Origin of the sequence: Pseudomaricurvus alcaniphilus (assembly GCF_011440395.1) — a bacterium.
GTDB lineage: Bacteria > Pseudomonadota > Gammaproteobacteria > Pseudomonadales > Cellvibrionaceae > Pseudomaricurvus > Pseudomaricurvus alcaniphilus.
This window is the reverse complement of record NZ_JAAOIX010000001.1, coordinates 864,060-979,402: the sequence shown is the minus strand read 5'-3', so window position 1 is coordinate 979,402 and position 115,343 is coordinate 864,060. Positions and strand designations below refer to the sequence as shown.

Annotated in this window: 96 protein-coding genes (1 of these 96 only partly in view); 47 read left to right on the top strand and 49 right to left on the bottom strand. The window is 56.6% G+C overall.

Going from position 1 to position 115,343, the window contains the following annotated elements; all coding sequences use genetic code 11:
• Nucleotides 1–3: 3 nt before the first annotated feature.
• The 5 genes from G8764_RS04200 to G8764_RS04180 form a co-directional block, all read right to left on the bottom strand.
• On the bottom strand, nucleotides 4–987 hold the full coding sequence (locus G8764_RS04200; protein ID WP_341806314.1) for a DUF4040 domain-containing protein: 984 nt from the start codon (nucleotides 985–987) through the stop codon (nucleotides 4–6).
• 11 nt (nucleotides 988–998) lie between these two features.
• Nucleotides 999–1,331 carry a monovalent cation/H(+) antiporter subunit G gene (gene mnhG, locus G8764_RS04195; protein WP_166162138.1) on the bottom strand — a complete coding sequence of 111 codons (333 nt, stop codon included), beginning with the start codon at nucleotides 1,329–1,331 and terminating at the stop codon, nucleotides 999–1,001.
• Nucleotides 1,332–1,341: 10 nt separating this feature from the next.
• Nucleotides 1,342–1,593 (bottom strand): MrpF/PhaF family protein, encoded by a 252-nt coding sequence (locus G8764_RS04190; protein ID WP_243748545.1) that lies wholly within the window; start codon nucleotides 1,591–1,593, stop codon nucleotides 1,342–1,344.
• Nucleotides 1,590–2,084: a Na+/H+ antiporter subunit E gene (locus tag G8764_RS04185; RefSeq protein ID WP_166162136.1), complete on the bottom strand. Its 495-nt coding sequence runs from the start codon at nucleotides 2,082–2,084 to the stop codon at nucleotides 1,590–1,592. The genes G8764_RS04190 and G8764_RS04185 overlap by 4 nt, the downstream gene beginning before the upstream one ends.
• Nucleotides 2,085–2,378: 294 nt before the next feature.
• A complete protein-coding gene (locus tag G8764_RS04180) occupies nucleotides 2,379–2,615 on the bottom strand; it encodes a thioredoxin family protein (RefSeq protein WP_166162134.1) in 237 nt (78 codons plus the stop codon).
• Between the two features lie 210 nt (nucleotides 2,616–2,825).
• Here G8764_RS04180 and G8764_RS04175 point away from each other — a divergent pair, with 210 nt between their 5' ends.
• A complete protein-coding gene (locus G8764_RS04175) occupies nucleotides 2,826–3,077 on the top strand; it encodes a winged helix-turn-helix transcriptional regulator (protein ID WP_207951651.1) in 252 nt (83 codons plus the stop codon).
• 52 nt (nucleotides 3,078–3,129) lie between these two features.
• Here the strand turns inward: G8764_RS04175 and G8764_RS04170 are convergent, their stop codons facing one another.
• The 5 genes from G8764_RS04170 to G8764_RS04150 all read right to left on the bottom strand — a co-directional run bounded on the left by G8764_RS04170 (nucleotide 3,130) and on the right by G8764_RS04150 (nucleotide 12,440).
• Nucleotides 3,130–4,608: a carbon starvation CstA family protein gene (locus G8764_RS04170; RefSeq protein ID WP_166162132.1), complete on the bottom strand. Its 1,479-nt coding sequence runs from the start codon at nucleotides 4,606–4,608 to the stop codon at nucleotides 3,130–3,132.
• Nucleotides 4,609–4,830: 222 nt separating this feature from the next.
• Complete coding sequence (locus G8764_RS04165; protein WP_166162130.1) at nucleotides 4,831–9,525, bottom strand: hypothetical protein; 4,695 nt, start codon at nucleotides 9,523–9,525, stop codon at nucleotides 4,831–4,833.
• 24 nt (nucleotides 9,526–9,549) lie between these two features.
• Nucleotides 9,550–10,620, bottom strand: coding sequence for an AAA family ATPase (locus G8764_RS04160; protein ID WP_166162128.1), 1,071 nt, complete (start codon nucleotides 10,618–10,620; stop codon nucleotides 9,550–9,552).
• A gap of 3 nt (nucleotides 10,621–10,623) precedes the next feature.
• A complete protein-coding gene (locus tag G8764_RS04155) occupies nucleotides 10,624–12,126 on the bottom strand; it encodes a trypsin-like peptidase domain-containing protein (protein WP_166162126.1) in 1,503 nt (500 codons plus the stop codon).
• An 11-nt stretch (nucleotides 12,127–12,137) separates the two neighbouring features.
• Complete coding sequence (locus G8764_RS04150; RefSeq protein ID WP_166162124.1) at nucleotides 12,138–12,440, bottom strand: trypco2 family protein; 303 nt, start codon at nucleotides 12,438–12,440, stop codon at nucleotides 12,138–12,140.
• Nucleotides 12,441–12,832: 392 nt separating this feature from the next.
• On the opposite strand from G8764_RS04150, the gene G8764_RS04145 reads away from it, so the two are divergent.
• On the top strand, nucleotides 12,833–13,762 hold the full coding sequence (locus G8764_RS04145; RefSeq protein ID WP_166162122.1) for an SRPBCC family protein: 930 nt from the start codon (nucleotides 12,833–12,835) through the stop codon (nucleotides 13,760–13,762).
• A 26-nt stretch (nucleotides 13,763–13,788) separates the two neighbouring features.
• On the opposite strand, the gene G8764_RS04140 is transcribed toward G8764_RS04145, so the two are convergent.
• Together G8764_RS04140 and G8764_RS04135 are read right to left on the bottom strand one after the other, a co-directional pair.
• Nucleotides 13,789–15,645 carry a diguanylate cyclase gene (locus tag G8764_RS04140; protein WP_243748614.1) on the bottom strand — a complete coding sequence of 619 codons (1,857 nt, stop codon included), beginning with the start codon at nucleotides 15,643–15,645 and terminating at the stop codon, nucleotides 13,789–13,791.
• A 196-nt stretch (nucleotides 15,646–15,841) separates the two neighbouring features.
• Nucleotides 15,842–16,546, bottom strand: a complete 705-nt coding sequence (locus G8764_RS04135) for an outer membrane protein OmpK (protein ID WP_166162118.1) — start codon at nucleotides 16,544–16,546, stop codon at nucleotides 15,842–15,844.
• A 364-nt stretch (nucleotides 16,547–16,910) separates the two neighbouring features.
• On the opposite strand from G8764_RS04135, the gene traF reads away from it, so the two are divergent.
• Both traF and G8764_RS04125 read left to right on the top strand, forming a co-directional pair.
• Nucleotides 16,911–18,461, top strand: a complete 1,551-nt coding sequence (gene traF / locus G8764_RS04130) for a conjugal transfer protein TraF (RefSeq protein WP_166162117.1) — start codon at nucleotides 16,911–16,913, stop codon at nucleotides 18,459–18,461.
• Nucleotides 18,462–18,727: 266 nt separating this feature from the next.
• A complete protein-coding gene (locus G8764_RS04125; protein WP_166162115.1) occupies nucleotides 18,728–19,621 on the top strand; it encodes a serine hydrolase in 894 nt (297 codons plus the stop codon).
• Nucleotides 19,622–19,642: 21 nt separating this feature from the next.
• Here the strand turns inward: G8764_RS04125 and G8764_RS04120 are convergent, their stop codons facing one another.
• From G8764_RS04120 to G8764_RS04110, 3 genes are all read right to left on the bottom strand, one after another.
• The gene (locus G8764_RS04120) at nucleotides 19,643–20,635 is read right to left on the bottom strand and encodes a 2-hydroxyacid dehydrogenase (RefSeq protein ID WP_166162113.1); all 993 of its coding nucleotides are present in this window, start codon (nucleotides 20,633–20,635) and stop codon (nucleotides 19,643–19,645) included.
• Nucleotides 20,636–20,672: 37 nt separating this feature from the next.
• Nucleotides 20,673–22,295, bottom strand: coding sequence for an L-lactate permease (locus tag G8764_RS04115; RefSeq protein ID WP_166162111.1), 1,623 nt, complete (start codon nucleotides 22,293–22,295; stop codon nucleotides 20,673–20,675).
• A gap of 420 nt (nucleotides 22,296–22,715) precedes the next feature.
• On the bottom strand, nucleotides 22,716–24,482 hold the full coding sequence (locus G8764_RS04110; protein ID WP_166162109.1) for a S8 family peptidase: 1,767 nt from the start codon (nucleotides 24,480–24,482) through the stop codon (nucleotides 22,716–22,718).
• A 391-nt stretch (nucleotides 24,483–24,873) separates the two neighbouring features.
• On the opposite strand from G8764_RS04110, the gene G8764_RS04105 reads away from it, so the two are divergent.
• Nucleotides 24,874–25,860, top strand: coding sequence for a Gfo/Idh/MocA family protein (locus G8764_RS04105; RefSeq protein ID WP_166162107.1), 987 nt, complete (start codon nucleotides 24,874–24,876; stop codon nucleotides 25,858–25,860).
• Nucleotides 25,861–26,017: 157 nt separating this feature from the next.
• On the opposite strand, the gene G8764_RS04100 is transcribed toward G8764_RS04105, so the two are convergent.
• From G8764_RS04100 to G8764_RS04070, 7 genes are all read right to left on the bottom strand, one after another.
• Nucleotides 26,018–26,932: an NAD-dependent epimerase/dehydratase family protein gene (locus G8764_RS04100; RefSeq protein WP_166162105.1), complete on the bottom strand. Its 915-nt coding sequence runs from the start codon at nucleotides 26,930–26,932 to the stop codon at nucleotides 26,018–26,020.
• Nucleotides 26,933–26,990: 58 nt separating this feature from the next.
• Nucleotides 26,991–28,388: a DUF1214 domain-containing protein gene (locus G8764_RS04095; protein ID WP_166162103.1), complete on the bottom strand. Its 1,398-nt coding sequence runs from the start codon at nucleotides 28,386–28,388 to the stop codon at nucleotides 26,991–26,993.
• A 37-nt stretch (nucleotides 28,389–28,425) separates the two neighbouring features.
• Nucleotides 28,426–29,565: a sulfotransferase family protein gene (locus tag G8764_RS04090; protein WP_166162101.1), complete on the bottom strand. Its 1,140-nt coding sequence runs from the start codon at nucleotides 29,563–29,565 to the stop codon at nucleotides 28,426–28,428.
• Nucleotides 29,566–29,624: 59 nt separating this feature from the next.
• Nucleotides 29,625–30,419: a phosphatidylethanolamine N-methyltransferase family domain-containing protein gene (locus G8764_RS04085; RefSeq protein ID WP_166162100.1), complete on the bottom strand. Its 795-nt coding sequence runs from the start codon at nucleotides 30,417–30,419 to the stop codon at nucleotides 29,625–29,627.
• Nucleotides 30,420–30,561: 142 nt separating this feature from the next.
• Nucleotides 30,562–31,785 (bottom strand): iron-containing alcohol dehydrogenase, encoded by a 1,224-nt coding sequence (locus G8764_RS04080; protein WP_166162098.1) that lies wholly within the window; start codon nucleotides 31,783–31,785, stop codon nucleotides 30,562–30,564.
• Complete coding sequence (locus G8764_RS04075) at nucleotides 31,782–33,101, bottom strand: alpha/beta hydrolase (RefSeq protein ID WP_166162096.1); 1,320 nt, start codon at nucleotides 33,099–33,101, stop codon at nucleotides 31,782–31,784. Before G8764_RS04075 ends, G8764_RS04080 begins: the two co-directional genes overlap by 4 nt.
• Nucleotides 33,102–33,233: 132 nt before the next feature.
• On the bottom strand, nucleotides 33,234–34,790 hold the full coding sequence (locus G8764_RS04070; protein WP_166162094.1) for a wax ester/triacylglycerol synthase family O-acyltransferase: 1,557 nt from the start codon (nucleotides 34,788–34,790) through the stop codon (nucleotides 33,234–33,236).
• 310 nt (nucleotides 34,791–35,100) lie between these two features.
• Here G8764_RS04070 and G8764_RS04065 point away from each other — a divergent pair, with 310 nt between their 5' ends.
• On the top strand, nucleotides 35,101–36,585 hold the full coding sequence (locus G8764_RS04065; protein ID WP_166162092.1) for a patatin-like phospholipase family protein: 1,485 nt from the start codon (nucleotides 35,101–35,103) through the stop codon (nucleotides 36,583–36,585).
• 32 nt (nucleotides 36,586–36,617) lie between these two features.
• Nucleotides 36,618–37,382 carry an SDR family oxidoreductase gene (locus G8764_RS04060; protein WP_166162090.1) on the top strand — a complete coding sequence of 255 codons (765 nt, stop codon included), beginning with the start codon at nucleotides 36,618–36,620 and terminating at the stop codon, nucleotides 37,380–37,382.
• Nucleotides 37,383–37,389: 7 nt separating this feature from the next.
• Here G8764_RS04060 and G8764_RS04055 read toward each other — a convergent pair whose 3' ends face one another.
• The 9 genes from G8764_RS04055 to G8764_RS04015 form a co-directional block, all read right to left on the bottom strand.
• Nucleotides 37,390–38,532: a helix-turn-helix transcriptional regulator gene (locus tag G8764_RS04055; protein ID WP_166162088.1), complete on the bottom strand. Its 1,143-nt coding sequence runs from the start codon at nucleotides 38,530–38,532 to the stop codon at nucleotides 37,390–37,392.
• 157 nt (nucleotides 38,533–38,689) lie between these two features.
• Nucleotides 38,690–39,706 carry a 4-hydroxy-2-oxovalerate aldolase gene (gene dmpG / locus G8764_RS04050; protein ID WP_166162086.1) on the bottom strand — a complete coding sequence of 339 codons (1,017 nt, stop codon included), beginning with the start codon at nucleotides 39,704–39,706 and terminating at the stop codon, nucleotides 38,690–38,692.
• A 52-nt stretch (nucleotides 39,707–39,758) separates the two neighbouring features.
• Entirely contained in the window at nucleotides 39,759–40,646 is an 888-nt protein-coding gene (locus tag G8764_RS04045) for an acetaldehyde dehydrogenase (acetylating) (RefSeq protein ID WP_166162084.1), read from the bottom strand.
• A 36-nt stretch (nucleotides 40,647–40,682) separates the two neighbouring features.
• Complete coding sequence (locus G8764_RS04040; protein WP_166162083.1) at nucleotides 40,683–41,489, bottom strand: fumarylacetoacetate hydrolase family protein; 807 nt, start codon at nucleotides 41,487–41,489, stop codon at nucleotides 40,683–40,685.
• A gap of 137 nt (nucleotides 41,490–41,626) precedes the next feature.
• Entirely contained in the window at nucleotides 41,627–42,493 is an 867-nt protein-coding gene (locus G8764_RS04035; RefSeq protein WP_166162081.1) for an alpha/beta fold hydrolase, read from the bottom strand.
• Nucleotides 42,494–42,506: 13 nt separating this feature from the next.
• Entirely contained in the window at nucleotides 42,507–43,625 is a 1,119-nt protein-coding gene (locus G8764_RS04030; RefSeq protein WP_166162079.1) for an acyl-CoA dehydrogenase family protein, read from the bottom strand.
• Nucleotides 43,626–43,696: 71 nt separating this feature from the next.
• Entirely contained in the window at nucleotides 43,697–44,209 is a 513-nt protein-coding gene (locus tag G8764_RS04025; protein WP_166162077.1) for a flavin reductase family protein, read from the bottom strand.
• A 106-nt stretch (nucleotides 44,210–44,315) separates the two neighbouring features.
• Nucleotides 44,316–45,221, bottom strand: a complete 906-nt coding sequence (locus tag G8764_RS04020) for a VOC family protein (RefSeq protein ID WP_166162075.1) — start codon at nucleotides 45,219–45,221, stop codon at nucleotides 44,316–44,318.
• A gap of 22 nt (nucleotides 45,222–45,243) precedes the next feature.
• The gene (locus tag G8764_RS04015; RefSeq protein ID WP_166162073.1) at nucleotides 45,244–46,860 is read right to left on the bottom strand and encodes a FadD3 family acyl-CoA ligase; all 1,617 of its coding nucleotides are present in this window, start codon (nucleotides 46,858–46,860) and stop codon (nucleotides 45,244–45,246) included.
• Between the two features lie 25 nt (nucleotides 46,861–46,885).
• Here G8764_RS04015 and G8764_RS22290 point away from each other — a divergent pair, with 25 nt between their 5' ends.
• From G8764_RS22290 to G8764_RS03955, 13 genes are all read left to right on the top strand, one after another.
• The gene (locus tag G8764_RS22290) at nucleotides 46,886–47,053 is read left to right on the top strand and encodes a hypothetical protein (RefSeq protein WP_207951650.1); all 168 of its coding nucleotides are present in this window, start codon (nucleotides 46,886–46,888) and stop codon (nucleotides 47,051–47,053) included.
• Between the two features lie 65 nt (nucleotides 47,054–47,118).
• Nucleotides 47,119–47,994, top strand: a complete 876-nt coding sequence (locus tag G8764_RS04010; protein WP_166162071.1) for a CoA transferase subunit A — start codon at nucleotides 47,119–47,121, stop codon at nucleotides 47,992–47,994.
• Between the two features lie 36 nt (nucleotides 47,995–48,030).
• Entirely contained in the window at nucleotides 48,031–48,843 is an 813-nt protein-coding gene (locus tag G8764_RS04005; RefSeq protein WP_166162069.1) for a CoA-transferase subunit beta, read from the top strand.
• Nucleotides 48,844–48,876: 33 nt separating this feature from the next.
• On the top strand, nucleotides 48,877–49,773 hold the full coding sequence (locus G8764_RS04000; protein ID WP_166162067.1) for an enoyl-CoA hydratase: 897 nt from the start codon (nucleotides 48,877–48,879) through the stop codon (nucleotides 49,771–49,773).
• A gap of 44 nt (nucleotides 49,774–49,817) precedes the next feature.
• A complete protein-coding gene (locus G8764_RS03995) occupies nucleotides 49,818–50,984 on the top strand; it encodes an acyl-CoA dehydrogenase (protein ID WP_166162066.1) in 1,167 nt (388 codons plus the stop codon).
• Between the two features lie 102 nt (nucleotides 50,985–51,086).
• Nucleotides 51,087–52,211, top strand: coding sequence for an acyl-CoA dehydrogenase family protein (locus G8764_RS03990; protein ID WP_166162064.1), 1,125 nt, complete (start codon nucleotides 51,087–51,089; stop codon nucleotides 52,209–52,211).
• Complete coding sequence (locus tag G8764_RS03985; RefSeq protein ID WP_166162061.1) at nucleotides 52,208–53,365, top strand: acetyl-CoA C-acetyltransferase; 1,158 nt, start codon at nucleotides 52,208–52,210, stop codon at nucleotides 53,363–53,365. The genes G8764_RS03990 and G8764_RS03985 overlap by 4 nt, the downstream gene beginning before the upstream one ends.
• A 69-nt stretch (nucleotides 53,366–53,434) precedes the next feature.
• Nucleotides 53,435–54,319, top strand: coding sequence for an SDR family oxidoreductase (locus G8764_RS03980; RefSeq protein WP_166162059.1), 885 nt, complete (start codon nucleotides 53,435–53,437; stop codon nucleotides 54,317–54,319).
• A gap of 13 nt (nucleotides 54,320–54,332) precedes the next feature.
• Nucleotides 54,333–55,499, top strand: a complete 1,167-nt coding sequence (locus G8764_RS03975) for an acyl-CoA dehydrogenase family protein (RefSeq protein ID WP_166162057.1) — start codon at nucleotides 54,333–54,335, stop codon at nucleotides 55,497–55,499.
• Nucleotides 55,499–56,689: an acyl-CoA dehydrogenase family protein gene (locus G8764_RS03970; protein ID WP_166162055.1), complete on the top strand. Its 1,191-nt coding sequence runs from the start codon at nucleotides 55,499–55,501 to the stop codon at nucleotides 56,687–56,689. The genes G8764_RS03975 and G8764_RS03970 overlap by 1 nt, the downstream gene beginning before the upstream one ends.
• Before the next feature lie 36 nt (nucleotides 56,690–56,725).
• On the top strand, nucleotides 56,726–57,517 hold the full coding sequence (locus G8764_RS03965) for an SDR family oxidoreductase (RefSeq protein WP_207951649.1): 792 nt from the start codon (nucleotides 56,726–56,728) through the stop codon (nucleotides 57,515–57,517).
• Nucleotides 57,518–57,613: 96 nt separating this feature from the next.
• Nucleotides 57,614–58,816 (top strand): acetyl-CoA C-acyltransferase, encoded by a 1,203-nt coding sequence (locus G8764_RS03960; protein ID WP_166162053.1) that lies wholly within the window; start codon nucleotides 57,614–57,616, stop codon nucleotides 58,814–58,816.
• A gap of 99 nt (nucleotides 58,817–58,915) precedes the next feature.
• Nucleotides 58,916–59,920: an SDR family NAD(P)-dependent oxidoreductase gene (locus tag G8764_RS03955; protein WP_166162051.1), complete on the top strand. Its 1,005-nt coding sequence runs from the start codon at nucleotides 58,916–58,918 to the stop codon at nucleotides 59,918–59,920.
• 330 nt (nucleotides 59,921–60,250) lie between these two features.
• Here G8764_RS03955 and G8764_RS03950 read toward each other — a convergent pair whose 3' ends face one another.
• Nucleotides 60,251–61,339: a Rieske 2Fe-2S domain-containing protein gene (locus G8764_RS03950; RefSeq protein WP_166162049.1), complete on the bottom strand. Its 1,089-nt coding sequence runs from the start codon at nucleotides 61,337–61,339 to the stop codon at nucleotides 60,251–60,253.
• Nucleotides 61,340–61,692: 353 nt separating this feature from the next.
• On the opposite strand from G8764_RS03950, the gene G8764_RS03945 reads away from it, so the two are divergent.
• The 5 genes from G8764_RS03945 to G8764_RS03925 all read left to right on the top strand — a co-directional run bounded on the left by G8764_RS03945 (nucleotide 61,693) and on the right by G8764_RS03925 (nucleotide 67,732).
• Nucleotides 61,693–63,411 carry an FAD-dependent oxidoreductase gene (locus G8764_RS03945; RefSeq protein WP_166162047.1) on the top strand — a complete coding sequence of 573 codons (1,719 nt, stop codon included), beginning with the start codon at nucleotides 61,693–61,695 and terminating at the stop codon, nucleotides 63,409–63,411.
• Nucleotides 63,412–63,558: 147 nt separating this feature from the next.
• A complete protein-coding gene (locus G8764_RS03940) occupies nucleotides 63,559–65,109 on the top strand; it encodes an FAD-dependent oxidoreductase (protein WP_243748544.1) in 1,551 nt (516 codons plus the stop codon).
• 2 nt (nucleotides 65,110–65,111) lie between these two features.
• Entirely contained in the window at nucleotides 65,112–65,750 is a 639-nt protein-coding gene (locus G8764_RS03935) for a nuclear transport factor 2 family protein (protein ID WP_166162045.1), read from the top strand.
• Between the two features lie 13 nt (nucleotides 65,751–65,763).
• Nucleotides 65,764–66,828 carry an alkene reductase gene (locus G8764_RS03930; protein WP_166162043.1) on the top strand — a complete coding sequence of 355 codons (1,065 nt, stop codon included), beginning with the start codon at nucleotides 65,764–65,766 and terminating at the stop codon, nucleotides 66,826–66,828.
• Nucleotides 66,829–66,862: 34 nt separating this feature from the next.
• Nucleotides 66,863–67,732 (top strand): amidohydrolase family protein, encoded by an 870-nt coding sequence (locus G8764_RS03925; protein ID WP_166162041.1) that lies wholly within the window; start codon nucleotides 66,863–66,865, stop codon nucleotides 67,730–67,732.
• Nucleotides 67,733–67,867: 135 nt separating this feature from the next.
• Here G8764_RS03925 and G8764_RS03920 read toward each other — a convergent pair whose 3' ends face one another.
• Nucleotides 67,868–68,326 carry a MaoC family dehydratase gene (locus G8764_RS03920; protein ID WP_166162039.1) on the bottom strand — a complete coding sequence of 153 codons (459 nt, stop codon included), beginning with the start codon at nucleotides 68,324–68,326 and terminating at the stop codon, nucleotides 67,868–67,870.
• A 296-nt stretch (nucleotides 68,327–68,622) separates the two neighbouring features.
• Between G8764_RS03920 and G8764_RS03915 the strand changes: the two genes are divergently transcribed.
• The 3 genes from G8764_RS03915 (at nucleotide 68,623) to cls (ending at nucleotide 72,052) form a co-directional block, all read left to right on the top strand.
• Nucleotides 68,623–69,387 (top strand): SDR family oxidoreductase, encoded by a 765-nt coding sequence (locus G8764_RS03915; protein WP_166162037.1) that lies wholly within the window; start codon nucleotides 68,623–68,625, stop codon nucleotides 69,385–69,387.
• 376 nt (nucleotides 69,388–69,763) lie between these two features.
• The gene (locus tag G8764_RS03910) at nucleotides 69,764–70,360 is read left to right on the top strand and encodes a nuclear transport factor 2 family protein (RefSeq protein ID WP_166162035.1); all 597 of its coding nucleotides are present in this window, start codon (nucleotides 69,764–69,766) and stop codon (nucleotides 70,358–70,360) included.
• 252 nt (nucleotides 70,361–70,612) lie between these two features.
• Nucleotides 70,613–72,052, top strand: a complete 1,440-nt coding sequence (gene cls / locus G8764_RS03905) for a cardiolipin synthase (protein ID WP_166162033.1) — start codon at nucleotides 70,613–70,615, stop codon at nucleotides 72,050–72,052.
• Between the two features lie 328 nt (nucleotides 72,053–72,380).
• On the opposite strand, the gene G8764_RS03900 is transcribed toward cls, so the two are convergent.
• The 3 genes from G8764_RS03900 to G8764_RS03890 form a co-directional block, all read right to left on the bottom strand.
• Nucleotides 72,381–73,226 (bottom strand): DODA-type extradiol aromatic ring-opening family dioxygenase, encoded by an 846-nt coding sequence (locus tag G8764_RS03900; RefSeq protein WP_166162032.1) that lies wholly within the window; start codon nucleotides 73,224–73,226, stop codon nucleotides 72,381–72,383.
• A gap of 51 nt (nucleotides 73,227–73,277) precedes the next feature.
• A complete protein-coding gene (locus G8764_RS03895) occupies nucleotides 73,278–74,225 on the bottom strand; it encodes a glutathione S-transferase family protein (RefSeq protein WP_166162030.1) in 948 nt (315 codons plus the stop codon).
• Between the two features lie 80 nt (nucleotides 74,226–74,305).
• The gene (locus G8764_RS03890; RefSeq protein ID WP_166162028.1) at nucleotides 74,306–74,797 is read right to left on the bottom strand and encodes a DoxX family protein; all 492 of its coding nucleotides are present in this window, start codon (nucleotides 74,795–74,797) and stop codon (nucleotides 74,306–74,308) included.
• Between the two features lie 174 nt (nucleotides 74,798–74,971).
• On the opposite strand from G8764_RS03890, the gene G8764_RS03885 reads away from it, so the two are divergent.
• A complete protein-coding gene (locus G8764_RS03885) occupies nucleotides 74,972–75,895 on the top strand; it encodes a LysR family transcriptional regulator (protein WP_166162026.1) in 924 nt (307 codons plus the stop codon).
• A 314-nt stretch (nucleotides 75,896–76,209) separates the two neighbouring features.
• On the opposite strand, the gene rnk is transcribed toward G8764_RS03885, so the two are convergent.
• Nucleotides 76,210–76,623, bottom strand: coding sequence for a nucleoside diphosphate kinase regulator (gene rnk, locus G8764_RS03880; protein ID WP_166162024.1), 414 nt, complete (start codon nucleotides 76,621–76,623; stop codon nucleotides 76,210–76,212).
• A 418-nt stretch (nucleotides 76,624–77,041) separates the two neighbouring features.
• Between rnk and acnA the strand changes: the two genes are divergently transcribed.
• Nucleotides 77,042–79,762 carry an aconitate hydratase AcnA gene (gene acnA, locus G8764_RS03875; RefSeq protein ID WP_166162022.1) on the top strand — a complete coding sequence of 907 codons (2,721 nt, stop codon included), beginning with the start codon at nucleotides 77,042–77,044 and terminating at the stop codon, nucleotides 79,760–79,762.
• Nucleotides 79,763–79,876: 114 nt separating this feature from the next.
• On the opposite strand, the gene G8764_RS03870 is transcribed toward acnA, so the two are convergent.
• The 4 genes from G8764_RS03870 to G8764_RS03855 all read right to left on the bottom strand — a co-directional run bounded on the left by G8764_RS03870 (nucleotide 79,877) and on the right by G8764_RS03855 (nucleotide 84,742).
• Nucleotides 79,877–80,473 carry a pentapeptide repeat-containing protein gene (locus G8764_RS03870; RefSeq protein ID WP_166162020.1) on the bottom strand — a complete coding sequence of 199 codons (597 nt, stop codon included), beginning with the start codon at nucleotides 80,471–80,473 and terminating at the stop codon, nucleotides 79,877–79,879.
• A 106-nt stretch (nucleotides 80,474–80,579) separates the two neighbouring features.
• The gene (locus tag G8764_RS03865) at nucleotides 80,580–82,112 is read right to left on the bottom strand and encodes a coniferyl aldehyde dehydrogenase (RefSeq protein ID WP_243748543.1); all 1,533 of its coding nucleotides are present in this window, start codon (nucleotides 82,110–82,112) and stop codon (nucleotides 80,580–80,582) included.
• A 10-nt stretch (nucleotides 82,113–82,122) separates the two neighbouring features.
• Nucleotides 82,123–84,255 (bottom strand): oxidoreductase, encoded by a 2,133-nt coding sequence (locus tag G8764_RS03860; protein ID WP_166162018.1) that lies wholly within the window; start codon nucleotides 84,253–84,255, stop codon nucleotides 82,123–82,125.
• Nucleotides 84,245–84,742 carry a hypothetical protein gene (locus G8764_RS03855; protein WP_166162016.1) on the bottom strand — a complete coding sequence of 166 codons (498 nt, stop codon included), beginning with the start codon at nucleotides 84,740–84,742 and terminating at the stop codon, nucleotides 84,245–84,247. The genes G8764_RS03860 and G8764_RS03855 overlap by 11 nt, the downstream gene beginning before the upstream one ends.
• Nucleotides 84,743–84,854: 112 nt before the next feature.
• Here G8764_RS03855 and G8764_RS03850 point away from each other — a divergent pair, with 112 nt between their 5' ends.
• The 3 genes from G8764_RS03850 (at nucleotide 84,855) to G8764_RS03840 (ending at nucleotide 89,786) form a co-directional block, all read left to right on the top strand.
• Nucleotides 84,855–85,973, top strand: a complete 1,119-nt coding sequence (locus G8764_RS03850) for an AraC family transcriptional regulator ligand-binding domain-containing protein (protein WP_166162014.1) — start codon at nucleotides 84,855–84,857, stop codon at nucleotides 85,971–85,973.
• A gap of 568 nt (nucleotides 85,974–86,541) precedes the next feature.
• The gene (locus tag G8764_RS03845; RefSeq protein ID WP_166162012.1) at nucleotides 86,542–87,012 is read left to right on the top strand and encodes a nuclear transport factor 2 family protein; all 471 of its coding nucleotides are present in this window, start codon (nucleotides 86,542–86,544) and stop codon (nucleotides 87,010–87,012) included.
• A 128-nt stretch (nucleotides 87,013–87,140) separates the two neighbouring features.
• Entirely contained in the window at nucleotides 87,141–89,786 is a 2,646-nt protein-coding gene (locus G8764_RS03840) for a TonB-dependent receptor (RefSeq protein ID WP_166162010.1), read from the top strand.
• Between the two features lie 139 nt (nucleotides 89,787–89,925).
• Here the strand turns inward: G8764_RS03840 and G8764_RS03835 are convergent, their stop codons facing one another.
• From G8764_RS03835 to G8764_RS22700, 3 genes are all read right to left on the bottom strand, one after another.
• Nucleotides 89,926–93,090 (bottom strand): efflux RND transporter permease subunit, encoded by a 3,165-nt coding sequence (locus G8764_RS03835; RefSeq protein ID WP_166162008.1) that lies wholly within the window; start codon nucleotides 93,088–93,090, stop codon nucleotides 89,926–89,928.
• A complete protein-coding gene (locus tag G8764_RS03830) occupies nucleotides 93,087–94,295 on the bottom strand; it encodes an efflux RND transporter periplasmic adaptor subunit (protein ID WP_166162006.1) in 1,209 nt (402 codons plus the stop codon). The genes G8764_RS03835 and G8764_RS03830 overlap by 4 nt, the downstream gene beginning before the upstream one ends.
• 197 nt (nucleotides 94,296–94,492) lie before the next feature.
• Nucleotides 94,493–94,621 carry a hypothetical protein gene (locus G8764_RS22700; protein WP_279538395.1) on the bottom strand — a complete coding sequence of 43 codons (129 nt, stop codon included), beginning with the start codon at nucleotides 94,619–94,621 and terminating at the stop codon, nucleotides 94,493–94,495.
• Between G8764_RS22700 and paaF the strand changes: the two genes are divergently transcribed.
• From paaF to paaE, 11 genes are all read left to right on the top strand, one after another.
• The gene (gene paaF / locus G8764_RS03825; protein WP_243748542.1) at nucleotides 94,609–95,559 is read left to right on the top strand and encodes a 2,3-dehydroadipyl-CoA hydratase PaaF; all 951 of its coding nucleotides are present in this window, start codon (nucleotides 94,609–94,611) and stop codon (nucleotides 95,557–95,559) included. The two genes, G8764_RS22700 and paaF, sit on opposite strands and share 13 nt — an antisense overlap.
• A gap of 125 nt (nucleotides 95,560–95,684) precedes the next feature.
• Entirely contained in the window at nucleotides 95,685–97,214 is a 1,530-nt protein-coding gene (paaH, locus tag G8764_RS03820; protein WP_166163025.1) for a 3-hydroxyacyl-CoA dehydrogenase PaaH, read from the top strand.
• A 624-nt stretch (nucleotides 97,215–97,838) separates the two neighbouring features.
• Nucleotides 97,839–100,061: a TonB-dependent receptor gene (locus G8764_RS03815; protein WP_166162004.1), complete on the top strand. Its 2,223-nt coding sequence runs from the start codon at nucleotides 97,839–97,841 to the stop codon at nucleotides 100,059–100,061.
• A gap of 178 nt (nucleotides 100,062–100,239) precedes the next feature.
• The gene (locus tag G8764_RS03810) at nucleotides 100,240–102,660 is read left to right on the top strand and encodes a penicillin acylase family protein (RefSeq protein ID WP_166162002.1); all 2,421 of its coding nucleotides are present in this window, start codon (nucleotides 100,240–100,242) and stop codon (nucleotides 102,658–102,660) included.
• A gap of 214 nt (nucleotides 102,661–102,874) precedes the next feature.
• Nucleotides 102,875–103,327: a PaaI family thioesterase gene (locus tag G8764_RS03805; protein ID WP_166162000.1), complete on the top strand. Its 453-nt coding sequence runs from the start codon at nucleotides 102,875–102,877 to the stop codon at nucleotides 103,325–103,327.
• Between the two features lie 29 nt (nucleotides 103,328–103,356).
• On the top strand, nucleotides 103,357–103,926 hold the full coding sequence (locus tag G8764_RS03800; protein ID WP_166161998.1) for a hypothetical protein: 570 nt from the start codon (nucleotides 103,357–103,359) through the stop codon (nucleotides 103,924–103,926).
• Between the two features lie 304 nt (nucleotides 103,927–104,230).
• Nucleotides 104,231–105,175, top strand: a complete 945-nt coding sequence (paaA, locus tag G8764_RS03795) for a 1,2-phenylacetyl-CoA epoxidase subunit PaaA (RefSeq protein ID WP_243748541.1) — start codon at nucleotides 104,231–104,233, stop codon at nucleotides 105,173–105,175.
• A 33-nt stretch (nucleotides 105,176–105,208) separates the two neighbouring features.
• Nucleotides 105,209–105,496, top strand: coding sequence for a 1,2-phenylacetyl-CoA epoxidase subunit PaaB (gene paaB, locus G8764_RS03790; RefSeq protein ID WP_166161996.1), 288 nt, complete (start codon nucleotides 105,209–105,211; stop codon nucleotides 105,494–105,496).
• 17 nt (nucleotides 105,497–105,513) lie between these two features.
• Entirely contained in the window at nucleotides 105,514–106,284 is a 771-nt protein-coding gene (gene paaC / locus G8764_RS03785; RefSeq protein ID WP_243748540.1) for a 1,2-phenylacetyl-CoA epoxidase subunit PaaC, read from the top strand.
• Between the two features lie 90 nt (nucleotides 106,285–106,374).
• Nucleotides 106,375–106,905 carry a 1,2-phenylacetyl-CoA epoxidase subunit PaaD gene (paaD, locus tag G8764_RS03780; RefSeq protein ID WP_166161994.1) on the top strand — a complete coding sequence of 177 codons (531 nt, stop codon included), beginning with the start codon at nucleotides 106,375–106,377 and terminating at the stop codon, nucleotides 106,903–106,905.
• Between the two features lie 8 nt (nucleotides 106,906–106,913).
• Nucleotides 106,914–108,011, top strand: a complete 1,098-nt coding sequence (gene paaE, locus G8764_RS03775) for a 1,2-phenylacetyl-CoA epoxidase subunit PaaE (RefSeq protein WP_166161992.1) — start codon at nucleotides 106,914–106,916, stop codon at nucleotides 108,009–108,011.
• A gap of 432 nt (nucleotides 108,012–108,443) precedes the next feature.
• Here the strand turns inward: paaE and G8764_RS03770 are convergent, their stop codons facing one another.
• The 5 genes from G8764_RS03770 to G8764_RS03750 all read right to left on the bottom strand — a co-directional run bounded on the left by G8764_RS03770 (nucleotide 108,444) and on the right by G8764_RS03750 (nucleotide 113,122).
• Entirely contained in the window at nucleotides 108,444–108,968 is a 525-nt protein-coding gene (locus G8764_RS03770; RefSeq protein WP_166161990.1) for a hypothetical protein, read from the bottom strand.
• A gap of 343 nt (nucleotides 108,969–109,311) precedes the next feature.
• Nucleotides 109,312–110,640: a serine hydrolase domain-containing protein gene (locus G8764_RS03765; RefSeq protein WP_166161988.1), complete on the bottom strand. Its 1,329-nt coding sequence runs from the start codon at nucleotides 110,638–110,640 to the stop codon at nucleotides 109,312–109,314.
• Between the two features lie 34 nt (nucleotides 110,641–110,674).
• On the bottom strand, nucleotides 110,675–111,436 hold the full coding sequence (locus G8764_RS03760) for an SDR family oxidoreductase (RefSeq protein WP_166161986.1): 762 nt from the start codon (nucleotides 111,434–111,436) through the stop codon (nucleotides 110,675–110,677).
• A gap of 155 nt (nucleotides 111,437–111,591) precedes the next feature.
• Entirely contained in the window at nucleotides 111,592–112,398 is an 807-nt protein-coding gene (locus G8764_RS03755; protein WP_166161984.1) for an SDR family NAD(P)-dependent oxidoreductase, read from the bottom strand.
• 103 nt (nucleotides 112,399–112,501) lie between these two features.
• On the bottom strand, nucleotides 112,502–113,122 hold the full coding sequence (locus tag G8764_RS03750) for a TetR/AcrR family transcriptional regulator (protein ID WP_166161982.1): 621 nt from the start codon (nucleotides 113,120–113,122) through the stop codon (nucleotides 112,502–112,504).
• 174 nt (nucleotides 113,123–113,296) lie between these two features.
• Here G8764_RS03750 and G8764_RS03745 point away from each other — a divergent pair, with 174 nt between their 5' ends.
• From G8764_RS03745 to G8764_RS03735, 3 genes are all read left to right on the top strand, one after another.
• Nucleotides 113,297–114,061, top strand: coding sequence for an SDR family NAD(P)-dependent oxidoreductase (locus tag G8764_RS03745; protein WP_166161980.1), 765 nt, complete (start codon nucleotides 113,297–113,299; stop codon nucleotides 114,059–114,061).
• 58 nt (nucleotides 114,062–114,119) lie between these two features.
• Complete coding sequence (locus tag G8764_RS03740) at nucleotides 114,120–115,130, top strand: aromatic ring-hydroxylating oxygenase subunit alpha (protein WP_166161978.1); 1,011 nt, start codon at nucleotides 114,120–114,122, stop codon at nucleotides 115,128–115,130.
• 116 nt (nucleotides 115,131–115,246) lie between these two features.
• Nucleotides 115,247–115,343, top strand: the 5' end (the start) of a protein-coding gene (locus G8764_RS03735; RefSeq protein ID WP_166161976.1) for a TonB-dependent receptor. The gene runs 1,979 nt beyond the window's last position; only the first 97 of its 2,076 coding nucleotides appear in the window; it begins with the start codon at nucleotides 115,247–115,249; its stop codon lies off the right edge, out of view.

The window sequence follows — 115,343 nt, the reverse complement described above, 5'->3', positions numbered from 1 at the left end:
GCTTTACTCCTGGTGTCGGGTTGGGAGGGCAGGCCGGGACAGGCGCCCGACAAAGGCAAAAAACAGCAGGATCACCACCGCCGCCACGGTGATGCCCACTCCGAGTTCAATCACCAGAATGCCCGTGTGCTGGGCCGCGATCGGCTGCGGCAGGAGGGCGTGATAATCCAGGAAACGCTCGCCGGCCAGCAGGCAGACCACGCCCACCGCGCCGTACAACAGCAGCCCGAAGGCGGCGGCAAACCGCAGCCAGGCGACGCTCATTACCCTGGCGGCGGCGTCGAGGCCAAACAGCATCACGTAGACGATCACCGCCGAGGCAAAGATGACGCCGGCCTGGAAGCCACCGCCCGGGCCGTACTCGCCGTGAAATTGCACGTAGAGCGCGAACAGCATGATTGGCGGGATCAGAATCTTGCCCACCACCCGCAGGATGATCTGGTCTTCCATGGTGGAGTGGGGCGCGTGGGGCCGGGCGCGCTCATCGGGCGGCAGGCCACTGACCAGCAGCGCCAGCACCCCGACACAGGCGGTAAAAATCACGGCGACTTCGCCCAGGGTGTCAAACGCCCGGTAGCTGGCCAGGATCGAGGTGACCACGTTGGGAATGCCGATTTCCGCGGCGGATTGCTGCAGATAGTGCGGCGCCACGTGCTGATGGGCGGGCGCGTCGGGGGAACCGAAGGCGGGCATGTCCTGCTCCCCCAGCACCAGCAGCACGCCAACCACCACGACGATCGCCAGTGCTGCCCAGGGGTGGTTGTGGGACGCCGCCTCGCGCTGTCCGGTCATCCTCAGGGAGACCAGCAGCAACAGGGGTGTGATACCCGCGCCCACGGCGGCTTCGGTAAAGGCGACGTCCACCGCGTCCATGGCGACAAAAAAGCTGGCCGACACGAGACCGTAGAGGCCCGCCAGCATCACAGCGGCGAACAGGTCGCGGGTCCAGGCGATGGCGACGGCGGTCACCATCAGCATGGCCAACAGGGCGAAGTCGATTATCCAGTCGATGAGTCACTTCCCGACTGGTTCTTTCCCAGCGGCATCAGGCCACTGCTGTAGGCCGATTTGGCCAGGGCGTGACTGGACACCGGGGCGGTGAACAACAGGAAAATCAACACGAACAGCAACTTGGCGGTGACCAGCGACCAGCCGGCCAGCAGCATCAGCGCCAACAGAATGCACAGCGCCGCCATGGTGTCGGTCACGCTGGCGGCGTGCATGCGGGTGTAGAGGTCGGGGAAGCGCAGCACGCCGATCGCCCCGGTGAGCATCAGCAAGCTCCCCAGTAGCAGCAATCCACCCACAACCACCTCCAGTGTCTGTTCCATAGTCCTCGTGTCAGGTTTCGGAATGTAAAAACCGCAGCACGCCCATCATGCTGATAAAATTGATCAGCGCGTAGACGATGGCGATGTCGAGAAATTCGGGGCGCCCGTAGAGAAAGCCCACCACGGCGATCAGCAATACCGTTTTGGTGCCGAAGATATTGACCGCCAGTATGCGGTCGTAGATGGTCGGCCCCAGCAGCGCCCGCAGCAGCGCCAGAGCCATCACCACCAGCAGCGCGGCGGCTGCAGCGATCAGCATCATCCTTCCAGCTCCGTCACCCGGCGGTCCATAGCGCCGCGGTTGAGTTCGTCGAAACCCTGTTTAGTGAGGGCATGCACCAGCAGGCGATTGCCGCGGACGTCGATGGTGACGGTGCCGGGAGTCAGGGTGATAGAGTTGGCGTAGGTGACGCGGCCGATATCGGTTTTCTGGCTGGCCTGGACATAGGCCAGTACCGGGCTGAGGCTGCCACGGCCCAGCCAGATGTGTTTGATCAGGGTCAGGTTGGCGAGCAGGATCTGGTAGAGCAGCCAGGTGTAGTAGGGAAAGATGCGCAGGGTAAACTGGGTCGGCTGGGACTCGTGGTCAATCACGTCCATGCGGTGCAGCAGCCAGGTTACGAATAACACCGACAGCAGGCCCAGTCCCAGGATTAAGGGCGTGTAGTGGCCGGAGTTCAGCAGCCAGATTCCCGACAGGGTCACGACGACGCTCAGCGTGTGACGCGCGGACCGGAGCGTATCACCGGGCATGGGCTTTCTCCCCGGCAATCCACGAGTGTCTGCGAGTCATTCCTGTCCCCCTGCCACGTGTCTGTGCTTTTGTTGGTGTTCTTTTAGCTTACCCCATTCGTCGGCGACATCCCAGAAAAGTCGGATTGATTCGGTCCTGTGGCCGGAGGATGGTGTCGGCACCGGTAGTGGCGCACGGAGCGGAGCGCGTCGTAAAACGGGACGTAAAACGGGACGGAGGGATTAAATAGTAGCCAATCGCCAGGGCAAAACCAGCTTGTTGGTTAAAAAATAATCCCTCCGTCCCCTTTATAACTACTTCAGGTCTGCCAGGTTGGCGCCAAAATTGATATGGAATGGCGATCCGTCCAGCAGTAGCGCGGGTACGGATTTGATACCTGCGGATTCGGCTTCGCTAATGCGGGTGCTGTCCTTGCCGAGATGGACGATTTCCACGTCATAGCGAGAAGTATCAATTGCCTTTGCCAGGTTCGTCTCTGCGGCCACACATACAGGGCATCCAGCGTGATAGAAAACAGCTTTTACTTTCATGATAATTCTCCAGGTGCTAGGTTAGACGTTGTTGTGCGCACACCCAAACAGTACTGCCAGCGCCGTTTCTGAACAAGCGGGAACCAAGAGGTGGGGTAGGCAGGAAATGGTGTATTTTGCTGAAAAATAAGGAGAAAAATTATCTCTGCCAACAGAAGTGTGTATCGGAAACTTGAAGAGGTTGTCGGTTGCAAGTGGTCAGTGTCGGTCTTGCTGGCGATTGACTCGGGTGTCAATCGCCCCGGTGTGTTGGAACGCCATATCCCGGGAATTTCAACCAAGGTGTTGTCGGAGCGGTTGCGCAAGTTAACGGTTTACGGATTGCTGTCCAAAAAAAGTTATCCGGAGGTTCCGCCGCGCACGGAGTATTCATTAACGCCAACAGGAAAAAAACTGATCAGCATCATTCAACAGATTCAAACGCTGGACTCAGAGCATCAGGAAAACAAACCTGACCAGTAGCGACCCGCAAAACCCCATGTCCAGGCTGTTAGCTAACGCTGATTGCCCCACATTATGTGGTAGCGTTTGAAGGCTGTTGCCCGTTGTGGCGTTTGTGGAAAAATACCAGCCCGATAAAACCAATAACCGCCACACCAGCACCAATAGGTTGCGCCAAATCAGGGGATAGGTTCAAGCCGATGGCCGCGGTTGAAATATATGAAAGTGTTACGCAGGTCGCGATCACCGCAGGTACGCTGGCGACCCAATGGAAGGTGCCCCGGTCGAACAAGTATTTAGTGGCCAGCCACAACACACTGGTCGACAGCAACATATTGGAAAAGGCGAAGTAACGCCAAATTACAGTGAAATCCAGCTTGGTCATAAAATAAGCAATGGTGAGAATAGGCAGCGCTAATAACAAGCGATTGCGTACGCTCTGGGGAATGTTAAACGCGTCGACCACCGTCAAACGCAGGGAGCGAAATGCAGTATCGCCTGAGGTAATAGGGAATACCGCCACGGCGATGATCGCCATAACGCCGCCCAGCACGCCCAAATAGCTGCTGGCAATATGGTTAACTACTAACCCTGGGCCCCCTTGAGCAAGCATGGCTTTTAGTTCGCCATAGCCATCAGGGAATGCTGCAATCCCCGCCAGGGCCCATACGCAACCCACCAGGCCTTCACATACCATGGCGCCATAGTATACCGGGCGGACGTATTTTTCGTTGGTCAGGCAGCGGGTAATTATTGGTGCCTGGGTGGAGTGAAAGCCGCTTATCGCGCCACAGGTAATAGTGATAAACAGCAACGGCCAGGTGGGCAATCCATCGGGATTGGGTTGCAGAAGGTCATGGCCATGATCAGCGTGGAAATAGGCGAAAAAATCTCCCGTTACCGGCAAGTGCGGAGCGTTAAGCAGCAGTGAAACGGCAATCAGCGTGGTCATTACTATCATCAGCAAACCAAAAGCCGGGTAGAATTTAGTGATGATTTTATCGATGGGCAGCAAGGTAGCTAAAAAGTAATAAACTAAAATTACCAGCACCCAAAAGGTGTTATTGGCAAAGAACGTGTCCTGGAAATAAGCCAGGTTACTCAATAAGCCAGCGGGGCTCATAATAAATACAACGCCCACAAAAAACAGCAGCATGGCGGTAAAGATCAGCATAAAACCTTTAAAGACTAAGTTGTAATAGTGCCCGGCTATTTCCGGTAGACTTTTACCGTCTTCCTTGATGCTCATTACGCCAGAAAAATAATCGTGCACGGCGCCACCCAATACATTGCCCAGCACTATCCACACAAGGGCGATCGGGCCGTATAAGGCACCTAATATCGGGCCGAAAATCGGTCCCACTCCGGCAATATTTAAAAACTGGATCAAAAAGGCTTTAACCGGATGAGTGGCCACATAGTCTACGCCCTCGGCAAAGCGGCTTTGGGGCGTCTCGGCATTGGGGTCTATCCCGGCCTGCTTTTCAACGAAAGGGCTGTAAAACTTGTAGCCGATGGCCAGCAGGCTGATGCAGATAAAAAAGATGAGCATTTGGGTGGCTTTCCGTAGGTAAATTTCTCCATAGTAGACAGGATGAGGCACAACAGCTGTACCCTGACGTGCCCTGAACTGCCATGAAGTATGGTTCTCATAACCCCGGCAGATTAAATGCCTTTTGCCCCAATAACAATCTCTGTTTAGATTTATCACTCTTGTTGAGTTGTGCCGGCGAAACCAACGTGTTGGTTAAAAAATAATCCCTCCGTCCCCTTTTTATAGGAGTTTAGGTGGCATTGGCACTTTTTCGCTGTAGTCGGATGGAGCAGTTTCCTGGTTTATCGGTGGGCTGGCTTCCTCACTTCGTTGGGATATATCGGCTTTTTTCCGGGCTTGGCCTTGTTCAGGGGTTGACTGTTGTTGATATGAATCCCGCGGTAATTGTTCTTGCTGCTGCTCCGGTTCTTGCTGTTGAGGTAGCTGCTGTTGTTGTTGTGGTTGCTGCTGCGGAATAGCTTCCACGGGTGAATCGTTATTTTGCGGCTGGGCCGTAGGGATGGTTGGGTTACTGGAGTTGTCTGCGGTGAAGGAATTAATCTGTGCGCCGCCCCAGATAAGCAGCGCCAGTATCAGCAGGCTTACTGTTAACGGCGAGCGGGTAAACAGGGGGAAGGGGCGCTCGCTGGAGCCTAAATCACTGATGCCGGCAACCAGGCTGATGTGCCCTGCATCGGCCGGAAAGGTTTCGTTGACTTCGACGGAGCTGGTTTGCAGTTTGTTAAGCTGCTCCTGTTGCTGGCGCTCGACCTGCCTTGCCTTTAGTTCGCGTAAATGCGTACAGCGTTGGCCGAGCTTGAAGAACCAGCCGTAGCAGAAGGTGGCGATCAGGGTTGTGATCGGGTCGCCGGAATAGTAGAGCGGGATACCCAGGTCCAGTTCGCCGTTTAACCTACCGATAGAAAGGAATACTAGCAAACCTGACACGGTAATGATCCATACTGGGGTCAGAAATGCCCGAGCGGAGAGCGGCAGAAATAGTCCGTACAGAAAACTGAGCACAGGTAATAGATAGGCTGCATAAAATGAGATCCCGAAGTTGTCGGTCAACTCCAGGTAGGGGTTAAATATGTGTAATGGCAGCAGCAGGCAAAATAGCGCCAGATAATTTTTGGGTTGTATGGTTTGTGCGCGGTTCCAGAACCAGCGGAATCCGAGTAAAGCGCAGGTGAATAGAATAAATTCTGCGTGGTAACTCGGGTAAATCCAAACAGCCGGTGATGAATGCTGCCACCACACTAGATAAGCCAGTTCGCTGAACAGGGTAATTGCCAGCACAAATAGCAGGGGAGTACGGAAACTGCAGTTGCTAACGGAGATCAGCAAGGCAAATATCAATACGAATAAATCGCCATACCAGCCAACGCCACCGATCTCGCCACTGAAGCCGATGACGATTAACAAAAACAGCCACTGGAAGGGGCTGATTCGGTTGCATTCCAGCAGGGATTGATCCTTGCTGAAACGCTCAATCAGGTAAAGCAGCAGTGAGGCTGGAAACAAAAAAGACGACAGGTTTAATTGGATTTCATCAATAAAATCCGAAAACGTTAAGCCGATCAGACTGAACGACAGTAAGGCCAGGCCAAGGTAACCGGGCAATAGCAGCCAGTGTGCCTGGCGGCCGTAGCGCAGCGCTGCCCAGGCCGCAAAGGGCAGCAAGCAATAGCTGTAATCGCGACTGTATAATTCATAATAGTGGTCACCAATTACGGCGATACCCAATGGTAGCAGCGGAATAAGACTCAGTGGCAGTGCGGGCCAGAGAGTCAATTTTTCGTTGCGGATAGATGTTACGGGATCGGACTTTGTAGTGCGTTCAGCCTTTAAAAATAGCGCCGGAAAGTTCATGCGAATCAGCGGCAGGAGTAAGGCCACACTCCAGAAGTCGACGCTGGTAAATACATCTATTCCAATGACATTATCCGCAACGATTCTGCCAAGTACGCTGAAACCGTTACTGAGAATAATTAACAAGCCGCCAAATAGCATAAAGCTGCGGCGTACCTCAGGTGCCACTGAATTTGCCCGCGGGAAACCGGCGATGGCGAACCATGCCGCCAGCCACAGATAGATGCCGATACCAAGACCCAAGTCAGCAATAATTATGTCGCCAAACAGGCCATCGGTCAGGAAAGTGACACCAACGCCGGCCACTAAAAGCCACGGTAGAAAAATTCGCGCTGCGGCACGCAGCCACTGCTGTTGGGCTGAGGTATTGAAGTAGCGATGCAGGTACTGGCAGGTAAGCAGGGTGGTGACTATTAATATGACGGGCTGCGAATAGGAAAAATTCTCTTGCAGCACGTCTATACCGACTGCATACAAGAGGTTCGTGCAAGCGAAAAACAGCAGTGGCGTTGTTAGCGCTGCCCACCATCTGGCGGCCGCCGATTTTTTCCCGGTGCTGCCTTGAAAGACATAAGCATAGAGCGTTGGAACTACAAACGGCAGACATATGGATTGATATAGTAGCCATGCATCCCATCCTGGCCAGAAATCCACAATGACCCAGATTGGCGCCCAAAAAAGTAACATCAGAGACACCAAGCCGGCCAGGAAAAATCCGATCCAATGCCGGGGCTGAAACGTGAGATGCACCGAACCGGGCTTCAGATCGGTGCGCCAGGGTTGCAAAAACAACAATACAATTGTGGAGAGGGCAAGGCTCGACTGCCCCACGGTGTCCATGTACTCACCGATATTCTGCCCTTTGCCCGGGTTAGCGATGTCCAGATACCAGACGGCGGCCTGCAACAAAAGACACAGTGGTGCCGTCACCTTGACCAGCGCCTTGGGTAGCGCTGCCGGAAAGTGGAAGGCCAGCAGCCAGGAGGCAATCATCAGCAGCACAGAGGCGTACAAACCATTCAATAGCAGGCTGCTATTGGCAAAAGTATCAAGCAGTAACTGATCGACAACAGACAGGCCGCTCTTGATTAGGTCGTCCAAAGGGTTGTTATCCAGCAAGCTGTTGCTGAGCAGCAAAAATAACGCCGGCACCAACCCCGCCAGCAGTACCATCACCTCCTGCCGGGAAAACGACGGCAGCACCGATTGCCCGAGCCGGCTCTCCCGCGCTACCTCGAGGTCGAGATCCTTGTTGCCGCCCAGGTAGCTGAGAAAAATATAATCGTGCCATTCATTGTCGCTGTCCCGTTGGTAGATGCGCTCCAGTATCTGCTTCCAGCTGGAGCTCTCATCCCGCGCCAGCCTGAGCACCAGGTTGGCATCGCCCTCATCCAGATTGTCGGCAACCAGGGTCCTGCAGATGGCACGGACCCGGCCTTCCAGCTGATAGGGAATTGACCGCACCAGTCTCACCCGCAACCATTCCGGCATGGACCCGCACTGCAGCCAGGGCAGGCGGGACAGCTCGCCAAACACCTCTTCCAGCGAGGGCTGCGGACCAGTGGATGAATCCAGCTCCCGCAATTGGTGGGCCAGGTACAGCGTCAGGTTTGGGGTAAGCAAGGGCATTACTGCAACGCTGCACAACAGCTCGTAAGCCGCTGGGCTGAGATCCTGCTGCAGGCTCTCCAGCAGAGCGTCGATATCTGCCGCTTGTGGGGCGCGGCTCTGGATCCAGCGATGGGGTTCGTGGGCCAGCAGTTGCCACAAGGGCGAAGTCGACTTTGCTGCGGCTATTGCCGGTGCCGACTCTTGCTGCAGTTGCAGGGCCAGTTCGTTGACGCCGGCGGGCGAGGCATTGTGCAGGTGGATACCCATGTCGGCCAGCAGGCTTTCCCGTTTGCCCCACGCCGATTTGGGTTTGGGGGTTAACAGGGTGACCCACTGCCACCGAAGCAGCAGGTTGAGCCAGGGCTGGGGGTGAAAGCTGCCGCGGACGAAGAACTGCTCGGCATCGTCGATAATCAGCAGCCGTTGGTGCGCAAGGCCGCCCTGCATATCCGCCAGGTTGACCACATGACCATTGCGGTCGCGGCAGCGGCGCGGATCAACGCTGTATTCCATGCGGGTCACATGCAGTTGTTCACGCTGCAAGCGCTGCATAAGGTTCTCAGCGAGTGCGCTGCGGTGGTCGTGAGACGAGGAGCGGTGGGTCAGCAGCAGGTATTCAGGCAGTTGTGGCCGTGTACCTTCTTTAAGTACCACCCGGCCTCCAGCTCTCAGAGTCGCGGCAATGGTCTTGTCGACATCCAGCCGTCGCGAATTCACCTCGATATGCTTGCGCAATACCTGCAGCGGATGGCTCAGTTCGTTGGCGGTATAGAGCGGCGCGAAATCCAGGTGGTAGGCCACCGGTGTTTCCGCCAGCGACTGATTACTGACCTTGCGCGCCAGCTTTAACAATTTGCGCCGCAGGTGGCGGATATAGCCAAAGGCGAAGCCCAAGCAGGCAATCGCCAGCGCCACTTGAATGGCGTAACTGCTGTTCATTTCCGGCAGCGTGAAGTCAAATTGCGTGGTATTGGCCTCGGTGCGCTGTTCAACCTGTACCGGCGCATCGGCTACCGGGTCCTGGTTGCGCCCGGTCCAGATGCTGTAGGCGGTGAAGCCGGCTATGGCAATATAAAACAGGAAGGTGGCGAGGGAACGCAGGGAAAACGCCGAACCGCTTTTGGGTGGCGGTGCGGGGGCAGGTGGGTCCGGCTGGGGCGGGTGGTCGATGGCGTACTGCGCCTCGCGGTCGTGCAGTATCTGCGTCAACAGCTGAATTTGGGCCGGCGTGCTGCAGATGATGGGGGCGAGCCAACTTGCCAGCTGGTCGACACTGCTGAGCTGGCACTGCTCGGCTTGCAGGTAGTCGAGTAGCAGCAACACCTTGCTGTGCTCGCCAATGCCAATGGCGAAATGATGGCCGCGCAGTTCCTCTAACAGCTGATCAACGTCGCCGAGCCAGGGGGGTAGCGATGCACTGTTGCTGTCGGCCTGTTCCGCGGTTGCCGCCATGGTTGTTGTTTTCCTCGCGCGGGACTACTGCGCCCAATCGGAAATTATGCGTTTGGCGATGTCCCACTCCTCTTTGGTTTTGATCAGTACATTGAGCAAGCGCTGCACGTTGGGGTTGGATTCGCCGTCAGCTGTGCGTAGTGTTTCCTTCAGCGACTGGTTGGTCAGGTCGCTGAGGCTGCAGACCATTCTCAGCCAGCTGAGCAGCTCTGCGGTGCCGGGGGGTTTACGTATGCCCTTGCCGCGATTGCGCAGTTGGGCAAACAGGTCCAGCGCTTCGTGCAGCCAGGCTTCCCGTTCTTGCAGTGCGGGAAGATGGCTGTAGACGATCGGCTTGAGTACTTCAGTATCCGGGAACGGAATGTGATAGTAGGCACAGCGGCGCAGGAAGGCATCCGGCAGGCTTTTCTCCGAATTGCTGGTAATTATGACGATGGGGCGACTGGTGCTGGCCTCCGGCAGTTGCACACGGACTCCCAGTTCCGGAATATCAAATCCGAACTTCTCGATTTCGTCGAGCATATCATTAGGAGTGTCGCGAGGCGCCTTGTCCAGCTCATCAATTAAGACGACGGTCGCCTGGCCGGCATTAGCGGGATAGTGGGCATCACCCAGCAAGTCCCTGAAGTGAGTGAGGGGCCGCTGGCCTTGCGGAGTGCGGCTGCCGGGAATTGGCGTCAATTCGGCATCCGGCCCGCCGGCAAAGAGGATGGCCTTGCCCAGCCCGTTCAGGCGCAGGTATTCAACCAGCGGCTTTTCCTCTTTGCCGGGTTGGCTGTCGCGAAACCGGGTCAACTCGTCGAACTGGTAAAACAGCTCGCTGTAGGTGGTGGTCGAGCGCACCTGGCATTGCAGCAGCGGCTCCAGCCCGAGCCGCCAGGCCACGTGGTAAGCGAGTTGGCTCTTGCCGGTGCCCGGCTCTCCGGTCAGCAGCAGCGGTTGCCCGAGAATAAGGGCCACATTGACCGCCACCACCAGTTCTTCCGAGGCGTAGTACCTGGAGGCGTTAGCCAGCAGTTTGACCGCGGGTTCGGGCAGCTCGCTGAGCGGTTTGATCGCCTGGTTCCTGTCGGCGCTGTAGAACAGTTTGCTCATGATTTACTCTTTGTGGATGGTTTTACAGTAGTCACTGATGGCCGCTCGAACCTCATTGACGGCAAAGCGCGGCTGGTTGGAAAAGTCGTAGGCGACGCGCTTGATGTGGTTGGTCGACCAGTTGTGGTGAGTTGAAGACTCCAGGTAATTGATCCAGTCGCTGATGTGGTGCACTCGACAATAGTCCAGTTCAATGCGCTCGAAATGGTCGGCGTCAAACTGGAAGTCGCCGAGGTTTGCAGCATCACTTTTCGGTTGAAACAGCCTGCTGAAAAATCCGCGTTTTTGCTCTAGCTGTGGTGCGTCAGTACAGAGACAAACGATAAGGCCGACGATGCAGACCAGGTCCTGGTCTCCCAGTTCGTGCCAGAAGCGGACCCACAGGTTCAGCAATTGCGCGTGCTCCGGGGTGTAACTGTCGCCGTAGACAAAGGTGCTGAAAATGCGTGGAGAATCACCATTGTTGAAGGTTTCTATGAGCCGCTCCGGTGCGCCGGAAATATTGAGATTGCTGTAGAGCTCGCGTTTCAGCCGTTCAAACTCTTTTTCGACATTGCTGATCCGGGACGGAAAGTCGATCAGGCGGATCTCCTGGTAGGAGGGGTCCTGTTCGAACAGTGTCGGTAAGGTGTCGCGCCGAAACCGTTCGATCAGGGCATCGTGGGCGTGTTTGGTTTCGCCGCTCACGGCACAGACAAAACTTCGATGCTGCTGGGAGTCGCTGTGTATGCTTTCAAGCATATGGCGGAATGCCGTGGTGTGGGCGCTGCGATCCAGGTAGCAAACCAGCTCGGGCAAGTCTCCGGTATCGCAATCGCTGGTTGGCCGGGCGGGCTGGCAATTGACCAGGGCTGGCAGGTTCAAACCGGCCGCCTGCAGTTGGGCAAAATCCGGGTGTTGATAGAGGGAGGCGATCGGGCAGACGTGAATCAGGTCGTCAGCGGTCCGGGTGGAGACTTCGGTAACCAGGCCCACCAGCACATCGTCGTAAAACAGCGCACTGCCCGACATGCCTTTCCAGCCGCTCTTTTCTGCGGCGTTCTGGCTGACGACCTGCAGCGCCAGCAGGTGCTGCTGGCGCTGGAAATTGACGGTATCTATGGTGCCCAGCACGCGGGCTGTGTCATTGTGGTCACCGCTGCGAGAGATAAGCGGAAAGCCGATGCCGTGACACATCTCGTAGATCTGGTTGTTGGCCAGCACGCCGAACTTGAGTGGTTGACTGATATCGGCGGGTGGGTTCTCGCTGGCTCTGCGCTTGAGCAGGGCAATATCCATTTTCGGGTCGGACCAAAAAACCTCGAACGGATGCCAGTTTTTGTCGCCCGCCAACCAGTGGCCTTGCAAGCGCAATTCAACCTTGTCGCCGCGCCGCGCCGCCTGGTTGATCGGGGCAAGCACGTGGTGGGCGGTCAGTACCCAGTCAGCGGCGATCAACAGACCGCTGCCACCGGTATTGTTGCCGGGATACCAGAGCTCTGCGACCAGTCTGTCGTAATTCAACATATATCAGGCCATCACTCGGGCCGCCGGTCCAACTCCGCATTGACCTGGATTGGCTGGCCTTGTGTATTCACGGGCTGAAGCACCAGTTTCAGCGTCTGGGTCTGGGTGGCGCCCAATTTTGCATCGGCACCCGCCTCGAACAGCAGCCATTTGACCCCGCCCTTGGCCCCGGCCTCCCGACTGGCGACCACCTGCAATTCCATCTCTATCGGCCCCAGATTGAAGCGGAGCTCACTGTTGGCCGAGGCTTTTACCGCCTCACTCAGCTGTTCGCGCAGATTCTGGATGGCTTCCGCCAGATCGATGTGGGACATGTGCAATCCTCCTGGAATATCTACCCTGTGGCGCGGCGCCGACAGCCAAAATCAGCACGGCAAGCATTCCTACTGCAATTCGCTTGAATGATAGTTTGTCGCCTGATTTATAGTTTTGGTTATAAAAGGAGCTTATTCCCATAGAACTTTGGGTGCAACCCTCTATCACGGCATTAGCTTCCGCTGGCGCAATGCTTGCACCGCCGTTAGGTCCATGGGGTGAGCAATACCTGTGTCAGTGGGAGCGCAGCCGCTCTGCCTCGCCGCCCCGATCTCCGCTAGTCGCAATTTTTGCTGCATTCGATATACGATTTGATAGACTACTGCTATCTATTCAACTCAGATGCTCGCCCGTTATACCGCCCCCAAACGCTTCCGATACAGGTACCGCTATGAAATTTGACGTTGAGAAAAGCACGTTAATTGCTGCGCCGATGACCCAAGTCCGTGAGCTGGTGGAAGATTTTCACTACTGGAATTCATGGTCTCCCTGGACTGTCGTTGAGCCTGCCTGTCCAATTAGCATTTCTGGCCACCCCGGGGAGCCCGGGCACTCGATGACCTGGGAGGGGGAGGTTATAGGCTCCGGCAAAAATACACTGCAATCGTCGGATGCTCAGCGGCTCCATTACAACCTTGAATTTTTAAAGCCCTGGAAATCAAAAGCCAAAGTCTGCTTCCTGTTTGAGGAGGTCGGAGATCAGACCAAAGTTACCTGGACAATGAACTCCAGTATGCCGTTCTTTTTGTTTTTTATGCTTAAAATGATGAAGAACCTGATCGGCATGGACTATGAGCGCGGGCTGAGAATGTTAAAAGAGGTGGCTGAGAAAGGGTCCGTCAAGGCGGAAACCATTAACAACGGTATTGTTGAGTACAATGGCTTTTCCTACGTCGGTATCCAGCGTTCTGTGCCGGTATCCGAGATGTCCGCCACAATGAGCAAAGACTTTGAACAGCTGGTCAAGGATATCGTCATCGATGGTCAAAAAAGTGCCCGGCACTGGGTTTGTATCTACCCCAGGTTCGATATAAAGAATATGAAGGCCACTTATATAGCGGCGGTTTCAGACGAAGACCTGGCTGGCCTGAACCTGGATTCCAGCTATGTAAAAGGCCAGGTCAAAGATGCGAAGATGCTTGAAATCAAACACAATGGATCCTTCGATTTTCTCGGGAATGCCTGGTCGATGGGCATGATGAACATGCGCGCTAGAAAGCTAAAGGGCAGCGGCTTTCCCTTCGAGCAATACTGGAACAGCCCTATGGAAGTGGCGCCGGATGATTTAATGACCAGTGTCTATTTCCCCCTAAAAAAATAGGAGCCTTTATTGGGCGCTGCCCAGATTCAGGCCTCAATGCATTTTATTGCACTGGGGTTGGATTGGCCGGCCTGGTCATGAGTCGCAGTTGAATTGAGCGTCACTACACGGTTGCGGCCCTGTCCTTTAGCCTCATACAGCGCTGCGTCGGCTTTGTTAAACAAACTTTTTGCCGTGTGTCCAGGTTGCCACTGGGCAACACCAAACGAGCTGGTTACCGATTGTTCGGCGATGAGCTCTGCTCCGGCAATCTTCTCTCGCAAAACTTCAGCCAATGTCATCGCTCCCTCAAGGTTGGTTTCGGGGCAGATGACCACAAATTCTTCTCCCCCCCAGCGGCCGGCAATGTCCGCTTCGCGAATGGACTGTTGTAGCAGGCCAGACAGGGCCACCAGTGTCTCATCACCACAGTTGTGCCCATAGGTATCGTTGATACGTTTGAAGTGGTCGATGTCCAGCAGAATCAGCGAAACCTCTCTGCCGAAGCGGCTGGCTTGCTTGATAAAGAAATCCAGGTGTTCTTCGACTTTTCGACGATTGGCAAGTCCGGTGAGACTGTCTGTGATAGACAACTCCAGTATTTTCTTTTTGTCAGTGATGTCGTGAAAAATAGCGGTAGACCGGGCACCCGGTGCCTGTTGGAATTCCAGGATGGCGTATAACCAGATACTGTCTCCCGCGTGGTTGCAGAATTGAATCTCTCCCGACCATTGCTGCAGTGCGACCATGGCGGCGCGTATTTCTTTCAGTTCTGCGGTTGGAAAATCGGGGTGTATCAGGCTGAAGGTGGGTCTTCCTATCAGTTCCTCTTTGGAAAATCCGCTGAGTTTACAGAACGCCTGCGACACGTCAGTGATCGATCTTTCCATGTCAAATGTGCAAACGAGTACGTGTTGATCCAGTAGCAAGTGACGTTTCTCAAGTTCGGCATTGGCCTTGTTAATTTCCCGGGTACGAATGGCAATGGTTTTTCGCAAGCGCCGGTTGACCCAACTCATCAAGAAGAACGCGAGCAGGATGGCGGCGACAACAGCGAGGGCAAGGCGAGACCAGAACGGGTCCAGTGGCGGTTTGAATAGATGCTCCAGATAGGAAATGCCGGTCAAATCTGCCGAAATTGGCGCCAGGTCAAGTTGCTTGTAGATTTCAGCAATGCGCAGGAAGCGGCTGGGATTGAAGTAGCCGATTTCGATCAGGTTGGGTTTGATCAGGCGTATGGTGCGTTCCGCTTCAAACAATAAATGGTCGCGACTTTTCTGCACGGGTAAATTGGCCAGCATCCAGTCGACAACGGCTTCAGGGTGTTCCACAGCATAGTGCCAACCTTTCAAAGCCGCGCGCCGGAATGCCTCGACCCGTTCAGGGTTTTTGAGCAGGTAATCTTCGGAGGTGAAGAGCATGTCACCGTAAAAATCGATGCCGTAGTTTGCCGGCGAGATGGTATTGTAGGGGATGTTATTTTCCTGAAAATAGAAAGGCTGGTTGGTGGTGTAGGCCGAGATGGCATCTGCATCGCCCAGCAGTGCTTTCACGTCAAAATTTTGCGGGATATGGGTGTAGTCATCCGGTTGCAGCCCGACTTCAACAAACATGGCTTGCAGGACTGCGTCATCAATATTTCTTCTGAACATGATTTTTTTGCCATGCAGTTCCAGCGGGTGGACTATCCCCGAAGACTTGAGTGTGAGCAGCACCAACGGCGAATGCTGAAAAATGGCGGCCAGCACCACAACCGGTTCACCTCTAAGGCGCGAAAGAACCAGGCTGGAGTCCGCAATGCCGAACTCGGCCTGGCCACTGGTGATGGCCTCTACCGCGGTCTCGCCGAGGATTACCTCTTTAAAATTCACCTCCAGGTTTTCCTGTTGGAAGTAGCCCTGCATTTGTGCCGCATAGTAGCCGGCAAACTGGAATTGATGGCGCCATTTAAGTTGCAGGGTTACTGCATCATTGGCAATGCAGTGGGATGCGACAACTAAAAAAGCAATGCTGGTGATGACAGTGCGCATAAACGGAGTAACGTGCTTTTTGCGGAGTAAAGATTTGGTTGCTGGTAACATCACGTATTACTTTCGCTGATCAAAAATGGAATTTAAGCAACAGGTTCGGGTTGTGCTCAGTAATACCGGAAATACCATATTTGTTTTTCCAATAAACGTACTCGATACCCAGATAAAACTGCCCGGATTTCTGCCAATAACGGCTGATATCCCATTTCAGCTGGGTGGTAACGTTGGCCGAGCTTGCCACTCCATTGGCAGAGGGAACCCAGTCAATAAAGCCGTCGTAGAGGAAATGCTGGTTTTTAACCTGCCATGGAACGGCAAAGTTGAGGGTCAGTTGCCAGTTGTTTTCCCTGTTGTCGTTATTTCTGTAGTAGACATTCGCTTTGCTGTATTTGGTGTGGGGAATACTGAAATCCAGCCCTATACCTAACAGGTAGTTATTAAAGTTGCCTTTGCCGGGGGGGCTGCCATGTTCCCAGGTCCCGGCAAGCAAAATCTCCCTGATAAAGGAAGCGTCCGCTAACCCGTTCGACTTCAATGTCAATCGTGGTGAGAATTCCGCATAGGTGCTGTCGTCACCGGAGTCGTAGCGAAATCGATCGATAAACAGAAACAGGTCGCCCGCTTCGTAATTGCTGGCGTGCTCAAAGGTCAATACCTCGGCACTATTGTCAGGGGTGAGCTTGTAGTCATTGCCAGAGAGCAGGCTGAGGCTGTTGCTAAACCACAGCGGCTGGCTGAAGCAGGGCAGGGCAAAGAATACTGTAGTTGCAGCCATAAAGGCCCGCATCCAGCTGGACAAAATCATAGCTAGTACTTTATTTGGAGGGTCTCTATTAAAGTATAGACGGTAATATTGCCCGTGCCGCCAGTGAGGCTTGCAGGGTCAAAAATAGATCTGACTGGTCGTTTTATGATCTGATTGGTGTGATGCAGGAAGCTTAGGGTAGCCGACTCTCGGCAGGGGCCTTCATTCAAAGCGCAATTGCGTCATGGGCCTGGTGGCCATGCCTGAGCTTGGATTGGGCTCATGAAGGACTGCAGTTGACCTATACTGGTGGGGTAGTAGCGCGACCGGGAAGAGACTGTAGGGTCGAGCCCCGGTTGCGTTGTAAAGATTTCGCTCCCCGCTGGAAGACCGGATGTTTGTACCCCGATATATTGTATTACCGATTTCACTGTTTGCGTTCTCGTTGATATCCCAACCCTCAAGTGCCCTGAGCTTCCTGTCTTTCGATGCCCGCTCTATGGCCATGGGGGGGGCCGGAGTGGCCGAGGGCAACCCCGGTAACGCCGCCTTATTCAATCCGGCGCTGTTGCTGCCTGCCGAGGAGCGGCTGAGAAAGACCAGGTTTTTCCATAGTTACGGCGGTGCCCGCCTGATCGACCGGGATGATTTTATCGATCGGGTAAGGCGCATTGAAGATCGCGACTACGAAGAATCCATTGACGCTACCCTGGCCAGAGTGCGCGGCCAATTCAAGGCGGCAACCCTGTCGTCTGCAGAGCTGCGCGACCTTGCCGGGGATGTGGATCAGTTGCTGGACGATTTGGAGAGTGTTACCCGGCGCCCGCTGCGGGGCAGTGCCTCGGTGGGTTTTTCAGCGGGCTATGTGGACCAGCGTTTCTCTTACGGCCTGTATGCACGCAACTACTGGGTGGTGGGTGCGGAGGTGAATGTGCCCGACCTGGATGCGCAGCGGTTGCGGCAACTGGTGGCGCTCAGCGATGGCGCGGCCGATGTGCTGGAGGGGCTGGCGGAGATCGAGACCCTGGTCGAGTCACTGCAGCTGGACGTGATCGAGGATCTGGCGCGCCAGTCCGTGGCTGAACAAAGGGTCGTTCCGGAACTGCGCGACTACGCCGATATTGCCGCCATCGGGGCGATTATCCAGCTGCTGACCACCGCCCCGATGGAGGCCGAACAACTGCTGCAAAGGGTCAGTGTCGACCGCCTCGAACAGGCCCTGGTGGCACAAAATGCCGGCATGGACCTGGCCAGCCTGGGGCTGGATGATGTCGACCTGCGCGACTATCTGCGTTACCAGGTGCCGGAGGATATCGACGCCACCCTGGATTACGCCGGCGCTGAAGTGACCGAAGTGGCGTTCAGCATCGCCACCAATCGGCTGCTGTTTGAACAGTTGACCCTGGGTGTCAGCTTTAAAGCCCTGGATATTGATATTATTGAATTTTCCCAACCCCTGGATGATATTCACTTCGGTGCCTACCGTCACAGCGCCAATCGCCAGGGCCATCGGCGCTTTAATATGGATGTGGGCGCGGTCTACGCGCTGGGTGAGCATTATTCTGCCGGTGTCGTGGTTCGCAATATCATTCCTTTTACACTGCAGTCGCCGCGAGGGACGCAGGTCGAGTTCGAACCCATAGTTCGGGTCGGTCTCGGTTACCGGTCAAGGCACATCAAGTGGGCGCTGGATTACGATGTAACCACCAATGAACCGCTGGGATTTGATCCCGATAAGCGCTATATTTCCGCCGGCGTTGAATGGCGCTTGTGGAAACAAAACGCATTGCGGGTGGGCTACCGCTACAACACGGTGGACCACAGCAAGCTGCCTTCCATAGGGCTGGGGCTGGGCTTTCAGCAGGGGCACATTGATATGGCGGTCACCTATTCCGGCAGCGGTGAGGAGTACGGCCTGAGCCTGCAGGCTGGCCTGCAGTTCTAGTACTGTAACGCGTTGGCCCCTGCCGCGGATCTGTAAAGAACAACCAAATCCTATATTGGTGAAATTTCCGCTACTGCCGGGAACTCGGTTTTGGCGGTCTAGTCTAACTCGGTTTCTTGATTTGCAATGAGGGATTTTATGGGGCTGGGCATCATTCGGATTACCGCAAGAATACCAATCATGGCGCCATTGGGCGGATGCAGCAGAGCTTGCCTGCAAAGTGTTTGGGTATTGACTTCAATGGTTGTACCTGGCGGGCATGACCGATGATCGTTCAGCGTGTGGTGGTCACCCTGTTGTTGGTGCTGCTGGGCATGGTACCGGCCTGGAGCGCAAAAGCCATTGCCCTAAGCCGGCTGGAGTCGGGGGGTAACTCCCTGTCCGGGCTGGTCGACTCCGACTTGCAAAAGAAGCTGCAGGAGGCAATTTACAAGAACCCGCAGTGGCGACGGCTGGTGAACCAGAAGCGCATGGCGGTGGGCGTGATGGATTTGAATGGCGACCAGCCGCGCTTTGCCCGGGTCAATGGCAACCAGATGATGTATGCCGCAAGCCTGCCCAAGATTGCGATTCTGCTGGCGGCCTATGTCTCCATTGAAGATGGCAGCCTGGAGGAAACCGAGGAGGTGCACGCCGATCTTGCGGCGATGATTCGGGTCTCCAGCAACTCGGCCGCTACTCGCATGATCGACCGGATCGGTATGCGCAAAATTGGCCGCATACTGGCGGACCCGAAATACGGCTTCTACGACAAAAAGCAGGGCGGTGGTCTGTGGGTGGGCAGGCGCTATGCCGCAGATTCGGAGCGGTTCGGCGACCCCCTGCACAATATTTCTCACGGTGCTTCCATAACCCAGGTGTGCCGCTTCTATTATCTGTTGTCGCTGGGGCAACTGGTCAGTCCGCAGCGCTCGGCACAAATGCTGGAAGAACTGTCGGACCCCAAGCTGCACCACAAGTTTGTCAGCGAGTTAAACAAGTTGGACCCCGAGGCCACCTTGTATCGCAAGTCGGGCACCTGGCGTAACTACCACTCCGATTCGGTGATGGTGCGCAGTACCCAGTGGCGCAATTATATTCTGGTGGCGATGGTGGAAAGTGCCGACGGCGAAAAAATCATCAAAAAGATTCTGCCGACGGTGGAAGCGGTGTTGCAGTAGCGCCTGCTTACTAACGCCTATCTATACCTTCACCAAATGCACGGCGTCGATGTTACCCGCAGCAAAATTTCGGATATTGCCCAGGGTAACGTTGCTAATGGCATTCAGCGCCTCGTTGGTGAAAAAGCCCTGATGGCCGGTGATCAACACATTGGGAAAGGTCAGCAGGCGGGCAAAAATATCGTCCTGCAGCAGGAGGTTCGATTGATCCTCAAAGAATAAATTCGCCTCCTCTTCGTACACATCCAGGCCTAAATAGCCGATGTGGCCTGATTTCAAGGCGCCGATGACCGCTCGAGTATCAATCAACGCGCCGCGACTGGTGTTGATTATCGCCACGCCCTGCTTCATCTGGCTGATAGAATTACTGTTGATGATATGCCGGGTTTCCGGCAGCAGCGGGCAATGCAGGGAGATAACGTCGGACTCCGCCCAAATTTTCTCCAGACTGACGTAGTCAATACCGAGCGCTTTTACCTCGTCGTTAGGGAATGGATCATAGACGCTCACGTCGCAGCCCAGGCCTTGCATAATGCCGCAAAAAGTAGCGCCGATTTTGCCGCTACCAATTACCCCGACCTTTTTCTGGTACAGGTCAAAGCCCAGCAAGCCGTTCAGGGAGTAATCGTTTTCACGCACACGGTTATAGGCGCGGTGAATATTGCGGTTGAGCGTGAGCAGCAGCGCCAGGGCATGCTCGGCAACCGCATGTGGCGAGTACTCGGGAACGCGGCAAACCTTGATGCCGCGCTTTTCGGCTGCCTGCAAATCGACATTGTTGTAACCAGCGCAGCGCATGGCGATCAGCTTTACCCCATTATCGGCCAATTCATCGATGGTTTGTTCGGACAAATCGTCATTGACAAAACAACAGACCACCTCGTAGCCCTTGCTAATGACCGCCGTTTTACGGTCGAGCTTGTGCTCAAAAAACCGCAATTCCAGATCATCAGTGGCGCTCTTGTCAAGGTACTTTTCGTCGTAAGGCTTACTTGAAAATACCGCTACTTTCATTACATGTCCCCACTTGCGTTATCGTCACCAGGTTACATCAGAGAAAAAACAACGACGCGACCAAACCACTGCTTAATACATAAAACAGCATGGGCGCCAGGGTCAGGCGAATAATCTGGCCTTCTTTGCCCACCAAATTTACCACCGATGCGGCCGCCACCACATTCACTACGCAGATCATATTGCCGGCATTGGCACCGAGCATCTGCAGCGCAAGAATCGTGGTTGTGCTGTTGCCCGTCTGCACGGCGGCACTTTCCTGCAGGGTCGCAAACATCATATTCGAAAACGTTGCCGAGCCGGCAATAAAACTTCCCAGCGCGCCCACAAAGGGGGCCACAAGCGGCCATGTGTTGGCAAAGGTCAGCACCGCGAGATTGGCCAATTCCAGCGGCATCGCCGCCAATTGTGCCGAATTGACGCCGGAATTTATAAAAATTCGTACCATCGGCACCGAGGCACCCAGGGCAATAACGGTTGGCAACAGCGATAAACACGCGCCTTTCCAGACGCTGACGGCTTTTGCGGCGGGCAGCTTGTGCACCAGGATCGTGATCAATGCCACGGCCGCAAACAGGGTGCCGGGCAAATAGAGAGGCTGAATGGCGGCCCCGATGCCGGTTTCGAATATATTACTCAAGCCCACCGACACGCCGGTAAACAGCGCCTTGAGCGGCAAAAAGTCGAGGCGGGTAAGAATTAATAACATCACCACCAACAGATAGGGCAGCCACGCCAGCAACGGCCCCATTGGCGCTTGCATCTGTGGCCCGGTATTGGCTTGCAAGGTCTCGTTTCCGGGGGCGTCTACTGACGGGTTCGGTTCAAACCGCCAGGGGATTTTGGGCTGTAAAAAGCCGACCTTTACCGCCGGGATAACCATGGCCAAACCAATAATGCTGCCGAAAATAGAGGGGAACTCAGGGCCGAGTAACACCGCTACCCCATAGGCTGGCAAGGTAAATGCCAGGCCGCCAAACAGCGCAAAAGGCCAAAGCCTTAGGCCGTATTTCCAGCCGCGCTGTTCGCCAAAAAACCGTGTCAGCATACAGATCATCAACAGCGGCAAAAAGCTGGCCACAAACACATCGATGCTGATCGCTCGAATCGCCACCTCCCGCACAAACTCTGCCGCTGGCTGGTCTAATCCCTGGGTAATGCCAACCAAAACCGGTGTGCCGATGGCGCCGAAAGAGACCGCCGAACTATCCGCAATCAAGGCCGTGACCACCGCGGCCAATGGCGGGAAACCCAATGCCACCAGCAAGGGCGCGGCAATGGCGGCAGGAGTGCCAAAACCGGAGGCGCCCTCCAGGAAGGAACCAAACAGCCAGGCGATGATGATTGCCTGAACCCGCCGGTCTGGGGATATCCTGGTAAAGCCGGCCCGAATGACATCAATCGCACCGCTGGCTTTCAGTGTGTGCAGCAATACAATTGCACCAAATACGATAATAATAATGCCGCCGGCAATCACCCAGCCTTCTACCACCGACGCGGCAATATAGTGTCCCGGCACCCCCCAGACCAGCCATGCCATGGCCGCGGTGATCAGCAAGGCCAGCGGCATAGCCCGTGTTGCCGGCATCCGCAGCATCACCAAAAAAACAAGCACAGCCAAAACCGGCATTGAGGCCGTCAACCCTTCAATTAACCTCACGCTTGCTCCGGAAGTTGAAATTCACGCTACTGGAAAGGTGGAGCATCTTCGCATTTAGCAGCGTGGGACGCAAAGGTCGTTGCCGGGGTCAGGGATTAAATATTAACCAGTCGCTGGTCTGTGAACTGTGAGCATCAGTAAGAAATGAGATGGCATAACATGGGGGGCACGCAACTTCCTGGAGTAGGAAAAAGAAAAAGAGGTCGGGATGGCGTTGATGCGGGTCACTGATTGCGCCTCGGCAGATCTGTGCAGAGTCTGGGTCTGCATGGTCAGCTACCTGACATCTTGGTGATGAGTCGAATTGCTATTGCCAGGGAAGCCTCGCGGTGAACCGATGTGCAGGGTCGAGTCAGCAGCACCGGTCCCGACGAGGTGGCGGGGCAATCCTCAACTGCCCCGCCGTTCAGGCCGGGCCAATTAATCGTCGTGAAGAATCAGGCCCTGGCCCTGGGTATCGAACAGCGGATCGACATTCTCCACCGAATCGGACCACAGGTAGCTGTCGCTCCAGAGATAGCTGTCGGACCACAGGTAGCCGTCGCTCCACAAATAACCGTCGGACCACAGGTAGCCATCGCTCCACAGATAACCGTCGGACCAGAGGTAGCCATCGCTCCACAGATAACCGTCTGACCAGAGGTAACCATCACTCCAGAGATAGCCATCGCTCCAGAGGTAGCCGTCGGACCACAGGTAACCGGCACTCCACTGGGAATCACCCCATAGGGCGCCGGTGTTTTCCACCAGCACCACGCTGCCGCCGCTGCTGGAGGTGCCGAGCGCCATCAGCGGTGACAGGGCTTCGCCCGTGACCACGCCGGTGTCGTTCATGGCCGCGTCGATGTCGAGCACGCCGGCGCCGGTGACCGTGGGGTCACCCACGATCTTGCGCGCCGAGCGCATTAAGCGCGCTTTCACCGTGGCCGGTGACAGGCTCGGGTCCTTGCTCAGCATGCGGGCCACCGCGCCCGATACAACCGCAGCTGACATGCTGGTGCCGGAAATCTCCAGGTAGTCGTCGCTGCACTTGCGGGTATTACACGGCATGACCCGCTCGGGCATGTCGCTGCGCAGCTTGCCCGCCTCGGGAATGGCGGCGACCACGCGGTTGCCGGGCGCCAGCAGATCGGGCTTCAACACATGGTCGAACAGGGTCGGCCCGCGCGAGGAGTAGGTGGAGACGTAGTCATCGGCGAAGATGGCGCCGGTGCCGTTGTCGGTGAGGGAACCCACGGTGATGATCTTGCGGGAGATGCCCGGGCTGGTGATGGTGAAGTGACCGTCGCGGCCGTAGTTGCCGGCCGAGGCCACCACCACAAAGCCGGCGTCCCACACGGCCTCCACCGCCTGCACCAGCGGATCCAGCGCCGCCTCGCTCTCCACCGCCTTACCCAGCGACATATTGACCACCTTCACACCGTAGGCCGAGCCAAACTGCAGCAGCCAGTCCAGCGCGGCGATCACATCGGAGGAGACGCCGCGGCCCTGGCCGTCGAGCACCTGCATGGCCAGCAGCTCGGAGTTCTGAGCGATGCCCAGAGTTTGCGCGCCCTGAGTGCCTCTGGCGCTGCCGTAGATGATCCCGCCGACGTGTGTTCCGTGACCGAAGTTATCAGACCGGGCGGACTTGTTCGACCCGACGCTCAATGAGCCGTTGTTCAAATAACCGGGCGCCGGAAACTGGCCATTCAGGAAGTCATACTGAAAGGAACTGTTGGTCGTGTCGTCGTGATTCCAGACGCCGGAATCGATCACCGCGACCACGACACCTTCGCCCGCGAACTCCTTGTTCACGCTGAGGCCATCGGGAAAATTGGCGGCCAGGCGCGCGTTCCAGGTGTTGGCCTCGACGGCGTCGTCGATGGCGACAAAGTCCACGCCCTTGCCCTTGGCGAGCGCCTCGAGTGCGTGCTCGGGAATGCGCATGGCACGCATCGGCAGCCGGCCGAAGGCGCGGTAGGTCTTGCCACCCAGCCCGGCTGCGCGATCGGACTCCGCCTGGTCCGGCATGTCGCGGTAGGTGACGATCACATCGACCATCTCGGGACCACCGGCCTTGGCGTGTGCGGCGGCCTTGGCACTCATACCGCCGGCCTGGAGGGCACCGGACATCAGGGCAAGACTCAGGCCGGCAATGGTGACCAGCTTGCCGAGCAGGCTTCTATTGGGTTGTCTGTTATTCATCCGTTATCTCCTGACAGGACATATTCGTTTCAGCCTGGATTGCACGCTTGGGCTGGCTTGACTGAGAAGGAGCAGGGGTTGTGCCAACTGTGCAATCCGTTTATAAAACCGTCTTGAGATCAACAATATTTCATATAAATATCAATAAGTTAGATAATGACTGCTGCCGAGACAGCGGTGCGCACGACGAACTGTGCCGTCTGCCAACCTCAAAAAAAACGGTGGAAATTTTCATTTTTTCGGCGGATTCACTGATATTCCGGCGTATGCACTAAAAAACGGTTAAATAAAAAAGAAAGTGAAAAAGGGGACGGAGTCCCCTTCAGGAGCCAATGGATCAGCGTTAAAGTGACCCGGGGCAATGGCGCCTGGTTGAATGGAGGGGTTACGTATGCAGGCAAACGAAGCAACGATTCGCTGGGGCATCATCGGCTGCGGTGATGTGTGTGAAGTGAAAAGCGGGCCGGCGTTCAACAAGGTGCCCAATTCGACACTGCATGCCGTCATGCGCCGGGATGCGGACCTGGCTGCGGATTTCGCCCGGCGCCACGGCGTGCCGGCGTATTATACGGATGCCCGGCAGCTTATTGCTGACCCGGACGTCAATGCTATCTACGTGGCCACGCCGCCCGCCAGTCACGAGGAGTATGCTTTGCTCGCCATAGCCGCGGGCAAGCCGGTGTATATCGAGAAGCCCCTGTCCGTGGATGCCCCCTCGACCCGTCGTATCCTGCAGGCAGCACAGAGCAGCGGAGTAAAGGCCAGCGGTGCCTATTATCGCCGCCGGCTACCGCTGTTCGAACAGGTAAAGGAATTCATTGAGCAGGGCCGGCTCGGCCGCATCAGGCACATTTCCATCCGCCTGCTGTTGCCCGCCGAGCAAAACGGCATCGCCCAGACGGCGAGCAACTGGCGTATCGACCCTCGCTATTCGGGCGGTGGCTTGTTTCACGACCTGGCCCCGCACATGCTGGATATCCTCTGCTGGCTGTTCGGCGAGCCACTCTCCTGCCGGGGCAGGGCGCTGAACCAGGCGCAAGCCTACGCCGCACCGGATTTTACCTCGGTCGAGGCCTTGTTTGCCGATGACATTTTTTTCACTGGCGTCTGGTCGTTTAATGCCCATTCCCTCTCGCGGGAGGATACCTGCACTATTTACGGCGACAAAGGTAACTTGAGTTTCGCCTTTTTTGCTCGCGATCCGCTGCGTATCAACACCGAGGCGCAGCAGGAATCCATCCAGTTTCAAACTCCGCAGCACATCCAGCAGCCCATGATTCACGCTGTGGTGCGCTATTTTCGCGGTGAGGCTGCCAACCCCTGTTCGCTGTCCGATGCGCTGCTGTCTATGGATATGATGGACAGCGTTGAGCCCTGAAAAGGGCTGGTAAATCAACGCTTGCTTTGGTCAGGCTGGGGGCGCGAGCAAAGAATAGAGGTGGCTAAAAACCGGTCTTATCCCGGCCATGGGGCGCACAGCTACCAATGGGCCGTTATTGTCGGCTGCCACTACCGATTGCCACTACCGATTGCCACTACCGGTTACCACCATGAGCTGCCACTATCTCCTGAATCAAACCGCGGATCTGGTGGCGCTCATAGTCCAGCACGGCCATATCCTCTGCTGCCGGCTCGTAACTGACCGTGGCGCCGGGGCCGGCGAACATTATGACGTTGGGAAACATCGGGTGGTCATTGTCGCGGACGTCGAGGTCCTGGGGGTTGCCTACCGCGTCCAGCCACAACTCCAGGTATTCCTTCCAGCTGTAGTTCTCGTCACCGACCAGGTAGGCTTTACCGGACTCACCTTTTTCGAGAGCGTTGCGGATCGCCTGGGCAAGTGAACGGGCGCTAATATGGTTGGTGCCACCTTGCGGCGCGAACAGTGGCAGCCCCGGGATATTGCCACGCACATATTCAACCAGCCCGCTGATATAGGGCACTTCCAGACCCTCTATGTGGCCCAGCACGAAGGGAGCATTGATACTGCAAACATTGAAATCTTCGCTGCTCAGGGCGCGGACTGCGACATCGGTGTTGTGGCGCGAGGTGACGTAGGGGCAGACGCCGATCTGTTGGGGCGCGACCTGGGGGTAAAAGGTGCCGACCATTACCGCGCGGCGGATACCGGCGGCGTGCGCAGCGGCGAAGAATCGTGGCACGGCTTCATCATTGGCTTTAGTGTAGAAGTCGGCCGGTGTGACGGAGCCATCCTGCGGCAGGTTGCGAATATCCGCGGCGGCGGCAAACACCAGCCAGTCAAAGCCCTGCAGGCGGCCATCGGCCATGTCGTCGTTGACATAGTCGCCCTGCAAAAAGCTCATGTCGGCCAGTGCCGGCACCGTGGAGGGTTTGCGCGACATAAGCGTCACGTCGTGGCCGCTTTGCTTTAATAGCAGTGCTGCTTCTCCACCGATCAGGCCAGTGCCACCTACTACCAATACTTTCATCGTTTACTCCAGTTTACGCGTTGAATTTCGGCTGCTCGGGTATACGTGACCCAGAACACTAAAAGGCCCGGAAGCGCCGCTGTACATGTTGTTGGCGCAGGGCTATCTGTGCGCGCCGTTGTTCCGGGGTGACAACCCCGGTGGATGCCGGCAAGTGCTGGCGGAGTTCATTAAAGGCGACTTTCTTCGCGGAAATACTCGGCCACTGGTCTGGCTCCGGCGTTTCGCTGTAGGCCCAGCGAGGTGCCAGGAAGCCTTCACGATGACCACAGGTATCCAGCCAGTTAGGCACCCCGGGGTCGCGATGGGCCACTACCAGGCGAATGACTCCGTCGGGGTCGGCGGTCATCTGCTGGCCGTTGAGACTGCCGATGCGATTGGCGTAGTCGAGGGACTCGCCCCACAGGTTACTGAGCTGGAAACCCACATAGTGGGGCTGCACACGAATCCGGTTTTCAATGATCAGCGCTTCGTCCGGTTCCAGTTCAAACACACCGCCGGCATAGAGGTTGGTGCTCATGCCACCGCCGGTGGCACCGGAGGCGACATTGATCTGGTTGAAGGCGTTGCGCTTGAAGGCCAGCCCCGGCAGCGTACCCGGGCGCTCACCATAGCTGCCCATGGGGATGGTCCAGAAGGCGTTCCAGAAGTGCACCTGGTTGCGGACCAACTCACCGCAGCGGCGAATCTCCTCCGCCGCGCGCTGGGCGGAGTAGGCTGGCGGTTGGCTGCCCTCGGCACCCAGCTGGGTGATTTCAAAGTGGATCGCCTCCTCGAACTCCCAGTCATTGAACAGCTGGCGACCGGTGATATAGCTGGCGTAGCGCTCGGGCGGCAGGTCGGGATTGGTGGGGTGCGGATGCTTGACGACCTTCATGGTCGAAATAAAGTTACCGCGGTAGCCGGCCGGCTTTTCCGGTGCCAGCAGGATGTCGAAACTGCCATCGGCATCGACTTTAATGCTCGAGCAATCGAGGCGCCCGGTCTGGGTTTTTATACCGGGTCGCATTTCCGCGAGGTCGCCGGAGTCACCGGACAGTTCGCCGGAGTTGGCTTCAAAGATGACGTAGTGGGGTGCCTTGGGTACTTTGGTCAGGGCGGCCTCACCGCGCCAGTGGCGGCTATCGCCCGGCCTGGCGCGGATAAGGTAGTGTTTGCGGCCGTCGATCGGCGCGTAAAAGTAAATGGCATCGGCATTGTCGATGGTGGCGCGGGTAATGACACTCAGGGCATTGCGAAATTGGGGGCGCTCCGGATCCTCGTGAAACGCGCGCTCCACTGCGCTGTGGACAAAACCCATCAGGTAGCGGTAACCCTCGGCCAGGTTGCGATCACTGGCCGGAGCCGGCATCAGTTCGGGCTGGTCGATGGCAGCGCGGGCCTGTTGCAGGGTGTCGATCATGTCGTCCCAGGCCTGGCGCAGGACCGCTTTGGCTTGCTCTGGCGGTATTGTCATTGGCTCGTCTCCAGTTCGTTCTTGTGACTGAACAAATTCAAAGCGGCGATTCTCTTGGCCAGTTGAAGTCGTTAAAGAAGTCCGATAGTTCGGTTTCGATTTGTCCCCGCGATAATTCGTAGTCGTCGATACTGTACTGGAACGGGGAGTTGTGGCTGCGCTCCTTTTCTTCCTGTGCCCGCAGCCAGGCATCGAACGCCGGCGTTACGCTCATGCCAAAGGCGCGATAAACGGCGTGCACGGTGGTGCGGGGCTGGCTGGTGAGCTCGCGGTAATCGATTACCACCTGCGGCGTCTGCGGGTGGCGGGCGAGCACCTCACGGGGCTGGCGGAAGGTATCGAAGGAGACCTGAGTCAGTGTGCGCAGGGAAGCGTCGTAGTCTTTGCGGCGCCAGCCCTTGCCGCCCCAATTGACCTCCACCAGTTTCAGTACGCTGGGAATACACTCGGTGGGGTCGCGCATCACCACGGCAAAGCGGGCATCGGGAAAGGTCTCGATAAGGGATTCGACCCAGCCGCTCAGCAGCGGGTTCTTGCTCAGGTGAATACGGTTGCCGCCATTGAGCAGCAATTGGCGTTTGATACACTCGCGGTAATGGCGCATCCAGCGGCGCTTTTTGCGCTCGGGCATTTGGTCCACATGGAACAGGTCGATCACATCCATCATCGGCACGTCCAGGGCCCACTGCTGGGTGACAAAAGCAGCGCGCATAACAAACTGGTCTTCCTCGGAATTCCACAGGCTCATATTGTGGATGTGGCGGTATTTGCCAAACTTTTTCTCGTCCCACTGCTGCAGTCGCTTTTTGATGGGGCTGCCGAAACAATGCTGGTCGATCCAGCCAATTGCGCGGATGACTTTTTTTTGCAGCAGCGAGGGAAAAAAGGTTTCCCAATACAGGAAGTAGCTAAAAGTTTCACCGTCGGCGGCCAGCAGTCGATGAATCAGGGTGGAGCCACTGCGGGCGTGGCCGACGATAAATACCGGCTGGCGTACCTGTTGGCGCCACAGGCGGGGGAAGAAAACGTAATCCAGGACAAAGCAAAGAGCGTGGAACGCAGTAGCTAGAGGCACCAACAGCAGCAGTCGAACCAGCATTTTTCGGCGCCCGGGCCACTGTTGCAGTGACCACACATGGCGCAATACCCGGCAATAATAGTCGAGATCAAAGTACATAGACGGCCTCTGGGGAACGTGGTTGCTTGAATCCCGTTACGGGCGCTGTTTGTTTTTACTTAGAGAATGAACGGAATAACCGCCTTGCGTTCGCGCGGATAGTTGTCAAAGTTTTTGCGAAACCACTTGTGGGTATACATTGCCCGGGGAATCAAGTTGGCCATGGTGATGGCGAGCACAAACACCGCGCCCAGGTTCCAGGTCATTACCGCAAAGCCGACGAAAGACATGATTTCCCCCAGGTATTGGGGGCAGCTGACGAACTTGAAGCCGCCGCCGTAGGGGATTTTGTAGCGCGGCTCGTCGGGCGATGGGTTGGGTGAGCGCAAATTGCGCAGAATGGTGTCGGAGTGAATGTTGAGACTGAAGCCACACAGGTAGATAACCAGGCCGCCGATAAAACGCGGATCGCTGAACCAGTCAATGGTGTATTGGTCGCCCAGCTCCGAAATGTAAGCGGCGTTGAAATAACCGTGCAGGGTCAGGGTCAGCCAGCCGGCCAACACCACGTTGAAAGCAAAGGAGGAGGTGGTGCCAGGCTGCACTCGCATCAGCAGCGGTGTGATCAGGGCGCGGTTGCTGTAATGCATCATCCAGACACAGAGGAAAAACAGCGGCACTGGTTGCAGCGCATTTTCCCCCATAAAAAAGACGATGGGAAACACCAGCAGCCCGGGAAATTCCATGACCACCCAGCCCACTTTTGAACCGAGCTTCAGGCCTTTACTTTTGGCGCCAAAGCGACCGCCGTACTGAGCGGTGCCAAAGAAGCTGCTTATCAGGATGATGAGTGCGTAGCCGAAACTGAGCGCGAGCAGCGTGTCGTAAAACGTATTCCCGGTATACCATTGCATGACTTGTTGCCTTTCGTTCGAGCTCGCAATGCGAGTTCATGGTTAGCTATTTTGAAGTATCAATTTAATTCAATAAGGCAGCATAAAACAGGGTGATATCCGCCAGCTTGATATGCAAAACCTGCCGCTCCAGAAGCCCGGCTCAAGCTGAACCCAGGGCGCTCTCGTCCGGGCAAAGCTTGTCCAGTATCTGGTAGACATCGGCTCTGCTCATCAGCAAGGGTGTTGGGTAGGTGAAGGCTTCACGCACGATCAGGTCGGTTAATTGCGGGTAGTCCTGCTTGCGCAACTGTTGCGCAGTGGCGGGTAGCTGCAAATCGCTGCGCAGTTGTGTAACCGCTTCGATAAATGCCCGCGCCTGTAGGGCGCTGTCCTGGCCAGGAGTGGCGACGCCAATGCTGATCGCCAGCTGCGCCAGTTTGTGCTCGGTGCTGTGCAGGCCCAGTTCCAGTACATGGGGCAGCGCCAGGGCATTGGCGACGCCGTGGGGAATGCTGTAATGACCGCCCAGTTGGTGGGCAATGGCGTGAACGTTGCCGACATTGACTTCATTGATGGCGATGCCGGCGTAGTAGGCGGCCAGTGCCATGGCTTCCCTGGCGGCCAGGTCATTGCCGTCACTGTAGGCGTTGCGCAGGTGTGTGAAGATCAGTTTAATCGCGCTAAGGCTGTAGCTGTTGGCGTTGCCAAAGTCCCAGCTGCCCAGGTAGGCTTCGATGGCGTGGGTGAGCGCGTCCATGCCAGTCGCGGCGGTGATGGCCGCTGGCATGCCGCGCACCTGGGCCGGATCCAGTGCCACTGCCGCGGGCAGCATCCGGGCATCGGCGATCACCGATTTCAGGTGGGTTGCATCGTCGGAGATGACCGCACCGCGGGTGGCCTCGGAGCCGGTGCCGGAGGTGGTGGGTAGCGCAAATATTGGCAGTGGTGCAGTTTTTAACTTGCCATAACCGATCCACTGGCGCGGGTCGCCGTGGTCCACGGCGCAGGCGGCGATAAGTTTGGCGGTGTCGATGGAGGAGCCGCCGCCGATGGCCAGCACGGTGTCGCACTGTGAACGCCGGGCCAATTCAGTGCCTCGCTGCACCAACGAAAAGGTGGGGTCGGGTGTGACCTCGCTGAATACCTGTACTGCCGCACCCCGGGACTCCAGGGTGTTGATGGCCACGTCCGCCACGCCGAGCTTGAACAGCAGGTCATCGGTGACGATCAATACATTGCTATAACCACTGCGGCAGATGTGCGCACAGAGTTGCGCCGTTGATTGCTCGCCCACAAATACCATATAGCTCGACTTGGGCATGATCTTGATAAACAGCGACGCCAGGGCCATGGCCGCGCGATGGGTTAGTTTGCGGATGTTCATCGGGTTTGGCGATCTCCGTGTTCAGGTTGGGGAGCGGTTGGTGGGTGAATATGGCGGCTGTAGACCGCTTCGAGAAACTGTTGCACGGCGTTGATCGTGTGTTCTGTGCGCGGCGAATGAAACAGTTCAAAGGCGTGTTGGGCGCCAGCTAACTCCAGGTACAGCACCGGCTGGGTTGAGGTGCTGCCGAGTGCCTGTACAAAGTGGCGCGCGTCCTCCACATAAGACAAACTGTCAAAGGACCCGTGCACCACCATAAACGGCGGTGCTGTGGCATCTACCTGGGCAATGGGGGAGGCCAGCTGCCACAGTTCAGGCGCGCTTTCCGGCCCCTCCGGCATGACGTAATCGCGGTAGAATTTGGTGGAATCAATTTTTGGCCGGCTGTTATGGCGATCGAGAAAATCGTACACGCCGTAGAAGGGTACGCAGGCCTGCACGCTGCTATCTGCCGTTTCGAAACCGGGTTGCAGCAATTGCCGGGAGCGATTGGCGGTCAGTGCCAGCAGGCTGCACAAATGCCCCCCGGCGGAGCCACCGGTGGTGGCAACGAACTGCGGGTCGCCGCCAAAATCCCGAATCCCGGTCTTGATCCAGTGCAGTGCCCGTTTAACATCGAGCAGGTGATCCGGAAAACGGGCTGCGGGGCTGAGCCGATAGTTGATGGCGACGCAGAGCCAGCCGCGCTGGGCCAGAAAGTCCATCAGCGGGCGCGCCTGCTGCTCCTTACCGCCCACCATCCAGCCACCGCCATGGATCTGCAGCAGTACCGGCAGCGGCCGGTTGCCGTTGTTGCGGATGGCCTGCTGCCAATCCCGGGGGCGGTAGATGTCCAGTTGCTGCCGCTCATGTTCGCCGTAGGCCAGGTTCTTGATGATCTCCACCGCCGGGCTTTGCAGCCGAAACGGGCGCAACCAGGCAGACGCGGGAACATGGGTTCGCAACAGCTTGGCGCGGGTGTCGTCCAGGGCTTGGGTTTGCAGCTCTTGCGGGGCACGCTGCAGGGCGTTGCGGGCCTCCTGCTGCGCGTTGCAGCCGGCCGCCAGGGTGCGATACTGTGCAGCGGCGGCGGCCGCAGTGAACAGCAGGCTGAGCCAGTGTGCCAGTTGGCCGCTGGAATCGGCGTCGAGCAACCAGCCCAGATAAATCACATCGATGGCAAAAACCACCCACGCCAACTCAATGACGGGGGCCTGCAGGAAAAAGCAGGGAATGGTGAGCCAGCCGATGTCGGGGCAACGAAGGCGCCCCAATAGCGCCACGCCCAGCAGCGCCAGGCTCAGGTAAACACTGGCGTGATTGAGTTCATGCAACATGGGTCAAACCTGCGTCGATGGTTAGTGCCAACAGTTGGGAGCAACAGTTGGAGCCAAAAGTTGGTATCAAGCCCCGGTACCAGGGCCTGGTACCAGGGCCTGATACCAGGGGGCTGCAATGGTCCGCTTGAATCAGGAGTTTTCTTGCGGGCCAGGTTGCTTTTTGGGCTTCGCCGCGCGCTTGGGTTTGGTTGCAGTGCTGGCAGGGCTTGATTTTTTCACGCTGGGCGGTTGCCGCAAGGCGGTAACTGTAGCCGGCTTCTTTAATGCTGCGGCTTCGGCCTTGAGTTCTGCGAGCGATTCCTCCATGCACTGTTTGTAAACCTCTGGGTCCGGCATGATATCCCGGTCCGCCAGCACTGAAATGGTAATATTTTCGTTCATGCTGAAGACGGCCTGAAACATACCCGTGCCCGGGGTCAGCAAGCCAGCGCAGTAGTAGTTCACCAATTTTGCGCCGGCGCTGTAGAGTGGCATTCTGGGGCCTTTGACGTTGGTGATGGCACCACAACTGCCCATGGGCATGCGCTGCGTCAGTTGCCGGTCGGCGTAGAGATGGGCGATGGGTTTCGCTAACCACGGATTGAGAATGCCGGGTATACGCGCCATTTCGGCCAGCGGTGTGTCGACAAACTGCTTGGCCTCCCTGGTGCTGTTGTTGATGGCGTACAAGCGCTCCAGGTGACTTTCAATATCGGTGTGGATCAGGCAGACCGTGGCACCAATCTGGTTGTTCTCTTTGGAGTTGCCGCGGGCACTGACATCCATCGGCATCATACAGGCCAGGGTTTCTTCCGGCAGTTCATCGTGGAGTTCAAGGTATTTGCGAATGGCACCCGCAACCACGCATACCGCCACATCGTTGATGGTGGTTTCGGTGGTTTTGCTGATGTTTTTAAAATCCGCCAGTTCGAACAGGCAGGCTTCGAAAACCCGGTGCGGGCCCACGGGTCGGTTGAAACGGGTCTTGGGGGTGGCGCCAGGAGCCGCGGGCAATTTTTTAGTTGCCATAGAAAACAGGGTCTTGGCCATACTGGCGGTGGTTTTCAAGGTGCCAGCCGGTAAGGTGTAGATCGACTTGAGGTTGTTGAACGTGGCCTTGCGCAGCATCTTCAAGCTGCCGGGCGGTTTGGCCAGTAATGGCTTGTCGGCGTCGGCGACCACCACTTCCTTGCTGCGTTTTTTGGGGTTGGGTTCCAGGTCGTGCAGCGCCGCCATAAACGATTCACTGCCGGAGCCATCCACCATGGCGTGGTGCATCTTGGTATAAACCGCGAACGCACCTTTGGGCAGGCCTTCAATTTGATCCAGCCCTTCGATAATGTAGCACTCCCACAGCGGCCGCTTCATGTCCAGCGGCCGCGCGTGCAGGCGGGCGATCAGGATACAAAGCTGGCGCCAGTCGCCCGGTTTCGGCAGGGCGATATGGCGCAGGTGAAACTCGACGTCAAAATTCTCATCCACAACCCAATAGGGTTTGTCCACACCAAAGGGCACTTCCACCAGGCGGGTGCTGAAGATTGGCATTTTCTGCAGCCGACTTTGGTAGTTTTCAATAACATCCTTGAAGCGAACGCTGCCACCCGGGGCGGTGGAAGGGTCGTAGATGCCAAAGCCGCCAATATGCTGGGGTGTGTTGGCGTGTTCCAAGTTGATAAACGCTGAATCCAGTGTGCCGAGTTGTCTCACAGGTTATGTCCCCGAAAATATGCAATTTATATTGCAGAACAGCAGTGTGGCTCTACTCCGCCGGCGCTATTCCGCTGAAAAGTTGCCGCATGGTGCCGGCCGCACTGCTTGCGAAAATTGAGCAGGCGCAAATACAGAAGGAAAGTGTAGGGCAACCGGAGTCAAATTTATTGGTCCGTCCGGACTATCAGGCCGTTGCCGCAAGCTGGTGAAAGCGCGTTAAGCTACGCGCTTGTATGGTTCAGGGCTTATGACCGATAAAGGACTGGAAGAGGCCCGAACTGCGATCCTTTTTTGCAAGGCGAAATAAATGAGATTCAATCGAATCAGGAAGTTGAAAAATCAGCAATCCAGCCTGGCCAGCGCCGAAAGTTATGAGGAATGGTGCGCGGCCGCCCAGGTGTATGACGAGCTCTCCGGGGCGCAGGAATGGCGTGAGCGGGAAGACACGGATCTCTACGATCATCGCCAGATCCGCCATCGGTTGGATCGCTTGCGGGAGTATCGCGCCCAGGGCGATGATCATGCCCTGCTGTATATTCTCAACGAGGGTATTCACGGCAACATGGGTGGCATGGGGCGCTCCAGCTTGCACCAGCGCTCGTTGCTGGGTACCAAATACCTGGTCGAGGAGTACGTGCGGGAAATCGCCGACAGTCTCGAGCATATCGCCAATACCAGTACCGACAATATCAGCCTGGAAGCAAAGTACGATTTTTTTCACCGCGCCAGCCTGTGTTTCGGTCGGCCTGCGCTGATGCTCAGTGGTGGTGGGTCACTGGGTCATTTTCACCTGGGGGTTATCAAGGCCCTGGAGGAGCAACAGCTGTTGCCCAAAGTGCTGTCCGGCTCCAGTGCCGGCTCGGTGGTCTCGGCCATTTTGGGCACCCGCAGCGCGGAAGAGTTTCGCGCTTACGTGCATCCGGATAATTTGATTGCCGAGAGTGAACGCCTCAGGGAGCAGGACGTTACCAAATTCAAGACCGCCGATGTGGAAGCCTCTTTCAGCCGTATCATTCCGGATTTGACCTTCCAGGAGGCGTTCGAGCTGACTGGTTACTGCATCAATATTTCCGTGGCGCCGGCAGAGTTGCACCAGTCATCCAGGCTGCTGAATGCCATTACCTCGCCCAACGTGTTTATTCGCGATGCGGTCAGGGCCTCCTGCGCGGTGCCGGGTGTCTACCCGCCGGTGACCCTGCAGGCGAAGAATGTCTATGGCAATCGGCAAACTTACCTGCCGCAGAGGCGCTGGGTCGACGGCTCGGTCAGCGACGATTTGCCGGCCAAGCGGCTGGCGCGGTTGTACGGCGTCAACTACTACATCGGCAGCCTCATCAATCCCATAGTTCCGTTGGCCAACGATAGCGTGCGCGAGAGCAGCAGTCTGCGCGACCGGGCCAAAGTCTTCGGCCATCAGGGCCTGACCTATTCGGTTAAACACCTCAACAACCTGGTGCAGAAGTACGGCAAGGGCTTTCCCCGGCTCAGCCTCTATACCAACATGGCGCACTCGGTGTTCAAACAGGATTACAGCGTGGATGTTGCGCTGCTACCGCGCTTTGAAAATATAAAGTTGAGCAAACTCACCAGCCGGCTCGAGCCAGAGGAATTGTTGCAGTTGCTGCGGCAAGGGGAGCTGGCGGCGTGGCGCAATATGGGCCGTATCCGCACCAGCACCAGGATTAGTGTGGTGCTGGATAAGGTACTGGTGGATCTGGACGAACAAATGGGACACGGCTACGGCAATCATCCCGGCGTCGCAAGAGGCGCAGTTAAAAAACCACGGATTTGAATTAACAGCAGATACATAACGGAGGATAGCCCATGTCATTGCGACTGGAAAACAAAGTGGCGCTGGTGACCGGCGCCGGTCGGGGTGTGGGCAGGGCCGATGCCATTCGCCTGGCGACCGAAGGTGCGCAGGTGATATTAACGGACATCAATGCCCGCGAAGGTGAAGCTGTGGCGCAGGAGATTGGCGAGCGGGCGCGGTTCATACCCCAGGATGTCAGCAGTGAAAATCAGTGGAAGCAGATAGTAGCGCTGATTGAAAAAGACTATGGGCGGCTGGATATCCTGGTCAATAACGCCGCCATACTGCAGTTGGCGGATGTGACGGAGGAGACTTTAGCGGGTTGGCGGCGGGTGTTCAGCATCAATACCGAGAGTGTCTTTCTCGGGGTGCAGCACTGTTTACCACTGCTGGAACAGACAGGCGGAGGGTCGATTATCAATATGTCCTCGTCTTCGGCGCTGTTTGGTTTGCCGCAGTTTGCCGCCTACAGTGCCAGCAAGGCAGCGGTGCGCGGTTTTACCCAGTCGGTGGCAGTGTACTGCAACCAGCGCGGCAAGGGGGTGCGCTGCAATTCGCTGCACCCCGATTCCATTGCCACGCCCATGACCATGGAAATTGCGGCTCAGGCGGGTGGCCGGCAGCTGGCCGATAGCGACCGGGTCAAGCCCTTTGTTTGTAGCCCCGAAGACGTTGCCAACACTGTATTGTTTTTGGCTTCGGACGAGTCGCGCCACATCAATGGCGCCACCATAAGCCTGGACGGCGGCGCTACCATCACCCCGCCGTATCTTTGAGCGGGATTCAGGAAAAGGTCGCCAGGCTTTTCAGGATCAGGCTGACCAGCATGGATTGCTGGGTGACCCCGGTTTTGGAAAAAATGGAACGCAATTGGGCGCGGGCGGTATTGCGCGCAATGCCGAGATTGGCGGCGCTCTGGTCGAGGCTGTAGCCGGCAGCCAGGTTCTTGGCCAGTGAGGCTTCCGCCGGTGTCAGGTAGTACAGCGACATCAGCATTTTAATATCGATATCATGCTTTTTTTCAGGATCACTGATAAAGACCATGATGTGCGGTGTCTTGGTCGACTCCACGGTTTTTTCAACAGAGATTGGTTTGATCAATAATTCATAGCTGGCTTTGCCGGACAGTCGTTCCACTACCATGGCGTGCATGGGCGGTGGCTCCTGTTTGCGCTGGGCCGTAATCACTTCCTTGATATAACTATTCAAGCGTTCCCGGGCGGAGTTGTTCTGGGGGTAGATATGCTCGTTGAGGATGCCGATACCGTCCTTGCTGCGGATCATTTCATCCGCCGCCAGGTTGCAGTTGATAATCTTGCCGTGTTCATCCAGGGTGATGGTGCCAATGGAGCGGCCGGAAATGGTTTTCGCAAATAGCTTGCGCTCTGAGTCCAGCTGGATCAGTTGCATGCCGCTGGCCACTGCGCGCTGGATATGGGAACCGAGTTGCTGGAAAAACTCTTTTTCCGACTCGGAAAAATTGCTGGCTTCTTTAGGCCGGCAGAGCCGCACGCTGAAGCGCTGGCCGTTGGCATTGCGCAGGTCCACACCCAGCATGTGATAGATGTTAATCGGTTGCATGCAGATCTTGTACAGGTCGGTAGATTCCAGCGACGAGTAGGAGGTGCACTGGTCCAGGGTCTGCACTTCGCCCCATTGCAAATTGGTCATCAGGTTGGAAGTGTAGAACTGATCGGTATAGGGGTTGTGGTCATCGGCAAAGGTTTTCTGCAGCATTTCACTGGAAATAAACAACAGGCCGCCGTCGTCGCCAATGGGTTCCCGCAAGGTCATTGAGGCGAAATTGCACTCCATGATGTCACGCAACAAATCGAGAAATTTGCTGTAGGGATCTTCTTCGATGTGGCCGCTGTAAAGATAGCCGAGCAGGGTACTGTACTCGGCAATACTCAGGTCCTTTTTCATACAACTTCTGCTTTTATGCTTTAATGGCGATATATCTGAAATCGAGCTAATTCAGCTATTCTACCGTTTAAACAGTTCCGCAGGCTAGAGCAAAGTATATTGGTGGACGATGCTGCAGCGGTGAGACAGGGGCGGAGCCTGGCCGCCCGTGGTGAAGTCAGGCGCGAGATAGCTCGATGGCGATGTCCTCGATCAGGTCCTCCTGGCCGCCCACTGTTTTGCGACGGGCCATTTCCAGCAGGATCTTGTAGGAGGGAACCCCGTACTTCTTCTCGGCGCGCTTGGCAAACAGCAGGAAGGAAGAGTAGGCGCCGGCGTAACCCAGTACCAGCGCATCGCGGCCCAGTCGCACCGGCTCGTCCATGATGGGCAGGACCGCTTCCTCGGCGGCGTCCATCAGTTTAAAGATGTCCACCCCGGTATCGGCACCCATGCGCTCTAGCACCGCCGCCAGCACCTCCAGCGGCGTGTTGCCGGCACCGGCACCCAGGCCCGCGGCAGAGCCGTCGATGCGCATGGCGCCGGCTTCCAGCGCGGCGAGGGAGTTGGCCACACCCATGGCCATATTGTGGTGACCGTGGAAGCCAATGTCGGTTTCTGGCTTGAGCTCGCGGCGCAGCAGGCCGATGCGCGCGCTGACGTCATCGGGCAGCATATAGCCGGCGGAATCGGTACAGTAGATACAGTTGGCCCCGTAGGATTCCATTAATTTGGCTTGTTGCAGCAGCTTCTCCGCGCTGACCATGTGCGCCATCATCAGGAAGCCCACTGTATCCAGGCCCATTTCCCGCGCCAGGTTGATATGCTGGCGAGAGACATTGGCCTCAGTGCAATGGGTGGCCACCCGAATGGTGCTGACGCCGCAGCCGGCGGCCATGCGCAGGTGATCGACAGTGCCAATACCTGGTATCAGCAGGGCCGAAATCCGCGCCTGTTTGACGGTGTTGACCACCGCGGTCATGTACTCTTCGTCGCTGTGGGCCGGAAATCCGTAATTGAGCGAGGCGCCGCCCAGGCCGTCGCCGTGGGTGACCTCGATCAGGGGTACCCCGGCGGCGTCCAGTGCGGCGGAAATACTGACCATTTCCGCTATGGAAATCTGGTGCTGTTTGGAGTGCATGCCGTCGCGCAGGCACATGTCGTGCAGAACTACTTTTTTGCCAGCAAGGTTCATAATCAAACTCTTTTATAACCGATGTTTGGTGAGAGGAGGAGTGCCTGTTGCTTCATTTTGCGGCCTGTTGCTGGGCCATCATTTCCGCCGTTCGCAGTGCGGCTGCGGTCATAATGTCCAGGTTGCCCGAGTACTTGGGCAGAAAATCCCCCAGACCTTCAACCTGCACTGAGATAGTTACCCGCTTGCCATCAAACATCGGCTCATTGAGCATCTGGTAACCGGGCACATACTTCTGCACCTCGGCAATCATGTCGCGGAACGAGGCGCAAATGGCGTCGCGGTCCGGTTCGTCCACCGTCAGGCAATGCACCGTGTCGCGCATGATCAAGGGGGGTTCGGCCGGATTGATGATAATAATCGCTTTGCCTTGACGGGCGCCGCCGACTTGCTCAATGGCGGCGGCGGTGGTGCGGGTGAATTCGTCGATGTTGTCGCGAGTACCCATGCCCACTGAGGCCGAGGCTACGGTGGCGACGATTTCAGCGTAACCCACGTGCTGTACCCGGCTCACCGCCGCTACCAGAGGGATAGTGGCCTGGCCGCCACAGGTGACCATGTTGACGTTGTCCTTGACGCCCTCGGCCAGCAGCGTCTGCAGGTTGACTGGGGGAATACAGTAGGGGCCAATGGCCGCGGGGGTCAGGTCAATCATAATGACACCCTTGCTGGTCAGCTTGCGCGAGTTCTCGGCGTGTACATAAGCGGAGGTGGCGTCGAAGGCAAACTGAATTCTGTCCTCCTCAATATGGGGCAGCAGGCCGTCGACACCGTCGGTGGAGACCTTGAGGCCCATTTCCCGAGCTCGTTGGATACCGGGCGAATCGTCGATGCCCACCATCCACACCGGCTCTATCCAGTCGCTGCGCAGGGCTTTCATCAACAGGTCAGTACCAATATTGCCGGGGCCGATAATGGCGGCGCGAAGTTTCTGAGTCATAGTCATTCCAATGGTTTAACGATTTTCGTTATTAAGCTATACGAAGCGGCAACTGACGCCGCAGTTTTCAATGCCGCTGCCGGAGAGCTGCAAGCGCATCTCATCGCCGGCACTGACCGGCTCCAGAGGCACCAGCGAGCCCGAGAGAATCACCTCGCCGGCGAGGAACGGAATATCGAACGCGCCCAGAGTATTGGCCAGCCAGGCGACGGCGGTGAGCGGATTGCCCTGTACCGCGGCACCCTTGCCGCTGCTCAGTGGCTCGCCGTTCTTGAAGACCTGGATCTGCAGCTGCGCCAGGTCGAGGCCGCGGGGGTCGATTTCCCGCTCGCCGAGGACATAGACGCCGCAGGAGGCGTTGTCGGCGACAGTATCCTGGATCCGGATTTGCCAGTTGTGGATGCGCGAGTCGACAATCTCAAAGCAGGGCATGATGCATTCGGTGGCCGCCAGCACGTCGGCCTCGGTGATCCCGGGGCCGCGCAGGTCAGCTTTCAGGCGAAAGGCGATCTCGCCCTCGGCGCGGGGCTGGATCAGGTTGCCGGCGACGGCAATGGCGGCGCCGTCGGCGTAGGCCATGGCGTCGGTGAGAAAACCGAAGTCGGGCTGGAACACACCCAGCATATCCTGCACTGCGGCCGAAGTGACGCCGATCTTCTTGCCCACCACCTGTTCGCCGTCGCGTTGCAAGCGGCAGGCGAGCATGGCGCGGGAAATATGATAGGCATCGTCGATGTCGATGTCCGGGTGGGTTTGCGTAAGCGGCGGCAAGGTCTGGCCCGAGCGCATGGCGCGGTAGAGGTGTTCGCCGAGCTGTTCGATGGTGGCGGAATCAAGTGCCATTGGAGTGTACCTGTCCAGAAGCTTGTTTGTTGTCTTCCCCGCGCAGGCGGGGATCCAGTAAGTGCTTGCAATCTGTGGAATCCCGGGCGCCGAATCGCCGCACGCCCGGAACCAACGCTTCCATGACCACGCGCAGTTTAAGGGTGGACACCGGATTGACCTCCCGGGGTGTGCTGGAGAAAATCCAGGCACTGGCGATTGAAATAATCGGCGTATTCCACCATTACCCAGTGACCGCATTCGGTCAGCATATTGACCTGCGCGTTGCGGCAGTTGTTGATCAGGGTGTGGGCGCCGGAAATAGGGCAGAATTTATCCTCGCGCCCCCAGAAAGCGAGAACCGGGCACTGCAACTCTGGCAGCCGGCCGCTGAGGTTAGGCACCTGCATGGTGGCCAGTACCTGGGGGTTTTGCAGTTGCAATATTTGCCAGCGCTCGGCCACCAGTTGCTCGGTCACCAGGGTTGGGTCGTACACCAGCAGTTGCAGCAGTTGACGCAGTACATCCCGGGTGAATTCGGGTGAGCCCAGCGGGTACTTGACCATCGCCTGGATACCTTCGGTGGCGAAGTACACTTCGCGCTCTTCCAGGCCGCCCGGCGCCATAAGCACCAGGTGGCTGACCAGTTGCGGGTGCGCCAGGGCGAAGCCCATGGCAATGGCACCACCGAGGGAATTACCCACCAAAATACAGTTTTTCAGGGCCAGATGATCGACCAGTTGCTTCAGGTAACCGACGAAATAATCGAGACTGTAGATGGCATCCCCGGGTTTGCTGGTAAATCCATAACCGGGCAGATCGATGACCAGCACCCGGTAACCGGCGCTGGCAAACGGGTCGGCGTTGTGCTGGAAATTGCTCCAGCCGCTGGCGCCGGGGCCGCTGCCCTGGATCAGGATAATGTTACCCAACGCCGGGCCGTTGGCGGGTGCCAGGTCGTGGTAGTGCAGCCGCAGACCGTCACTCAAGTCGGCGTACTTGCCCTCGGGCAATGGCTTGCTCATGGTGTCGTATCCGTTAGATAAAGTAATCGGTGTTGTCCAGTCCCAGCAGGGTGCTGCCCAGGTTGCGGGCAAACGCCGCCGGGCTGTTGGCCACGTGGGCGCGGGCGATGTGGATGTCATTCCAGATCTGCTGCAGCGGGTGACCGAGGAATACCGAGCGACCGCCGGCCACGTCGAACAGGGTGTCGATTGCCTCGATGCACTTGTCGATCACAATGCTGGCCTGGTAGCGATACAGAATGCGCTGGTCCACGCTGGGCCGCCAGTTGTTGGCTTGCATCTCGTTGAAGTTGTTGAACAGGATACTTTCTATTTCGTGAATGGTGTTTTTCACCGTGGCTACCCGGGTCTGGGTTTCCGCATCGGCGGCCAGCTTGGTGGTGTCGGTGCTGGCGGCTGCGGTGCGGGTTTCGATAAACAGTTTCAGCGCTTTCTTGAGGGCGCCGATGGCCGGGGTGTTGACCACGCGGATAAACGTCTGTGCCCAGGGCATGCTGTACATGGGGTTGCTCTGGTTGTTGACGCAGTTATAACCGTCGCTGCGCTTGTGGGTGCGATAGCCGGGCACGAATACCGGTTCATCGATGACAATGTCATTGGATCCGGTACCCTGCAAACCCATCACATGCCAGGTGTCTTCAATGCGGTAATCGCTGCGCGGTACCAGGAAGGTGCGGTAGCCCTCGCCGTGTACGATTGCGCCCAGCAGGGCCCACTCGCAGTGTTCCGAGCCGGAACTCCAGCCCCAGCGGCCGCTCAATTTGAAGCCGCCCTCGGTGATGGTGACCTTGCCACCCACCGGGTTGTAGGAACTGCTGACCAGGGTGTTGGGGTCCTTGCCGTAGACGTCCTGTTGTGCCTCGTCGGCCATGATGGCAATCTGGAACGCGTGCACGGCGATAATGCCACTGATCCAGGCGGTACTCATATCCGCCTCGGCCAACAGGATTTGTTCGGCAAAAAATTCCTGCGGCGTATGCTCCAGGCCGCCCCACTGTTTGGGCAATAACATTTTGTAAAAGCCACAGTCTTTCAGCGCTTGCACGCTCTCGGTGGACACTTGGCGATTGACTCTGTTCTGCTCGCCATGGCTGGCGACCAGGTCGAGAACTTGCTGGTTTAGGGTATGCATAACGGCTGCCTCTCGGGTGATATTTGGGCTGCTTGCCAGCCGCAAAAAAAATAGTGTTAGCGTTAATGGTTTCAGGCGATGTTTTTGTATTGGCCCTGATAAAACACCAGCGGGGTAGAGTGGGTTTCCCGCTCCTTGTTGTCGAATTTGATCACTCGGCCGAGGATGATCAGGTGGTCGCCACCGTCGAATTTATTTTCTACCTGGCACTCGAAACAGGTGTTGTAATCGTCGAACACCGGTATGCCGTTGATGCCCGGGTGCCAGCTGATTTCGGCAAACTTGTCGGCGTTTTTGGTGGCGCAGATGCCGGACAGGCCTTTCTGGCCACTGTGCAGTATGTGCACGGCAAAATGTTCCGCCTCATCAAACGCTTTAAAGCTCTGGGCGTTGCGGGCCAGGCTCCAGAGAATCAGGGGTGGATCCAGTGACACCGACGAAAAGCTGTTGGCGGTCATGGCGATAGGAATCTTCTGGCCCTGGCCGGGCGAGCGTTCGTCATTGGCGATAGTGGTCACTATGGTCACGCCGGTGGCAAACGCGCCCAATGCATTGCGCAATTCGCGGGGGTCGATTTCAGTCATTGGATTTGGCCTCTCTGCAGCTGCTCTGGGTGTGCGAATTATTTGAAGCTTTATCGTCGCAAAAGCGTCGCAAAACCGCATACCCCATATGAATTAATGCGTCCGGTCAGCCCTGGCCCACACTAAAATCGTGTCCCCAGTAACTGGGCACGGTGCTCTCGAAGTTGCTGTAGTTGTCCCAGTTGTCGACGCACAGGCCTTCGGCACCGTACTCGATGTCAAAATTAGACGGCGACTTCATATAGAACGACACCATCTGGTCATTGGCGTGGCGGCCCAGGGTTGCCGACAGGGGCACCCCGTGGGCGATGCGGCGGTCTTCACAGCGGCCCACTTCATCGATATTTTCCACCTCCAGCATGAGGTGCACACAGCCGGCCGGGTGCGGCATTTCAAACAGGCCGAGACTGTGGTGGCGCGAGTTGCAGTGCATAAACCAGAGGCGCTTATTGGGCTCGGCCGGGTCGTCGGTAAAGCGGATATTCATCAGGTCGGAGAGCCCAAAGCCCAGTACATCCCGGAAAAAGCCCACCGTGATATCGAAATCGGGAGCGGGCAGCACCACGTGGCCCATACCCAGCTTGCCAGTGACAAAGCTGCGCACGCCCACCGGCGAAACCAGGCGCCGAAAATCCGCCACCACGCCCCAGTAAGCCTCATGCTGATTGCCCGTCGGGTCGCGAAATTTGACCAGTCGCTGCACCCGCCGCAGCGCGGTCTCACCGGCGCTGGCTTCAGCAACTTCTACACCGGCGCTGCGCAAACGGTCAACGGTGTCCTGCAGCGCCTGGGCGCTGTTGCACTCCCAGCCGCAGAAGCCAAAGCGATCCTGCTCGGAGGGGATGACCAGCAGGCGCCAGGGGCGTTCATCCATCTTCAGGTACAGATTGCCAGTGTTGTCGTCAATGTGCGGGGTGACATTTTCCATTCCCAGCACCTGGGTGCCGTATTCTGCCCATTGGGCCAGGTCACTGCTGTAAACGCCGATGTAGCCGAGGCTGTTGATTGACATGGGGTTGCTCCTTGATTAGGGGTCAGTTTGACTGCATTGATTGACGAAACATGGCCCTGAGTTCGGTCTTGAGTACCTTGCCGGAAGCGTTCAGGGGCAGGGCATCGACGAAGCGAAACAGGCGCGGTACCTTGTAGTTGGCCATCTGCTGGCGGCACCAGCTGCTGAGGTCGGCTGCGCTGAGGGTTGCGCCGGGCTTGCGTACCAGCCAGGCCATGGCCACCTCGCCCAGGCGCTCGTCGGGCACGCCGATAACCGCCGCCATCTGGATGTCCGGGTGGGCACAGAGCTGGTTTTCGATTTCCGCCGGATAGCAGTTGAAGCCGCCGGTAATAAACATGTCCTTAAGGCGGTCGGTAATCGCCAGGTTGCCAGCGTCATCCAGGGTTCCCACGTCGCCGGTGTGCAGCCAGCCGTCGGCGTCGATAGTGGCGGCGGTGGCGGCGGGGTCGTCGAGGTAACCCGGCATCACATTAAAGCCGCGCACCAAAATTTCGCCAGCCACACCGGGAGCTACTTCGTCCCCCTGTTCATCGACACAGCGCACCTCGACACCGGGCAGTGCCCGCCCCGACGTGGAGGCGATCACTGCCGCCGAGTCGCCGGGGCGACACATGGTGGCCAGGCCACAGCACTCCGACAGGCCATAGGCGGTAATAATGGTCTTGATGCCCAGCTCCGCGCGGATGCGTTCGATCAATTCCACAGCGATGCTGGCGGCGCCGGTAGTGGCCTTGGTGAGCGTCGACAGATCGTATTTTTCGCGCTCCGGAAAGGCGAGCATGGACTGGAACAGGGTGGGTGGCCCGGGCAGCATGGTGATGCGTTCCTGCTGGATACGCTGCAACACCTCCGCAGTGTCGAACACCTTTTGCGGCAACAGCGTGGTGCCGCGCAGCAGGCAGGCGAGTATGCCGGCCTTATAGCCAAAACTGTGAAAGAAAGGATTGATCACCAGGTAGCGGTCACGCTCGGACAAGCCCAGCACTTCGGTCCAGATGCGGAAGGTGGTGAGGTTCTGCTGGTGCTGCGCCACCACGCCCTTGGGGGCGCCGGTAGTACCGGAAGTAAACAAAATGTCGGCCGGGTGGTCGCCTGCCACCCGGGCTGCAATCTGCTCGACGCTGCCTGCCTCCGGGCCCGCCAGGTAGTCGCGACCGCGGTTGAGAAAGTCTTCCCAATCGGTGTGGGGCTGCTCGGCGCGTTTGTTAAAGACGACAATTTCCCGCAGCTTTGGCAGCGCGCTGGCCGCCAGCATCTGCGGGTAGTATTCACCGAGAAAATCACCCACGCAAAACAGTACCGACACAGCACCGGAGTTGAGAATGGTGGCCGCTTCCGCGCCCTTGTAGCGGGTGTTCACGGTGACCAGCACGCCGCCGGCGTATTGTATGGCCAGCGCGGCAATAATCCACTGGTGGGTATTGGGAGCCCAGATGGCGGCCCGCTGTCCGGGCTGGAATCCGCTGGCCCGCAATGCCGCAGCGGCGGTGCGGCAAGAGTGCAGGAATTCGGCGAAGGAAATGACCTTGCCTTCATCTTCAATAAAGGATTTGTCGCCGAAAGTGGCGGCGGCTGCCTGCACCAGTTGCGGCGTGGTTTGACAGTCTGCGGGTGCGATACGGTTGATGGTGGGCATGGTAAACACGTTAGCTGTGGAGTGTGTGGGCAATATAGAACAGCTGAAAAAGCCCGTCATAGTCCTAATGGATGATGAACTGGACTCGGGCAACTTTGATAATGAATCTCACACATTGCGGATCTCATTGCAGTTTGGCTGGGGTCTGCTGGTTGGCATCGGCAGTGAAAGAACAGTGATGCAAGAACAGTGACCAAACAATGGCAACCGCACAGATCGAATAGCGGCAGTCGAGCAAAAACGACAAAGGACTTTTGAATGGATAAGGTACTAAGTGCACGCCAGGCCGTGGCACAAATCGAAGATGGTATGACCATCGGTATCGGTGGCTGGGGTCCGCGGCGCAAACCCATGGCATTGATCCGCGAATTGTTGCGCTCCGACGTAAAGGATCTCACGCTGGTCTCTTACGGCGGCGCCGATGTGGGCATGTTGTGCGCAGCGGGCAAGGTTAAAAAAGTCGTGTTCGCGTTTGTGTCACTGGACTTTATCCCGCTCGAGCCCTGGTTTCGCCAGGCGCGCCAGCAGGCCAGCATCGAAGTGATGGAAATCGACGAGGGTATGATGCTGTTGGGCTTGCGCGCTGCGGCCTGGAAGCTGCCTTTTATTCCTACACGCCTTGGTTTGGGTACCGATGTGATTCGCAACAACCCGGACATAGCCCTGGTGGACAGCCCCTACGACGACAAGGAGTGGGTCGCCATGCCGGCGCTCAATCTTGACGTGGCATTACTGCACGTCGATCGTGCCGACAAGCGCGGTGTCTGTCAGGTGAAAGGGCCGGATTTGTACATGGACGATGCGTTTGCGCGGGCCGCGCAGACCACCATTGTGTCCTGCGATGAGCTGGTAGATACCGAATACTTCCACGCCGGCGAAGAAGCTCGCTACGTGCATTGGGAGCGTTCCGAAACCACCTCCGTTGTACCGATCGCCGGCGGTGCCCACCCGTCGTCCTGCAGCCCCCTGTACGGCTTCGACGTGGCCCACTTCAAAGAGTATTGCGCGCTGGCCAAAGAGCAGGATTTTACTGCCTACCTGGACAAATACGTGAGCGGTAAAACCGAGCAGGATTACCAGCAGGCGGTGGGTGGCCTCGATGCCATCAAAGCCTTGCCGCTGCCGGTTTACTAAGCCCGTGTCTATCTTTCAAGTTTCAGGAATCAAGCAATGAGTACTTCTAACCCGGAATACAGTTTGGCGGAACTGATGATAGTGGCCGCCGCCGAAGCCTTTCGCGATAACGGCGAAGTGCTGGCCACTGGCATTGGTTTACTGCCGCGCCTGGCGGCCAGCGTCGCCATGCAATCTTTCACTCCCGATTTGATGATGACCGATTCCCAGGCCTGGATGTTGAGCGAACCCAATGCGGTGAGCGGACGCCAGCCCGGTCAGGCCCAGGCCCAGGAAAGCTGGATGGGATTCGCCCGAATTTTTGACAACGTCTGGGGTGGCAAGCGCCACGCCATGGTGGGACCGACGCAAATCGACCGCTTCGGGCAGGCCAATATCTCCGCCCTCGGCGGTACCCACCAGCAACCCAAGGTGCAAATGCTGGGAGTGCGCGGTTTCCCCGGCAATTCCATCTGCCACGCCAATTCCTTTTTCGTGCCCGAGCATTCGCGCCGCGTATTTGTGCAAGGAGAGTGCGATGTGGTGTGTTCCATCGGTTACAACCCGGAGCGCTTGCCCCGCGGCTACCAGCTGGACGATATCGACATTCGGCTGGTGATTACCGACCTGTGTGTAATGGATTGGCAGGGGCCGCAACATCAATTGCGCCTGCGCAGTTTGCACCCCGGCATTAGCACTGAACAGGTGCAGGAAAATACCGGTTTCGAAATTTGTATCCCCGACCAGGTCGAGAACACTGCGGCGCCGACCGCGGCGCAACTGGACATTATTCGCGCGCTGGACCCCGCCAACCTGCGGGCGCGGCAACTGCGCGACAACCCGGTGGGTGATCGCCGCCAGGTTTGCTAATTACGATCTTGAATCCAAGCACGGGTGAACGTTATGAGCGATAAAAACAGCAGCGCCACAGCAGACGCTAAAAACAGCGCGGAAGAGGAAAAAGACATAGTTCTCTACAGCGTCACCAATGGCGTCGCCACCGTGACGATGAATCGACCCACGTACCACAATGCGCAAAACGGTCGCATGACCTACGAGCTCGACAAGGCGTTCAAGCGGGCGGTGGACGACGACAGTGTCAAAGTGATTGTGCTGAAAGGCAGCGGCAAGCACTTCTCCGCCGGCCACGATATCGGCACCCCGGGGCGGGATATCAACGACAGCCAGGAGCGGGTGTCCATGTGGTACGACCACGCCAACAAGGAGGGCGGTGAGTTCCTCTACGTGCGCGAGCAGGAAGCTTACCTGGGTATGTGCCGGCGCTGGCGCGAGATCCCCAAGCCCACCATCGCCGCGGTGCAGGGCGCCTGTATTGCCGGTGGTTTGATGCTGGCCTGGGTATGCGATTTGATCGTCGCCACCGACGATGCCTTCTTTTCCGATCCGGTAGTGAGAATGGGCATCCCCGGGGTGGAATACTTTGCCCACCCCTACGAACTGAATCCGCGCATCGCCAAGGAGTTTCTGTTTACCGGCGATCGTATGTCCGCCGAGCGCGCCTACCAGATGGGCATGGTCAATCGGGTCTCCAGCCGCGCCACCCTGGACGCGGACGTGCAAGCCTTGGCGGAAAAGATCGGCGAGATGCCGCGCATGGGCTTGCTGCTGACCAAGCAGGCCATCAACAACGTCGAGGACCTGCAGGGCAAGCGCGCCGGCATGGAAGCGGCGTTTGCCTGGCACCACTTTTCCCACGCGCACAACGATTTGATGACCGGCCACAAACTGGGTGGCTATGACGCCAAAGCCATGGCGGCCAAGAACAAGGAGCAGGACTAGTCAGGTCTTGGCACTTTTTTATCACGGCAACAGACAGGTTAATTATGGAACTGGTATATACCCCGCAACAAAACGCCTTCCGGGCAGAAGTGCGCCAGTGGCTGGCTGACAATGTGCCGGACCAACCGCTGCAGTCCTTTGATACCCGCGAGGGATTCGAGCAGCACCGCCAGTGGGAACAAACCCTGGCGCGGGGCAACTGGGGCATGGTGACCTGGCCGGAGGCCTATGGCGGCCGCGGATGTAACCTTATCGAATGGTTGATTTTCGAGGAGGAATACTACCGCGCCCAGGCACCGCTGCGGGTCAACCAGAACGGCATATTCCTGCTCGGGCCGACCCTGATGGAGTACGGCAGCGACGCGCAAAAGGCGCGTTTTATCAGCAAGATGGCCAGTGGTGAAGAGATGTGGGCCCAGGGCTGGTCGGAGCCGGGTGCCGGCTCGGATATGGCCGCCATTCGTTCGAAAGCGATTCGCGAGGGCGACGAGTACGTCATTAACGGCCAGAAGATTTGGTCGACCCGGGCCGTGTTTGCCGACTGGGTGTTTTGTATCTTTCGCACCGATCCCGACTCCAGTCGGCACAAGGGGTTGTCTTTTATTTTTGTGCCACTGGACGCCGAGGGCGTGACCGTGCGGCCGATTGAGCAGCTCAACGGGCTGCCAGGCTTTGCCGAAATCTTTTTCGATAATGTGCGAGTGCCGGTGTTCAATCGCCTCGGCGCCGAGGGTGAGGGCTGGAACATTGCCATGTCCACCGCCGGCTTCGAGCGCGGCCTGATGTTGCGCAGTCCGGCGCGTTTTCAACAGTCGGCCAAACTGCTGCTGCAACTCTATCGACAGAAGCGCAACGACATCCTCGACCTGTCCATCGAAGACTCGGTGGTGCGCTGTTACATGGATGCTGAAGCCTATGCCCTGTCCACCTATCAAACCGCCTCGCGCCTGATGAGCGGCGGCAGCATCGGGCCGGAATCGAGCTGCAACAAAATCTTCTGGTCGGAGCTGGACCTGCAAATTTTCACCACCGCCATGAGCCTGCTGGGCGCGCGGGCAGAACTGCTACCCGAGGCGGAGGATGCCAGTGACGATTTGGGCAATTGGCTGGACGGATTTTTGTTCGCCCAGTCCGGCCCCATTTACGCCGGCACCAACGAAATCCAGCGCAATATCATCGCCGAGCGAATGCTGGGCATGCCGCGCAAGTAGGCCACAGATGTTGGCCATTGAAACGATTAGTTGGACATTAAAAGAACCAGACTGTTGCAGCAGCAGCCTGTTGCAGTAACCAGACAAGGGTAGGAGCAGCGCGTGGAATTTACCTTCAGCGACGATCAAAGAGTTTATCAGCAGAGCCTCGCCGCCATGCTGGCGAAAGAGGTAGCCCCGGAAACCATTCGCGGGCGCTGGTCGACCGCCAGCGGTTTCGACCCCGGCAGCTGGCAGCAGCTGGTGGATATGGGGCTGACCGCCATGCTCATTCCCGAGGACCTGGGTGGTCTCGGGCTCAACGAAGTGGACTTTGTGCTCCTGGCGGAGGAGTGCGGCAAGGTGGCGCTGCCGGAGCCGCTGGTGGATTCAGCCCTGGTGGCCAGCCAGCTGCTGGTGGACCTGGTGCGCTGCAACAGTGATTTTGCCAGTCGTGGCACCGAGTTGCTGCAGCAAGTAGCGGCAGGGACGGTGCAGGTGGCTGCCGGTCATATGATCAACCCCTACCTGAATTTTGCCGCCGAGGCCGATTGGCTATTGCTGGGTCACGGCGAAGAAGTGCACCTGGTGGCCCGTGACCAGTTGCAGTTGCAAGCACAGAAAAGCCTGGATCCGAGTCGCCGCTTGTACCGTGTGGCCTGGACCCCCAGTGCTGCCAGCCGCCTGGTGGATGGCCAGCAGGGGGCGCAGCTGTGGCGTATTGCCCTTAACCGCGGTGCCCTTGGCTGCGCCGCCCAATTGCTGGGCCTGGCCCAGGCCATGCTGCAGCAGGCAGTCAAATACAGCAGTGACCGGGAACAGTTTGGCCGAGCCATCGGCAGCAACCAGGCGGTCAAACACCTGTTGGCCGACTGCGCGGTGCGCATCGAGTTTGCCAAGGCCGTGGTGTACCGCGCCGCCTACACCACCTCGGTCGGACCCGCGCGCGCGGATTGTGCCGTGTCCCACGCCAAGGTGGCGGCGGCCGACGCAGCTCTGCTCTGCGCCCGCAATTGCACCCAGGTGCACGGCGCCATGGGCTACACCTGGGAGTGCGACCTGCACATCTGGGCCAAGCGCAGCTGGGCCCTGGACAAGGCCTGGGGCGACAACGGCTTTCACAAGAACCGAATTCACGAATGGCTGCTCAATCCGCGCGCCCTGCTGGGCGCCGAATACACCTTTGGCGCCAGCAATCGCGCCTTTGATATCAGCACCGAACCCCTTACCGCGGAGACATCCTCATGACCCAGCACTCCCAGGCCTATATCGTCGACGCCTTGCGCACACCCACGGGGCGCCGCAAGGGCGGCCTGGCCCACGTCCATGCCGCCGATCTCGGTGCCCACGTGCTCAAGGAACTGGTGCAGCGCCACGACATACCCGAGCGGGACTACGAGGACGTGATCTTTGGCTGCGTCGATACCATTGGCCCGCTGGCGGGTGACATCGCCCGTACCTGCTGGCTCGCGGCCGGGCTGTCTGACGAGGTGCCTGGCACCACCATCGATCGCCAGTGTGGCTCATCCCAGCAGGCCGTGCATTTCGCCGCCCAGGCGGTGATGTCGGGCTGTATGGACGTGGTGGTGGCCGGCGGTGTGCAGACCATGACCCAGATTCCCATTTCTTCGGCCATGACCGCGGCGGAGCCACTGGGTTTTAGCGACCCGTTTACCGGCTCTCGCGGCTGGGTCGAGCGCTACGGTGACCTGCCGCCGACCCAGTTCAATGCCGCGCAGATGATCGCCGACAAATGGCAGTTATCCCGTGAGGCGCTGGAGCGCTACGCTTTGGAATCACACCGCCGCGCCCTGCAGGCCATCGACGAGGGTCGTTTCGAGCGAGAAATTGTACCCCTGGAAGGTGTCAGCCGGGATGAAACACCGCGCCAGACCACGCTGCAGCAAATGGCCGAACTGGATACCCTGTTTGCCTGCGACAAGGTCACCGCCGCAGTTTCCAGCCAGACCTGCGATGCCGCCTCGGCCATGCTGATTGTCTCGGAAGCAGCCCTCAAGCGCTACAACCTGACACCGCGCGCACGTATCCATCACCTGAGTGTGCGCGCCGAGGACCCGGTGTGGATGCTGACCGCGCCCATCTCCGCGACCCGCTACGCGCTGCAAAAGGCCGGCATGAGTCTCAAGGATATCGACCTGGTGGAAATCAACGAAGCCTTTGCCTCGGTGGCCATGGCCTGGCTGCAGGAAACCGGCTACCCCCACGAACGCACCAACGTCAACGGCGGCGCCATTGCCCTGGGCCACCCGCTGGGGGCTACCGGCACTAAATTAATGACCACGCTGCTGCATGAACTGGAGCGCAGTGGCGGCCGCTATGGCCTGCAGACCATGTGTGAAGGTGGTGGCCAGGCCAATGTAACCATTATCGAGCGGCTCTAAATCGAATTGAAGAGCTTGGCTGAAGAGCTTGACTGAAGAGTTTGACTGAACAGGATCGAGGACAGAAACATGGGAATTTGTGACGGCAGGGTTGTGGTGGTTACCGGCGCCGGTGGCGGCCTGGGCGCAGCCCACGCCAAAGTACTGGCCGCCGAGGGTGCCAGTGTCATCGTCAACGACATCAACCGGGAAGCGGCCCAGCGGGTGGTGGACGCGATTGTGGCCGGCGGTGGCAAGGCCGTGGTGAATACGTCCGATATCACCAACTACGGCGACAGCGAGAACGTGGTCAAGCAGGCTATTGCAACCTTTGCTGGCCTCCACGCTGTGGTCAACAACGCCGGTATCAACCGCGATCGCATGTTTGCCTCCATGACCGAGGCTGACTGGGATGCGATCATGGCCGTGCACCTCAAGGGGCACTTCTGTATCAGTTCCCACGCGGTGCACTACTGGCGCGATGAGGCCAAGGCGGGCAGGGCGGTGGATGCACGCATTATCAACACCACCTCCGGTGCCGGCCTGCAGGGCTCCATCGGCCAGTCGAATTACGCCGCCGCCAAGGCGGGCATTGCCGCTCTCACCCTCAACCAGGCGGCCGAACTGGGGCGCTACGGCATTACCGCCAACGCTATTGCCCCGGCTGCCCGCACCGGCATGACCACCGCGGTGGAATCCATGGCGACGCGCATGGCCAAGCCGGACGACGGCAGCTTCGACTACTGGGCGCCGGAGAATGTGTCCTCGCTGGTGGCTTGGCTGGCAGCCAGTGCCTCCGCCGCGGTGACCGGGCGCGTATTTGAGGCCGAGGGCGGCAAGATCTCCATCGCTGACGGTTGGCGCTCCACTGCAGGCGTGGATAAGGGCGACCGCTGGCAGCCAGCGGAAGTGGGCGCAGCGGTCAAGCAACTGCTGGAACAGGAAGTACCGGCACAAAAAGTGTACGGCACCTAAAACGGTAACTCCCATGGATTTTAAATTTTCTGACGAACAGATCATGATCCGCGACACCGCCGAGGCATTCCTGGCGGAGGTGTCCACCAGCGCCGCAGTGCGCGCAGCCATGGTCACCGAGCGCGGTTATGACCCGGATTTGTGGGCCCGTATCTGCACCGAGATGTACTGGCCGGCCATTCATATTCCCGAACAATATGGCGGTCTGGGGCTGGGCTATGTCGAGCTGGTGGCCACCCTCGAGCAAATGGGCCGGCGGTTGCTGTGCGCGCCATTTTTTGCATCGGTCTGTTTGGCCGGTAATGCCCTGCTGGTGGCCGGCAATGACGCCCAGAAGGGCGCCTGGTTGCCGCGCCTGGTGGCGGGCAGTAGCGCCACCCTGGCCTTCGCCGGGCCGCAGGGCGGCAGCGATGCCGCGGCGGTGAGTGTGACCTGTGAACAGGTGGGCGGCCGCTACCGCCTCAACGGCGTCAGCCGCTACGTGCTCGACGGTCACACCGCCGAGTGGCTGGTGGTGGCGGCGCGGGCGCCGGGCAGCGCCGGCAACAGCGGCGTCAGCCTGCTGGTGCTGGAGGCGAATACCGAGGGGGTCAGCCGCCAGTGGCTGCCGACCATGGACCAGACCCGCAAGCAGGCGCAAATCAGTTTTGACGATGTGTGGCTGGACGCCGACGCCCTGTTGGGTGTTGAGGGTGAGTCGGCCAGCGCGCTGGAAACCGTGTTGGACCTGGCCCGGGTGGCGCTAGCCGCCGACCAGGTGGGCGGCGCCCAGCAAAGCCTCGATATGACCGTGGACTACCTGCAGGAGCGGGTGCAGTTTGGGCGCAGCATCGCCTCCTACCAGGCGGTGAAGCACAAGTGCGCCGACATGATGGTCAAGGTGGAGGCCGGTCGCTCGGCACTCTATTACGCCGCCTGTATCGCCGATGAGGCGCTGGCCGGCAGCGCCCAGTCGTCGCAGTTAGCGGAGGCGGCAAGCATTGCCAAGGGTTATTGCAGCGACGCCTATTTCTTCAACGCCGGCTGCGGTATCCAGTTGTTTGGCGGCGTCGGTTTTACCGCCGAGTACGATATCCAGCTCTATTTCAAGCGCGCCAAGTCCACCGAGACCTTTCTCGGCAACGGCGATTATCACCGCCAGCGCCTGGCCCGTCAGTTGCTGGATGAGGAGACAATCTGATGAAACTCAGTTTCAGCAAGCAAGATGAACAGTTTCGCGCCGAGGTGGCGGCCTGGTTGCAAGCGAACCTCTGCGGCGAATACGAAACCATCCGCTGGCGCGGCGGCCCGGGCGACGAACATATGTACGTGGAGGAGCGCAAGGCCTGGGAGCGCAAGTTGCACGAGGGCGGCTGGACCTGCATCGGCTGGCCTGAAGCCCACGGCGGGCGCGGCGCCAGTATCGAGCAGCAGGTGATTTTCAACGAGGAGTACGCCCGCGCCGGCGGCCCCGGTCGCATCGGTCACATTGGCGAAACCCTGGCTGGCCCCACCATTATTGCCTTCGGTTCGGACCAGCAGCAGCAGCGCTTCCTGCCCGGTATTCTGCGCGGCGAAGAATTCTGGTGCCAGGGCTATTCCGAGCCCAGCGCCGGTTCCGACCTGGCCAACGTCAAAACCCGGGCCAGTTTCGACAGCGACACGCAGCAGTGGAAAATCAGTGGCCAGAAAGTGTGGACCTCACTGGCCCACGAGTCGCAGTACTGTTTCGTAATTGCCCGCACCGACCCGGACTCCGTCGGCCACAAGGGGCTGGGATTTTTCCTGCTGGCCATGGACCAAGCCGGAGTCGACGTGCGTCCCATCGAACAGTTGACCGGCACCAGCGAATTCAACGAAGTATTTTTTGACGAGGCCCGCTGTGGTGCCAACGACATTGTCGGTCTGCCCGGCGACGGCTGGAAGGTGGCCATGGGCTTGCTGGGTTTCGAGCGTGGCGTTTCCACCCTCGGCCAGCAGATGCTGTTCCAGAATGAACTGAATGAAATTGTGGCGCTGGCCAAGCGCAACGGCGCCGCCCGCGATCCGGCGCTGCGGGCGCGCATCGCCGACGCCCATATGGGGTTGCGTATTATGCGTTACAACAGTATGCGCATGCTCTCCGGTGGCGTCGACGATGGTGCGCTGCAGAAGTCGGCCATGATCTACAAATTGTATTGGGCCAGCTGGCATCGCAACCTCGGCAAGTTGGCCATGGATGTGCTGGGAGATGAAAGCGAAATCCTGGAGGCAGCGCCTTACCAGTTGGGCCGTTTGCAGTCCATGTACCTGTTTACCCGCTCGGACACCATCTACGGCGGCACCAACCAGATTCAACGCAATATCATCGCCGAGCGCGCGCTGGGCATGCCCCGCGAGCCGCGCGGTTAAATTTTAAAAGTTGCCAAATAACCCAAGGAGACTGTTATGGCCCTGAAAGAGCCACCACCCTATGTTGCCGGCCACAATCTGTTGCTGGGTAAATCGGTACTGATCACGGCGGCTGCCGGTGCCGGCATCGGTTATGCGGCGGCCCAGCGAGCGGCGGAAGAGGGCGCGCGCGCGGTCACCATCAGCGATATTCACGAGGGCAGGTTAAACAGCGCAGTAGCAAAGCTGCGCGCCGATACCGGTCTGCAGGAGGTGTACGGCAAGCTCGCCAATGTCACCGTCGAGGCGGACGTACGGGCCCTGATCGACGACGCTGAAGCGCGCATGAACGGGGTCGATATCCTGATCAACAACGCGGGCTTGGGAGGCAGTAAATTGCTGGTGGAAATGGGCGACGAGGAGTGGTCGCGGGTGCTGGACATCACCCTCACCGGCACCATGCGTATGAGCCGCTATATGCTGCAAAAAATGCAACCGCGCGGTGCCGGAGTGATCGTCAACAACGCCTCGGTGCTGGGTTGGCGAGCGCAGAAAGAGCAGTGTCATTACGCCGCAGCGAAAGCCGGGGTGATGGCCCTGACCCGCTGTTCGGCACTGGAAGCCGCCGACTACGGTGTGCGAATCAACGCCGTGTCGCCGTCCATTGCCTTCCACGAGTTCCTGAAGAAAACCACCCCGCTGGAATTGCTGGAAGAGTTGGCCGCGAAAGAAGCCTTTGGGCGGGCCGCCGAGGTCTGGGAAGTGGCCAACGTCATGATGTTCCTGGCCTCGGATTACTCAGGTTATATGACCGGTGAGATAGTGCCAGTGTCCAGCCAGCGGGCGTAACTACTGTTCGCTAGTCACCGCCGAGAGCTCTCGAGGCTGTTGCTGGCATTAAGGGCATTACAAATATCATCAGCGAATCAATACAGGATTATTGTTATGAGAGAAGCCGTAATTGTCAGCACCGCCCGCACGCCGATCGGCAAAGCCTATCGCGGAGCGTTTAACGATACCGAGGCACCGGTCCTCGGTGGTCATGTGGTGCAGCACGCGGTCGAGCGCGCCGCGATCGATCCGGGCCAGATCGACGATGTGATTCTCGGCCTGGCCGCGCCCCAGGGTACCCAGGGCTACAATATCGGCCGTCTCAGTGCCATGGCCGCCGGGCTGCCCGAGAGCGTGTCCGGTATGCAGGTCGATCGCATGTGTTCGTCCGGGTTGATGACCATTGGCCTGGCGGCCAAGGCCATTATGGCCAACGAACAGGATATCGTCGTCGCCGGTGGCCTGGAGTCTATTTCGCTGGTGCAGAACAAGCACAAGAACAGTTACCGGGCGGTATCCAAGGCGGTGCTGGAAAAGTCACCGCATATGTATTTGCAGATGATCGAAACCGCGGAGATCGTGGCCGATCGCTATAAAATTTCCCGCCAGGCCCAGGATGAATTTTCCCTGCAGAGCCAGCAGCGTACCGCGGCGGCCCAGGCGGCGGGCAAGTTCGACGCTGAAATCGTGCCCCTGACCACCACCAAGACGGTGTTCAACAAGGAGACCAAAGCAACCAGCTTTGAAGAGGTGACCCTGACCCGCGACGAGGGCAATCGCCCCGGCACCACCCTGGAGAGCCTGGTGCAGCTGGAGCCGGTGTGGAAAGACGGCAAGCTGGTACCCGAGGGACGTTTTATTACCGCGGGTAATGCATCGCAGTTGTCGGACGGTGCCTCCGCCTGTGTGCTGATGGATGCCAGACTGGCTGAACAGCAGGGGCTGGCACCACTGGGTGCTTATCGCGGCATCGCGGTGGCGGGTTGCGGTCCCGAGGAAATGGGTATCGGTCCGGTGTTTGCGGTGCCGAAATTGTTGCAGCGCCACGGCCTTAAAGTGGATGACATCGGCCTGTGGGAACTCAACGAAGCCTTTGCCTGCCAGGCGATCTACTGCCGCGACCAGCTGGGCATCGACAACGACAAGCTCAACGTCAACGGTGGTGCCATCGCCATTGGCCACCCGTTTGGCATGAGCGGCGCGCGCATGGTCGGCCACGCCCTGATCGAGGGCAAGCGGCGCGGGGTCAAGTACGTGGTAGTGACCATGTGTGTGGGCGGCGGCATGGGCGCCGCCGGCCTGTTCGAAGTGTTCTAAACGCTGACCATGGGTCGGGCACAGCTTGCCGCTGAAGCCGGCAATTTGGCAACGCGGCAACTTGGCAGCATGATAACTTGGCAACGTAGGTAATTGACTATGCGAATCATGATTACCGGGGCAACGGGTTTTGTGGGTTATCACTGCGCCAGGAACTTGCTGGCTGCCGGCCATGAGGTGGTGCTGCTGGTGCGCGACCCCGCCAAGGTCGAAAAGCTCTACCCGCAACATCCGCCGCAATATGTGCGCGGTGATATCACTGATGCGGCCAGCGTGCGCCAGGCACTGCGTGGCTGTAACGGCGCGATTCACTGCGCCGCCATGGTCTCCACCGATGCCAAGGATGCCGGGCGCGTCTATGACACCAACGTCAATGGCACTCGCACAGTGCTTACAGAGGCGGTGAAGGTCGGCCTGCAATCCATTATTCATGTGTCCAGCGTCACCGCGCTGTTTGATCAGAAGGCGAAAGTACTCTCCGGTCAATCGCCGCCGGGTACTGCCCGCAGCGCCTACGGCCGCTCCAAAGTGGAGTGTGAAATATTTGCCCGGCAATTGCAGGCCGAGGGGGCACCACTGCACATCACCTACCCATCCTCCGTCATCGGTCCCGACGACCCTGGCTTGACCGAGCCCCATATTGGTTTGCGTACCTACCTGTCGGCGTTTATCCCCTTGATGCCGGGCGGCAACCAGTTTGTCGACGTGCGCGATGTGGCGGAAGTGCACCGGCGTTTACTGAATGCCGAGCTACCCGCCGGGCGCTTTACCCTGGGGGGCCATTTTGTCAGCTGGCGCCAACTGGCGCGTGAGCTGGAACAAGTCACTGGCCGCCGCTTGTACAAGTTACCGGCCACCGGGTTTGGAATGCGTTCACTGGGCCGCGGCGTCGACTGGATGAAACGCATCCACCATTTCGATGTGCCCATGGGCTATGAGGCCATGGTCTACGCTACCCGTTGGGTACCTATGAGCAATGTAGAGGTGGAAACGGCGCTGGACTTCAGGTTTCGTCCGCTAGCGGAGTCGTTTAGAGATACCATTGGCTGGCTGCTGGCAAAGGATTACATCACTGCCAAACAGGCGGGAAGTGTGGGGAAATAGTGTCCGGCCAGTAGAATTTATTTTCTATTTTTCCTGAGCATCCTCGAAGTAAAGCATCATGCAGCCGGCACTATGGCAAAGCATCATGCAGCCGGCACTATGGTAGGTCTGGCTCCGGGGGCTTGCTTTCAAGACCCTCGACAGCAGGGATGCTGTCGTGGAGCCTCGAGCCCGCCCCGCGAGCGGAGCGAGTGCTTTGGGTGCATGGATGGGTGCACGGCGAGTCTTGAAAGCAAGGCCCCGGAGCCAGGCCGGGAAAAGAACTAATGACCCAAGGGCTACAAGGTGTATGCCAACTATCGCCCACAACAACATCAATCACGCGCACAATTAATCGAATAATCCTACTTCAAGTTGCCGGGCTTTGTCGTCTGGCGCTGGCAGGTGCTGGTGGTGATAGTTGCCGTTCAGCTGCTGCTGGATATCGCCGATTTTGCTCTTCTCGGTGTAGAACTGGCTGAACCATTTGCGGCCTTTGAGGAAGGGGCCGTCCGACGCCATTTGCATAACTCGCAGGGCGGGGCGCTTGTGTTTCCAGATCTCGAAGTCGGCGGAAAATGCCTGCAGGGCACCGGCCTGGATTTCGCGGGCATTGGCGATGTCGGCATCGGTAATGGTCTCACCCGCCGCCGGACTGATGCAGCCGTGCCAGACTTTGGAAACGCCGTCGTCCACCGGAGTGTTGGCAATCAATTCGTAGGTGAGCACGTCACCGAATTGCTGTTTTGATAACAGCAGGCCGGGGCCGGTATACCAGGTGGTAGTGGTCAACATGCAGTCGTAGGCCTGGTGGTAACCGCCCTGGCGCTGGATGTAGATATGATCGCGAAACTCGTTCTCAAACCACTCACAAGGTGCGCCGTGGGTTGGGCCCAGGTGGGCTGCATCGGCCATGTTGTCGATGATTTCCTGGCCGTGAATATTCAGTTCACCGAGGTGGTCCAGTTGCCAGCGCACCCAGCGCGGGTTGTCCCACTCCTGCAGAAACGGCGGCTCGAACAGCGGCTCGCCTCCCTCCGGGTCAAACCACATCATGATGCAACCCATCACCTCGCGCACCGGATAGGAAGTGAGGCCGGCGACCTTGGGGCAGGGGCCCGGCAGGTTCGGAATGTCGTCTACTGCACCGGCGGCGTTGAAGCGCCAGCCGTGGTAGGGGCAGCGAATGGAATCGCCTTCAATCTGTTGATTGTTCTGCACGATCATGGCGCTGCTGCTGGCGGTCAGGTGAGTGCCCATGTGGGTACAGTAGGCATCCAGCATGATGACCTTGCCGCTGGCGCCGCGATAGAGGGCAAAGTCCTGGCCGAAATAACGCACGGCCATTGGGCCACGATCCAGCTCCGACGCCTCGGCGACGATAAACCAGCCGCGGGGAAAGGTGGCGGGCCCCAATCGGTATTCTTTTGATGTTGCCATTGATGTCTCCCTGCAGGGTAGCCGGCATATTGCGCCGCGTAGTTGAATGTACCTTTGCAGAAAGCGTAACCCTCTGGCGCAGCTAAAGCCAGTGCGCTCATCGCCATGGCGTAGTCCGGATGTGGTATGCATTTTGGGCCGCGATTTGAGCTGTGGTGGGCCGCTGTTCGCAGCTGCCAGGGGGGCGCTAAAAACGTAACGCATTTGGATTAAACGGCCCGGAAAGCTTGCGATTGGAATTTTTTTTTATGGTAGCTTAGGAATGCAAGCAACAGACTGCTGCTTAGTGCCCAAAAGAATTTCACAGCCCCGAGTTATTAGCAAATAAAGTTTTCGAAAGTAGAGACACGAGTATGACGGATCAGAAAATGCAACCCTGGGACCACAGTGTCGATGTCATTGTGGTCGGCTCTGGCAACGGTGGTTTGACCGCGGCGCTGAGTAATTACGAAATGGGCAGCCGCGATGTCCTGGTCATCGAAAAGGCCGAAAAAATCGGCGGCACCAGTGCCACCTCTGGCGGCGGCATCTGGATTCCCTGCAGTCATTACGCCCGGGAATGCGGCGCCGAGGATTCCCTGGAGGAAGCTCGGGAGTACCTCGAGCACACACTGGCGGGCGAGGATATACCACCGGAACTGGTGGATGCCTACCTGGCTAACGGCCCGAAAATGTTGCAATTCCTGCATGATCGCACCCGGGTGCGCTATGAATCCCTCGATCACTATCCGGACTACTACTCCAATTTACCCGGCGCCAAGCCCGGTCATCGCTCGCTGGAACCGGCCCCCATCAACGCCTCGGAACTGGGTAAAGAGCACAAAAAGATGACCTACAGCCATCACATGATGCGCCTGTTCGGGGTGATTCATTTTACCCAGGTGGAAGCCCAGGTATTAATGCTGCAGATGCCCGGCTGGATCAAGATTGTATTGGGCCAATTGTTCAAGTACCTGATCGATATTCCCTGGCGCCTGCAGTCGCGCATTTCCCGTCGCCTGTGTTGCGGTGCAGCCGGTATAGCACGTTTGTTTTTGTCGGCAAAAGATCGGCAGATTCCCATTTGGTTCAACAGCCCCATGGAGGATTTGATCGCCGAGAATGGCCGGGTGGTGGGCGCGATCGTCATCCGGGATGGCCAGCGGCTGCGGGTGCAGGCGCGCAAGGCCGTGGTGCTGGCCGCCGGCGGCTTTGAGCACAACCAGCAGATGCGGGAACAATATTTGCCCAAGCCCACCAACACCGAGTGGAGTGCCGGGGTGCGCACCAATACCGGCGACCCGCTGCGCGCCGGCTTGAAGCTGGGTGCAGCCACCCGTCTGCTCAACAGCGCCTGGTGGACTACGACTCTGTGCGTGCCGGACGAACCGGCCCCGCGACTGAGTATCATGGAGAAATCTTTCCCCGGTTCCTGCGTAGTCAATCGCGCCGGGGCACGCTTTGCCAACGAGTCACAAAACTACATGGCGTTCCAGAAGCGTTTGTTTGAAGCCCACAGCGACGCCAATCCCTGCGCCCCCGCCTATCATATTTTCGACGCCCGCTTTCGCCGCAACTACATGGCGGGGCCGCTGATGACCTCGTCGCTAAAACCGGACTGGACCATTCCGCGCAAGTGGTTTGACAGTGGCTTTGTCGCCAGGGCCGACACCATAGAGGAACTGGCGCAGAAAATGGGTATCGATGTGGCGGGCCTGAAAACCACCATCGAGAAAATGAACCGCTTTGCAGAAACCGGCAAGGACGAGGATTTCCAGCGCGGTGATTCCGCCTACGATCGCTATTATGCCGACCCGAACATCAAGCCCAACCCTTGCCTGGCGCCCATTAATGAGCCGCCTTATTACGCCATGCGCATCGAAGCGGGGGATTTCGGTACCCAGGGTGGGTTGGCAACCGATGTCAATGCCCAGGTGTTGAAGGATTCCGGCGAAGTGATCGACGGTCTGTACGCTATTGGCAACTGCTCGGCGGCGATACTCTCAACCTATCCCGGCCCCGGCGCCACCCTGGGACCGGCCATGACCATGGCCTACCAGGCCGCCAAACACATCAATAACTTTCAGGATTGAAATTCAGCCATGTCGATGCTGCGCTACTTTGGCGAAGAAATCAGCAGACCGGAAAAAGCAATAGGAATGAATCAATCCACCGTATTGCACCCCGGTTGGTTTTGCTAGTGTAGTCACAGTAACCCGCGAGCTCTCAGGAACCTGCAAATGACAGAAATGAAAACCAAACCCACCCGGCCGCTCAAGGCCAGCGAAGTTGCCCGTTGGGATCGGCAAACCGATGTCGCGGTGGTCGGTTTTGGCGGAGCGGGTGCCTGTGCAGCGATCGAGGCCCACGACGCTGGCGCCAGGGTCACCATCTTTGAGCTGGCGTCGGCCGCAGGTGGCTCCACCGCACTGTCGTCGGCGGAGATCTATATGGGTGGTGGGGAAGGCACTCGAGTACAGCAAGCCTGCGGTTGGCACGACAGCGACCGGGATATGTTCGAGTACCTGAAGGCCAGCGCCGGGCCCCAGGCGGATGACGCCAAGATTCGCGCCTACGTGGCCGGCAGCGCCGAGCATTTTAACTGGCTGGTGGACAAGGGCGTACCGTTCAAGGATAGCGAATACCGGCAGCGCGCCATGATGGCCCTGACCGACGACTGCCTGTTGTTTACCGGCAGCGAAAAGGCCTGGCCATTTGCGCAGCTGGCCAAACCCTGCCCCCGCGGTCACAACCTGGAAGTGGAGGGTGACAATGGCGGGCCGCTGTTTATGCAGATCATGAGCGACAATGTCAGCCAGCGGGGCATCGAAGTGGAATTCAACGCCCGGGCGCTGACCCTGATCGTCGATGATCACAGCGGTCGAGTCTGCGGTCTGGTGGTGCGCATCGACATGCAGGAGCACTTCGTCAAGGTCAACAAGGGCGTGGTTCTCTGCAATGGCGGTTTCGCCATGAACGAACCGATGTTGAAAAAGTATGCCCCTGGACTTATGCGTTGTTCCATGCCGATTGGCAATCCCGGCGATACCGGTACCGGTATTCTGATGGGACTCGGCGTGGGTGCGGCGGCCATCAATATGCACGAGGGCTTTGTCAGCCTGCCGTTCTATCCGCCCGCTTCGCTGACCTACGGCGTGTTGATTAACGCCCAGGGGCAGCGCTTTATCAACGAGGATTGCTATCACGGTCGGGTCGGTGCCTATGTGCTGCGGCAGCAGGGCGATCGGGTGTACCTGGTGTTTGGCTACGAAGATTACGGCGATTACGAACAGAATTCCTATCTCGGCGCCAGCGTGGCCGGCACTGGTGAAACCCTGGCGGAACTGGAAACTGAGCTGGGTTTGCCAGCGGGGCAGTTGCAACACAGCGTCGAATTTTACAATCGCCATGCCGAGCAGGGCCAGGACCCTTTGTTCCATAAAGCCAGTGAATGGTTGAAGCCGATATGCGCGCCCTATGTGGCGCTCGACTGTACGCCCGGACGCGGCGCCTACTTTCCCTATTTCACCCTCGGTGGCCTCGATACCTTGCCCAGTGGCGAAGTGTTAACCGCCGACGGTGACATTATTGCGGGGCTCTATGCCGCTGGCCGCACCGCCTGTGGTATCCCCCGCCGCGGTGAAGGCTACGCCTCGGGACTGTCGGTGGGGGACGCTACCTTCAGCGGCCGTATGGCCGGCCTGGCGGCGGCAGGCGCTGGCGGCACAGGTGACGCCGAACCCAAACCCGCCAATCCGGATTACGAACACGACCAGCAGAGGAAACCCTGATTATGGACACTGCTTTACTTGCCCGCATCGATCGCCTGGAATCGCTGGATGAAATCCGCCAGTTGGCGGCCAAATATTCGTTGTCGCTGGATATGCGCGACCTGGATGCCCACGTCAACCTGTTTGCCGAGGACATTCGTGTAAGTCGCGACCAGGTGGGTCGCGCCTACCTGAAGCGCTGGCTGGACGATACCCTGCGCTTGCAATTTACCGGCACCTCGCATCATATCGGCAACCATATTATCGAGTTTACCGACCCCGATCACGCCCACGGGGTGGTCTATTCCAAAAATGAGCACGAGACTCCCTGCGCCAACGGTGAGCGGGAGTGGGTCATCATGCAGATGCTGTACTGGGACGATTACGAACGCATGGACGGGCGCTGGTATTTTCGTCGCCGGCTGCCCTGTTACTGGTACGCCACCGATCTCAACAAGCCACCGGTGGGTGAGCACAAGATGCGCTGGCCCGATCGCGAAACCTACGACGGGGCCTGGCACGAACTCTGGCCCAGCTGGAAGGAGTTCTGGGCTAACCCGCCCGGAGACGGGCAGGCCGAGGTTGCCGCGCCAGCACCGCTGGAGCAGTTCCTGAGCACCATGCGCCGCAATGCCGAACTTCCCAAAATCAGAATACGTTAGGTGTGAAATCGCTATGAATCAATTTAAACACTTGTTGCAACCCCTGCAGCTGGGCGCGTTGACACTGAACAACCGTGTGGTTATGGCGCCCATGACCCGCTCCCGCGCCAGTGACGACGACCTGGTCAGTGACCTGCACGTCGACTATTACCGCCAGCGTGCCAGTGCCGGCATGATCATCACCGAAGGCGTTCACCCCAGCATCGATGGCAAGGGCTATTGCCGCACTCCGGGCATCTACAACAAGGACCAGATTCTTGCCTGGCGCCGGGTCACCGATGCGGTGCACCAGCGCGGTGGCACCATCGTCTGCCAGATCATGCACTGCGGTCGCGTCGGCAGCCCCTTGAATAAGGATCCCAAGGCGGAAACAGTGGCGCCTTCGGCCATCCGCTGCCGCGACCAGATCTTTACCGAACAGGGCATGCAGGATATGCCCACCCCGCGGGCGCTGACCAGCGCGGAAATCAGCGAGGTCATCGAGCAGTACCGGCAGGCCACAGAGAACGCCTTTGCAGCGGGCTTTGACGGGGTGGAGCTGCACGGTACCTCCGGCTACCTGCCGGCCCAGTTTTTGTCTACCGGTACCAACCAGCGCACCGATGAGTACGGCGGCAGCCTCGACAACCGCCTGCGCTTCGTGCTCGAAGTGCTGCAGGCCATGAGCTCGGTGCTCGGTGCTGAACGGGTGGGCTTGCGCATCTGTCCCGGCAACCCGTTCAATGATTTGCAGGACGATGATCCACGGCAAACCTTCAGTGCCCTGTTGGAAAAAATCAGTGAGATGCAGCTGGCCTATTTGCACGTGATTCGCATGCCGGCTGCGGGGCTCGATAACATCGCCCTGGCGCAAGAACACTTTCGCGGGCCGCTGATTGTCAATGACAGCTACGACGCCGCCGAGGCGGACCAGGTGCTGGCTGAGGCCGGGATCGCCGCGGTCTCCTTTGGCCGCAAGTACATTGCCAACCCGGATCTGGTGGAGCGGTTTGCCAGTGGTGGCCCGCTCAATAAACTCGATGCCTCGACCCTGTATACCCCGGGGCCTAAAGGCTTCACCGATTACCCAACCTTATAACTACACGCCTGCCCGGCAAACCGGAGAAAGACTTATGCCTATGCCCGAGAATATTGGCATCATCGACCTGATGTTGGCGGTGCCGAATAACGACACGTCCAACTTCTACGATTTTATCAAGCCCCTGCTGATGGATGACGAGAGCCGCACCATGATGAAAATGCCGGCCCAGTACATGTTCAAGGATGTACCCAAAACCGGCAAGCAGGACGATTACCTGGCTTACACCATTGCAAAAATGGATGAGTTTGGCATTGAAAAAGCCATGCTGGGGGTGGATGAAGATCAGTACGCATCGCAAAATGAGGCGGTACTGAAGCATCCGGATCGTTTCTTCGGCAGTTATGATTGCAACCCCAACAATGGCATGGAGGAAGTGCGCAAAATTCGCCGCCTGAAAGAGCAGTACGATATCAAGGCGGTCACCGCCTTCCCTAGCGGCCTGTGTCCGCAAGTACCGCTCAACGACAAGCGCTGGTACCCGATTTTTGTCGCCTGCGTGGATTTGGATATTCCGTTTTGTCCCTGTGTCGGCGTGCCTGGCCCGCGCATTCCCATGGGGCCGCAAAAGGTTGAGCACCTGGATGAAATCTGCTGGTTCTTCCCGGAGTTAAAGGTGGTTATGCGCCACGGTGCCGAACCCTGGACGGACCTGGCCTGGAAGCTGATGCTCAAGTACCCCAACCTGTATTACATGACCAGCGCTTTTGCGCCCAAGCACTACCCGGAAAATATTGTCAAATTTGCCAATACTCGGGGTGCGGACAAGATTATGTACGCGGGTTATTTCCCCATGGGGTTGTCGCTGGAGCGGATCTTCAAGGATATGCCGGAAGTGCCGTTCAAGGATGAGGTGTGGCCCAAGTTCTTGCGCGAGAATGCGCAGCGGGTGTTCAAAGTTTAAAAGCTGAATGGGTAAGCTTTTTCCGCTTAGTGGGCCTTAATCTATAGGGCCCCTGCGATATTCTTTGGCCAAGCAATTCAGAGTGAGGCGAACACGCAGTGTAAAGCTTTCTGCGTTTGGTTTGCAGTTTGAAATCTATGGATAGTAGAGGCTAATGGTGTCGATCAGGCATGCCGGTCGCTCTACTCCTTCAATTTCAACGGTGATGCGTACCACCGAGCGAATGCCACCTTTGGCCTCATCCACTTTGATGATTTCACCGCGACCGCGGACCCTTGAGTTGACTTTGACGGCGGAGGGAAAGCGAATATTCTCGGCGCCGTAGTTGACACCCATGGAGAAGTTTTCTACCTGCAGCATCTGTGGCAAAAACAAGTTGGCCAGTGACAGGGTCAGGTAGCCGTGGGCGATGGTGCCGCCAAATTCCGATTGTTGTGCTCGTGCTTCATCCACGTGGATCCACTGGTGATCGCCGGTGGCGTCAGCAAACTGGTTGATACGCTGTTGATCGATCACTACGTAGTCGGTGGGTCCAAGAAGGGTGCCTTCCTGGCCGAGCAGTGCGGATGGGTTGGGGTATGTTTTGGCTGTCATGATTACCTCTTGGCCGTGCCCGATGCATGTTTTTCCAATGTGTATTGCCAATGCGTGTTGCGTGGGATTTGTTGGAAATGATACCAGTTACAGCACCTTTAGAGGGGTGCTATAAAGGTTATGAATTTAGTCCGAATGCGGTAATGATCGAATTCTGTTCGGTGTTAATCTGGAATGGTTAAACTGCGGTAAATGGTTGCCAGCCCAGCTAGGTAATAGACAGCTAAGTAATAGACAGCTAAGTAATAGACAGCTAAGTAATAGAACGCTACTGGCAATTTCGGAGAGATTGCAATATGGGAAACTTTGAGAATAAAACCGTGATCGTGACTGGCGGTGGCGGCCATATTGGCCGAGCCATTGCGGTACATTATCTGCAGGCTGGTGCCAATGTGATTATCTGTGGTCGGCGGGAGCCCAAGGTGCCGGTCAGTGCCGGCACCAGGGAAGCGCTGTTCGTACAGGCCGATATCCGCGATCCGCTGCAATCACAACGTGTTGTCGACGCAGCTGTTAACCAGTTTGGTGGCCTCGATGTGCTGGTTAACAATGCCGGTGGCAGTCCCCCGGTGGCGGCCGCAGAAGCCAGTCCCGAATTGACTCAGAAGATCATCCAGTTAAATCTTGTGGCGCCGCTGGTGCTGGCGCAACAGGCTTACCGGGTTATGGCGGGCCAGCAGCAGGTGGGTAGTATCATCAATATTGCCAGTGTCAGTGGCACGCGCCCCTCACCGGGTACCGCGGCCTATGGCTCCGCCAAGGCGGGTTTGCTCAGTGCCACCAAATCCCTGGCACAGGAGTGGGGCCCGAAAGTACGTGTCAATGCCATTGTAGTGGGGCTGGTGCGTCATGATGCCGGAGTCGAGCACTACGGCGGTGAGGAAGGGTTTGCCCGGGTGGCCAATATGCTGCCACTGAAGCGTATGGCAGAACCGCAGGATATTGCAGACGCCTGTCTGTTTTTGTCTTCGGAGCAGGCGGCGTATATTTCTGGAGCCAGCCTGGAAGTGGATGGCGGCGGCGAAGCCCCGGTATTTTTGTACCTGGCCGCTAACAAGTAACCGATAGCCCGCGACCATAGGCTGTCCTAATTACCGCCTAAGCTAAGCGTCGTGCAGCCGGCACTATGTTAGGTCTGGCTTCGGGGGCTTGCTTTCAAGACCCTCGACAGCAGGGATGCTGTCGTGGAGCCTCCATGGATGGAATCTCGGCGAGTCTTGAAAGCAAGTCCCTGGAGCCAGGCCGGGAGCAAAGCTGCTGTCCCAAGGGCTACAGGGTATATGTTTACTATCGCCGATAGTTGGCTTATTCATAGGCGTAATTAGGTAGGCTGTTGATGAGTCGCCGGCTCGGTAATGCCGGCCCGTACCGCTGTGGTAATGGGGTTGAATAACGTTTTGGTGTTGAAAATTTTCGTTATAACAAAGGTTTATTTCTATGAGCACAGAAGTTGAGAAAGCAGCAGCTTTGACGAAAGCGGCGATGGGTATTAGTGAAGGTTTGCCGCTGGTTGCAGCCAGTGAAGGTGGTGTAGAGGAGTTGCGCCGCGACATACAGCGCTTGATGGATATGGAGGCGATCAAGCAAGTGAAGCACGCTTATTTTCGCTGTATCGATACCGCCAACTGGGACGAGCTTCATTCCGTTTGTCACCCCGAACTCAAAGTACATTATGTCGGCGGTGGCTACGAGTACAAAATGACGAGCAGGGAGGAGTTTCTCTTGGCTATGCAGATGGCGTTTCACAGTGAGGCGGTAACGCGTCACAACGGCGTTATGCCGGAAATCCAGATGCTGAGTGAGACCGAGGCGACCGGGATCTGGTATCTCTATGATCATTTCTGGTCGCTCAACGTCAATCAACTCACCGAAGGCACTGCCCTCTACTGGGATAGGTATGTGAAGTTGGATGGGCGTTGGGTTATCAAGGAGACCAGCTATCGACGCATCTATCAAATCAATCAGAAATTAACCGAGAAGCCTGGCCTGGCATCACATTATCTCGCTGACCATGGCAAGAAGTTGAATCGGTAAATCCCGGTGTAGCCCGGAACCAGGCTTGTCCCTATGGACGGGATTGTCTGGGCAAGCGGGTGGTGTATGGTGCATAATCATGGGGAGACCCAGCGAAGCTTGACGAGTGGCAGGCGCCGCCGCTGCGGCACACCCCACAACCTGGCGCCCGCAGAAGTGTCCAGGTTGATGAAATAATCAAACAAGCGCATTGACCCGGGAAGTATCCTCATCATCACTGGGCGCATCACCAACCAGGGGGCTCGGCTAAATTTGCTACTTCAGGCGCTGGCAATCCTTCACACAATAACCGTGATCGTATTCTCGATTCGAATTCTGCTGCGCGATAATCTATCGTCTTCCGCTCGCCTGGCATGGTTTATGGTCATGCTGTTTGCGCCCTATGTCGGGGTCATCCTGTATTTGCTGTTTGGCGAAATCAGCCTTGGTCGAACAGTTCATCGACGGCACGATGAGATCTTTGCCAAATTGCGTACGCTGGCAGCAGGGTCGCTGGGCAGTTGTGCCAGGAATCTCGAAGGCAATGTCGAGACTGAATACCAGACCGCTTTCCGAGCCGCGTCGGTTGACGGCTTTGGCACGACTCTGGGCAACAAAGCCGAGTTGCTACCTGACGCTGCAATTGCTCGCTCGCGACTTATCGAAGATATCGACAATGCCACAGAGAGCGTTCAATGCCTGTACTACATTTGGCTGGACGACAACACGGGTCGAAGTGTTGCGCAGGCACTTGTGCGAGCAACCAGGCGTGGTGTTGCGGTTCATGCGATGGCGGACGGGCTTGGTTCCCGCAAGTTTGTGCACTCGAAGCATTGGCGGGCGATGCGGGTCGCTGGGGTGAAGCTGTCTGTGGCGCTGCCGGTGAAGTGGGTTGTTGATACGATACTGTTCAGCCGGCTGGATTTACGCAACCACCGCAAGATTACGGTTATCGATAATTGTATAACCTGGTGCGGAAGCCAGAACTGTGCAGATCCCGAGTTTTCAGTAAAGGCGAAATACGGGCCATGGGTAGACATCATGTTGCGGCTGCAAGGACCGGTTGCCGCTCAGAGCCAACTGCTGTTCGCATCGGACTGGTTGCTCAATAGCGGTGAGGAAGTTCCGGAGTCTTTTGCGATGAAGGCGAAGGAAATCGAGGGTGGTTTTCCAGCCCAGCTCTTCGCTGACGGACCGACCGATCGTCGCGGATCAACGCCGCAATTGTTCGCCACACTGTTGGCATTGGCCAGGAAAGAAGTTGTCATCTCGACACCGTACTTCGTTCCCAGTTCAACCGTCCTCGACGCAATTTGTGCCGCTGCCTTTCGCGCTATCGACGTCACTATGATTTTTCCGAAACGTAATGACTCCTGGGTCGTTGCCGCTGCCAGCCACAGTTATTACCGGCAACTTTTGGAGCACGGGGTGAGGATATTTGAGTTTCGTGACGGCTTGCTTCACTCCAAGACCTTTACCATTGATCGTCGATTGTCGTTAATTGGCTCAACCAATCTTGACCTCCGCAGTTTCGATTTAAACTATGAGAATGACATTTTGTTGCGCGATGGCCACATGACGCAGTTGATTTATGATCGACAACAGGAGTACATAGCCCAGTCTGATTCGGTGACGCTGGAAGACGTTAATGCATGGACCTATCATCGCCGCATATGGAACAATGTCGTGGCGACGATCGGGCCGATTCTCTAGTGTCCTGGGTCAGGTATTCGATCGCCGTATCAAAAAGGGCTCGTGGCGCTGCCCAGCTGTTTGCCTTGTCACGTAGATGGGCGACCAGTCCCGCCTGGGGTTCAAGATCATTCCAACAAACAACCTCAAGTAACGACAGGATACGCTTGTGTCTTTGGGGCTTCTGGTCAGCTTTGAGGCTAAAGTGACGCCATTTTTGGACCTTAAGCTCAGAGACAAATGACAGATCGGCCTGAATGGATTTGAAATGCCCCAACAGGGCAATAGCAACAACCAGAGGGCTGCAACATCGCTGCCCGTCCATGGCGGCATGAAAGTAGTGATCAAGTCAGGTGTAGGAGCTATACCATAATATTTCCGGGTGGCTCAGGCGATTGGACCAGCAATACATGCTGGTTTGCTTCCCCATTATGGTCGCCGAAATATGATCATCGCTGGCCTCGCTGGCCATGCCGTAACACACATGTAGCGGTAGCAGGTGCTCCTCCCGGGGGTGGCAAAATCGGGCGTGGGGTGCCTGCGCCCAGTGGAGCAAACGATGGCAACGCTCGGCTTCCGCCAGCGTTGAATTAGTGCAGGTGTCCTCTAGCCAGTCTTCGAATGCCTGATTTTTGGTTTGGATCTCAGGGGTATGGGGCGCAAAAAATATCTGTAAATTGTGAAACGTGAAGCCGGAGCCGATCACCAACAGGTTGTCGTAATCCAGTGTCCGCAGGGCGCTACCTATGGCCAGGTGGGTTTGCGGATGGAGATTATTCACCAGCGACAGTTGCACGCAGGGAATATCTGCCTCCGGATACATCAGCTTCAATGGCACGAACACGCCATGGTCGAAGCCGCGATCAGCGTCGGACTGCGCGGCAATGCCCGCATCTGCCAACGCATTGAATACCTGCTGTGCCAGCTCTGGTGCACCGGGGCAGGGGTACTGAATCTCATAGGACTCGGCCGGGAACCCGGAGTAATCGTAGATCAGTCCCGGTGTCAGGCCTGAGGTGATGGTCGGGAGTGGCGCTTCCCAGTGGGCACTGATCACCAGTATGGCGGACGGTCTGGGCAGTCGGCCTGCCAGTTCCTGCAGGTGTACGACCATTTCCTGGTGGTTGGGGTCGTCCAGCAAGGGCATGGGGCCGCCGCCGTGGGAGATAAAGAGTATTTGTGTGGAGGGATTCATATTGGCATTCCACCTGGTGATTTCACGAATGGGTGCGCTCGACAGTTCCGCTCAGATCGACGCCGGTCCAACTGGCACGATCCCTGTGGGGTTCAACGCCTTGATCGAATAGTACCCCGCCTTGATGTGATCCAGGTTGACCGTGTCGGCGATGCCGTTGAGTGCATAGATCCGGTGCATGTAAGCGTGCAGTGCAGGCATACCACTGAGGTGGTTGCGGTTGCACTTGAAGAGGCCGTGATAGGCGGCGTCAAAACGCACCAGCGTCACGAACAGGCGCACGTCGGTTTCGGTCAGGCGCTCGCCGAACAGGAAGGGGCGGCCGTCCGCCAGCCGCGACTCCATTTCATCCAGGGCTGAAAACACCTGGTGATAAGCCTCTTCGTAGGCCTGTTGGCTGGTGGCAAAGCCCGCCTGATAGACGCCATTGTTGAGGTCGGAATAGAGGTATTGGTTTAGGGCATCGATATCGCCGGCCAGGTCTGCCGGATACAGGTCCGGTCCCGGGCGACCAAAGTCATCGAAAGCACTGTTCAACATCCGCAATATATCGGCGGATTCATTGTTGACGATGGTGCGGGTCTGCTTGTCCCACAACACGGGGACGGTGGCACGACCGGTAAATTGGGGGTCGGCACGGGTATAGAGATCATGGACGTAACGGGCGCCGTTGAGTTCATCCTCGTCGGCACCGGGGATACCGCCAAACTGCCAGCCTTCAGCCGTCAGACGGGGGTTCACTACTGTCACTCCTATCAGGTCGGTTAGCTGTTTCAGTTGCCGCACCATCAGGGCACGCGATGCCCAGGGGCAGATGTAGGCCACATACAGATGATAGCGGTCTTTCTCCGCCTTAAAGCCGCCGTCGCCGGTCGGTCCCGGCGATCCATCCGGGGTAATCCAGTGGCGAAACGAAGACGTCTGTCGGATAAATCGGCCGTCCTTGTCCTCAGCCTGCACCGGCTGCCAGTTTTCTTTCCAGGCTCCATTGATAAGCATATTGTGCTCCTCTTGGGTGAGTTGACGCCCCGATACTCAGATCGGGGCTGTCGGGATGATGGGTGGTTGCGGAGCGCGGATTAAGCGGCAGAACCTGCGGTGGCTATGGCCTCGGCCGGGCGATCCTCGGCAAAACGTTGTTGCAGCAGGTTGTCGACGGAAAAGCGTCCCGCTCCCTGGATCGTCAGGGCAAGAGTTGCCGCCAGCAGAGTCAATCCGTATTCGTAACCGTTGTTGGCCATGAACAGGCCGTTGCCCGCATGTACAGCGAAAATGGCTACCAGCATGGTGAAAGCGGCGACGAACGCTGCGGGGCGGGTCAGCAGACCCAGGATCAGGGCGATGCCTCCGAAGAATTCAGCACTACCGGCCAGCAAGGCCATCAGGTAGCCCGGCTCCAGGCCGATACTGGCCAGCCACTGGCCAGTGCCCTCCAGGCCGTAGCCGCCGAACCAGCCGAACAGCTTCTGGGCACCGTGAGCTGCCAGGATAAGGCCCACCGGCACGCGCAGCAGCAGCGCCGCGAAACCGCCTGTGGTAGTGAACAATGATTGAGCCAGTGTTTTTTTCATGAGTGAGTCCTCGAATATTGGTTGGATTGGGGTTCCCTGAGCCGCGTGATTCGCTGTGGCTGCAGAGCTTGGGGTTACTTTACTTGTTACAAAATTAAACAATAAGAGGCTTCTTGTTGGATAATTATCAATGTATTATTGATAATAATTGCCAAGCCATTCCTGGAGCCCCCCATGGACCGCATTGATGCCATGCGAGCCTTCGTTACCGTGGTGGCGGAGGGTACCTTTACCCGGGCCGCGGAGCGGCTCGACCTATCCCCGCAGTTGGTGAGCAAGTATGTGTCGCAATTGGAAGAGCGACTCGGCGTGCGCCTGCTCAATCGCACCACCCGCAAGGTGCACCTGACCGAAGCCGGTACCCGTTACACCCCGCATGCGCAACAGGTTCTCGACGATATCGACGACATGGAGAGCGCTTTGGGTGAGTTGCAGGAGGGTGCACGCGGACGCCTGCGCGTCAGTGCGCCTGTCTCCTTTGCACTGCATCACCTGGCACCGCTGCTGTGCGATTTCCAGCGTGCGCACCCGGCAGTGGCGATCGATTTGCAACTGAGCGACCGCAAGGTCGATATCGTGGAAGAAGGCTTTGATATTGCGCTTCGCATCGGTCACCTGAAGAGTTCCTCGCTGATCGCAAAACTCATTGGTCCCGTGCGACTGGTGATCTGCGCATCTGCGGAATATCTGGCTCGGCACGGTACGCCAATGCGGCCCGAGGAGCTAAAAGATCATCGCTATTTACGCTACACCTATATGGAGCAGGAGACCAATGTGTCGCTGTTCGAACGGCTCTATTCAGGTGCACGCAGTGAAAGCGGCGATCTGGTCAGCAATAATGGCGATGTGCTGGTGCAGGCCGCCATCCTGGGAGCCGGTATCACCATACAGCCAACTTTTATTGTCGGCGCCGCCATTGCCGCTGGAAAGCTTCAGGTGATCCTGCCGGACTATGAGCCAGAACCCATGGGGTTGTACGCGGTGTATGCCCATCGAAAATTGCTGGCCAGCAAGGTGCGATGCTTTGTTGATTTTATGGATGGTTATTTCGGCGATCCGCCCTATTGGGATGAGTTCGAGGGAAAGTCGGGTGAGTGACTGTAACCCCCTGTATCGGGTCTGCTGCCGAAATCAGATGGGCTTCCTCCACCGGAAACGAAACTCCATTGCAGCGTATACCGGAACAGACCACTCACCGATTCCGGTGCATACTGGATGCTCGTTCCAGCCTGTGCTGGTCACGAATCGCCGTCTTTCAACAGGTGATAATACGTTTATAGGGGCAAGGGCGCCATAGGGGGTAACGGCGCCATAATAGGGGGTGACGGCGCTGTGCACCAGGGTAATTGGCGCGCCGCTGTACGGAACAGATCTACTCGATTGTCACCTATACACTGTTCATTTATTTTACTTTATCGATGGAACTCGCCAGCCCTCTCAGGTTGGTAAATAACCTCTTGAATTTTTACTTTAAGAAGACCGCCACCGGGTTTTGGCCATTCGATTTCATCGCCCTGAGACAGGCCGAGTAGCGCACTGCCTACCGGTGCCAGAATGGATATCTTCTTGCCGCTGGAGTCAACATCTTTTGGGTAAACAAGTGTTAATTCGAATTCTTCCTTGGTAGATTCGATAACAAATTTTACTGTGGAATTCATAGTCACTATTGTCGGAGGGACCAACTCAGGAGTCACTACATTGGCCCGCCCGAGCTCCGACTCCAGTTCGGCTTTTCCCGCAAAGCTGTTTTTCGGTAAGGATTCAATTAAGTTATAGAGTCTATCTGCATCTAACGTAGAGATAGTTATTTCCGGTCTTGTATTCATTTCTGTTCTCAAAAAGTTAAATTAATTCTTAGTTGACGTCTGTTTCAGCATTCAACTACTGCGTTAGCCTTGTTTGGCGTCAAAAATATCGCTTTACCATTTAGGCGTTAAGCAGCCAGCGGTTCTCGACCTCCGCCCGAAAGCTGACTGTAGCAGATTCTGTTTTATTTGATAGTGGATGTAGTTGGGGCCGTATAATATTAAGGCCGAATCCAATTTTCATGTGTATTTAATGACGGGTTTGTTGAACATTGAGCGCTTTATTATTGCGCGTAATTCTGATGCCAATACTTGCCGCTCAACTCATCGGTCTAGTACTCTACCTCACAGGACGAGACAAGGTGTCAGCCCCGTCGGTGTAGGTTCCACGGCCCGGTTAGATCAGTTCTGAGACCATTCCCGGTAAAGGAGATAGAGTATGACGAGTGATCCATTAGGTATTGTCGCAACCATGGCAACCGCATCGACAAAAGCGCAATTTGTCAGTCTCACCAAGGTGGCCGATAAATTTGGCGCAGATGTGGCGCGACTCCCTTGCACCGTCAAAATTCTGCTGGAAAATATCGCCCGGCGGGCCGGAGGCCGGGATGTGTCGCTGGCAGACGTAGAGGCACTCGCGCAGTGGCCCCATGGCGCCGAAGCGTCTATCGCGTTTATGCCGGCTCGGGTGCTGATGCAGGATTTCACCGGCGTTCCGGCCGTAGTGGACCTGGCGGCCATGAGAAGTGCAGTAGCTCGAGCCGGCGGTGATCCACTGAAGGTCAATCCTTTCGTTCCGGTTGACCTGGTTATTGACCACTCGGTACAGGTCGATCGATTTGGCAGCGCCGATGCCTACGCCACTAACCTGGAGTGGGAATACCGTCGCAACCGGGAACGCTACGGGCTGCTCAATTGGGCCCAGCAGGCCTTTGACGGCTTTCGTGTGGTGCCTCCTGGAATGGGTATCTGTCATCAGGTCAATCTCGAACATCTGGGCCGCGTCGTTATCGAACGTGACGGCTGGGTATTTCCCGATACTTTAGTGGGGACCGATTCACACACTCCCATGATCAATGGCCTCGGTGTGCTGGGCTGGGGGGTAGGCGGCATCGAGGCCGAAGCGGCTATGCTCGGCCAACCGATGTTCCTGCCGAAACCTGTGGTGCTCGGGGTCAGGACGCACGGCACACTGCCGCCCGGAACAACCGCGACCGACCTGGTCCTGACGCTCGCTCAGATTCTCAGGGCGCACGGCGTGGTGGGTAAATTTGTCGAGTTTTTTGGGTCGGGACTGAGCTCCCTGAGCATTGCAGATCGAGCCACCCTGGCGAATATGTCGCCGGAGTTCGGCGCGACAGCCACGCTTTTTCCCGTCGATTCAAACACCCTGGCGTATCTGCGTCTCACCGGGCGTGGCGACTGCGTCGATCTGGTCGAACGCTATACCCGAGAGCAGGGTTTATTCCGGACCGACGACGCAGTCGAGCCGAATTTCAGCGAAGTCCTCGACCTCGATTTGAGCAAGGTTGAACCCAGCGTCGCCGGACCGAAACGGCCACAGGACCGGGTAGCGCTGGCCAGCGTCAGGCAGTCGTTCCAGTCCCTCCTGGACGGCGCAGCTGGCGAGGTGAATTCGAACGAAATCGCGCGGCTCAACGCCGAAGGCTGTACAGAGGCCGGCGAGTCTCCCAGGGCCGCGCCGGAGCAGTTGCAGCGGCCCGACGCCGCTGCATCAGTGACCGACGGGTCGGTTGTCATTGCCGCCATTACCAGTTGCACCAACACCTCGAACCCGTCGGTTATGATTGCCGCCGGATTGCTGGCTCGCAAGGCTGTCGAAGCTGGCTTGCAGTGCCGGCCCTGGGTAAAGACGTCACTGGCGCCGGGTTCGCGGGTGGTCACCCAATACCTGGATAAAGCGGGCCTCACCCCCTATCTCGAAAAGCTGGGTTTTAACCTGGTAGGCTATGGCTGCACGACCTGTATCGGCAACTCCGGTCCGTTGCCGGAAGAGATCGCCGAGGCGGTGAGCAGCAAGAAGCTGGCTGTAGCTGCCGTGTTGTCGGGCAATCGAAATTTCGAGGGTCGCATACACAGCCAGGTCAAGGCCAGTTACCTGGCTTCGCCGCCGCTGTGTGTGGCCTATGCTCTGGTGGGTACAGTATTGTGCGACCTGAGCGTCGATCCGTTGGGGACTGACCAGCGTGGAAACCCTGTTTATTTGAAGGACATCTGGCCGACCGCTGCGGAGATCGAAGCCCAGGTGGCCGCAGCGGTGAGTTCAGAGCAATTTGATTTGGAATACGGTCGAATTTTCGAAGGTGATGAAAAGTGGAAGAGCATGCCCGCGCCTGCCGGGGCATTGTTCGATTGGACCGATGATTCGACCTACGTGCGTGAGCCGCCATTCTTTATGGATATTGCCGACACTCCGCCACCGCTGGCTGATATCCAGCAGGCACGGGCGCTGGCGGTGCTTGGAGACTCGATCACCACCGATCACATTTCGCCGGCTGGCACCATCGCCGTTGACTCTACTGCCGGAGAGTACCTGGTCGCACATAACATACCTGCAGAGGAGTTTAACAGCTTCGGTTCCCGGCGCGGTAACCACGAAGTGATGATACGTGGCACATTCGGCAATATTCGTTTACGCAACTCCATGGTGCCCGGCGTAGAGGGCCCCTGGACTATACACGTGCCCAGCGGCGAGCAGTTGACGATTTATGACGCCGCAATGCGTTATATACAGGCGGGCACTCCACTGGTGGTCATCGCGGGACAGGAGTACGGCTCGGGCAGTTCCCGCGATTGGGCGGCCAAAGGTGCGGCGTTATTGGGTATCAAGGCAATTATTGCCGAGAGCTATGAACGCATCCACCGCAGCAATCTGGTCTGTATGGGTGTCCTGCCGTTGCAATTTAAGGATGGCGATTCGGCGCAGTCGCTGCACCTTAGCGGCGACGAAACCTTCACCATCACCGGCATCGGTAACGGCATTGAGCCGCATCAAACGGTTAAAGTGTCCGTGACTCGGCCCGACGCCTCTCAAACAACATTCGATACGCTGGTGCGAATAGACGCGCCTGCGGAGGTCGATTACTTTGTGAATGGCGGTATTCTGCAGATGGTTTTGCGTCAATTGTTGCCGACCTGATGGCGGCCTCGCGGGAAGGGGGCCGCCAGCAGGTGATCAGGCAATCGTGACCGGGATAATAGCGGCGACGGCTATTTCCGGTCCCGTAAGAGTCAGGGTTTTAATCCGGGCTGATTAATCAACCAACTCTATCTCCAGGCTGTCAAGCAGTCTGACAGCTTCAAAACGGCTGAATTTTGCCCGTTCAATGCGGTTGTTAAATATATCGATATCGTAGTTGATGGCTTCGGTGAAATCCGCCGCTGTCAGATTGGTTTTGCCGAAGGAGCTGCCGGTAAAGTCAGTATGATTAAAATTGGCATCGCTAAAGTCACCTGTGCGGAAATCAACCTGGTGTGCTTTGCACTCTTCCAGAATAAGCTCCTGCAAGGTTAACCCGTAAAACGAGCAGTCATTGATAATGGATTTGTAGAATTTAATGGGGGAGTGACTGACCCAACTTGACCAGCTTGCATCGGTCCAGTTGACTCCGATTAACTTCGACTCATAAAAGCTGACATCGGCAAACTTGCTGTAGCCAATTTTGATATTGCTCAAGTTGCATTTGTTAAATTCGCAATCGATAAATTTACATTTATTAAAGATGCTGTCGCTGAAGTTGCAGCTATCAAAGCTGCACCCGTCAAATTCTTTAGCGCTTAGTTCAATTCCGGAAAAATCTTCGCCCTCAAATTTCTCCGACAAAAACTCGGCTTTTTCTTCCAGTTTCAAACGATTCTCCAAATTCAATCTTTTCTGATTGCCACTGAAACCAAGCGTCGTTCAGCTGCTACTATGGCAGGTCTGGCTGCAGGGGTTTGCTTGCAAGGCTCCAAGGCTATTTTTTCAGTACTCGCTGCAGGGTTTTCTCCACTTTGCTGCCAAACGGCGGCAGGGTGCCAAACAGTTTGGGGATATTCACCCGTCCCTGGTTTAACACCGCTTTGGCGTGGCTGCAGGTGCGAAAGCCATCGCGACCGTGCAGTTGGCCCATGCCACTGTTGCCAATGCCACCAAAAGGCAGGTCGTCGCAGGCGTAGTGGACACCAATGTCGTTAACGCTCATGCCGCCGGCAATGGTGGTCGCGATCAGCGTTTCCTGCTCGGCCTGGTTGTCACCAAAGTAGTACAGCGCCAGCGGCCGAGGTCGGCGATTGATGTCATTGATACAATCCTGCAGTTCATTATAAGGCTTGAGGCAGAGCAGGGGGCCGAAAATCTCCTGTTGCATCACCTGCAGATTATCGGCGGGGTCGATCAGCAGGTGCAGGGGCATTTTTCGCTGCGGATTTTGCCGCCAGGGTTGCTGCAGGGGGTCGAGGTTGACCAGCTCGACGCCCTGTTGCTCCGCCTCTTCCACATAAGCCGTCAGCCGTTCAAAGTTTTTCTGGTTGATGATCGAGACGTAATCGCTGTTGTCCAGGCAGCCATTGAAAAAGCGGGCGAAGGCCGCTTTACTGAGGGTAATAAACTCCTCCATCCGGGCCTGGGGCACAAAGCAGTAATCCGGGCTGATACAGAGTTGCCCGGAATTAATGATCTTGCCGCCGATGATTTTTTCTACGACTTCCTCCAGATTGGCGCTGGCGGATACAACGACCGGCGATTTACCACCCAATTCCAGGGTGACGGGGGTCAGGTTAGCGGCTGCCGCCTGCAGGATGTGGCGACCAACCTGGCTGGAACCGGTAAAGATCAAGTGATCCAGTGGCAGGGCGCTGAACGCGGCCGCGACATTGGCAGCACCGGTGACCACATGGATTTCATTTTGGTCGAAGTAGCGTGAGAATAAATCCGCCAACAGCTGCGAAGTGGCGGGGGTAAACTCAGAGGCTTTGAGCATAACCCGATTACCGGCGCCGAGGGCATCGATCAGCGGGCTGAAGAGAACGTTAATGGGCACGTTCCAGGGGCTCATAATGCCGATCACGCCCTTGGGCTGGTAGTGAACCATGGCCCGGGCACCAAACATGTTCATGGGGAAGGGCGCGCTGCGTTTTTCCGCCTGCATCCACTTGCGCAAATGCTTGCGCGCAAATTTCAGGCTCTGCAGGGTTGTCATCAGGTCCGCCATTTGGGTTACTACAGGCGCGCGGCAGCCGAAATCGGTCTCCACCGCGGTACACAGGGCCTGCTGGTTGTCCAGCAGCAGGTCTGTGCAGCGCTTGAGGCGATCGAGGCGAACTTCCAGGGTCACTACACCCTCTGCCGCAAAGGCGCTGCGCATCTGCTGCAATTGGCGGCCCAACTCGGCGTGAATGCCCTGCTCAGTGTGAAGGTCCTGCTCAGAGTGAAGGTCCTGGTCGAGGGCACTGGCGGCTGGCGCTATTGTATCCGGAGGCGTTTCTCCAGCGGGCATCTTGGCGTTCATAATTCTCGATTCAAATAGTGGATGCGATGGCTCGGGCGTCGTGAATGGCGCCATCGATGTAGCCAACTCGTTTGCAGTCGCCAACGGCCACTGCCTGCAGGCCACCGGCTTGCAGTTGGTCGGCCAGCGAGGTGTCGGCGCTGGCGCCCAGCGCGATGATCACTTGCTGGCCCTGGGCTTGATAGTCCTTGCCGTCCAGTTGGTAGGTCACGTGCTGGCTCTCAATGGCGCGGATATCGGCATTGGTGACCAGTTCAACACCGTGCTCTTTCAGCAGGTGTACCACCCGGGAACGACGTACAATACTCAATTCCGGTCCCAGGTTGGCGGTCGGTTCCAGCACCACAATCTTGCGACCACGAGCCACCAGGAATTCGGCCATCTCCAGTCCCACCAGGCCGCCGCCAATAATGACCACTTGTTTGCGGATGGGCATCCAGAAGTGACTCAGGGTTCGCATCAGGCCGATGTGACGCAGCAGTTGCAGATTGCGTCCGGCGGCCAGCATCAAGCGCTGGTAGAGCGGCAGCTTTCGCGCCGCTGCGGCATCCGTGCCAAACAGCAGGCCGCGCATCTGGTCGCCATCAAACACATGCTTGAGGTGCTTGCCGGGAATCTCCGGGGCCTTGCGCGCGGCGCCGGTGGCGACAATGACGTGATCCGGGCGCTCGGCACGCAGGGCTTCCAGGGTGGCCAGCTTGCCCAATTGGATGTCCACCGCCAGGCGGCGCAGGCTATCGGCCAAGTAGCGAATCAGGCGGCCGTTGGGTTCGTACGCCAGGGCGGCGATGCGGGCGGTGCCGCCCAGGTCGCGCTCCTTCTCCCACAAGCTGACCCGGTGGCCGCGCTCGGCCAATACTTTGGCTGCCTCCATCCCTCCGGGACCGCTGCCGACAACGATAATGCGCTTGCTTTCATTGGAGGAAGCAATCAAATGCTCGCGGTGTTCGTTGCCAAGATTGGGATTGACGGCACACATCAGCGGTTGATTGATAAAAATCTGGCTAACGCAGATGTAGCAGTAGATGCAGGGGCGAATCTGTTCTGGTTGGTCTGCCATTACCTTGCTCGGCAGGGTGGGGTCGGCCAGCAGCTTGCGACCCATGGCAACGAAGTCGAAATGACCCGTGGCCAGGCCTTTCTCGGCCACGTCCAGTTCCACCCGGCCAACGGCGATGATCGGAATCGACAAGGCGGCTTTGGCCATTTTGGCAAATTCCAGGAAGCCGCCGGGCTGGTGAACCAGCGGCGCTTCGGTAAAGGCGATGCCTTTGGCGGTATTGCCATAGGCGCTGACGTCTATGGCGTCGGCGCCGGCCTCCTCTGCCAGCTTGGCGGTTTGCACGAAGTCGGCCGGGGTAATACCACCTTCGATCCGGTACTCCTTGGCATCCAGGCGCACCAGAATCGGCATGTCGGCGCCTACTTCGGCGCGCACTGCGCGGATGATTTCAGTGAGCAAGCGCGCGCGATTCGGCAGCGAACCGCCGTACTGGTCTTCGCGCTTGTTAACGGCTGGGGAGAGGAAGCTGGAGATGATGTAACCGTGGCCAGCGTGGATCTCCAGTGCGTCAAAGCCGGCCTGTTTGGCCCGCCGTGCCGCCGCGGCAAATTGCTGGATCAGAGCCAGAATGTCCGCCTGGTCCATAACGTGATAACTGGGGCCCTTGCCGTCCGGGCCGGCTGCCTTGATGAAATTGCCGAGCTCCTTGGGGGTAAGCAGGCTCAGCATATCGCTGGTACCCTTCTGTAGCAGGGAGGGGACCCAGAGCGGTCGGCCGGCGACCGTATCTTCCTGCGAGACCTTGCCGCTGTGATTGAGCTGGGCGGCTATCCTGGCGCCGTGTTTATGCACCCGATCGGCCAGTTGGGTGAGGCCGGGAATAAAGCGGTCCTCGGAAAAGCCGACCATATGGGGCATGGAGCAAGCGGCCGGCCAGACAATCGACGAGGTTTCCAGCACGATCAGGCCGACGCCGCCGCGGGCCTGGTTTTCGTAGTAGGCCTGGATCCGCTCGCCGCAGGTGCCATCTTTTTCGGCGAAATTGGAGCCCATGGCAGCCAACACAAAGCGATTGCGCAATTCCAGTTTGCCAATCCGGGCGCGGGACTTGAGCAGCGGAAAGTGGTTGTTATTGCTCATTGGTACGTACTCCCACCATGATCATCGGTCCGGCTAGCAGAAACGCCATCAAGCCGGCCCAGAAAGCTTTAAAAATACTGTAATGCAGCGGGTCTACCTGCTCAATGCCAAACAGCTTGAACGCCAGCAGGGTGACAGTGGCCATCAGCAATATACCCACTGCGCCGAACAGTGTGGCTGACCAGAACAGGGAGCGAGGGAAGCGTGCCACCAGGCGTTCGAGCCACAAATTGTAGTTGGGTAATAGCGCCGGGATCTTGTTGCTGGCGCGTTTTTTGCGCGATAGCGGTATTACAATCAGGGCCACGATAAAAGGCAGGAGAAAGGCCGTAGCCAGTATGTCTACGCCAAAGCTGTGTTTGCCCCACCAGTCCAGGGCTGGCACATCCTTAAGCAGCCACCAGGCGATGACGCCATTAAAAAAGGCATTGGTTAATCCATTTAGGCTAATTTCTTTTTTGATATGCTGGGCTAATTCGGGTGTCATAGTCATGGCTTTGTCGCATAATAAGTAAACAAAGCTATGTTAACCATCGGCCATAATCGTTACACGACATCTTAATTCTAATTAGTTGGCTTTTCAGTTCGCAGATGACAGGGTGCTGGGACGCCGAGGCCTGCAGGAGACCGTTGCCGCCATGCACGATATTTTGATCACCGTGAAAAAATTCCACAATTTGCTGGATTACAGCGCACGGATCGGGATTGATGCGCGAACACTGGTGGCTGAAACGGGTCTTAACTACGACAAGGTCATGGCCGCGGCAGCGGAAAAAACCGTATCCGCCCGCTACTATTCAAGCTTGTATCGGTTGGTGGTAGGTGAACTGGAAAAGTTGGACCCCGCCATCCCCTGGGCGGGGGGTATAGGTACAGATGCGTTTGAGTTGATGTGCCACGCGCTCATTACTTGCAATACTCTCGGCGAGGCGCTGGCCAGAGCCCAGCGCTTTGAAGCCATGCTCAGTCCCATGAGCGGCCGTACTTTTCGAGTGGACGCCGTGGGCGATCACGCCGTGCTGCACTACGACGTCGACACCGCCAGGATTAATCCCATCTTCGTGCCGCAGAGCTGGAGCCGTGCCACCACCTTCGACACGGTGGCCAAAGCCTCGGGCCTATTGTTGTGGCACGCATTCTGTGGCTGGCTGATCGGCCGCTCTATAGATGCAACCAGTTTGTCGATTGCGGGGCCGACAATCGGTGATGACTACCACAGGAGTTTAGCCGGCGTGGTGGATTGCCCGGTTGAGTTCAATGCCGAGCAGAATCAGCTGGTGCTGCCGGCAGAGACCCTGGGTTTCAGGCTCGTGCACACGCCGGAATCACTGCAGCAGTTTCTCGATGACGCGGTCTATCAATTGATTGCCATTGAGAAAAAGCCGGCCAGTACCAGTGCTGCCATCAAGTCCTTGGTGGGTATCGACTTCAAAAACGGCATTCCCACTTTCTCCGAGCTGGCCCAGCGCCTGCATATGTCGGAATCCAGTTTGCGTCGCCGCCTGCTCAAGGAAAAGACCAGCTATCAAATTTTGAAGGACGAAATACGCTGTGCTACGGCAATTGAATACCTGCGCGGCGGCGATATCAAAATAACTGACCTGTCCGACTTGTTGGGTTACGCCGAACCCAGCTCCTTTGTTCGGTCGTTTCGCAACTGGACCGGCATGACCCCGAAAGCATACAGTGACAACCTCAAGACTGTTACTTCTGGCTAAAGGTTGGTTGTCTACTGTTCCAGCATAGAAGTAGTGCCGGTTAGATTGCAAACTTTACTCAAATCATAGTTAGTGCCCCTCCAGAAGTTCATTGTTTTTCATCCCCGGTTCATGTTTTCTCATCCTCGGGTCATTTTTTTCTCACACCGAGGCCTTTTTTTGTCATCCCGAGGCTTTTTTTCACACCGAGGCCTTTTTTTGTCATCCCGAGGCTTTTTTTTTACACCGAGGCCTTTTTTTGTCATCCCGAGGCTTTTTTTGTCACACCGAGGCCTTTTTTTTGTCATCCCCGCGCAGGCGGGGATCCACAGCCCTGTGCCAAGCGGCGCAGGGCGCTGGTCGCAGACGCTTTAAGCCAAACGAACTAACTGGTCAGCTTGCCGCATCCAGGGTGCTGTGATGCAATGATCCCACACTGTTTATTAGGGCTGTTTTTACCCGTTGTCGGTATAGATTGCGTTGACGCTTTAGGACCATATGACTGACCTGTTACGTGCTACTCGGAACCGCTGCAACTGGCTATTCTCTCAGTATGTTGTCAGCAAACTGCACGCGATAAAATCAGACTATGAATGGTTACCGGCAAATTGAAAACCTGATCTACCGATACGCTGAGAGTATCGATTTGGGTGATTTTGAATCCCTGGCGGAACTGTTCAGAGAAGGCGAGATTAACTGGATGGCGGATCTATGGCGCAAGCGCGGCTACCAGGAAGTGCTGGAGATGACCACGGCGGCGATACGTATCTACGAGGACACCGGAACGCCCTGCACCAAAAATATAGTCAGTAACATGATCATCGAAATCGATGAAGACAGAAATACGGCAGCAGCAAGATCGTATTTTATGGTGTACCAGGAACGCGCTGATTGGCCAGTGGAGGTTATTGTTTCAGGCCGTTACCACGATACCTTTGTATGCCGCAATCAACGTTGGCAATTCCGTGAGAGAACAGTACTGACGGACTTCTATGGAGATATGTCCAGACACTTGCTGATCTCCCTGGAGCCGGAAGGTATCAATGAGAAACAGCCGTAGATAGCGGCGCGATAGCAGGGCCAGGTAATTACGGTAATAAATTATAAAGGCGCGGCGTTATTTAACCGTGCCAGGCAACAGTGATCCAGGTAACAGTAATAATTAAGTGATAATTAAGGAGAGGTGAAATGAATACCAAATCAACCAAACAAGGCGTGCTCTGCAGAACGGTGTTATTTGGCAGTATTGTTGCGGCCAATTTTGCCACAGTCAATACCGCCAGCGCCGCGGTGCTTGAAGAAATTATAGTCACCGCGCAAAAACGCGCGGAAAGCCTGCAGGAAACGCCGCTGTCGATCAGTGCGATGACCTCCAGTGACATAGAGAATAAAGGCGTTGCTGAGCTGACCGATCTGTTCGCGTCGACACCGGGTGTCAGTGGTTACGAGGCGCCATCATCGCGCGGTAACATCAGTATATCCATGCGTGGCATCAGTGCCGGTAATGCTAATAGCGTTTCCGTGGACCCCGCTAACGCCATATACATTGATGGCATCTTTTTGGGCAAGTCATCGGGTAACGGCGTCGATGCCATGGATCTGGAGCGGATAGAGGTGCTCAAAGGGCCACAGGGTACACTCTATGGGCGCAACTCAACCGGCGGTGCCATCAACTTTATTACCAAAAAGCCGCAGGAAGAGCTGGGGGCAAAGGTCAAGGTGTCGGCGGGCGATTACGGCTATAGAGCGGCGAATGCTCGAGTCGACGTTCCGCTGTCTGACGATTTGGGAATTTCCCTGTCTGGCTACAAGCGCGAACGCGATCACCTGTATGACAATAGCCGTGCCGGCGGCGATGGATTCGAAAATATCGACCGCTCTGGTGGTCGCTTTTCACTGGCCTGGCGCCCCACGGATGCGGTCACAGTAGACTACTCTTATTCCCGTGATGAGCTGGATGAAAATGGGCAGGGGCTGGATGTGGTGGGCTTCAACCCAATGGGTGCGGGTGTGCTGGCGGCGCCCGGTTTTCCGAACAACGTTTCGGTGTTGAGTCGCGATAGAATTAATGCCGTTGCCGCAACCAAGGCTGGTCTGGGTTTTCTGCCCCAGGTGGCGGAAGTACAACAGCTGGATGCATGGATGACGGATTATTTGGCCTACGCCAATGATCAGTTGAGCAGCACCTCCAAGCGTCCGTCGAAATTTTCCAATGATATGGACCAGACTTCCTCTAACGAGGTGAATGGTCACTCTCTTAGCGTGGCCTGGCAGGTGGATGACCTGGGTGTGTTTGGCGATGTAGAGTTTAAATCCATCACCGGTGTGCGCGAAGTGGAAAACTTCAATCAGGGTGATATCGATGGCATGGACAACTCGGTTAATGGCGGTGTGATTCACGAATTGCCGCTGCTCACTATTGGTGGCTTGTTTTTTGATTCCATCAGTCCTAATGTGCCAGCAGCCAATGAATTTGCGGTCGGGCAAGCGTTGGTAAACGCTATCCTTGCCCGTGGTGATGCACCAGTATTCAGTAATTTTGCGCACATCGATCACCAGCAATTCTCCCAGGAGTTGCAAATGGTGGGCGCTACCGATTCCCTGGAGTACGCAATCGGTGTGTATTATTACGATGATGAGTCGGAGTTTCGCAACAATCGTACCGCGTCCTTTCCGCTCGCTTCCAGCGCGACTTCGTCCCACGATCTGACCACTGAAGCAAGCTCAGTATTTGCCCAGGCCACCTGGACACCCGCCGATTACAGCGATTGGTCGTTTACCGGTGGTTTACGTTACACCCACGAGAAGAAAACCATCGATTACCTGTGGCGCAGCTCTTCGAATCCATTTGGCTTCTTTGGTGGGCCAGTTGCGGACAACTATGTGGTCGACGAATTGGCCGAAACGCAAGCGGAAGTAGCGGGTGTGTTTGGCAAGAGTTTTGAAGAAAACTTCTACAATTTGTCCGGCAAGTTCACCGTGCAATACATTATCAATGACGATATGAATGTGTTCGCAACCTATTCAACCGGTTATCGCAGTGGTGGTTTCAACGGTGACTTCTATGACTCTGTCAATGACAACGCCGATGCCTTCAATGAGGAAACCATTGAAAGTTACGAGATCGGCTTAAAGTCGGATCTGCTCGACGGACGTGCGCGTTTCAATGCCAGTGTTTACACCTATGAATACACCGACCTGCAGGTGTCGACCTTGTTGCCGCAATCCAATGGCAGTGTAACCAGTGCTATCACCAATGCCGGTGTTGCTGAGCGCTATGGCGTGGAAGCCTCGCTGGAAGTGGCGGCTACGGACGCATTGATCTTAACTCTGTCCTACAACTATATCCACGGTGATTACGAAGAATACCCGGATAGCGTTGGGTCAACGCTGGACGGTGGTCAGGTGTTAGAGATGAGCAATATCGCACAGCGTGGTATGTCGCCGTCTAATCAACTGATGGCGGGTGTGGACTGGACTATTCTGGATAAAGGCGACAGCAGCTTGCACTTGTCGTTGAACGGCAGCTGGAGCACCGAAACAGTGCCGATTACTGCGAGTGTGGGTAACTATGACACCAATGGTAATAGGCTGCCTGATACGCCGGTGGTTTTTGAGCAGGCCACAGTTGACGAGCGCACTATTGTTAACGGTCGACTAGCCTGGAACCTTGACACAGATAGTGGCAATTTTACTCTAGCCCTGTGGGGCAAGAATATGCTCGATGATGAGCATCGCAACTTTGGTTTCAACTACGGTGATGCCCTGGGTCTCAACCTGGTGCAATACGGCGAGCCGAGAACCTGGGGTGTGGATCTTATCTGGGAAATGTAGAGGTAGACGCTTTAGGTATTAACGGGGCTACTCAGGTAGCCCTTTTTTTGTTTGAATTTTGAGTACGACACTATGGAAGATCAGCCGGATTTGTCCCGACGCCTGCAGCAATTGGACACCGGATGCCCCTGTCTTGCACCTAACCCTGACTGGGTGACTGGCTTTCCGGTACTGCAGACCCGGTGCCCTGGCGTCGCGAGTCAGTCGTTGTGGCAGCAATGGGGTCGCGCGCTATCATAGCGAAGAACGCCGGAATCAGCAGGGTACCCAGTGTCGTCACCAGCAACATGCCGCCAAACACGACGGTTCCCAGGGAAATACGAGCGCCGGCACCGGCGCCGCTGGCAAACACCAGTGGCAGTATCCCGAGTATAAAGGAGAACGCGGTCATAATAATCGCGCGAAAGCGCAATTGGGCCGCTTCCCTGGCTGCCTCGAGTATCGACATACCATCCAGTTCCAGTTTTTCTTTGGCGAACTCGACTATGAGAATCGCCTGTTTGGTGGCGAGCCCGGTCAGCATGATCAGGCCAATCTGCACGTACAGGTCGAGCGACAGGTTGCGCAACAGCACGGCACCAAGAGCACCCACTACTGCCACAGGTACTATCAGGATAACGGCGATGGGAAAGCTCCAGCTTTCATACAGGGCGACCAATACCAGGAACACAAACACCAGCGACAGCAACAGGGTGGGCCAGATCGGTGCTGTCTGTTTTTCCTGCAGCGAACTGCCCGTCCACTCGAAACCCATATTGTCCGGCAGGGTGGCGGCGGTCAGTGCCTCCAGCGCCGCCATGGCTGTGCCGGTGCTTGCCCCGGGGTTGGCGGAACCGCTGATGCTGGCCGAGCGAAACATGTTGTGCCTGGTCAATGACTCGGGACCCAGGGTGGGTTCGGTGCGCAACAATGCCGCCAGGGGGATCATGTCGCCGTTGCTGCTGCGCACACTGAAGCGACCGATATCCGCCGGGTTGTCGCGAAATTGGGACTCTGCCTGCAGCATCACTTTGTAGGTGTGGCCATACATATTGAAATCATTGACCACCATGGATCCCAGGTTGGTCTGCAGGGCACTGAACACACTGGCCAGGGATACACCCAGCGCCTGCACCTGGTCGCGGTCGATAGCCAGGTGAATCTGCGGTACTTCGGCGGAAAAAGACGTAAATGCGCGGGCAATAGCCGGCTGCTGATTGGCGGCGTAGGTGAAGCCTCGGGTCACCCGCGCCAGGTCCGCCGGAGTACCGTTACCGCGGTCCTGCAGCGCCAGTTCGAAGCCCCCCATGGAACCTACCCCGGCGATAGGCGGCGGGGCAAAGGCGACGATGGTGGCGCCGGGTATGCTGCCGAGTTCACTCCAGATTCGTCCGGCAATGGCCGCAGCGCTGGTTGCCGGGCTACTGCGCTGACCCCAGGGTTTTAGCCGCACGACAGCGAAACCACCGTTGGAGCGGCTGCCGGCGAGGAGGGAATAACCGCGCACGGCGATAACCTTGTCAACCCCCGGTATTTTGCGCAAGAGCTGCTCCGCTTCGCTCATTAAGGTATCGGTGCGCGATAACGATGCGCCATCCGGTAACTGAAAATTGACGAATACTACCCCCTGATCTTCCTCCGGCAGAAAACCCGTTGGGGTTGAGGTATACAAGCCCAGAGTGGCGATGCCGACCAGGAGCAGCAGCGCAGTGGATATGCCCAGGCGTCTGGTCAGCCCGCTGGCGGCTGCGACATAGTGGGTGGTCAAACGGTCAAAGCCGCGATTGAAGCGGCTGAACGCGGAACCCGGTGATCTTGCCGGCCGGGACCTCAGTAATGTGGCACACAACGCCGGGCTCAATGTTAAAGCCACCAGCGAGGAGATGGTGACAGCAACGGCGATGGTCAGCGCGAATTGTTGATAGAGGCGGCCGGCAATCCCCCCGGCAAACGCAATCGGCACAAACACCGCGAGCAGTACCAGGGTAGTGGCAATGATCGGGTTGGTCACTTCCGACATTGCGCGCCGGGTCGCCAGCAGCGGCGACTCGCCGTTGTTCATATGGCGCTGCACGTTTTCAATAACCACAATGGCATCATCGACAACCAGGCCGATGGCCAGCACCAACCCGAACAGGCTGATGGTGTTGATGCTAAAGCCGACCAGGTTGAACACCGCGAAGGTGCCAATTAACGATACCGGAATCGCCAGCGCGGGTATAAGCGTGGCGCGCCAGTCCTGCAGAAATAGATAGACAACCGCGACCACCAGGATTACTGCGATAAACAGGGTTTCTACCAGTTCCTGCAAGGAAACCCGGATAAACTCGCTGCTGTCATGGACTTTAATGGCGCTTATCCCTTGCGGAAATTGCTCCGCCAGGCGCTGTACTTCCCGCTCCACTGCGGTGGCAACCTGCAGCGCGTTGGAACCCGGTAATTGATATACCGCAAACATGGCCGCCGGCTGTCCATTGAGTCGCGCCGTGGAGTCGTAGGACCTGGCCCCCAGCTCGACTCGTGCCACTTCCCCGAGACGCAAAATGGACGCGTCGTGGTCGGCGCGGACAATAATACGCTCAAACTCCGCCGGTTGTGACAGGCGCCCCTGGGTGGTGAGGGTGTATTGAAACTGGGTTGCGCTGTCGCCGGGTGGTTGCCCGACTCGACCTGCGGCCGCTTGCAGGTTTTGGTCCTTGATGGCGCTGCTAACGTCGTCAACCGTGAGGCCGAGATTGGCGAGATGATCGGGGTCGAGCCAGATACGCATACCGTATTCCCCGGCACCGAACGCGCCTACACCGCCCACACCCGGTACCCGGGCCAGGTTGTTGAGAATATTGATGCTGGCGTAATTGGCCAGAAACAATTCGTCGAAGTCTTCGTTGTCTGACGTCAATCCGTAGACCACCAGCATGCTGGTGGATTTCTTGCTGACGGTTATACCCTGGCGGACTACTTCCTGGGGCAGGCCGGAGGTTGCCAGAGACACCCGGTTTTGGACATTGACGGCGGCGATATCCGGGTCGACCCCGAGCTCAAAGGTCACGGTTAATGAGTAGCTGCCGTTATTACTACTGGTGGACGACATGTAACTCATGCCCTCGACGCCGTTCACCTGGGCTTCGATAACGGTGGCGATGGTCGCTTCCACCGTCTCGGCGTTAGCCCCGGGATAGGAGGTCGAGACCTGGATTTGGGGCGGGGTAATATCGGGGTATTGTTCAATCGGCAGTGAGCGCAGGGAGATCAATCCCGCCAGTACAATCAGGATCGACACCACGTAAGCGAAACGTGGCCGGTCGATGGAGAAATGACTGATCATGGCTGGCTCCCACCGGGCTGTTTGTTATCACTCTCTGCGGCAGGGATGGCATCGCTGATCATTGTCGCTGGCTTCCCCAGGGCTGAGGTATTTCTGGCGGGGTTAACGGTTATGCCCGGCCTGACCTTCTCCAGCCCCTGATAGACAATCCATTCTCCGCTCTCCAGGCCCTGGTTGACGATCCACTCCGTGCCAAACCTGTTGCCCAGTTCAACGTGGCGCTGCTCCACCCGATTATCCGCTGTTACCACCAGCACAAAGTAGCCCTGCATGTCCTGCTGGACTGCAGCCTGGGGAATCAACAGTCGACTCTGGCTGCGGCGCAACTGCAGCAGCGCGGTGACAAATTGCCCCGGGATCAGCAGGCCTTCCCCATTGGCAAAGCGGGCGCGAATGGTAACCGTCCCGGTTCTCGGGTTGACTTCGTTATCGACAAAAAATATTTCGCCCGTGTGCGTATATTCCTCGCCATTGGAAAGGCGCAGCCGGGGAATGACCTTGTCAACGATCACCGGTTCCTCATTTATGGAGAGCATCTCCGCTTTAAAGTTGGTCAATAATCGTTCGCTGATTGACCAGGACACTTCAATGGGGTTTGACTGCACAATGGTCGCCAGGCTGTCGCCGTTGGCGCTAACCAGGTTGCCCACATCGATGGTGCTGGCGCCGATACGACCACTGATGGGAGCGGTGATACGGGTGTGATCCAGGTCAAGCTTGGCCAGCTTCCACTGTGCCTCCATCTGTTGCAAGTTTGCCTCAGCAACCGCGGCTTCGCTGATGGCGGCGTCGAGGTCGACGGCAGCGACAGCACCCGCGCGCATGCCTTTAAGTCGGGCGAGGTACAAGTCGGCTTTTTTCTGCGCAGCTTTGGCGTGGGCAACCGCGGCGGCGGCCACAGCCAGGTCAGCCTCGAACTGGGCCGGGTCGATTTCAAGGAGCAGGTCACCCTGATTGACAAATGATCCCTCGGCGAACGCCCGGGACTTGAGAATACCGGTAACCTGGGCGCGAATCTCGACGCGGGCTGTCGCCTCAGTGCGAGCAACATCTTCCGCGACCTCATTGATGTCACGCCGCTGGACTTCGACAACCATAACCGCGGGTGGGGCGATATCCGCAGCGGATTGTGGCGGCGTTGCGTCGCTACAGCCGGAGAAAATTGCCACAGCGCCCAGGCACAGTACGAGGTTAAAATATTTCATGGGAATATCCAGCGTCGTGAAGGGGGTTAGTATAACCAATACAAATTGGAATTGGTTGCTATTGTGCTGCATATAGAGGGGTTTTAATTATTAAATATTTGGATTGGCAGTTGCGCAAGGTGGGCATTCGCCAGGCACGAACAAGCAGAAAGATTAAACAGGCAGATAGCATATCCACGAGTGATTAGTTTGTATTTTCAGTCCTCACTGCAGGCCGTACGAAATCCATTTTGAAATGGTGCCGGTGCCGGTGGCAGGTCGATGTCGGCGCCATCCATCACCACGGAGCTGATGCCAACCAGCGAGGCCGGGCATGACAAAGTCAATATTGCACTTGGCTATAACGTCACTCCTGATAATAACTTTTGAATCATGGTGTAAGCTGACAGCCAAAATAATGATACATACATTATCTATATATGTAGAAATGTGTATCTGTTTGAAGTATTATGCCTACCCTTCTGGAGATTATGCTGAAGCCAAAATGAATAACCTCAAATATCTATTGCTGGATCATCCCGCCAGTGGTGTCGCGTTGATCACGATCAACCGCCCGAAAGTGTTAAATGCCCTGTCGACCGCCGTCCTGGAAGAGCTGGTGTCTGTGCTCGAGGATTTCGGGGCCCGTAAGGATGTCCGCGCCGTAGTGATCACCGGTGGTGCCGAGGTTTTTGCCGCCGGGGCCGACTTAAAGGCGATGAGTGAAGCGGATATGTTGGGCATTCTGTATGAGCCGCGCCCGCAGCTGTGGCAGCGAATCAGTGATTTCCGAAAGCCGCTTATCGCGGCGGTCAATGGCTATGCGCTCGGGGCCGGCTGTGAACTGGTTATGCACGCCGATATCGTTGTCGCCGGCGAGACCGCAAAATTTGGCCAGCCGGAAATAAATATGGGCATTATCCCTGGCGCAGGCGGTACCCAGCGGTTGATTCGCGCAGTGGGGAAATCACTGGCCATGAAAATGGTGCTGGCGGGAGAGTTTATATCCGCCGCAGAAGCCCTGGCGGCGGGCCTTGTTTCAGACGTAACCCTACCCGAGGCCAGTATCGAACGCGCTCTTGAAATCGCCGGCAAGATTGCCGCAAAGCCGCCAATTGCCGTAGAACAGGCCAAGGATGTGCTCCTCAATGCGTTCGAGACGTCACTGGAAGCAGGGCTAAAATATGAGCGCAAGGCGTTTGTCATGCTGGCCGGTACCGAGGACAGAAACGAAGGCATTAACGCTTTTCTGGAAAAGAGAAAACCGAATTTCAAGGGCGCATAGAATAACAATTCTGGATAACAGCTCAGGGCAAAAGCTCAGGATAACCGGAAAGGTGTAACTGCGTTTATGGAAAAGCGCCCGCCAGTATTTCCAGTATTTAAAGGTGAATGAGGGTTGTGAATAACATGGTTAGCTTAACAGCAGACAAAATAATCGGCGTCATTGGTGCTGGCACCATGGGTGCAGGTATTGCCCAGGTCGCTGCCGCGGCCGGTCACAGAGTGAAGTTATTCGACACCGCGCCAGGTGCTGCGACCAGTGGCATCGACAATATTCGCACGGGGCTGGCGCGACAGGTGGCGCGGGGCAAGATGAGTGACGCTGAGGCCGCCGCACTGGTCGCTCGGATCGAGCCTCATGAAGCTATGGAAGCGTTGGCTGACGCGTCCTTTATTATCGAAGCCATTGTGGAAAGCCTTGAGATCAAGCAAAAGGTCTTTGCGGGGCTGGAAGACATCTGTAGTGACGATGTGATACTGGCTACCAATACCTCTTCTATATCGGTAACAGCGATTGGTGCCGGCTTGAAGCGGCCGTGGAATTTGGTGGGCATGCATTTTTTTAATCCGGCACCGGTTATGAAGCTGGTCGAGGTCATCAGCGGCGTTGCCACTGACCCGAAGATTGCTGCATGCGTTTACGAAACAGCGTTGGCCTGGGGCAAGAATCCCGTGCACGCAAAATCGACACCCGGCTTTATCGTCAACCGCGTCGCGCGGCCATTTTATACGGAAGCCATGCGAGTGTTTCAGGAGGGCGGAGCGGATATCCCCACCATAGATGCCATTGCCAGGGAGAGTGGTGGTTTTCGCATGGGCCCCTTCGAACTGATGGATCTTATTGGCAACGACGTCAATTATGCCGTGTCCGAGTCGGTGTTTAACGCTTTTTACCAGGATCCCCGCTTCAAGCCTGCAGTGGTGCAACTGGAGTACGTAAATGCCGGGTTTCTGGGGCGCAAAAGTGGCCGTGGTTTCTATGACTATAGCGAGCAAGCCGTTGCTGCAGTCCCCTCGAATGCAGATTCAGGGTTCAAGCCTGGCCGTATCAGCATTTACGGTGAGTTGGGTGTTTGCGAGCCCCTGCGTAACCAGTTTGCCAATGCCGGTATTGAGATAGACGCCAAACCGACCTCAGGTGATAGCTGTATCGAAATAGAAGGTGTGATGGTGCGACTAACGGACGGTCGAACGGCGACTCAAGTCAGTGCCCAGAGTGACAACCCCAATGTAGTTCTGTTTGACCTGGCGCTGGATTATAGCAATGCGCAACGAATTGCGATCTGTGCTTCTGACCAGGCTGACGCTGCGTCACTGGATAAGGCGATTGGCTTGTTCAAGGCCATCGGCAAGCAGGTCTCGGTGATTGACGATATACCCGGTATGGTCGTAATGCGGACATTGTGCGCGCTGGCGAATGAAGGGGCAGATGCGGTCAACCAGCAAGTGTGCAATGCCGAGGCGGTGGATACGGCCATGCGCGATGGGGTGAACTACCCCCAGGGGCCTTTGGCCTGGGCTGATCATATTGGTCTTGTTTATATAGAACAGGTTTTAAAGAACCTGTTGTACACCTATGGTGAAGATCGTTACCGCGTCTCGCCGTTATTGCAACGTAAGGTTTATGGCGGTGGCAGGTTTATCGATGGGGCTTGACCCGTAGAGGCTTGTCGAAACAACCGTTTCTGCCGTGTTTGAACACGGCGCGGCGTCGCGGGCATCAACATGACATGACGCCTGGAAAATAAAGTCAAGGCACGGATTGTGCCGCTACTGGTGGGCTTTCCGTGCTGCCGAGCCATTGGAGTTGATTCATTTATCAGCTGCCATAGTGCGCCACATCAAGGAAGCGGATAGTGAACTCTGCGACTCGATCGAGTGGCACTTTGAGTGCTAACCTTTGATTCCTCACGTTTGATTCCTAACCTTTAAGTGCATACCTTTGAATGCGCGCCAGGCTGTTCAGCCTGGTATCAAGTTACAACTATAATTTTAAGAATAATTTTCAGATAGGCGCCGTAAAGAATCTCATTTTTTTATCCCCCACAGGTGCCGGTTCCGCCTCCCTCAATTCAGTAAGTTCTTGAAATCTATGGGTTCCTGTCTGCACAGCAATGACCTTAAAACAAGCATGGGCAGGTTGCGGACAGGCGCCCGATAGAATAGGTTGGACATCTCTTAAAAAGTGTTACACAATAATGGTGTGCACTTAATTAATTGTGTCACGTTCTGACAAAACTGTTTGGCAGCTAAGACTAATAAAATAAATTGGAGACCAACATGCTCAAGCGATCGATTCTGAATCTGGCTATCTCCGGGATTGCAGCAGCGACAATTGCCGCGCCCACCATGGCGGCCATTGAGGAAATAATAGTAACCGCACAGCACCGTGAAGAGAATCTACAGGACGTCCCGGTTTCAGTAACAGCTATGGCGGGCGAAATGATGGAAGAGGCCGATATTCGCGGCGCAACAGAAGTAGCGCTGTATGCGCCTGGCATGTCCTACGCTGAGTTCGCGCCGGGACAGGCGCTGATATCACTGCGGGGAATTACATCGGCGGACGACGGGCCGGGAATGGATAACTCCGTGACGGCTTTTCTGGACGGGGTGTACATTGGCCGCCCCTCCAATATTAACTTTGATCTTTACGACCTGGAGCGCATTGAGATACTGCGAGGCCCCCAGGGAACCCTGTTTGGCCGCAATGCCATCGGTGGTGCGATCAACATTGTTACCTCCAAGCCCACCGAAGACCTGACCGTTAAGGGTACGGTTTCGGTTGGAAATGAGGGTCACATGAAGTACGAGGGGCTGGTGAGTGGCGCCTTGGCGGAAAACCTGCTGGGCAAAGTCTCCTTTAGCCACAATGAGCACGATGGCTATGTACGAAACGTGGCGCTGAACAAGGACCAGGCTGATGCGAATAAGGATTCGGGGCGTGTTCAGCTGCTCTGGCATGCATCCAACAACACTGAGGTAATATTCTCCGCAGATTTCATGGACGAGGAATCTGAGGATATGGGGCGTACACCCTTCGCCGGCCCCCTGAATGCGCTGGCCGAAGCGCAAGGCTCCGGACGAGCCAATCCTCACAAGGTAGCCACCCCGATCGAAGGCGGGTCCAAAAGAGACGCCCAGGGCGCCAACCTGAGTGTCAATTTCGATTTGGGCAGCGGCACCCTGACTTCCATTACCGCCTGGCGCGAGTCGGAAACTGACTGGCAGATGGCCTCATCGGGAATCGCGGGTGTGTTTGGCGCGGATGCCGATCTGCTCGATGATATTCAGGAACAGACTGACCAGTTAAGCCAGGAGCTGCGCTGGACGTCACAGCTCGATGGGGATTTTAACTTCGTCGCGGGCCTCTATTATCTGCAGGAAGAGACCGACCGCTCGGAATCCTTTCGGGTTTTCTCTGCCGGCCCACCGCTGCTCGAAACTGCGCGATCTACGCACTTCGCAACCAACGAAACAGAGAGCTTTGCCGCCTATGGACAGGCCAGTTGGGCCCTGACCAACGAGCTGTCGCTGCATTTGGGCTTGCGCTTTACCCGTGATAAAAAGGATGTGACTGCATTGAATATCCGCTGTGCAGACGATCCGGCGACAATCACGGATCCGTTCGTCGCCGCGCAAAGTATGGCCATTTGTAATGGCGTCTCGGCCGGAACCTTCTTTATGGCAGAGAGCTTTTTCAGCACAGCCGATGAAAGCTGGGAGGATGTATCGCCCAAGGTTGCCGTGGATTACCGAGTCACTGATGATGTGATGATCTTCGGCAGCATCGCCAAGGGCTTCAAGAGCGGCGGCTTTCCCAATATCCCCCCGATTAAATTAGCCCATGCAGCGGTTGATCCGGAAGAGGTGATCAACTACGAAGTCGGTATGAAAGGCGACTTCTTTGACCATACCGTGCGGCTTAACCTCACCGCTTACTACATGGACTATACGGACCTGCAGGCGGTTCGCTTTGGTGTTATTCCGGGGTCGGGTAACCCCAACGAATTCTTCACCACAGTCAATCTGGGTGAAGCGGAGATCAAAGGGCTGGAAATGGAGGCGATTTGGGCGGTCACTGACAACCTGCAGCTGTCCGGTAACTACGCCTACCTCGATACGGAAACCAAGGATTTCAACCTTGGCAACGTCGACGCATCAGGTGGTGCGCTGCGCCAGGCGCCTGAGAATACCTTTACCGCTACTGTGAATTACGAGTATCCGATCGAATCGGGCAACTTGAAATTCCGTCTCGACTACGCCTACAGCGATGAACAGGTTGGTGACTATCTCAACGAGGACGTTGTAATAGAGGAGTTTGGGCTCTGGAACGGGCGGATCGCCTGGCAGTCCAGCGATGAGAAATGGCTGGTAGCATTGTGGGGCAAAAACCTGTCCGACGAGGAATACATCTCCCATGCCTATAACTTCGCCGGCTCCGCTGTTGGTGTATGGGGCGCGCCTGCCACCTACGGTGTGTCAGTAACCTGGCAGAACTACTAGCTGTTCAACTGAACGGATAAGCTCGATGGGTGCATTTTACATGCACCCTTTTTTTCCGTGCCTAACGTAAGGAGTACCGATCATGCATGCACGATCCCGGTGGCTGGTTGCCAGCTTAATGTGCCTCATTCTGGCCGGTTGCACTGTAAATTCACTACCCGGCAAAGGTGCAGGGGAAGTGACCATCAAGCGTGACAGTTACGGCGTACCCCATATCTATGCCGAAGATAATTTTGGCGTGTTTTACGGCTACGGCTACGCTGTGGCGCAGGACCGCTTGTTCCAGATGGAAATGACCAAACGGACGGTGACGGGTACAGCGGCCGAGGTATTGGGCGCAGACTTTGTCGAGGTCGATAAGCAGGTGCGCCAGGGCTTTGATCCTGATTCCATTCGTCGGCAGATGGCGGCGCTCAGTGAGGAGCATCGCGATGTGCTGGAGGGTTACGCTGCAGGTTATAACAGCTGGCTGGCGGAAGTGAACAAGCGTCCCGAGAAGCTGATGCCGAAAGAATTCCTGGATTACGGATTCATGCCTTCCAGGCTCACCGCCTATGAAGTGGCAATGATCTTTGCGGGCAGCATGGCCCACCGCTATGCGGATTTCAATGAGGAGCTCAATAACCTGGCCTTCTACCAGAATCTCCGCACCCGTTATACCGACGACGAAGCCTGGAAGATCGTCAATACGGTGCAGCCGCTCTACGATAGCGACTCACCGACTACGGTGCCCGATGACAGCAGCTTGCAATCTGGCAACAGGCAAAACCCCACCAATCCACCCTCCTATCTAACCGACCGGGACATTAACCCGCCGGTACGGCTTGCCATGGATGCCAGTGGCGGACACCTGGCTATCGCGAGTGACGAAGAGCGGAGTGCCTATCTGAACAAGCACTATGCGCTATCGGGTAATTCCGGCACGGCCGGATTTCCCACCACCAGCAATGTGTGGCTGGTGAATAAGCACAAGGCCCGGGATGCCAAGGCGGTGCTGGTAAACGGCCCGCAGTTTGGCTGGATCAACCCTTCCTATGTGTACGGCGTCGGCCTGCACGGTGCAGACTGGGACGTGGTGGGTAACACCATGTTGGCCTATCCCGCGGTGTTGTTTGCGCACAATAACTCTATCGGCTGGGGCAGCACCGCGGGATATGGCGACCAGGTCGATATCTTCGAGCTGCAACTGAATCCTGAAAACCCAGATCAATACCTGTACCAGGGCAGCTATCGGTTTTTTGAGCGGCGTGACGAACAAATTCCGGTCAAAGGGCAGCAGCCCACCAGTGTCACGTTTTATCGCAGTGTGCATGGGCCGGTGATTCTGCACGACAGTGCCAAGGGCGTTGCCTTTAGCAAGAAGCGCGCCTGGGAAGACCACGAACTGGAGACCATGATGGCGTGGGTGGACATGCCGAAGGCGAAAAACTTCTCCCAGTGGCGTAACTATGTTGCGCGTATTGCCATCAATATCAACTTTTACTATATCGATAGCGAGGGCAATATTGGCTACACCCACGGCGGCAAGTATCCGCTGCGCCACGCCCAGCACGACAGTCGGTTCCCGGCCAAGGGCGATGGCTCCATGGACTGGCAGGGCTGGCTGCCCTTCGAAAGCAATCCCTACGTCTACAACCCCGAGCAGGGTTATATCCAGAACTGGAATAATCGGCCGGCGCGGGGTTGGCGCGCTATCGATATGTGGTGGAAAAACTGGGGCAGGGTGGATCGCGCCGATACCATCATCGACGAGCTGGTAGCCCGACAAAGCCTGACAGCTGAGCAGGTATGGGACATCAACAGCCGCACCTCCTATGCCGATGTCAATGTCGCCTATTTGTTGCCCTACTTGACTGACGCCCTGGCCGGGGCAAAGCAGTCTGCGCTCACCAGCGCCGGGTTGGCTGAACTGCAGGGCTGGGACAAATACTGGTGGGATAAGGACGCCGATGGCTACTTCGACAGCGCCGGGCCGGCGATCATGGAGGCCTGGCTCAAGCGGTTGCTAGCCCGAGTATTTGCCGACGATATCGGCGATAAGTTCTTTTTCCGTTTCGCCTCGCCGGGCTATCCCACCGGCAGGATCACCGGAGCGGTGGGCGCATCGCCGGGAACCAAGGCTTTAGTGCGCATCCTGGATCAACACCGGAACGGGGAGATCAGCGGCTTCGATTTCTTTAACGGCCAGGACCCGGCCCAGCTATTGGTTGAAACCTTCACTGCTGCGCTGGCGCAACTGCAAACTGAGCACGGCACGGATATAGCGGCCTGGCGGGTCAAGCCGCATCCGCTTGTTTTTGGTGTTAACAACTTTCGTGGGGTGCGCCAGACCACGGTAGACAACGAAATGTCGTTACCGGTGGTGATGAATCGGGGTACGGAAAACAATCTCTTTATCGCCCGCGGCTCGCACATCGAGGGTTCCGATGTGGCTCCTCCGGGACAGAGCGGGTTTATTGCACCCGACGGCTCCAGAAGCCCGCACTACGCCGATCAGATGGAGCTCTATCAGCGCTTTGAACACAAGCCATTGCCCTTTAGCCGTGCTCAGGTCGAGCAGATGACGGAAGCTGCTGTCACTTTACGCTACGCAAGATAACCGTGGTGTACAAGGTAACCGTGACATACAAGGTGACCGTGACATACAGGGTAACCGTGGCATAGTGCCTGCCCAAGCCAGGCCAAACCAGGACAATAGGGCATTCTCACCGCCAGCGCTGTTGTTATTGTTCTAACCAGCGGGTCGCTTTGCGTTACCTAAACTGGCAACCGATTTCGGCAAACATATTCAGGCCCCTGTAAGGAGGCGCACAATGGCATACGATTTATTTCAACGCGAGTTACGCAAAGTTGTTGATGAGCAGGTGTTTCCGGTGGAATTTCGGGCGTCGCCCATCGCCGAATTACTCACCTCGACCATCGATGCGCTGGATATGGATGCGATGGAAGCGCGTCTGTCCTTTGTCACCGATGAACGTTTTCTCCACGGCGGCGGGGTAGTTCAAGGCGGTATCGTTGCGGGCATGCTGGATTTCACCATGGCCGTCTTACTGCTTGCCGACCTGGATGAAGGCTACTCCATTGGCACCACGAATCTTAATGTCGAATTCCTGCGTCCGGCACCGGCGGGAGTCTATGTCGGCACAGCCAGGGTTATTCGCAAGGGGCGCACCATTTCGTTTTCCCATGCGGACCTGCATGACGAGGCGGGCAAACACATAGCATCGGCCAGCGCGACCAATGTCATCATACCCATGAATAAATAAATTTTTAATTAGTTAAGGGCAACACCTTTATGCATGATTTTAACGTTATTCTTTTGGCGCTAACCAGCATCTATCTGGTCTGTGGTATTTTTATCGGGCTATCCATGAAAATGCTGCCACCAAAATTCGGCGGGCTGCTCCTTCTGCTTTGTGGCGCGCTCCCCCATTGTGTATGTTTAATATTGGCCATCCAGGCCGGTCATACTGTCTCAGCCTGTATTCTGGCCATATTCTCGGTTTTCTGGATCTATCTCGGTAGCGGCTACCTCTTCCTGAAACCGGATCCAAACGATACCGGGCTCCTTTCCGGCCTGGACAGAGGGCTGTTATTTCTTGAACCACCTATGGCGGTAATGATTTTTGTGTTCCAGCAGGACTACTGGGCCAAAAGCACTGTTCTCGCATGGCTGCTGGGTTCACTTGGAGTCACCGTTATTTACTTGTGGCTGACAAAATTTGTTGCCGCGCTTCACACCTCCAGTGAATACAGTAAAAGCAATCCGCCAGCCATTGTTCGGCAACTAAACAAGTTTGTCCCGGTTACCGTATTTCTCCTGAGTATCCATGTCATATATGCAATTAACGACCAGCTCCACTAGTTCGTATTTTTATAACATCCGGAATAAATGCTTATCTTGTATATAGCGATTTCGAATTAACGCAAGGATACTTTGCTGATGCCGAAGAAAACTCAGGGGTTATGTGCTCGGAGAGTGGTTTGATAACGAGGCTGGAGTCGGCACAGGGTTTACTTGTTCGGGCTTGGTGAACCCGTCACACTCGATTTAGCCAGGAGTGCGCTCAACCAAAACTGCCTATTTATGACACATAATAAAGCTTTACAAAGAGATATGTGTATCATAATATAGACCACGTAAACTGATGCAGCGGGGAATAATGGTCATGAGTATGGATCCTGAAAAAAACTTTATGCGCAAGATTGAGGCGGAAGAGAAGATCGAGCCCAAGGATTGGATGCCGGACGCTTACCGCAAGAACCTGATCCGCCAAATACAACAGCACGCCCATTCAGAAGTCATCGGCATGCAGCCCGAGGGCAACTGGATTACTCGGGCACCCTCTTTGCGCCGCAAGGCGGTGTTGTTGTCGAAGGTGCAGGACGAGGCCGGTCATGGTCTGTACTTGTACAGCTCGGCGGAGACCCTGGGTATTTCGCGGGCGGAGATGATCGAAGCGCTGCAAACCGGCGCGGCCAAGTACGCATCCATCTTTAACTACCCCACCCAGACCTGGGGTGATATCGGTGCGATCGGCTGGCTGGTCGACGGTGCCGCTATTGTTAATCAGGTCTCTCTGCAGCGGACCTCCTATGGCCCCTATGCCCGCGGCATGATCCGTATCTGCAAGGAGGAGAGCTTCCACCAGCGCCAGGGTTACGAGCTTATGATTGCGCTGGCCCACGGCAGTGCAGAGCAGAAAAAAATGGCGCAGGATTCGCTCAACCGTTTTTACTGGCCCGCGTTGATGATGTTCGGCCCCCACGACTCCGAGTCTGCACACTCCGCCAAATCGATGGAGTGGAAAATCAAGCGCGAGACCAATGATGACCTGCGCCAGAAATTTATCGACCAAACCGTACCCCAGATCGAGTACCTCGGGCTGGAACACCCGGACAAGGAACTCAAGTGGAACGAAGAGCGTGGTCATTACGATCACGGAGATCTTGACTGGGATGAATTCTACAATGTGATCAATGGCAACGGTCACTGCAATCGTCAGCGGATCGAACACCACGTCAAGGCCCATGAGGAAGGCGCATGGGTTCGCGATGCGATAACTGCTTATAACGAGAAGAAGAGCGCCAAAAAATCCCGGCATGCTGCATAAGGCAAGGCTGAACGAGATATCGGAGTACCCGTTATGAAACCCGAAAACCTGGAATTATTTGAAGTTTTTATCCGCTCCAAGCGCGGGCTGGATCACAAGCATGTGGGCAGCCTGCACGCGGAAGACCACGAGCAAGCCCTGGAGTACGCGCGCGATGTTTATACGCGCCGCAGCGAGGGTGTGAGCATCTGGGTGGTGAAGTCCGACGACATCTGTGCTTCCCAGGAAGACGATGCGGAGAGCTTTTACGACCCCTCGGATGATAAGCCCTATCGGCACGCGACTTACTACAAGCTTCCCGATCCTGTTAACAACATGTAAGCGAGCCCGGAGAATCAATGATGAGTGCTACAGATTTAAAACAGGCGACGCTGGAATACGCGCTGCGCCTCGGCGACGACTCGGTCGTGCTGGGGCACAGAATTTCGGAGTGGGTAAGCAACGGCCCCTTTTTGGAGGAGGATATTGCGTTAGGCAATGTGGCGCTGGACTATATCGGCCGCGCCCGAATGTTCTACGGCTATGCCGCGGAACTCGCCGGTGACGGCAGGACGGAAGACGACTTCGCCTATATGCGCGATGCCCGTGAATATAAAAATCTGCTGATCAATGAGCTGCCCAAAGGCGATTTTGCCTACACCCAGGTGCGGCAGTTGCTGGTGGACGCATTCAATACAGGCTTTCTTGCCGAGTTGGTTAAATCCAAGGATGCAACCCTGGCCGCGATCGCTGCCAAGGCGAGCAAGGAAACCCGGTATCACTTGCGCCGCAGCCGGGAATGGGTGCTGCGCCTGGGTGACGGCACGGAGGAGAGCCATCAACGTGCGCAAACCGCGGTCGACGCCCTCTGGGGGTATACCTTCGAGATGTTCGAGCTGGATGAGCTGGAACAGCAACTTGTGGATGCGGGCATCGCGGTTGACACCACCCGCCTCAAGGCACAGTGGGAAGTTGAAATTAAGGCCATTCTCAGTGAGGCTACTCTGGAAATTCCGGCCGGCGATTGGGCTGTGCGCGGTGGGCGTGTCGGCTACCATACCGAAAACCTGGGTCACTTGTTGACCGATATGCAGTCGGTCTACAGAGCCTACCCGGGCTGTCAGTGGTAAACCGCCCTGAGCCTGGGTAAATGAAAAGCCTGGAGGTACGCAGTTTTGAACGCACAGAAAGGTAACCCTGAGGGTACAGATAGTAAAACTATGAACCTTATTCCACTGATATCCCAGGAACAGTATGAGCGCGAACAGTATCGGCAAAACTCCAGTTGTGCGGAGATTTGGGACCTGCTCGACCAGGTCAAGGACCCTGAGATTCCGGCACTATCGATATGGGATCTCGGTGTGTTGCGAGATGTTGAGGTAATAGCGGGTAAGGTCATTGTCACAATCACACCCACCTACTCGGGTTGCCCCGCGATGGACACCATTCGCAGCGATATCGAAGTGGCGTTGAATGCAGGCGGCCTGACCGATCACGAAATCAAGGCCCAACTGGCTCCGGCCTGGACTACCGAGTGGATGTCATCGGAGGGCAGGAAAAAACTGCGTAATTATGGTATCGCTCCACCGCAAGATACTGAGACAGGGGCGACGCCTGAGCAACATGTGCCTTGCCCCCAATGTGGCTCTGAAAATACGGTGCGAGTCAGTGAATTTGGCTCTACGGCCTGTAAGGCGCTGTTTCAATGCAGCGACTGTGGTGAGCCCTTCGATTATTTTAAAACAATATAGGTGTAACGATGTCCGATACAAACTTCTACAACCTCAGGATTGCGGATGTGCAGCCGGAAACCGATACAGCGGTTTGTATTACCTTTGCCGTGCCAGACGAACTGCAGGACAAATTCAGGTTTACTCAAGGTCAATTCCTGACCCTCAAGGCCGATATCGAGGGTGAAGATGTACGCCGCTCCTACTCGATCTGTTCCGGGGTGAATGACGGGCACCTGCGGGTCGGTATCAAGCGGGTCAAGAATGGCGTGTTCTCCAATTATGCCAACGACAATTTCAAGGAGGGTGACACGGTTATGGTAATGCCTCCCCAGGGCAGCTTCTTCACCCAGGTAGACTCGAATAACCAGAAAAATTACATGTGTTTGGCGGTCGGCAGTGGCATTACCCCCATACTCTCGATTATCAAGACGGTCCTGGCTGAGGAGCCAAAAAGTCGGGTAACCCTCATCTACGGTAACCGCCGGTCGAACTCGGTGATGTTTAAGGATGAGTTGAGCTTCGTCAAGAATCGCTATATTAGTCGCTTCCAGTGGATCAATATCATGAATTATGAGGATCAGGGCGCGGATCTATTAAATGGGCGCATTGACAACAAGAAGGGTTACGCGCTTGCCAAGGCCGGACTGATCGACATCAAGGGCACCGACGAAGCCTTTATCTGTGGCCCGGAAGCGATGATGTCGGAGGTGTCACGAGGTTTCAGGGTCGAAGGCCTGCTCGATTCGCAGATCCACTATGAATTGTTTGCCAACTCTTCGGAGGATTCGCAAAAGAGAATGGAGAAAGCCCAACAGCGTATCCAGGAGTTTGGCGAGGAAAAGACCAGCAAGGTCACCGTGGTGGCGGATGGACGTTCCATTATGTTCGATCTGGCGACCGTAGGTGAAAATATCCTCGATGCGGGTATGCACAACGGTATGGAATTGCCATACTCCTGCAAGGCGGGTGTTTGCTCCACCTGTAAATGCAAGTTGATCAAGGGCAAGGTGGATATGGACATAACCCACGGTCTGGAGCCCCATGAAATAGAGCAGGGCTTTATTCTGTCTTGCCAGGCACATCCGTTAACCGATGAGGTGGTCGTCGACTTCGACCAGCGCTAATCGGTAAACCCGTGAGCATCTGGTAACGCAACTTTCAGTCATTGCGAAAAGAATGTCGTGGCGCCAGTGATGCGACCGGCGCCAAAAACGATAAAGATAGATCACTGATTTTGTGAGCCAGGAAAAAGCGCATTGCTCTGCGAAGCCCTGTTTCAGGTGTAGTGGCAGGGTCAAGGAGGCGTAGGGGTATAGCTGGAAAGTTAATCGGTAATACGGCTGAAAAAACTCTACATATTATAAAAAACGGATCTTTTGGTTATTGGTCCGGATGCCTGGTATTATTAAAGGTACCTTTAATTAGCACTGTGCATTTCTGTTATTTTCAATGATTTGCAGTCATAGAAACTGGTAGTACGTCCTTGTACCATATTAGTGCCCACTAGAAACTTTCGTTTGCGGATGGGCCCTAACTAACCATGCGGTTATTTCAGTTTAGGCAGTAACTTCCTGCTTGGGAGCAGCAAGTTTCTTTGGTGCTGATTTTTTAGCATCGCTTTTGTTGCCTTTCAGTTTGTTGACGACTTCTTCGGTGGCATTTTTCAGTGTCTGGACACTGTCTTGAAAGCGGGTTTTGCTGGTCTGGAGGGACTCCTTGACGCGCTCGACTTGCTTCTCGGCATTGTCCTTCATGTTCTCAATGGATTTCTTTATCGCCAGTTTGGCGTCCTCAGTCGATTTCTCTATTTCAGATTTTGAGTCGTTGACTGCGTTTTCACCGGCCTCACGGACCTTGGAAACAAACGCTTTGTTAGCGTTCTTGCCTTTCTCCAGAGCTTTTTTGTTGACTTCGAGAACACCTTTTAAAGAGCCGTTCATTTCTTCGAAATAGGATTTTACCGGGGTAATATATTTTTCTTTTGCTGCTGTGGTTTTTTCGGAAGCCTTGTTCTTGCGCTCTTCGAAAGTGTTGGCTAATTCTTCCATTTTTTTGAATGCCTTGCTTGAATAAGTAGTCATGCTTAATAGTTCCTGTAGTTTAATATTTAGGGTGACAAGTGCTTACTTGTGAGACCTAATATACTGATCGGAAATAGAATTGGCATACTAAAACAAGAAGAAAATTGTATGTTTTCACACTGCAATAAAACGCTATATTCGAGTGTGTTTAGTAGGCGGTAGCTGTTGGTTTGCACGAGATTAGCAACAGGTCCGTGTCGATACAATGGCTAGTTAAACGCAGATAGAGCCGATAGACGTTAATCGAAAAAGTGTCTTAATGGTCAAATGTTTTGACCCGGCCTTTTAAACTGAATTTGCAGGCTCTCAGGCCTGCAGGTGCAGGCCTTTTGCCCAGGCAGGATTAGGGTTTCGTCATCAGGTATTCAGCAACAGCCTGGTATGCGGGCAGTGACGTCGGGTCGTTATAGGAGTTTGTTGCCACGGGTAAAGACGCAAAACGCACAATAACCATTTCCGCGGTCGGGTCGACATAAATGGTTTGGCCATAAACGCCTCGAGCGGCATAGGCTTGGTGCTGGTTGTGCAACAGCCACCACATGCTGCGATAACTGCCTCCCGGCAGAGTTTCATAGCCCGCCTTGGCGAAGGCTTGCTTGTCGCCACCTTGCTGAATGTTGGCGACGACCGATTCCGGGAACAGGCGCTGACCATTGAGAACGCCGCCATTCAACATCAGCTGCCCGATGCGACCCAGATCGCGCAAGCCGGCGCTAAGGCCGCCGCCTGCGAACGGCACTCCTTTGCCGTCAACGGTTAAATAGGCATCTTGTTCAGCACCCATTTTCATCCAGATTTTTTCCGCCAGCAGATCTGTCATCTCCTTGCCGGTGGTGCGTGAGATGATCCAGCCCAAAGCGTCGCTGTTAATGGTCCGGTAGCCAAAAGCCTTGCCATGTCTGCCCTTTTTTTTCACCGTCTGGAGGTATTCAAAGTAACCATCGGGGCCCTGATAATCTTTGGCTTTTGGCAAGGGGCTCGCAGCGGCGGAATAGATCCAAATATCTGCCTTGGGGTCTGAATAGTTCTCGCTATAATTGAGCGCCGTGGTCATATCCATAACCTGGCGCACCGTCGCGCTGCCAAAGCCGCTGTTGCCAAGCTCGGGAATTATTGCGGATACCCTGGCATTGTCATCAAGTTGTCCTTCAGCCACCAGTATCTCTGCCAGCAGGCCAGTCAGTGACTTGGTCATTGACATCGAAGCGTGTTTGCCCGTCTCTTGCAGGCAGCCCGAATAGGTTTCGTAGACGATTTTTCCTCGGTGCAGAATCAACATGCCGTCGGTGTAATTTGTCGACAGCGACTCAGCCCATGTCATTGTCTGATTGTCACCAAGAGGGGTAAATGTAACCGAGTCTATTTTATTATCGATTGCGTAGGCGAATGGTGTGGGTGCACCGAGTCCGCGGCTCACTTGTTGGGTGGGGAAGAGTTCACGCATATGGCACACAGTCCAGCGTATGCGTGGAAAGCTGAAGTAGTTGGACTGTGGCTGCATAATTAATTTGTCTGCCGGCGGTGGAAAGCCTTGCATCCAGCCGAGTGTTCGCGGGTCTGACTCTTCCGCGCTAAGCACACCACTTTCCCTGGCCGACGCAGGCTGGCAGAGTGCAAAGGAAATGGCGGCAATAAAAAAGATTGATTTGATGCTATTTGCTATCGTCGGCATAAAGACTCCGCTGTATATCGTTTAGGGCACTACTCTAGAAGTTGTCGGGGCGCAGCATGGCGTCGTGGCCACCATCGACAAACAGCACGGAGCCACAGATAAAGCTGGCCTTGTCGCTGAGCAGGAATTCCACCATATTGGCCATATCTGCCGGGCTGCCCGGCCGGCCCAGTGGTATGCTTTTCAGAAATTGTTTAATGGCATCGCCGTAAGCCGGGTCGTTGGCGACAGCCTGGGTCATAGGGGTTTCCGTGTAGCCAGGGGCAATGGCATTGATGCTGATACCGGCTCCGGCGAGGGATTTGGTGTTGCGTCGCATCCAGCGCGCCAGGGCTTGCTTGGAGCCACTGTAGGCTTCCTGTCCGGTAATTTCTGCCGCCTTGATGCCGGCGAGCTTTTCGTCACCGGCCAGAAGCGCATCGAGATAGTCGGTCTGTTGGCACATGGGTGCCGAGTTGGAAGATACCAAAACGATGCGGCCACCGCCTTGCGCCACCAGGTCTTTTAACCCTTCCACCAGATCGACACTGCCGAAGTAATTGACGCTGGCAATGAGGGCACGGTTGGGTACATGGGAAGCGACACCGGCACAGGTAATCAGCCCTTGCAAACCCTCCGCAGCCAGTTCCCGAACCCCGGCAATGGCTGAATTCCTGCCTTCGGCAGTAGACAGGTCGGCGTTGATATCTGCGTCTTTCAAGTCGACCACGATAACCCGGTGGCCGGCGTCTCGCAGTTGCTGTTTGATGGCGGCACCGATACCGGTGGCACCGCCAGTGAGGGCATAGACTCCCATATATTATCTCCTTTCAGAATGGAATTTTGGGCAAGGGTATTTTCGATCCCATTACCGTAAGCGTTTGCCAACTTACCCGGTAGAACTTCAGCATTCATTGCCGTTGGCAAATTCGTGCACTGTTCGAATCAGCAGTTAAAGCAAGGACCGGACAGTTAGCCGTTGCGTGCAATCACTTCCTGGATGGCGCTGCCCGGTAATGCCTGCATGCCACCGTCGATCTCCAGCACCTTGCCGCTCACGAAGGCGCTGGCGCCCGAGGCCAGGTAGAGCACGCCGAGGGCAATGTCTTCCGGTTTGCCCAGTCGTTGCAGGGGAATCCAGCGCTCGGCGTCTGACTTGCGCTGGGGATCACTGGTGATAAACGAAGTGCTGGGCGTCTCAATGGCGCCGGGAGCCACAGCATTGACGCGGATATGCGGTGCCAATTCGTATGACATAACCCTGGTCATCTGGTTCATACCGGCCTTGGCCGCGGCGTAGGCGGAAAAGTTTTTATCCACCATCCAGCTTAAAGCCGAGGAAACGTTGACGATCGCTGCCGAGGAGCTTTTGCGCAGGTAGGGCAGGCACAGGTGCACCAGGGTATAGGCCGAGGTGAGGTTGATGGCCAGGGTGTGCTCAAACCGGGTTTTGTCGACTTTTTCAATGGAGCCGAAGCCCTTGCCCGGGGCGCCGGCATTGTTGACCAGTATGTCTATAGCGCCAAACTTCTCCACCGTCCGGGTCACCAGGTTTTGCAGTTGCTCTTCTTTGGTGACATCGCAGGCGATGGCAAGTGCGTCGACGCCATGACCTTTAACCAATTCCGCGGTTGCGTCTATATCCTCCTGGCTGCGGGCGACGCAGACCACGTGCGCGCCCAATTGCGCCAGGCCTTCGGCCACCGATTTGCCGATGCCCTTGCCGGCTCCGGTGACTATGGCGACCTTGCCATTGAGTTTGAAAGCATCCAGTAACATGGGTTATCTCCCGCTAGCAATTGAGTAAAAATTGTATGTAGTGTGACGTCGTTCAACGGCTATTTTCACCAGCACACTCTATTAATTATTTCGCAGCCATTGGCTATTTTGCCGGGGCCACAGCTTCGGCCAAAAATGCGGCGGTGTCCTGCATGACCCCGGTGAGATCCTTGTCTTCATTGGTCAACCAGTTCAGCAGGGCGTACAGATAACCACCCACCAGCATTTGCACCAGCAAATCGATGCTGTAGTCGCTGCGTACATCCCGCTGCCGGATACCGGCGCTCACCAGTTTGCCCATGGCCTGGTGCAAGCGCTGAAACCGCGCGCGGGCGATGTCCTGGTCAGCGATGGAGCTTAGGCCTTCAACCAGGGTCAAGCGGGTAAAGTCAGGCCGCTCCTGGATGTAGCCGGCCGAGCGTCGCATCAGGTTGCACAAGCGCTCCAGCGTTGTTCGCTGGCTTTGCAATTCGTCCATGATGTACTGCACAAACTGGTTGTCGGTGACCTGAATCAGTTCCTGTAATACCGCCTGTTTGGAGGCAAAGTAGTTAAAGAACGTCGGTTTGGAGATCTGCGCTCGCTCGGCGATTGCATCCACGGTGGCGGCGCTGAAACCCTGGCTCACAAACAGGTCTGCAGCGGCATCGCAAATGCGCCGATGGGTCAGGCGTTTCTTGCGCTGGCGCAGACTTTCACCGGGGAGAGATTGTAAAGCGGTCATAAAATTCTGTCCTTGTCCGTTTGGCCTATACGGCGTGGTCGACGCTGCTTGCATTTAAAAATATACTAGAGTAAAAAAATATACCAGAGTTAAATAACACTTGCTTGGCCCATGCCCATGCGGTAAGGACCGGGCAGGTTTAAAGCAAAAAACCAAAACTGGAAGGTGAACCCAATGACGAAGCTGTTAGCGAACAAAGTGGGCCTGGTGACGGGCGCAGGAGGAGGTATTGGCAGGGCAATTGCTGAAGCGTTTGCCCGCGAAGGTGCCAAAGTGGTGGTCGCGGATTTCAATGAGGAGACCGGGGCGGAAACGGCCCAGCTTATCCGCGATGCCGGTGGCGAGGCCGTTTTTGTGCGCGCCGATGTCAGCGACGAGGCTCAGGTCAAGGCCATGGTCGAACAGGCAGTGAAGTCTTTTGGACGGCTGGATATTGCCTGCAACAGTGCCGCGGTGAGCCGCGGTTCCGGTCCGATTCACAAGTTTGAGCGCAAGGTGTTTGATGACACCCTGGAGATGTGCCTGACCAACAGCTGGTTGTGCCTGAAGCACGAGGTGGAAGTGATGCTGGCTCAAGGCGAGGGCGGTAGCATCGTCAATATCTCCTCCAATGCCTCCCTGCGGGGCCAGGCAAACAATACCGCTTATGCCGCCGCCAAAGGCGGTGTCAATATACTGACCAAAAGTGCAGCAGCGGAGTATGGCGGCAAGGGTATTCGCATCAATGCGGTTTCCCCAGGGGTTATTCGCACTCCCGGACTTGAAAAATATTTTGAGGAGCAGCCGCAAATGGCGGCCGGGCTGAAGAGCGCCGCGGTAATGAACCGCTTGGGCGAGCCCGTTGAAATTGCCGAAGCGGTGGTATTTCTCTGCTCGGATCGCGCCTCGTTTATCACCGGGCAGCTCCTGTCAGTGGATGGCGGCGGCGCAGTGCGTTAATAGAACGCTACACGCTAATAGCTTCGAGCGATTATTAAACTGAAAAGAGGAATTGACAATGATTGCGACAGACAGAACGACTTCCCGAATTGATCTGCCCATGCCATTTGGCTGGTTTCAGGTGTTGTACTCTGATGAATTGGCCAAGTGTGAATCCAAACCACTGGAGTACTTTGGCCAGGAACTGGTTGCGTTTCGCACTGAGTCCGGAGTGGCGAAAGTGGTGGATGCCTACTGTCCTCACATGGGCGCCCATTTGGGTTACGGTATACATGAAAACGCCGGCGCCGGTGCTTCGGTAGTGGGCGAAAGTATCGTCTGTCCGTTCCACGGTTGGCAGTACAACGGTGAAGGCCAGTGTACCCATATCCCTTATGCCAAGAATATGCCGCCACGGGTTGCCCGCGGTGAAAAAGTGCTCAATAGCTGGCATGTAAGAGAAGTTAACCAGTGCATCCTGGTCTGGTATCACCCGCAGGGAGTTGAACCGCTGTTTGAACCTGTGGTGGTGCCCGAGGCCGCGCTCGATAACGACGAGTGGGGTGAAATGCAAACCTTCGAGTGGGATATCAACACCCACATGCAGGAGATCGGTGAAAACGCCGTCGACGCTGTTCACTTTCACTACGTTCACGGTACCGACGAAATTCCAGCAGAAGCTAAACACGAATTCGACGGCTACAACCGGTTTGGCTTTTTGGCGACCCGCAACCCAACCCCTAAAGGCGTAGTAGAGGGTTCCATCGAGAACGCCAGTTACGGCGCCGGTCTTGCCGTTATTCGGTTCCAGGGAATTTGTGACACGCTATTGCTTGCCAACCTCACCCCGGTGAGTGCGGACAAGACACGGGCCATGTACGCCTTTATTCAGAAGAAAGTAGATGGCAAGACCCAGAAGGGCGGCATTGGTGCTGCCATCATCGCCAATATCTGTCAGCAAATGGAGGAGGATCGCATTATTTGGGATCGTAAGAAGTATTACGAGAAACCATTACTCTGCGACGGTGATGGACCTTTCGCCAAGTTTCGCAAATGGTATGGCCAGTTCCTGATCCCGGCGCAGCAGTAAGAAAAAGGTCACTGACGTGAAACATTAGGACCACCAGCTTGACCGGATTTGTTTGGCTTGTGGTGCTACTTATCTTAACAATAGGCGGGTGTAATGGACATCATTGGAGATACACTATGCCCGTCAACAAACGTCAGTGGCTGCCAGCAGTAACTGCCCTCGCAGCCGCTCTGGCCGTTCCGGTTGCGCACTCCGCAGCGCTGGAAGAAATAA

Bases quoted from the DNA above. Each gene is read 5' to 3' on its own strand.
- G8764_RS03855 (WP_166162016.1), bottom strand. From the start codon at position 84,742: ATGACACCCGAATTAGCCCAGCATATCAAAAAAGAAATTAGCCTAAAT.
- paaB (WP_166161996.1), top strand. From the start codon at position 105,209: ATGAAACCCGAAAACCTGGAATTATTTGAAGTTTTTATCCGCTCCAAG.
- G8764_RS03895 (WP_166162030.1), bottom strand. From the start codon at position 74,225: ATGCTTATCAATGGAGCCTGGAAAGAAAACTGGCAGCCGGTGCAGGCT.
- G8764_RS04165 (WP_166162130.1), bottom strand. From the start codon at position 9,525: ATGGCGGCAACCGCGGAACAGGCCGACAGCAACAGTGCATCGCTACCC.
- G8764_RS03945 (WP_166162047.1), top strand. From the start codon at position 61,693: ATGACGGATCAGAAAATGCAACCCTGGGACCACAGTGTCGATGTCATT.
- G8764_RS04025 (WP_166162077.1), bottom strand. From the start codon at position 44,209: ATGACTGAAATCGACCCCCGCGAATTGCGCAATGCATTGGGCGCGTTT.
- G8764_RS04005 (WP_166162069.1), top strand. From the start codon at position 48,031: ATGAGTACTTCTAACCCGGAATACAGTTTGGCGGAACTGATGATAGTG.
- G8764_RS03995 (WP_166162066.1), top strand. From the start codon at position 49,818: ATGGAACTGGTATATACCCCGCAACAAAACGCCTTCCGGGCAGAAGTG.
- G8764_RS03755 (WP_166161984.1), bottom strand. From the start codon at position 112,398: ATGTTACTGGATGCTTTCAAACTCAATGGCAAGGTCGCCATAGTCACC.
- G8764_RS04110 (WP_166162109.1), bottom strand. From the start codon at position 24,482: ATGAATAACAGACAACCCAATAGAAGCCTGCTCGGCAAGCTGGTCACC.
- G8764_RS04035 (WP_166162081.1), bottom strand. From the start codon at position 42,493: ATGAGCAAGCCATTGCCCGAGGGCAAGTACGCCGACTTGAGTGACGGT.
- G8764_RS03935 (WP_166162045.1), top strand. From the start codon at position 65,112: ATGGACACTGCTTTACTTGCCCGCATCGATCGCCTGGAATCGCTGGAT.
- G8764_RS03760 (WP_166161986.1), bottom strand. From the start codon at position 111,436: ATGGGAGTCTATGCCCTCACTGGCGGTGCCACCGGTATCGGTGCCGCC.
- G8764_RS04065 (WP_166162092.1), top strand. From the start codon at position 35,101: ATGAGATTCAATCGAATCAGGAAGTTGAAAAATCAGCAATCCAGCCTG.
- G8764_RS03800 (WP_166161998.1), top strand. From the start codon at position 103,357: ATGCATGATTTTAACGTTATTCTTTTGGCGCTAACCAGCATCTATCTG.
- G8764_RS03830 (WP_166162006.1), bottom strand. From the start codon at position 94,295: ATGAAATATTTTAACCTCGTACTGTGCCTGGGCGCTGTGGCAATTTTC.
- G8764_RS04105 (WP_166162107.1), top strand. From the start codon at position 24,874: ATGCAGGCAAACGAAGCAACGATTCGCTGGGGCATCATCGGCTGCGGT.
- G8764_RS04010 (WP_166162071.1), top strand. From the start codon at position 47,119: ATGGATAAGGTACTAAGTGCACGCCAGGCCGTGGCACAAATCGAAGAT.
- G8764_RS04150 (WP_166162124.1), bottom strand. From the start codon at position 12,440: ATGTCCCACATCGATCTGGCGGAAGCCATCCAGAATCTGCGCGAACAG.
- mnhG (WP_166162138.1), bottom strand. From the start codon at position 1,331: ATGGAACAGACACTGGAGGTGGTTGTGGGTGGATTGCTGCTACTGGGG.
- G8764_RS04185 (WP_166162136.1), bottom strand. From the start codon at position 2,084: ATGCCCGGTGATACGCTCCGGTCCGCGCGTCACACGCTGAGCGTCGTC.
- G8764_RS03920 (WP_166162039.1), bottom strand. From the start codon at position 68,326: ATGACAGCCAAAACATACCCCAACCCATCCGCACTGCTCGGCCAGGAA.
- paaC (WP_243748540.1), top strand. From the start codon at position 105,514: ATGATGAGTGCTACAGATTTAAAACAGGCGACGCTGGAATACGCGCTG.
- G8764_RS04085 (WP_166162100.1), bottom strand. From the start codon at position 30,419: ATGCAATGGTATACCGGGAATACGTTTTACGACACGCTGCTCGCGCTC.
- G8764_RS04020 (WP_166162075.1), bottom strand. From the start codon at position 45,221: ATGTCAATCAACAGCCTCGGCTACATCGGCGTTTACAGCAGTGACCTG.
- acnA (WP_166162022.1), top strand. From the start codon at position 77,042: ATGACGAGTGATCCATTAGGTATTGTCGCAACCATGGCAACCGCATCG.
- G8764_RS03745 (WP_166161980.1), top strand. From the start codon at position 113,297: ATGACGAAGCTGTTAGCGAACAAAGTGGGCCTGGTGACGGGCGCAGGA.
- G8764_RS03960 (WP_166162053.1), top strand. From the start codon at position 57,614: ATGAGAGAAGCCGTAATTGTCAGCACCGCCCGCACGCCGATCGGCAAA.
- G8764_RS03950 (WP_166162049.1), bottom strand. From the start codon at position 61,339: ATGGCAACATCAAAAGAATACCGATTGGGGCCCGCCACCTTTCCCCGC.
- G8764_RS03940 (WP_243748544.1), top strand. From the start codon at position 63,559: ATGACAGAAATGAAAACCAAACCCACCCGGCCGCTCAAGGCCAGCGAA.
- G8764_RS03815 (WP_166162004.1), top strand. From the start codon at position 97,839: ATGCTCAAGCGATCGATTCTGAATCTGGCTATCTCCGGGATTGCAGCA.
- G8764_RS04160 (WP_166162128.1), bottom strand. From the start codon at position 10,620: ATGAGCAAACTGTTCTACAGCGCCGACAGGAACCAGGCGATCAAACCG.
- G8764_RS04075 (WP_166162096.1), bottom strand. From the start codon at position 33,101: ATGTTGCATGAACTCAATCACGCCAGTGTTTACCTGAGCCTGGCGCTG.
- G8764_RS04170 (WP_166162132.1), bottom strand. From the start codon at position 4,608: ATGCTCATCTTTTTTATCTGCATCAGCCTGCTGGCCATCGGCTACAAG.
- G8764_RS04030 (WP_166162079.1), bottom strand. From the start codon at position 43,625: ATGCATACCCTAAACCAGCAAGTTCTCGACCTGGTCGCCAGCCATGGC.
- G8764_RS03750 (WP_166161982.1), bottom strand. From the start codon at position 113,122: ATGACCGCTTTACAATCTCTCCCCGGTGAAAGTCTGCGCCAGCGCAAG.
- G8764_RS04120 (WP_166162113.1), bottom strand. From the start codon at position 20,635: ATGAAAGTAGCGGTATTTTCAAGTAAGCCTTACGACGAAAAGTACCTT.
- G8764_RS04015 (WP_166162073.1), bottom strand. From the start codon at position 46,860: ATGCCCACCATCAACCGTATCGCACCCGCAGACTGTCAAACCACGCCG.
- G8764_RS04145 (WP_166162122.1), top strand. From the start codon at position 12,833: ATGAAATTTGACGTTGAGAAAAGCACGTTAATTGCTGCGCCGATGACC.
- paaD (WP_166161994.1), top strand. From the start codon at position 106,375: ATGAACCTTATTCCACTGATATCCCAGGAACAGTATGAGCGCGAACAG.
- G8764_RS04045 (WP_166162084.1), bottom strand. From the start codon at position 40,646: ATGACTCAGAAACTTCGCGCCGCCATTATCGGCCCCGGCAATATTGGT.
- G8764_RS04190 (WP_243748545.1), bottom strand. From the start codon at position 1,593: ATGATGCTGATCGCTGCAGCCGCCGCGCTGCTGGTGGTGATGGCTCTG.
- traF (WP_166162117.1), top strand. From the start codon at position 16,911: ATGTTTGTACCCCGATATATTGTATTACCGATTTCACTGTTTGCGTTC.
- G8764_RS03975 (WP_166162057.1), top strand. From the start codon at position 54,333: ATGGATTTTAAATTTTCTGACGAACAGATCATGATCCGCGACACCGCC.
- G8764_RS04040 (WP_166162083.1), bottom strand. From the start codon at position 41,489: ATGGCACTTGATTCCGCCACCATCGAACAGCTCGGCGAACACCTCTAC.
- G8764_RS03865 (WP_243748543.1), bottom strand. From the start codon at position 82,112: ATGAACGCCAAGATGCCCGCTGGAGAAACGCCTCCGGATACAATAGCG.
- G8764_RS04100 (WP_166162105.1), bottom strand. From the start codon at position 26,932: ATGAAAGTATTGGTAGTAGGTGGCACTGGCCTGATCGGTGGAGAAGCA.
- G8764_RS03860 (WP_166162018.1), bottom strand. From the start codon at position 84,255: ATGAGCAATAACAACCACTTTCCGCTGCTCAAGTCCCGCGCCCGGATT.
- G8764_RS04090 (WP_166162101.1), bottom strand. From the start codon at position 29,565: ATGTACTTTGATCTCGACTATTATTGCCGGGTATTGCGCCATGTGTGG.
- G8764_RS04080 (WP_166162098.1), bottom strand. From the start codon at position 31,785: ATGAACATCCGCAAACTAACCCATCGCGCGGCCATGGCCCTGGCGTCG.
- paaH (WP_166163025.1), top strand. From the start codon at position 95,685: ATGGTTAGCTTAACAGCAGACAAAATAATCGGCGTCATTGGTGCTGGC.
- G8764_RS04095 (WP_166162103.1), bottom strand. From the start codon at position 28,388: ATGACAATACCGCCAGAGCAAGCCAAAGCGGTCCTGCGCCAGGCCTGG.
- G8764_RS04140 (WP_243748614.1), bottom strand. From the start codon at position 15,645: ATGCAGGGCTACTTCCAACAGGAAAACCTGGAGGTGAATTTTAAAGAG.
- G8764_RS03915 (WP_166162037.1), top strand. From the start codon at position 68,623: ATGGGAAACTTTGAGAATAAAACCGTGATCGTGACTGGCGGTGGCGGC.
- G8764_RS03980 (WP_166162059.1), top strand. From the start codon at position 53,435: ATGGGAATTTGTGACGGCAGGGTTGTGGTGGTTACCGGCGCCGGTGGC.
- paaA (WP_243748541.1), top strand. From the start codon at position 104,231: ATGAGTATGGATCCTGAAAAAAACTTTATGCGCAAGATTGAGGCGGAA.
- G8764_RS04055 (WP_166162088.1), bottom strand. From the start codon at position 38,532: ATGAAAAAGGACCTGAGTATTGCCGAGTACAGTACCCTGCTCGGCTAT.
- G8764_RS03925 (WP_166162041.1), top strand. From the start codon at position 66,863: ATGCCTATGCCCGAGAATATTGGCATCATCGACCTGATGTTGGCGGTG.
- G8764_RS03765 (WP_166161988.1), bottom strand. From the start codon at position 110,640: ATGCCGACGATAGCAAATAGCATCAAATCAATCTTTTTTATTGCCGCC.
- paaF (WP_243748542.1), top strand. From the start codon at position 94,609: ATGACAAAGTCAATATTGCACTTGGCTATAACGTCACTCCTGATAATA.
- G8764_RS03740 (WP_166161978.1), top strand. From the start codon at position 114,120: ATGATTGCGACAGACAGAACGACTTCCCGAATTGATCTGCCCATGCCA.
- G8764_RS03805 (WP_166162000.1), top strand. From the start codon at position 102,875: ATGGCATACGATTTATTTCAACGCGAGTTACGCAAAGTTGTTGATGAG.
- G8764_RS03965 (WP_207951649.1), top strand. From the start codon at position 56,726: ATGGCCCTGAAAGAGCCACCACCCTATGTTGCCGGCCACAATCTGTTG.
- G8764_RS04125 (WP_166162115.1), top strand. From the start codon at position 18,728: ATGATCGTTCAGCGTGTGGTGGTCACCCTGTTGTTGGTGCTGCTGGGC.
- G8764_RS04135 (WP_166162118.1), bottom strand. From the start codon at position 16,546: ATGGCTGCAACTACAGTATTCTTTGCCCTGCCCTGCTTCAGCCAGCCG.
- G8764_RS03985 (WP_166162061.1), top strand. From the start codon at position 52,208: ATGACCCAGCACTCCCAGGCCTATATCGTCGACGCCTTGCGCACACCC.
- G8764_RS04000 (WP_166162067.1), top strand. From the start codon at position 48,877: ATGAGCGATAAAAACAGCAGCGCCACAGCAGACGCTAAAAACAGCGCG.
- G8764_RS03900 (WP_166162032.1), bottom strand. From the start codon at position 73,226: ATGAATCCCTCCACACAAATACTCTTTATCTCCCACGGCGGCGGCCCC.
- G8764_RS03885 (WP_166162026.1), top strand. From the start codon at position 74,972: ATGGACCGCATTGATGCCATGCGAGCCTTCGTTACCGTGGTGGCGGAG.
- G8764_RS03845 (WP_166162012.1), top strand. From the start codon at position 86,542: ATGAATGGTTACCGGCAAATTGAAAACCTGATCTACCGATACGCTGAG.
- G8764_RS03970 (WP_166162055.1), top strand. From the start codon at position 55,499: ATGAAACTCAGTTTCAGCAAGCAAGATGAACAGTTTCGCGCCGAGGTG.
- G8764_RS03930 (WP_166162043.1), top strand. From the start codon at position 65,764: ATGAATCAATTTAAACACTTGTTGCAACCCCTGCAGCTGGGCGCGTTG.
- G8764_RS03955 (WP_166162051.1), top strand. From the start codon at position 58,916: ATGCGAATCATGATTACCGGGGCAACGGGTTTTGTGGGTTATCACTGC.
- G8764_RS03890 (WP_166162028.1), bottom strand. From the start codon at position 74,797: ATGAAAAAAACACTGGCTCAATCATTGTTCACTACCACAGGCGGTTTC.
- G8764_RS03770 (WP_166161990.1), bottom strand. From the start codon at position 108,968: ATGACTACTTATTCAAGCAAGGCATTCAAAAAAATGGAAGAATTAGCC.
- G8764_RS03910 (WP_166162035.1), top strand. From the start codon at position 69,764: ATGAGCACAGAAGTTGAGAAAGCAGCAGCTTTGACGAAAGCGGCGATG.
- rnk (WP_166162024.1), bottom strand. From the start codon at position 76,623: ATGAATACAAGACCGGAAATAACTATCTCTACGTTAGATGCAGATAGA.
- paaE (WP_166161992.1), top strand. From the start codon at position 106,914: ATGTCCGATACAAACTTCTACAACCTCAGGATTGCGGATGTGCAGCCG.
- G8764_RS04155 (WP_166162126.1), bottom strand. From the start codon at position 12,126: ATGTTGAATTACGACAGACTGGTCGCAGAGCTCTGGTATCCCGGCAAC.
- G8764_RS03840 (WP_166162010.1), top strand. From the start codon at position 87,141: ATGAATACCAAATCAACCAAACAAGGCGTGCTCTGCAGAACGGTGTTA.
- dmpG (WP_166162086.1), bottom strand. From the start codon at position 39,706: ATGAACCTTGCTGGCAAAAAAGTAGTTCTGCACGACATGTGCCTGCGC.
- G8764_RS03835 (WP_166162008.1), bottom strand. From the start codon at position 93,090: ATGATCAGTCATTTCTCCATCGACCGGCCACGTTTCGCTTACGTGGTG.
- G8764_RS04180 (WP_166162134.1), bottom strand. From the start codon at position 2,615: ATGAAAGTAAAAGCTGTTTTCTATCACGCTGGATGCCCTGTATGTGTG.
- G8764_RS04060 (WP_166162090.1), top strand. From the start codon at position 36,618: ATGTCATTGCGACTGGAAAACAAAGTGGCGCTGGTGACCGGCGCCGGT.